Raw genomic sequence first — 114,793 nt, forward strand, 5'->3', positions numbered from 1 at the left:
CAGTCTGCGGGTCAGTTGATAGGCATCGTCCCAGCGCGCCAGGCGCAACAACAGGCGCAGACGCCACTCGGAGACGGTGTTGTCACGCAGCTCCGGATCGTATTTGGTCATCACGTCCAGGGCGCGGCTGTCGAAACGGCGGGCCAGGGTCAGGCCGATTTCCCGGGCGATTGCCACTTTTTCGTCACGGGAGAAGTGCATGCTGCTGGCATAGCCGTCGAGCAGGGCCAAAGCCTTCTCCGGATCCTGTCGGGCCAGGCGCCGCAGGCCGAGGCCGACCACGTCGGACATGGCTTCATTGACCGGGGTGAAGCGTGACGGCTGGTCGAGCAATTGCGGTTTCTGCGCGACTTCGATCAGCAACCGGCCCTGGGGGGCGAGGGTGCGCAGGCCGTTGACCAGGTTGTTGGCCAGCGGGTAGTTGCGGGCGTCGGCGGCCAGCTTGGCGCGTTGCCAGCGTTTTTGCTCGGTCAACTGGCCTTCGGCGGCCCACTGGGCGAATAGCGCGTCGCAGGCTTCGGGCTGGGTTTTGCCGGTCAGCCAGAGTTTTTCTGTATTGGCGTAACCTTGGACCTTGAGGTTGTGGCCCAGTTGATACTGGCCATACAAGCAGTCCAGCTCGGTGAAATTCAGCTTGGGGTCATAGTATTTGACGAACGGTTGCCAGTCGCCACGCTCGGCCAGCCAGCGCAACCAGCGCAGTTTCATCCAGTTGGCTTGCGGCAGGTCACCGTGCTCGGCGAGAAACTTCTCGATCTCGGCGTTGCTGGCGGTTTTCAGCCGGTAGGTCAGTTCGTCGTAGGCCAGGTAGGGTTCCAGCGGGTAATCGCGCAGTGCCTGGCTGTAACGGAAATACGGGCCTGAATCACCCTTGGCCAGGGCGCGCTTGGCTTCATCGTAATACTGGCGTTGTTGGGACAGGTCTGCAGCGTGGACGGATTGAACGGCACTGGCAGAAAGAATTAAACAGGATAAAAAGCTGAAAATGCGGCTGCGCATGATACGTCCGGGCAGAGAAAACGTGACGAGTGCCGACGGTGCCGACACTGATTCGCTGTAGCTTAGCCTTTTGCCAGTAGCTGGCGAAAGCTTTGCCAGCTTGCCGGTACAAGTTCCAGGTAAATGTTGTTCAGGGTGCTTCGAAGTTGAAATTGCCGGCCTTATGAGGCCCCGATTCAGGTAGAATGCGCCCCCGGTTTTTGGAGAAGCTCATGACCCTGCTCAAATTCAGCGATGTGTCCCTTGCTTTCGGCGCTATGCCGTTGTTGGACAAGGTGTCCTGGCAGATCGCCCGTGGTGAGCGGGTGTGCATCATCGGCCGCAACGGCACTGGCAAATCCAGCATGATGAAGCTGGTCAAAGGTGACCAGAAGCCCGATGAGGGCTCCGTCTGGCGCGCGCCAGGGCTCAAGATCGGCGAATTGCCGCAAGAATTGCCACTGGCCGACGAGCGGACTGTGTTCGACGTGGTTGCCGAAGGCCTGGACGGTGTCGGTGAGTTGCTCGCGCAGTATCACCACCTGAGCCAGAACATCGTCACCGACGCTGACCTGGACAAACTGATGCACGTCCAGCACGACCTCGAAGCCCGTGACGGCTGGCGCTTGCAGCAATTGGTCGACAGCACCCTGAGCCGCCTGCAACTGCCGGCCGACAAGACCCTCGCCGAGTTGTCCGGCGGTTGGCGTCGTCGGGTCCTGCTGGCCCAGGCGCTGGTGTCGGAACCTGATCTGCTGCTGCTCGACGAGCCGACCAACCACCTGGACATCGGTGCAATTGCCTGGCTCGAAGAAGCGCTGAAAGATTTCCAGGGCGCCGTGCTGTTCATCACGCACGACCGTTCCTTCCTGCAAAACCTGGCGACCCGGATCCTTGAACTGGACCGTGGCGGCCTGATCGACTGGAACGGCGACTACGCCAGCTTCCTGGTGCACAAGGAAGCCACCCTGGCCGCCGAAGAGACCGCCAACGCCTTGTTCGACAAGCGCCTGGCCCAGGAAGAAGTGTGGATCCGCCAGGGCATCAAGGCCCGCCGCACCCGTAACGAAGGCCGCGTCCGCGCCTTGAAGGCCTTGCGTGTAGAACGCAGCGAGCGCCGTGAGCGCACCGGCAAGGCCAACATCCAGCTGGACACCGCCGACAAGTCCGGCAAGCAGGTCATGGTCCTCGAGAACGTCAGCTTCGCTCACCCGGACGGCCCGTTCCTGATCAAGGACTTCTCGATGGTCCTGCAGCGCGGCGACCGTATCGGCCTGCTCGGCGCCAACGGCACCGGCAAGACTACCTTGCTGAAACTGATGCTCAGCGGCTTGCAGCCAACCAGCGGGACGATTGAAGAGGGCACCCGGATCGACGTGGCCTACTTCGACCAGTTGCGTCATCAGCTGGATCTGGAAAAGACCGTGATCGACAACGTCGCCGAAGGTCGCGACTTCATCGATATCGACGGCCAGAGCCGCCACGTCCTGAGTTACCTCGGAGACTTCCTGTTCAGCCCGCAGCGTGCCCGCACGCCGGTCAAGGCGCTGTCGGGTGGCGAGCGTGCCCGTCTGTTGCTGGCCAAGCTGTTCAGCAAGCCGGCCAACCTGCTGGTACTCGACGAACCGACCAACGACCTCGACGTCGAAACCCTCGAGCTGCTGGAAGAGGTCTTGCTGACCTTCAAAGGCACTGTGCTGATGGTCAGTCACGACCGGGCATTCCTCGACAACGTGGTCACCAGCACCCTGGTCTTCGAAGGTGAAGGCAAGGTCCGTGAATACGTCGGTGGTTATCAGGACTGGCTGCGTCAGGGCGGCTCGCCGCGCCTGCTGGGCGTGACTGAGAACAAGTCCGGCAAGGCCGAGCTGAACTCCGCTGTTGTCACGCCAGCGGCTGCCGCTCCTGCCCAGGAAGCGCCGGTGGCCAAGAAGAAGCTCAGCTACAAGCTGCAGCGCGAGCTGGAAGGCTTGCCAGGCGAGATCGAAGCCAAAGAGCAGAAGATTGCCGCGGTCGAGGTCGAAATGGCTGATTCGGGCTTCTATCAGCGTCCTGCCGCACAAACAGCGGCGGTAATCGCTCAATTGGAGCAATTGCAGGCTGAGCTGGAAACCCTGGTCGAACGTTGGGCCGAGCTGGATGCCTGATTGATCCGCCAGCAATAAAAAAGCCCGGCCTCACTGATGTGAGTGCCGGGCTTTTCGTAGGAGCTGCCGCAGGCTGCGATCTTTTGATTTTCGCGTTTATGCGCAAACCGACAAGATCAAAAGATCGCAGCCTGCGGCAGCTCCTACAGGGGAATTGCATACACTGCCGTGTCGCGGGTGAACGCGGTCGGTGTAGGCGCTGCCGCAGGCTCGGGCCGCGTTCGGACGATCTTTCAGCTCTTGATCAGGCGCACCGCCAGCACATCGCAAGGCGCGCCATGCAGCACGTCGTTGGCCGTGGAGCCGAGCAGCAGCGCCAGGCCATGCCGGCCGTGGCTGCCGACGACGATCAGGTCGCATTCCTGTTCCTTGGCCAGGTGATGGATCTCCTGGCGCGGCTGGCCGTAGGTTAGGTGGCAGTTGGCTTTGCTGGCTTCCGGGTACTTCAGGATCAAGCGATCGAGCCGTTCTTTAGCCTGGTCGAACTGCTGTTGCTGCAGTTGCGAAAGGTCCATCGGCACATCGCCGCCAAACGCCATGGCCATGGGCTCGACAATATGCACCAGTGAGAGTTTGGCGCCACTACTGACGGACAGTTCACGAGCGCGCTTGATGACGGGGTCGCATTCTTCAGTGAGGTCGACTGCGACCAGGATGTGTTCGTAGGGCATGGAAGGCACTCCGGAGGATTGCGATATCGGTAAGTATGGCTGGTTTCAAGCGGATTGGATTTAGTGCGGCGAAATCCGCTCATCAAGAATCGGGAGTACACATATGACGGTCTGGATAGTGGTGTCAATCCTTGCGGTGGTTCTGAGCCCTCTGGCCTGGTTGCGTCCCTCGCGCCAGACGAGCGGGCGGATGGCCCTGCGCATGGAGGCGCGACGCATTGGCCTGGCCATGCAGCTGGCGCCTCAGGAGTGGCCACACTGGCTGGAGCCCGAGCCGCCGAGCCCTTGCGCGCAATATCACCGGCCGCGACGCAGCGTTAAGGCCAGGTGCTGGATCTATTGGCAGACAGCGCCTGGCACCTGGGTCAATCAATGGCGGGAGGTGTGCGAGGACGAGGCGTTGCTGGAGCATTTCAGGAAGTTGCCGGGCAATGTGTTCAAGATTGAAGCGGACCAGCAGATGATTGCTTTGTATTGGGGTGAAAAAGGCGAAGCCCAAGTGTTGCAGGAGATTGCAGCAGTCCTCAAAGCGTTGGCCTGAAACACGGTCCCCTGCGTAGGAGCTGCCGATAGGCTGCGATCTTTTCGGGGGCAATGTGTTTTCCGCGCGTACGTCAGGATCAAAAGATCGCAGCCTGCGGCAGCTCCTACCGGGGGATTTTGTACACCCGCAGAAAAACCGAGCGTCCCGGTCGGTGTAGGAGGGGATTCGTGTGAATTGTGTGATTCACACACACCGCAGGCAATAAAAAGCCCGACATTCATCATCGGGCTGGAGTTGGCCAGGCAGGCCGGAAATTCGGTAGATCGCAACGGTATGTGTTGCGTGGTGATTCTAGCCTTGGCATTCGCCCAAGGTGTCATTTTTGTTGCGATTCCCGCCAGCGTAGCTTGAGAAAGCCACGGTCGGTGGGGGTTAGGGCGACTTTTCTAATTATTGACTTTATGAATGCTCAACCATGCACCCGCATGTTGATGGCCTTCCCGGCGTTGAGGTGACTGCAAAGTCGCGTTTCAACCAGCATTTTGGGCGATTGACAATTGTTCGAAATTCCGTGAAGGTGGCGTACCCAAATCAAACGGGCGTATGAATTGAGCGTTTGTATTACAGATCGCTCCTACAGAATCCCGACTATCGCGTTGGCGGGTGTGCCTGGCGGATTGGCGTAGCATCGACGGTGACGTCATTGCCCTGCCAGAAGTTAGCGTCCGACGTGTACTGTTCAGCTTCCATATCGTGGAGATCAGTTGATGATTTACGAAGGTAAAGCCATCACGGTTAAGGCTCTTGAAAGTGGCATCGTCGAATTGAAATTCGACCTCAAGGGTGAGTCCGTCAACAAGTTCAACCGTCTAACCCTGAACGAGCTGCGTCAGGCCGTAGACGTCATCAAGGCAGATGGTTCGATCAAGGGTGTGATCGTCAGCAGTGGCAAGGACGTGTTCATCGTCGGTGCCGACATCACCGAATTTGTCGAGAGCTTCAAGCTGCCTGATGCAGAGCTTGTTGCCGGCAACCTCGAAGCCAACAAAATTTTCAGCGATTTCGAAGACCTGAATGTTCCGACCGTAGCCGCGATCAACGGCATCGCTCTGGGCGGCGGTCTGGAAATGTGCCTGGCGGCGGACTACCGCGTCATGGCCACTACCGCCAAAATCGGTCTGCCGGAAGTCAAGCTGGGCATCTACCCGGGCTTCGGCGGTACCGTGCGCCTGCCACGGATCATCGGTGCCGATAACGCCATCGAGTGGATTGCCTCCGGCAAGGAAAACCGTGCCGAGGACGCACTGAAAGTCAGTGCAGTCGATGCCGTAGTCGCCCCTGAGAAACTGCAGGAAGCGGCTCTGAACCTGGTCAAAGGCGCCATCTCGGGCGAATTCGACTACAAGGCCAAGCGTCAGCCGAAGCTGGAAAAGCTCAAGCTCAACGCCATCGAACAAATGATGTCGTTCGAAACCGCCAAGGGTTTCGTCGCCGGTCAAGCGGGCCCGAACTACCCGGCGCCGGTCGAAGCGATCAAGACTATCCAGAAAGCCGCGAACTTCGGTCGTGACAAGGCGCTGGAAATCGAAGCCGCCGGTTTCGTCAAACTGGCCAAGACTTCTGCCGCGCAGAGCTTGATCGGTCTGTTCCTGAACGATCAGGAGCTGAAGAAAAAGGCCAAGGCCTACGACGAAATCGCCAGGGACGTGAAGCAGGCCGCGGTACTCGGCGCCGGCATCATGGGTGGCGGTATCGCTTATCAGTCGGCGTCCAAAGGCACGCCGATCCTGATGAAGGATATCAATGAGCACGGCATCGAGCAGGGTCTGGCAGAGGCCGCGAAACTGCTGGTGGGCCGCGTCGATAAAGGTCGCATGACCCCGGCGAAAATGGCTGAAGTGCTGAACGGCATTCGTCCGACCCTGTCCTACGGTGACTTCGGCCACGTCGACCTGGTGGTCGAAGCGGTTGTCGAGAACCCGAAGGTCAAGCAGGCGGTTCTGGCCGAAGTCGAGAACCATGTCAAAGAGGACACCATCCTCGCGTCGAACACCTCGACCATTTCCATCAGCTTGCTGGCCAAGGCCCTCAAGCGTCCGGAAAATTTCGTCGGCATGCACTTCTTCAACCCGGTGCACATGATGCCGCTGGTGGAAGTGATCCGTGGCGAGAAGTCCAGCGAGCTGGCTGTTGCCACCACCGTTGCCTACGCCAAGAAAATGGGCAAGAACCCGATCGTCGTCAATGACTGCCCGGGCTTTTTGGTCAACCGTGTACTGTTCCCGTACTTCGGCGGTTTCGCCAAGCTGGTCAGCGCCGGTGTGGACTTCGTCCGTATCGACAAGGTCATGGAAAAATTCGGCTGGCCAATGGGCCCGGCCTACCTGATGGACGTGGTCGGCATCGACACCGGTCACCACGGTCGTGATGTCATGGCTGAAGGCTTCCCGGACCGCATGAAGGACGACCGTCGTTCGGCCATCGACGTGCTCTACGAAGCCAAGCGCCTGGGCCAGAAGAACGGCAAGGGCTTCTACGCCTACGAGACCGACAAGCGCGGCAAGCAGAAGAAAGTCGCCGACCCGTCGGTACTGGAAGTGCTCAAGCCGATTGTCTTCGAACAGCGTGAAGTGACCGACGAAGACATCATCAACTGGATGATGATCCCGCTGTGCCTGGAAACCGTGCGTTGCCTGGAAGACGGCATCGTCGAGACCGCTGCCGAAGCCGACATGGGTCTGGTCTACGGTATTGGTTTCCCTCCATTCCGTGGCGGTGCGCTGCGCTACATCGATTCGGTCGGTGTTGCAGAGTTCGTTGCCCTGGCTGACCAGTACGCTGATTTGGGCGCCCTGTACCACCCGACCGCGAAGCTGCGTGAAATGGCCCGCAACGGCCAGAGCTTCTTCGGTTAAGCGCCCACACTAGAGCGAGAGTGAACTATATGAGCTTGAATCCTAGAGACGTCGTGATTGTCGACTTCGGTCGTACTCCGATGGGCCGCTCCAAGGGCGGCATGCACCGCAATACCCGCGCTGAAGATATGTCGGCGCACCTGATCAGCAAGCTGCTGGAACGCAACGTCAAGGTCGATCCGGCCGAAGTCGAAGACGTGATCTGGGGCTGCGTCAACCAGACCCTGGAGCAGGGCTGGAACATCGCCCGCATGGCGTCCTTGATGACGCAGATCCCGCACACCGCTGCCGGCCAGACCGTCAGCCGCCTGTGTGGTTCGTCGATGAGCGCACTGCACACTGCCGCGCAAGCGATCATGACCGGCAACGGTGACGTGTTCGTCGTCGGCGGCGTCGAGCATATGGGCCACGTGAGCATGATGCACGGTGTCGATCCGAACCCGCACATGTCGCTGTACGCGGCGAAAGCCTCGGGCATGATGGGCCTGACCGCGGAAATGCTCGGCAAGATGCACGGCATCACCCGTGAAGCGCAGGATGCCTTTGGCGTGCGTTCCCACCAGCTCGCTCACAAAGCGACGGTGGAAGGCAAGTTCAAGGACGAAATCATCCCGATGCAGGGTTACGACGAGAACGGTTTCCTGAAATTGTTCGACTACGACGAAACCATCCGTCCGGAAACTACCCTGGAAAGTCTGGCGGCCTTGAAGCCTGCTTTCAATCCAAAGGGTGGTACCGTAACGGCCGGTACTTCCTCGCAGATCACCGACGGCGCTTCGTGCATGATCGTGATGTCGGCGCAGCGCGCCCAGGACCTGGGCATCCAGCCATTGGCGGTTATCCGCTCAATGGCGGTGGCAGGTGTAGATCCGGCAATCATGGGCTATGGTCCGGTACCGGCGACACAAAAAGCATTGAAGCGCGCGGGGCTGGGTATTGCCGATATCGACTTCTTCGAGCTCAACGAAGCGTTCGCCGCACAGGCCCTGCCAGTGCTGAAAGATTTGAAAGTGCTCGACAAGATGAACGAGAAGGTTAACCTGCACGGCGGCGCGATTGCTCTGGGCCATCCATTCGGTTGCTCCGGTGCGCGTATTTCTGGCACCTTGCTCAATGTGATGAAGCAAAATGGCGGCACCTTCGGTGTGTCCACCATGTGCATTGGCCTCGGCCAGGGCATTGCCACCGTCTTCGAACGCGTTTAAACGTTTCGTCGATGGAAGCCGGGGCCATGTGCCCCGGTTTTTGTTTTTGCGGATTTTTTTACGATTTTATTTTCAAGCGATTTTTAACGGATTTGTAGAGGGCCAGCACATGAAAGTCGAACCCGGGCTCTATCAGCATTACAAGGGGCCGCAATACCGCGTTTTCAGTGTCGCGCGGCATTCCGAAACCGAAGAGGAAGTGGTGTTCTACCAAGCACTGTATGGCGATTACGGCTTTTGGGTGCGTCCCTTGAGCATGTTCCTGGAGTCGGTCGAGGTTGACGGCGAACAGGTGCCGCGCTTTGCTTTGGTGCAGGCCGAACCGAGCATTTTTTCGAAGCCATAAGTTGAGTGCGCGCAGAACCCTGCGCTTGACCTCACCTTGTTGCCACTATATATAGCGGTGCCGCGTCAGGCGCCAACCGCCTTTCACTTCTAGAATTCAGGAATTTTCTGATCCATGGGCAAATCGCTGGTCATTGTGGAATCCCCGGCTAAGGCCAAGACCATCAACAAGTATCTGGGCAACCAATACGTGGTGAAGTCGAGTATCGGCCATATCCGAGACCTGCCCACCAGCGGTTCGGCTAGCGCCAGCAAAGAGCCTGCCGCCAAGCGTGGCAAGGCCGCCGCGGGTGAAGGTCCGGTGCTCACGCCGAAAGAGAAAGCGCGCAAGCAGCTGGTCTCGCGTATGGGCGTCGATCCCGATCATGGCTGGAAAGCCAAGTACGAGATTCTCCCGGGCAAGGAAAAGGTCATCGAAGAGCTGCGCCGGCTCGCCAAGGATGCTGACACCATCTATCTCGCAACCGACTTGGATCGCGAGGGGGAAGCCATTGCCTGGCACCTGCGCGAAGCCATCGGTGGTGACGACAGCCGCTACAAGCGCGTGGTGTTCAACGAAATCACCAAGAAGGCGATTCAGGAAGCCTTCTCCAAGCCAGGCGAGCTGGACATCGATCGGGTCAACGCCCAACAGGCTCGTCGGTTCCTCGACCGTGTGGTCGGTTACATGGTTTCGCCGCTGCTGTGGTCCAAAATCGCCCGTGGCTTGTCCGCCGGCCGCGTGCAATCGGTTGCCGTGAAGCTGGTGGTCGAGCGTGAGCGCGAGATCCGTGCGTTCAACCCGGAAGAGTACTGGGAAGTGCATGCCGACCTCGGTACCGCCAAGGGCGCCAATGTGCGTTTCGAAGTGGCCCGTGAAAACGGCGAAGCCTTCAAGCCGCTCAATGAAACCCACGCCATGGCGGCACTGGAAAAGCTCAAGGCTTCCAGCTACACCATCGCCAAGCGTGAAGACAAACCGACCAGCAGCAAGCCGTCGGCTCCGTTCATCACGTCCACCCTGCAGCAGGCCGGTAGCAACCGCCTGGGCTTCGGTGTGAAGAAAACCATGATGATGGCTCAGCGTCTGTACGAAGCGGGCTACATCACTTATATGCGTACCGACTCGACCAACCTCTCGGCCGATGCCGTGGAAATGGCGCGTACCTATATTGAAGGCGAATTCGGCAGCAAATACCTGCCGGCCGCGCCGAATGTCTACAGCAGCAAGGAAGGCGCGCAAGAGGCTCACGAAGCGATTCGACCTTCGGACGTGAATACCGACCCAAGCAAGCTGGTGGGCATGGAGCGTGACGCTGAGCGGCTCTACGAGCTGATCTGGCGCCAGTTCGTGGCTTGCCAGATGCTGCCGGCGCAATACCTGTCGACCACCGTCAGCGTCGCTGCGGGGACCTTCGAGCTGCGCGCCAAGGGCCGCATCCTCAAGTTCGACGGCTACACCCGGGTCATGCCGCAAATGACCAAGCCTGGCGACGACGATGTGTTGCCGGACATGGCTCAGGGCGACGCGCTGAAGCTGATCAAGCTCGATCCGAGCCAACACTTCACCAAGCCGCCGGCGCGTTACTCCGAAGCCAGCCTGGTCAAGGAAATGGAAAAACGCGGTATCGGTCGTCCTTCGACCTATGCGGCGATCATTTCGACCATTCAGGATCGTGGTTACGTTGCACTGCATAACCGTCGTTTCTATTCGGAAAAGATGGGCGATATCGTTACCGAGCGCTTGTCCGAGAGCTTCTCCAACCTGATGGACTACGGCTTCACCGCCGGCATGGAAGAGAACCTCGATGACGTCGCCCAGGGCGAACGCGACTGGAAAAACGTGCTTGACGAGTTCTACGGCGACTTCAAGAAGAAACTCGAAGTGGCTGAGGGTCCCGAGCACGGCATGCGTGCCAACGAACCGGTCATGACCGATATCCCGTGCGTCCAGTGCGGCCGGCCGATGCAGATTCGTACGGCCTCCACCGGCGTGTTCCTCGGTTGCTCGGGTTACAGCCTGCCGCCGAAAGAACGCTGCAAGGCCACCGTCAACCTGGTGCCGGGCGATGAAATCGCCGCGGACGACGAGGGTGAGTCGGAGTCGCTGGTATTGCGTGGCAAGCACCGCTGCCCGATCTGCAGCACGGCGATGGATGCCTACCTGCTCGATGAGAAACGCAAGCTGCACATCTGCGGTAACAACCCCGATTGCGTCGGTTTCGAAATCGAAGAGGGCAGCTACCGGATCAAGGGCTACGAAGGTCCGAGCCTGGAATGCGACAAGTGCGGCAGCGAGATGCAGCTCAAGACCGGCCGTTTCGGCAAGTTCTTCGGCTGCACCAATGCGGAATGCAAGAACACCCGCAAACTGCTGAAAAGCGGTGACGCGGCGCCGCCGAAGATGGATCCGGTGAAGATGCCGGAACTCAAGTGCGAGAAGGTCAACGACACCTACATCCTGCGTGACGGTGCTTCCGGGTTGTTCCTGGCCGCCAGCCAGTTCCCGAAAAACCGCGAGACCCGTGCTCCGCTGGTGATGGAGATCGTGCCGCACAAGGACGAGATCGATCCGAAGTATCACTTCCTTTGCGAAGCACCGAAGAAAGATCCGGACGGCCGTCCCGCGGTGATCCGCTACAGCCGCAAGACCAAGGAGCAGTACGTCCAGACCGAAGTCGAAGGCAAGCCTACCGGCTGGCGCGCGTTCTACGACGGCGGCAAGTGGACGGTCGAAGACAAGCGCTGATCGAGAAAACTGCGGCGCCTGCAAGATCGCCAAGATCGCAGCCTGCGGCAGCTCCTTGTATCTCGACTATCGCTCCGCCAGGAGCGATAGTTCTCGACTGATCATCGAGGGAGGGATTTGGAAGCCGTGCAGCTCCTTAGGCCTAGAGCCTGCGACGTAGATCGTGCTCCAACCCTCCACACTCACTCATATAGTTCGAACGGTATCTTGGGCCCGTCTCTGGCGAGAGCCCGCATTCGCAAGGTTGGACAGAGTGCAGTGATGATCACAATTGATTCAATTGGGAGACGATCATGTCCGATTATGTTGGCGTCGACGCCGCTAAACACACCTTTGACATCGCCAAATACCTGCCTAACGGCAAACATAAAACCAAAGCAAAATTGCCCAATGCAATCAAGGGGTTCGAGGAGTTCCACGCCTGGCTGCAGAAGCACGTCGAGCCTTCAGCCTTAATCGTGATGGAAGCCACCGGCATCTACCACGAAGCGCTGGCCGAGTTCTTGTACAACAAGGGCTATCGGGTCTGTGTCGTCAATCCTGCGCAGACCAAAGCCCATGCCAGGAGTGATTTGCAACGGGTCAAAACAGACAAGACCGACGCCAAGCTAATCGCCGATTTCGCCAAGGAAAAGCATGAAAAGCTAACGCTGTGGGCGCCGGAGCCACTGAAGTATCGACAGGTGAAGGCCATGGTTCGTCGCCTGAATGACCTTCAGGAAATGCTGCAAATGGAACGTAATCGTCTGGACGTGTCCGACGACAGCGTCAAGGTTTCGATCAATTCCGTCATCAACCACATCCAGAAAGAGATTGCCGAAACCAAAAAGGCGCTGAAGAAACACATTGATGACGACCCGGACATGCGCCAAATGCGCGACTTGGTGGTGACCATTGATGGCATTGCCGACAAATCGGCGCAGATGCTTTTTGCCGAGCTGGGCGACCTGCGAAAGTATTCGAATCCTCGACAAATGGTGGCGGCGGCGGGCTTAAATCCAAAGCTGGAAGAGTCTGGCCAGCTTAAGGGCCGCACCTTTATCTCGAAAATCGGATCAGCGCGACTCCGCACCGGGCTCTACATGCCAGGTCTGGTGGCGATGCAGCATAACGAAGCGATTATCGCGCTCAAAGAGCGATTGAAAGCCAACGGCAAGGCCCCCAAGCAGATCATCTGTGCAGCGATGCGCAAGCTGCTGCACATCATCTTTGGAGTGATCAAATCGGGCCAACCATTTGACCCGAAACTTGCGCTTGCCCGGTGAGGGTTAAGACGGTATCTACGCCCTAAAGGGTGTACGCAACACGTGTGAGCTGCCGCAGGCTGCGATCTTTTGGCGACTCCAGTGCTTGACTGGCTGGCATTAGGGCTTCGTTGCAATTTGTTTGCATGCACAAAAGGCCGCATGAAAACCCACGGGTTTTCATGCGGCCTTTTGTTTTGGGCTTGCAGTAGGCTTGGGTGATCCACGACACTGTCCGGCCAGCATGCAGCTTTTTATTCGTTGTGGAGACTGCCGTCATGGCCCACGAACTCTATACCCGTACCAACCAGAAAATTTATTTCGCCGGTCTGGCGCTCGAGGCGTTGGCCAAGGCTGAAGAGGGGCGGGCGATCAACTCCCAGGCGCTGGTCCAGGCAGGGCGTGAAGCGGTGCTGTTTCACCTGTACGGTGCGGTGCTTGGGCTGTGCCATGAAATCGCCGGCTATTACCGTCTGCCCCAGGCCAATGCGCCACGGGCAGAGACGCTGCTTGCTCGCGAAGTGCTCGAGACCCTGGCAATCCCCGAGCTGGCCGAGCTGGTGGAACTGGCGCAGAACCGTGAAACCTGGCTGGCGAAGCTGCTGGCGGCCCATGCTGCGCTGTTCCAGCCGCCACGAGCACCGCATAAACCCAAGGGCGATGTCACTCAGCCGTTGATCGTTGCGGTCAATCTCGATGAGGAAGTGGAGCCGGAGTTGAGTCGCGAGGAGCTGGAAAGCTGGCGGCAGAACCTGAAAGGACTGGCCATTCGGTTTCGCGATGGGCTTAACGAGAGTTGAGGGGGTATTTCGGTTGTAGCAGCTGCCGAGCCTGCGAGGCTGCGTTCGGTTCGGGCTGCGATCAGACGCAGCAGTCGTAAATCCTGCTTTCACGGTTTGCCTGGAATACCGCAGAGTCTGACTTTACGACTGCTTCGCAGCCGAACGCAGGCTTCGCCAGCTGCTACAACGCAGCCGGACGTAGCCCTCGGCAGCTGCTACACTATCTGCCTTTCGTGGAGATCAGACCTTTATGCCAACGTCCTTTCTAGAAATTGTTGAGTTGCCTGACGGCCGTATCGAGCTGCGCAGGGCTGAGGACGAGGGTTCTCTGGTGACTTTGGACTTTTCCGAAGATGCCAAAGCGTTTCTGCAAGGTCAGCACGTGGAAGTGGCCAAGGCCATGTTGAGCGTTGGCGTGCAGATGGCTGGACGTCTGGTTGAAGGCGAATTGGAGAAAGACGACGGGTCACGGGTGCTTCACTGAGTCCGTTTGTCGGTTTCCCTGTGTAGTTAGTCGCCGCACATCGGCTTCTCCGTTCTCGAGAAGCCCCGCGTTTTCCAGATACCGTTGTAGCCTTTGCGATCAGCCCAAACGAATGTTCAGGCTCTGCGCGTCCCCTGTACGGGCGGCGCTGATCAACTGTTGCCGTGCGCTGGAGCTCAGCGGGTTGAGCCAGCTGACCACGGTATGGCTACGCCCCAGGCGCAGTGCCTCGCAGGTCAGTTGCTGAGCGCTTTGCGCGCCTCGGGGTTGCAGCAGCAGAATCCGTTCGCGGTTCAACCCTGCATCCCGCAGCCAGGCCTGGGTCAGGCTGGAGGGCGGGGCGATCAGCGTCAGCCAGCGCGCGTCCTGATCCTGGCTCAGCTCTCTGAGAATCGGTGCCAGCAGGCTCAGGCAGTTCCCGGCCGCACCGCGTAGCGACAATTCACTGAATGCGTCGGGCGCGCTGCTCCATGGCGACTCGACCACATCCTTGAGGATCGGCGCGAGCGGTTGGACCATGAAGGCCTCGAACAGTGACAGTTGTGCTTGCTGTGGTGTGTGTGGGAACTGCATAAAGCCTCCTTTAGCGGCGAATGACGCCGACACTCAAGCCTTCGATCACTAGATCCTGATCTTTCAGGTTCACTTCGATTGGGGCAAACTCGGGATTTTCGGCCAGCAGCCAGACTTTGCTGCCTTCACGCTTGAAGCGCTTGACGGTGACTTCGTCGCCAATCCGTGCGACCACGATCTGGCCGTTGCGGGCTTCGCGTGTGGTATGCACGGCGAGCAGGTCGCCATCGAAAATACCGATGTCCTTCATGCTCATGCCATGTACGCGCAGCAGGTAGTCGGCGCGCGGATGGAAGAAGGTCGGGTTGATGTTGCAGGACTCTTCGATGTGTTGCTGGGCGAGAATCGGTGCACCGGCAGCCACCCGGCCAATGATCGGCAGGCTGGACTCATCGGCCTTGGCTTCGAAGCCGGGAATGCGAATCCCGCGGGAAGCGCCGGGGGTCATCTCGATCGCGCCCTTGCGGGCCAGCGCCTTGAGGTGCTCTTCAGCGGCGTTGGGGGATTTGAAACCCAGTTCCTGAGCGATTTCCGCACGGGTAGGCGGGTAGCCGTTGTCGTCGAGGCAGCGTTTGATGAAAGCCAGAATCTCAGCTTGGCGTGGCGTCAGTTTTAGCATGTCGATCGCTCTGTCTTTTTATACAGTGACTGGGATTATATACAGTGGGTCGTGCTTGGCAATCCTCCTTTTTATTCAGGCCGCTGGACGGTCGGGCGACAATGGATCGACTATCGCGTCACAGGACTGACTAAAGAGTCAGTTGTTATGATTAAATAGGTGACTGAGCGGCCGGAATACGGACAGTCAGACTTGACAATGCAAAGTCTGAAACGTATGTTTCAAACAAGTGTTTGTCAGGCGGAGTAGCCATGGCCCAGTCGGAAACCGTTGAACGCATTCTTGATGCTGCCGAGCAGTTGTTCGCGGAAAAAGGGTTTGCCGAAACCTCGTTGCGGCTGATCACCAGCAAGGCCGGGGTCAACCTGGCGGCGGTGAACTATCATTTCGGTTCGAAAAAAGCCCTGATCCAGGCGGTGTTCTCGCGCTTCCTCGGGCCGTTCTGCATCAGCCTCGATCGCGAGCTCGAGCGGCGCCAGGCCCGGCCGGACAACAAGCCAAGCCTCGAAGAGCTGCTGGAAATCCTCGTCGAACAGGCGCTGGTGGTTCAGCCGCGCAGTGGCAACGACCTCTCTATCTTCATGCGTCTGCTCGGTCTGGCCTTCAGTCAGAGCCAGGGGCATTTGCGTCGTTATCTGGAAGACATGTATGGCAAGGTGTTTCGCCGCTACATGATGCTGGTCAACGACGCCGCGCCGCGCATTCCTCCGATCGAACTGTTCTGGCGTGTGCATTTCATGCTGGGTGCGGCGGCGTTCAGCATGTCCGGCATCAAGGCTCTGCGGGCGATTGCCGAGACCGATTTCGGGGTCAATACCTCGATCGAACAGGTGATGCGCTTGATGGTGCCGTTTCTGGCGGCCGGCATGCGCGCCGAGACCGGCGTCACCGATGACAGGATGGCCAGCGCCCAGCTACGGCCACGCAGCAAGTCGAGCCCTTCGGTCGCCAAGGTTTAACCGCGCACGGGTGGGCGTGGCGGCTGACATCCGTTAAGCTAGCCGCCCATGCCGACCTCAGTTTTAGCTCCGCTCCCTATCCCCTTCGCCGACCCTGTTTTGCCGGGCATTGCCCGTGCCGATCCGGTCGCGCGTCTGCGCCCGGGCCATCGTTGATGTGCCGCGCGCTTGCCGTTATTAAGGATTTTCTATGACTTGTGGCCTGCAAGGCTCCTTGATGGTGGACGTCGCCGGTACCTGGCTGACGGCTGAAGATCGCCAATTGTTGCGCCAGCCCGAAGTGGGCGGCCTGATTATTTTTGCGCGCAATATCGAGCACCCACGCCAGGTCCGTGAGCTCAGCGCATCAATCCGCGCAGTGCGTCCGGACCTGCTGCTGGCGGTGGACCAGGAGGGCGGTCGGGTGCAACGCCTGCGTCAGGGTTTCGTGCGTTTGCCGGCGATGCGGGCGATTGCCGATAACCCGAATGCCGAGCTGCTGGCCGAGCACTGTGGCTGGATCATGGCGACTGAAGTGCTGGCCGTCGGCCTGGACCTGAGTTTCGCTCCGGTGCTGGATCTGGACTATCAGCGCAGCGCGGTGGTCGGCAGTCGTTCCTTCGAAGGCGATCCAGAGCGTGCCGCGTTGTTGGCGGGGGCGTTCATTCGCGGGATGAACAGCGCCGGCATGGCCGCCACCGGCAAGCACTTTCCCGGCCACGGCTGGGCGGAGGCCGATTCCCATGTGGCGATCCCGACCGACGAGCGCAGCCTCGAAGACATTCGTGCCCATGACCTGGTGCCCTTTGCCCGCTTGAGCAAGCAACTGGCGGCGGTGATGCCGGCCCACGTCATCTACCCGCAGGTCGACTCCCGGCCTGCCGGGTTCTCGCGGCGTTGGTTGCAGGACATCCTGCGCGGCGAACTGCAGTTCGACGGGGTGATTTTCAGCGACGACCTGTCGATGGCCGGCGCTCATGTGGTTGGCGATGCCGCCAGCCGAATCGAGGCGGCGCTGTCGGCCGGTTGCGACATGGGCCTGGTGTGTAACGATCGTGCGGCCGCCGAACTGGCCTTGAGCGCTGCCCAGCGCCTGAAGGTCCAGCCGTCGGCGCGGATTGCGCGGATGCGCGGCCAGGCCTTCGCCAGTACCGAATACCGCCAGGACCCACGCTGGCTGGCGGCCCTTGGCGCGCTCAAAGATGCCCAACTGATTGATTAAGGACTTTTTGCCATGACGGTTTACGCGATTATCGGTGGCACCGGTCTCACTCAGCTCGAAGGCTTGAGCATTCGCCAGTCGTTACCGCTGGATACGCCGTACGGCGCGCCTTCGGCGGACATCCAGATCGGTGAGTACGCCGGGCGCGAGGTGCTGTTTCTCGCGCGCCACGGTCATCCCCATCGGTTTCCACCGCATCAGGTGAACTACCGGGCCAATCTCTGGGCGCTGAAGCAGGCCGGTGCCGAGGCAATTCTGGCGGTGAATGCGGTGGGCGGGATTCATGCGGCGATGGGTACCGGGCATTTCTGCGTGCCTCACCAATTGATCGACTACACCAGCGGTCGCGAGCACACCTACTTTGCCGATGACCTGGAGCAGGTCACCCACATCGACTTCAGCTATCCCTACAGCGAGCCGCTGCGCGAGCAATTGATTGCCGCGCTGGCCGCCGAGGGCTGCGCGTACAGCAGTCATGGCGTGTATGCCTGCACCCAGGGGCCACGTCTGGAAACCGTGGCCGAGATCGCCCGACTGGAGCGCGACGGTTGCGATATCGTCGGCATGACCGGCATGCCGGAAGCCGCCCTGGCCCGCGAGCTGGACCTGGCTTACGCCTGTCTGGCGCTGGTGGTGAACCCGGCGGCGGGCAAGTCCGGCGCAGTCATCACCATGGCCGAGATCGAACAGGCATTGCATGACGGCATCGGCAAGGTGAAGTCGACATTGGCGCGGGTGTTGGCGGGTTGAGCTGTACCTGCCAGGAATCGGCGCGTAGGAGCTGCCGCCAGGCTGCGATCTTTTCGGGGGCGCCGCAAAGGCAGGATCAAAAGATCGCAGCCTGCGGCAGCTCCTACACAGAGAGATTGTGTGCACCCGGCCCATTGCGGGGGTGCGCGGTCGGCGCGTAGGAGCTGCCGCCAGGCTGCGATCTTTTTGGGGGCGCCGCAAAGGCAGGATCAAAAGATCGCAGCCTGCGGCAGCTCCTACGGGGGGGTGTGTACGCCCAGCCCATTGCGGGGGTGCGCGGTCGGCGCGTAGGAGCTGCCGTAGGCTGCGATCTTTTAAGGGGCGCGCCCATAGCGATGGATCAGACGTTGCTGTATCAGCGCTTTTCCAGCTTATTGGGCAGCGGCGCAAACAGCGCTTCGATATCTTCGCTCTGCAGCTTCCAGTCGCCGGTCTTGCGGCCGTCCAGGACGCCTGCGGCCAGGTCGGATTTTTCTTTTTGCAGGTGCTGGATTTTCTCTTCGACGGTGCCGCGGGCGATCATCTTGTAGACGAACACCGGCTTCTCCTGGCCGATGCGATAGGCGCGGTCGGTGGCCTGGTTTTCGGTGGCCGGGTTCCACCACGGATCGTAGTGGATGACCGTGTCGGCCTCGGTCAGGTTCAAGCCCACGCCGCCGGCTTTCAGGCTGATCAGGAAGATTTGCAGCTTGCCGCTCTGGAATTCCTTCACCGGCGTGCGGCGATCGCGGGTTTGCCCGGTCAGCAGTGCATAAGCGACGCCGCGGCGTTTCAGTTCGGCTTCGATCAACGCCAGCATCGAGGTGAATTGTGAGAACAGCAGAATTCGCCGGCCCTCTTCGAACAGCTCTTCGAGCATTTCCATCAGGCTGTCGAGTTTGCCCGACGAGCTGCCACGGGCCGGTGGTGCGTCGTTGACCAGGCGCAGATCACAACAGACCTGACGCAGCTTGAGCAGCGCTTCGAGAATGATGATCTGGCTGCGGGCCACGCCTTTGCGGGTGATCTCGTCGCGGACTTTCTTGTCCATCGCCAGGCGCATGGTTTCATAGACATCACGCTGCGCTTCGTTGAGTTCGACCCAGTGGATGATCTCGGTTTTGGGCGGCAGTTCGGTGGCGACCTGCTCTTTGGTCCGGCGCAGCAGAAAGGGTTTGATCCGCCCATTGAGGTGCTGCAGGCGGACTTCGCTGGCGCGCTTTTCGATCGGTACGCGGTAGTCGCGATTGAAGCTTTTGACGTCACCCAGCCAGCCGGGCAACAGGAAGTGAAACAGCGACCAGAGCTCGCCCAGGTGGTTTTCCAGCGGCGTACCACTCAAGCACAGGCGTTGCCGGGCATTGAGCTCGCGCGCGGCATGGGCCGCCTTGCTGTTGGGGTTCTTGATGTATTGCGCTTCGTCGAGGACTAGCACGTGCAAGGGCAGGGCGGCGAGCTGCTCGACATCCTTGGGCAGCAGCGCATAGGTGGTCAGGATCAGGTCGTAATCAGTCAACTCGGCGAAATATTTTTTGCGTCCGGGGCCGTACAGCGCCAGCACCTTGAGTTGCGGCGTGAAGTGCGCCGCCTCGTCCATCCAGTTGGGGATCAGGCTGGTCGGCATCACCACCATGCACGGCCGGTCCAGACGGCCGGCGTTCTTCTCGCTCAGTACGTGGGCGAGGGTTTGCAAGGTCTTGCCCAGGCCCATGTCGTCGGCGAGGATGCCGCCGACTTCCAGTTGCCGCAGCGACTGCATCCAGCTCAAGCCTTCCAGCTGATAAGGCCGCAGCGTGGCGTTCAGCTCGTCGGGGGCGGTGGTTGTGTAGTCTTTGATATCGCGCAGGCGCTGGGCGAAGGTGCGGATGTGCTCGCCACCTTCCCAGAGCAGCGGCAAACCTTCCAGCGGGTTGAGGCGAGTCGCATCGGCCTTGCTCAAGCGCAGGGTGGCGGTGTCGGGTTCCTGTAGATAGAACTCGCCGAGGGTCGCCAGTACCGGCTTCAAGCGGCCGAACGGCAAGGCAACCTGTAACGGGCCGTGATCGGAGCCGGGGCGGTGGGGGATGTTCACCAGGATCAGCTCATCGTCACGCCGCCTGGCGAGGCGCTCCGGATTCAGCAGTTCGGTGTGCGAGCGCATCAGGTTGAGCAGGATCGGCAACAGGCTCAACCGTTCGCCATTGACGATAATCCCCAGTTCAAGGTCGAACCAGTCCCGCTCGGGCGCCTCTTCGACAGTGGCGTACCAGTCGTCGACGGCCGTCAGGTCGAAGCCGAAGTCTTCATCGATCTGCAGTTCCCAGCCTTGCTCGCGCAGCTTGGGCAGCTCATTGAGGGTGAAGGTCAGCCAGGCGCTGTCGTTGACCATTTCGAACAGTTCGCCGGCGCTTTCCGGGAGTGCCTTGCTTTGACGGGTGGCGATCTTGAAGCCGAGGATTCGCAGTTGTTCGCGGTAGATGTTTTCGACTTCGGGGTGGCGTTTGATCCGCAGGGTCTGCTTTTCCTGGCGAATCAGGATATCGGCGTTCTTTTGTCCGCTGACGTATTCATCCAGGTAGCTGAAAGACAGCGCGGCGCGATGCTGGATGTAGCGCTGCATTTTGCCGTTGCGCGGTTCGAAGGCGCTGAACTCGATGCTCGCCAGCCACAATCGCGGAACCGGTTGCACGTTGTCCACCACCACCTGCGGCAACACCACCGGGCTGCGGTTTTCGAGGACGGCCTGGAGTTTCTCCAGCAGTTCGGCATCTTTCGCGGCGGCCGGGTAGGCCAGGGTTTCCTGCACTTGCAGCAATACCGCTGCGCAATGTTTGCAGTTAGTGCGGACCGGGCAGGAGCAGGTGGCATCGACCATCAGCAAGGTGCCTTTGGCCGACTCGCGCAAGCGAATGGTCTGGCGGTAAACGTTGCCCCCCGAGCCTTCGCAACTGGCGGTGATCGTACTGTCACCGGCCTGGACGATTCTGACGCGATTTTCCAGGGCGTAGCGGCGGCCACGCTCCAGGCTTTGTTCCTTGAATCGACTGACCCAGGAGGGTCCCAGGGGTTTGGTCAGGGTCGGGGGCATGGGGACTTCGATCAGTCCGGTATTTCATCGGGGACTGGCGTAGGCGCAGGGGCTGTCAGCGAGGTGATCTTGATCAGCAGGCCGAGGTGGCCGTTGTCGAGGAAGTTCAGCTGACCGTTCTTGGTGTGGCTGGTCTGGCTCATGCGCTCGCTGGCGGTGACCAGGCCATTGCTGTCGATCTGATTGACCCAGAATTCTGCATCGACGTCGGTAAAGCGCCCCAGTTTCAGGTTGAGGGTGCCCTCGACCGGAAACTGGCCGAACGTTTCCTGGCCGTCGCTGACCGCGACTTTGCTCGGCTCTTCGCCGAGGTTCTGTTGCCAGGCTTTGTGCATCAATACCGTGTAGTTGCTGCTTTCGGCGAGCTTGGCGACTTCGTCATTCAGGCTCGGCGTGCGTTCGTCCTGCGCCGGGATGCGCTGGGCGCCGGCGGCCCAGTCTTCCGGTGCGACGATTTTATCGTTGATGATGGCCGGCACGGCGTTCTGCCGGACCAGGATCATTTCAACCTGATACAGGCTGTCGGCAAACGCCGTGGGTGCGACCAGCGTCAGTAGCAAGGTCAGAGAGCGAAACAGGCGCATGCGGCGTCCTTCAAGCAGTTTTCGGAAGGAGGTGCTCGAACAGCGCCTCCAGTGTATTGAAGCGTTCTTCCGGACGCTCCATCGGTACCATGAATTTGAATATCGTGGCGCCTTCGAACTTGTAGCGATTGGGCTGGCCCTGGATCAGCTTGATCAGCACCAGTGGATCAACCGGGGTTTGCGCCTCGAACTCGATACGACCGCCTTGCGGGCCACCGTCGACTTTCTTGATGCCGAGCAGTTCGGCCTGCAGTTTCAGCAGGGTCATGCGCACCAGGTTCTTGGTCGGCTCCGGCAACAGGCCGAAGCGGTCGATCATCTCCACCTGCAGGTCTTTCAGGCCCTCCTCGTCGGTGGCCGAGGCGATGCGTTTGTAGAGAATCAGCCGAGCGTGGACGTCCGGCAGATAGTCTTCGGGAATCAATGCCGGCAATCGCAGGTTGATCTCCGGACCACCACCCAACGGTTGGTCGAGGTTCGGCTGCTCGCCTTTGCGAATGGCTTTCACTGCGCGCTCGAGCATCTCCATGTACAGAGTAAAGCCAACCGCTTGAATCTGCCCGCTTTGACCGTCACCCAGTAATTCACCGGCACCGCGAATTTCCAGGTCGTTGGTGGCAAGCACGAAGCCCGCGCCGAGGTCCTGGGTGTTGGCGATAGCTTCCAGGCGCTTCTCCGCGTCCGGGGTGATTTGCTGGCGGGGCGCAGTCAGCAGGTAGGCGTAGGCCTGGTGGTGGCTGCGACCGACCCGGCCGCGCAGCTGGTGCAGTTGCGCCAGGCCGAACTTGTCGGCTCGCTCGATGATGATGGTGTTGGCGCTTGGCACGTCGATCCCGGTCTCGATGATGGTCGAGGCGATCAGCACGTTGAAACGCTTGTGATAGAAGTCGCTCATCACTTGTTCGAGTTCACGCTCGCGCATCTGCCCATGGCCGATGCCGATCCGTGCTTCCGGCACCAGTTCGGCGAGGTCGGCGGCGCATTTCTCGATGGTCTTGACGTCGTTGTGCAGGTAATAGACCTGGCCGCCACGCAGCAGTTCGCGGAGCAGGGCCTCTTTGACGGTGCTCTTGTTCTGCTCCATGACGAAGGTCCGTACCGACAGCCGACGCGCCGGCGGCGTGGCAATGATCGACAGGTCGCGCATGCCCGAGACCGCCATGTTCAGCGTGCGCGGAATCGGCGTGGCGGTCAGGGTGAGAATGTCGACTTCGCTGCGTAGGGCCTTGAGCTGTTCTTTCTGACGGACACCGAAGCGGTGTTCTTCGTCGATGATCACCAGCCCGAGGTTTTTGATTTTCACATCGTCTTGCAGCAGCTTGTGGGTGCCGATGACGATGTCGATCTTGCCCTCGGCCAGTTCGGCGACCGCGGCGTTGATTTCCTTGGTCGACTTGAAGCGGCTCATCACTTCCACGGATACCGGCCAGTCGGCGAAGCGGTCGCGGAAGCTGTTGTAGTGCTGCTGGGCGAGCAGGGTGGTCGGCACCAGGATGGCCACCTGACGACCGCCGTGCACGGCAATGAAGGCCGCGCGCATCGCCACTTCGGTCTTGCCGAAGCCGACGTCGCCGCAGACCAGGCGGTCCATCGGCTTGGGCGCGAGCATGTCGGCGCGCACCGCATCGATGGTGGTTTGCTGGTCCGGGGTTTCTTCGAACGGGAAGCCGGCGCTGAAGGTCGCGTAATCGGCTTTCGGGTCTTCGAAGGCATACCCTTCGCGGGCCGCACGCCGGGCATAGATGTCGAGCAGTTCGGCGGCCACGTCGCGCACCTGTTCGGCGGCTTTGCGTTTGGCTTTCTGCCAGGTTTCCGAACCCAGGCGGTGCAGCGGGGCCAGGGCATCGTCGGTGCCGGTGTAGCGCGCGATCAGGTGCAGGTTGGCCACCGGCACATAGAGCTTGGCGCCCTCGGCGTAAGCGAGGGTAAGGAATTCGGCAGCCTGATTGTCGATTTCCAGGGTGGCCAGGCCCAGGTAACGGCCGACCCCGTGATCGATGTGCACCACCGGCGCGCCTTCGCGCAGCTCGGTGAGGTTCTTGATCACCGCATCGTTGTTGGCGTCGGCGCGTTTTTCCCGACGTCGGCGCTGCATCACTCGCTGACCGAACAGCGGGCTTTCGGCGATCAGTGCCAGTGACGGGTCATCCAGTACCAGGCCATCGTCCAGAGGAGCGATGGTGATCGCCAGGCGATGTTTGCTGGCGACGAAGTCCGGCCAGCTGTCGACGGTTTTCGGCCGCAGCTTCAACCGTTCGAGCAGTTCCAGCAGCACTTCGCGGCGTCCGGCGGACTCCGCGGTAAACAGCACGCGGCCGGGAAACTCGTCGAGGAAGCCGGCGAGTGCCGCCAGTGGCTCATTGGCCTTGGCTTCGATCGCCAGGTTGGGCAATGGCTGGGCCGGGAAGCGTTCGCGACCGACGCCGGGTTCGACGTCCTGCTGGCTGGCGATCACACGCGGCCAGGTTTTCAGGCGGGCAAAGCAGTCTTCCACCGGCAGGAACAGTTCGGCCGGCGGCAGCAATGGCCGCGACGGGTCGACGCGGCGTTCTTCATAGCGGTTGCGCACGTCGTTCCAGAAGTTCTCGGCGGCCTGTTCGATGCCCGGCAGGGAAAACACCTGGGTGTCCTGGGGCAGGTAGTCGAACAGGGTCGAGGTTTCGTCGAAGAACAGCGGCAGGTAGTACTCGATACCGGCCGGGGTAATCCCGCTGCTCAGGTCCTGGAAGATCGGGCATCGGCGGAAGTCGACATCGAAACGCTCGCGAAAACGCGCCTTGAAACGGGTGACCGCATCCTTTTGCAGCGGAAATTCCCGCGCCGGCAGCAGTCGCACCGAGGTGACCTTGTCGATGGAGCGCTGGTTTTCCGGGTCGAAGGTGCGCAGGGTTTCGATTTCGTCATCGAACAGGTCGATGCGATAGGGCAGTTTGCTGCCCATCGGGAACAAGTCGATCAACGCTCCGCGCACCGCGAACTCGCCGTGCTCGTACACGGTGTCGACGCAGCGGTAGCCGCTGGCCTCAAGCCGGATGCGCATCTGGTCGACATCGAGCTTCTGGCCGATGTCCAGCACCAGGCTGCTGCCCAGCAGGAATTTTGTCGGTGCCAGGCGATGTAGGGCCGTGGTGATCGGCACTACCAAAACGCCATGACTGAGTTCCGGCAACCGATAAAGGCTGGCGATGCGCTGGGAAATAATGTCCTGGTGCGGCGAAAACAGATCGTAGGGCAGGGTTTCCCAGTCCGGGAAGTGCAATACTGGCAAATCCGGGGCGAAGAAACTCAGCTCCTGTTCCAGCCGTTCGGCACTTTGGCTGTCGGCGGTCAGTAGCAGGGTGAAGCGCTTTGCAGCGCTGGCAGCCTCGGCAATCGCCAGACTGAGGGCGGCACCGGGCAGATTGCCCCAGTGCTGTTTGCCTGCGGCGGCAGGGAGTAGCGGTAGACGCAGAACGGGCACGGAAGGTTGAGCTCCAAGCGTTGCGACAAAGTCGACAATTGTAGCGGGCGAAGGCACCGGCTGTCAGTTGCAGACTACTAAACTAAGGGCGAAAAGCGCTTCGCGACAGCCGCGCATTGATCCGCAGAGCAGTCGGCGGCATAATGTAGCCCCTTTTTTCTGCCCCTACATGTGGAAGGTTCCCGTGACTCAGAAGCCCGACCAGTGTCTTGGTGAATGGATCGATCGTGAAGCGCTCGCTGAGGCGATGATTCCGCTTATCGGTCAGCTCTACCGCAATAACAACGTGGTGAGCTCGATCTATGGCCGCAGCCTGATCAATCGTTCAGTCATCGCGATTCTCAAAGCCCACCGCTTTGCTCGCCACCGCCAGTCCGACGACAGCGAGCTGTCCGTCCACGAAACTTTCCCACTGCTCAAAGCGATGAGCGAGCTCAAGCTCGGTGCTGCTTCGGTAGACCTGGGCAAGCTGGCGGTCAAATTCAAGACCGAAGGCAATGACCGTACTGCCGAACAATTCGTCCGTGACGAGTTGGCCGATGTGGTCGGCAAGCAAAATGGTTCCGGACGTACCGGCACTGACGTCGTGCTGTACGGCTTCGGTCGTATCGGCCGTCTGCTGGCGCGCATCCTGATCGAAAAAACCGGTGGTGGCGACGGTCTGCGTCTGCGTGCCATCGTGGTCCGCAAGGGCGCCGACAACGATCTGGTCAAGCGTGCCAGCCTGTTGCGTCGTGACTCGGTGCATGGCCCGTTCGATGGCACCATCACTATCGATGAAGCCAACAGCACCATCACCGCCAACGGCAACCTGATCCAGGTGATCTACGCGAAGAACCCTACTGAAGTGGATTACACCCAGTACGGTATCAAGAACGCCCTGCTGGTGGACAACACCGGTGTATGGCGTGACGCCGACGGCCTGGGCCAGCATCTGTCCTGCCCGGGTATCGACCGCGTTGTTCTGACCGCGCCTGGCAAAGGCAAGCTGAAGAACATCGTGCACGGTATCAACCACGGCGAAATCACTGCTGACGACAAGATCGTGTCCGCGGCTTCCTGCACCACCAACGCCATCGTGCCGGTGCTCAAGGCAGTCAACGACAAGTTCGGCATCATCAACGGTCACGTCGAAACCGTTCACTCGTACACCAACGACCAGAACCTGATCGACAACTTCCACAAAGGCGATCGCCGTGGTCGTAGCGCCGCGTTGAACATGGTCATCACCGAAACCGGTGCTGCCACCGCCGCTGCCAAGGCATTGCCTGAACTGGCTGGCAAGTTGACCGGTAACGCGATCCGCGTTCCAACGCCAAACGTGTCGATGGCCATTCTCAACCTCAACCTTGAGAAAGCCACTACCCGCGAAGAGATGAACGAGTACCTGCGCTACATGGCGCTGCACTCCGATCTGCATAAGCAAATCGACTACGTCAACTCGCAGGAAGTGGTTTCCACCGACTTCGTTGGCTCGCGCCACGCCGGCGTGGTGGATGCTGAAGCGACCATCTGCAACGATAACCGCGTTGTTCTGTACGTTTGGTACGACAACGAATTCGGTTACAGCTGCCAGGTAGTGCGCGTGATGGAAGACATGGCCGGGGTAAACCCGCCAGCGTTCCCGCGCTAAGCCTTAGCCGCACGTGAAAACGCCCCGACTTGTCGGGGCGTTTTTGTTTGTGCGGCATTCAAAAGATCAAGATCAAAAGATCGCAGCCTGGCGACAGCTCCTGCGCGCCGACCGGGTACCCCTGCAATATTGTGGGTGTACGCGACCCGTAGGAGCTGCCGCAGGCTGCGATCTTTTGATCCGGCATTTGCGGTGCCCCGGAAAAGATCGCAGCCTGGCGGCAGCTCCTACGCGCCGACCGGGTACCCCTGCAATATGGTGGGTGCGCGCGACCCGTAGGAGCTGCCGCAGGCTGCGATCTTTTGATCCGGCAATTGCGGCGCCCCGGAAAAGATCGCAGCCTGGCGGCAGCTCCTGCGCGCCGACCGGGTACCCCTGCAATATGGTGGGTGCGCGCGACCCGTAGGAGCTGCCGCAGGCTGCGATCTTTTGATCCGGCATTTGCGGCGCCCCGGAAAAGATCGCAGCCTGGCGGCAGCTCCTACGCGCCGACCGGGTACCCCTGCAATATTGTGGGTGTGCGCGACCCGTAGGAGCTGCCGCAGGCTGCGATCTTTTGATCCGGCATTTGCGGCGCCTCGGAAAAGATCGCAGCCTGGCGGCAGCTCCTGCGCGCCGACCGGGTACCCCTGCAATATTGTGGGTGCACGCGACCCGAGCTGCCGCAGGCTGCGATCTTTTGATCCTGCATTTGCGGCGCCCCGGAAAAGATCGCAGCCTGGCGGCAGCTCCTGCGCGCCGACCGGGTACCCCTGTCATGGGGTGGGTGTACATAAACCCCTGTAGGTGCTACCGAAAGCTGAGATCTTTTAGGCAAGCATCTGTCGCATAATGGCCACCCCTGCTTACAGGGTGAGTCAATTCTCTGGAGGGACAGGTTTGCGCACGTGGCTAATGCAGGTTCTCGGTCTTTTGCTGGTGCTCAGCGCACTCTCGGGCTGTGGCAAGGGCGATACGCTGGAAAGTTTCGGCGGGCCAACCATGGGCAGTACCTATTCAATCAAGTACGTGCGGTATACCGGGATTCCCGGGCCGGCTGAGGTTCAGCAGCACGTCCGGAACATCCTCGCCGAGGTCGATCAGCAGATGTCGACCTACCGCAGCGATTCGGACATCGAGCGTTTCAACGATTTGCCGGCAAACAGTTGCCAGCCAATGCCGGCGTCGATCCTGCAGTTGGTGCGGGTCGGCGAGCAGCTGTCGATCGACAGTGACGGTTCCTTCGACCTGACCGTGGAGCCGCTGCTGAACCTGTGGGGCTTCGGCCCCCAGGCCCGTGAGGAGAAAGTCCCGAGTGCCGAAGTCCTGGCTGAAGTCCGCCAGCGGGTCGGGCATGCTCATTTGCGGATCGAGGGTGACCGGTTGTGCAAGGATGCGCCGGTCAACGTCGACTTCAACAGCGTCGCCGCCGGTTATGCCGTGGACCAGATCGCCGGGAAGCTGACGGCACTGGGCATTGACAGCTATCTGGTGGAAGTCACCGGGGAACTCAAGGCCCTCGGTAAAAAGCCCGATGGCTCACCCTGGCGGGTTGCCCTGGAAGAACCGCGTGACGATCGGCAAGTGGCCGAGCGGGTGATCGTGGTCGATGGTCACGGCGTATCCACTTCCGGCGACTATCGTAAATATTTCGAGCAGGACGGGCGACGTTATTCCCACACCTTCGATGCCCGTACTGGCAAGCCGGTGGAGCACGCGCTGGCGTCAGTGACGGTGATTCATCCTTCGGCGTTGATGGCCGATGGCTTGTCGACGCTGTTGCTGATCCTGGGGCCGGAGCGCGGCTGGGATTATGCAGAAAAACACCAGATCGGCGCTTTTTTTGTGATACGCACCGATAGCGGTTTCGTCACACGAAGCAGTCAGGCTTTTGTACGGCTGAGCGCGGATAAAACCAAGTGATTGCGCCGCTATCGGCGTCGAGTGCTGGCGATGTAGTGCAGGCAAAAAAAGTAGCCTGCGACGCGACCAAGGGTTAATGTGCGCGGCGTTGACGCTTCTATAGACTGTGTCCGGGTTTTCTTGATGACCCCAAATTGTTCCTTCATGCCGCACAGGCCGGCATGATTTAGCCGCGGGTGCCTGAGTGGTGCCGCGGCCTGTTCTGAGGAGTATGCATGGCTGTCTACAACTACGACGTGGTGGTGCTGGGTTCCGGCCCGGCTGGAGAAGGTGCGGCGATGAACGCCGTCAAGGCAGGGCGCAAGGTGGCGATGGTCGATAGCCGTCGTCAGGTCGGCGGCAACTGCACCCACCTGGGGACTATCCCGTCCAAGGCCTTGCGTCACTCGGTCCGGCAGATCATGCAGTTCAACACCAACCCGATGTTCCGGGCCATTGGCGAGCCGCGCTGGTTTTCTTTTCCTGACGTACTCAAGAGTGCGGAAAAGGTGATTTCCAAGCAGGTCGCCTCGCGCACCGGTTATTACGCGCGCAATCGGGTTGACCTGTTCTTCGGCACCGGCAGCTTCGCCGACGAGCAAACCATCGAAGTGGTTTGCGCCAATGGCGTGGTCGAGAAGCTGGTGGCCAAGCACATCATCATTGCCACCGGTTCGCGCCCGTACCGCCCGGCCGACATCGATTTCCACCATCCGCGGATCTACGATAGCGACACCATTCTGAGCCTGGGCCACACCCCGCGCAAACTCATCGTTTATGGCGCCGGCGTGATCGGTTGCGAATACGCCTCGATCTTCAGTGGTCTTGGGGTATTGGTAGAGTTGGTGGATAACCGCGGCCAATTGCTGAGCTTCCTCGACTCCGAGATCTCCCAGGCCCTGAGCTATCACTTCAGCAACAACAACATCACGGTGCGGCACAATGAGGAATACGACCGGGTCGAAGGCCTCGAAAACGGCGTGATCCTGCACCTCAAGTCCGGCAAGAAGATCAAGGCCGATGCCTTGCTCTGGTGCAACGGGCGTACCGGCAACACCGACAAACTGGGCATGGAAAATATCGGGGTCAAGGTCAACAGCCGTGGCCAGATCGAAGTGGACGAGAACTATCGCACCTGCGTGCCGAACATTTACGGCGCCGGTGACGTGATCGGCTGGCCGAGCCTGGCCAGTGCCGCCCACGACCAGGGGCGTTCGGCAGCCGGCAGCATCGTCGATAACGGCAGCTGGCGTTTCGTCAACGACGTGCCGACCGGCATCTACACCATTCCGGAAATCAGCTCGATCGGCAAGAACGAGCAGGAGCTGACCCAGGCCAAGGTGCCTTACGAAGTCGGCAAGGCGTTCTTCAAGGGCATGGCGCGCGCGCAGATCGCCGGCGAGCCCCAGGGCATGCTGAAGATCCTGTTCCACCGCGAGACCCTGGAGGTCCTCGGGGTGCATTGCTTCGGTTACCAGGCCTCGGAGATCGTGCACATCGGCCAGGCGATCATGAACCAGCCGGGCGAGCTCAATACCCTGAAGTACTTCGTCAACACCACGTTCAACTACCCGACCATGGCTGAAGCCTATCGGGTAGCGGCTTACGACGGCCTCAACCGGCTTTTTTGAGCGGCTCCGGCCGGTGGCCTGAGCCGGCCGGGGAGACCGATTTCAGCAATTCTCGAGAGTGGCGCTGGCCAAACCGGGAAAGTCTGTAATCAGGCTATCTACGCCGAAGTCGGCGAGCCTGCGCATCAGCGCGGGTTCGTTGACTGTCCACACCGACACATGCAAACCCTGACGCTGCGCCTTCTCCAGGCGCTCGGGGGTGCACAGCGTCCAGTTCAGCGCGAGAATCTCGCAGCCATAGCTTTGCGCGACCTTGATCGGGTCGAGCCAGGCGTATTCGGCGACCAGCCCGCGGGACACGTCCGGTGTCAGTTCCAGCGCGGCCTTGAGCACTTCCCTCGAGCTCGAGGTGATGGTGACCTTGTCCAGCAAGCCGAAGCGCTGGGCCATTTCGCGAATCGCCAGTACCGTGGTGACCGCGCGCGTGCGTGAAGCGCTCTTGACCTCGAGCTGCCAGTGCTCGAAATCACACTTCTCAAACAGCTCCTCCAAACGTGGAATCGGACATGGCTTGATCCAGCCCGGCCCACCCTTGCGCGCATCGTAGGTCACCAGGTCGGCGGCCAATTGCTCGACCACCTTGCCGCGGCGGTCGGTGGTGCGCTTGAGCGTCGGGTCGTGGATCACCATCAACTCGCCGTCCATGGACAGGTGCAGGTCCAGCTCGCAGCGACGTACCCCGTGCTTGAGGCATTGCTGAAAACTGGCCAGGGTGTTTTCCGGTGCTTCGCCTTTGGCGCCGCGGTGGCCGTAGATAAGGGTCACGGTTCTTCCTTAAAAAAGTTAATCGCCGGATAAATCGGTTTTTTCGCGGGCCAGGCGTCGCTCCTGCGCCTGTTTCTGCAAGATGTAACGGGCCAGCAACTGGCGTTGCGCGTCGGTCGGCGACTCGAACTCAGTGCCGATTTTGAACGTGCCGAAGCCCTCTGGTTCACAGTTCGTGACCCTGGCCCGCAACAGCAGGCCCAAGGCTTGCGGCATCAGCAATAGCTTGATCGCCAGATGGCTGTCGGCCGGGTAGGCGAGGTGATGCTCGAACTCGATGCCGCCTTCGGACAGCACCACGTGTTGTGGTTCCTCGAACTTGTCGAGCACGGTCTGGGCGACCACCTGGCCGAGCAGGTCGATGCGCTTGTTCAGCACTTTCAGGTAGGCCGCCATGGTGCGATCGCGTTCGCTGATCTGCCGAAGCAAGTGCTGCGACTCGAATTCGCTCAGGTGCAGTTCGCTGAGCAGATTGAATAAAGCCGACTCATCCTGCAACACTTCCTGGCCTGTGGCTTCAAGGGCAGACAGGGGCCGAATTTCCAGTGCGATCGTGTCCTCGATACGGTAGTATTCGCGGCGATCTTCTTCATCTAATGTCGACATGGCGAACCCATGGTAGTAGCGGTGGTCTGAGTGTAAAGCTGGTTGCCGACCCCCGCCACAAGGACGTTCCTCTTTCCTCCGAACAAGCCCCGACATGTTCAGACCTCTCTTCGTATTTATCGGCACGCGTTATACCCGTGCAAAACGCCGCAATCATTTTGTGTCATTCATTTCCCTGACCTCGATGATCGGACTCGCCCTCGGCGTAGTCGTGATGATCGTCGTGTTATCGGTGATGAACGGCTTCGATCATGAGATGCGCACCCGTGTACTGGGCATGGTGCCCCACGCGACCATCGAATCCGGTGAGCCGGTCAGCGACTGGCAAAGCCTGGCCGCCAGGGTCAAGCAGAACCCACAGGTGCTGGCGGTTGCGCCGTTCACCCAGATGCAGGGGTTGCTGACCAACAACGGCAAGGTCTCCAAGGTGCTGCTCAATGCCATCGACCCGGCGCTGGAACGGCAGGTGTCGATCATTGATAAGTTCATGCTGCAGGGTAAGCTCGACGACCTGGCGCCCGGCAGTTTCGGCATTGTCATCGGCGACAAGGCCGCGGCCAAACTGGGTGCGGCCATCGGCGACAAGCTGACGTTTGTGGCGCCGGAAGTCACCGTGACTCCGGCCGGGATGTTCCCGCGCATGAAACGCTTTACCGTGGTCGGCATCTTCCATGTCGGCGCCGGTGAAATCGACGGCTACCTGGGTGTCACTAATCTGCAGGATCTGGCCAGGTTGCATCGCTGGAAGCCGGATCAGGTGCAGGGCCTGCGCCTGAAGTTCGACGACCTGTTCCAGGCACCGCGCACCGCGTGGAACATTGCCCAGCAGCTCGGCGAAGATCGTTTCTACGCCCGTGACTGGACACGCACCCACGGCAACCTGTATCAGGCCATCCGTATGGAAAAAGCCATGATCGGCCTGCTGTTGCTGCTGATCGTTGCCGTCGCCGCCTTCAACATCATTTCCACGCTGGTGATGGTGGTGAACGACAAGAAGGGTGACATCGCGATTCTGCGCACCCTCGGCTCCACGCCGGGGCAGATCATGGCGATCTTCATGGTCCAGGGCACGGTGATCGGAGTGGTCGGTACGCTGATCGGCGCCGTGGTCGGGATGTTCGCCGCGCTGAATGTCAGCGCCGCGATCTCCGGCCTGGAAGGCCTGCTGGGGCACAAATTCCTTAACGCCGACGTGTATTTCATCGACTACCTGCCGTCGCAGCTGATGGCCGAAGACGTGTTGATGGTAAGCGCCGCCGCGTTGGTCCTGAGTTTCCTCGCCACCCTGTATCCAGCCTGGCGTGCCGCGCGCACCCAGCCCGCGGAGGCGTTACGTTATGAGTGAGTTGGGCATGAGTGAAAAAGCAATCTTGAGCTGCCGCGACCTGGGCAAAGCCTACGAGGAAGGCCCGGAGTCGGTGGTGGTGTTGTCCGGCCTGCAACTGGAGTTGCATCCGGGTGAGCGCGTGGCGATAGTCGGCACTTCCGGTTCGGGTAAAAGTACCTTGCTCAACCTGCTGGGCGGCCTCGATACACCGTCTTCGGGCAGTGTCTGGCTGGCGGGTGAGGAGCTTTCGGCTCTCAACGAAAAGGCCCGTGGCTTGCTGCGTAACCGTTCGCTGGGTTTCGTCTACCAGTTCCACCACTTGCTGCCTGAATTCACGGCCCTGGAAAACGTCTGCATGCCGCTGTTGATCGGCCGCACGGCGATTCCCGAAGCGCGCAAGCGTGCCCAGGCATTGCTTGAGCGGGTAGGGCTGGGTCATCGCCTGGAACACAAGCCGGCGGAGCTGTCCGGTGGCGAGCGCCAGCGCGTGGCAATCGCCCGGGCCCTGGTCAACAATCCGGGACTGGTGATGCTCGATGAGCCGACCGGCAACCTCGATTCCCACACCGCTCAAGGCATTCAGGATCTGATGCTGGAACTCAGCACCTCGATGCGCACCGCGTTCCTGGTGGTGACCCACGACATGAACCTGGCCCGCCAGATGGATCGCGTCCTGCACTTGCAGGAAGGTTACCTGACGCCTATCTGATTGGCCGAAACCCGGCGTGGCTGAAAAGCGCGTCGGGTCTTTTATTTTTATACGGTGCCCCAGCGAATGTTCAGACCGTTATCGATCTTTATCGGCACGCGCTATACCCGCGCCAAGCGCCGCAATCGTTTTGTTTCGTTCATCTCGATGACCTCGATGATCGGCCTCGCCCTGGGTGTGCTGGCGATGATCGTGGTGCTCTCGGTGATGAACGGTTTCCAGCGTGAAATGAGCTCGCGCATCCTCGGCATGGTGCCCCACGCGACCATCGTCGGCGTCAACCCGATCGATGATTGGCAGCCGGTGGCCGCCGCCGCGATGAAAAATCCCGAAGTGACCGCCGCAGTGCCGTTCACCGAAATGGAGGGCATGCTGTCTTATAAGGGTTCGATGCAGCCGATCCAGATCAGCGGCGTCGACCCGGCTCAGGAAGGCAAGGTCTCGATCGTCGCCCGGCACATCGTCCAGGGTCGCCTGGATGCGTTGAAACCCGGTGAGTTCGGGGTGGTGTTGGGTGAAATTACCGCGCGGCGCTTCCGCTTGAATGTCGGCGACAAACTGACCCTGATCGTCCCGGAAATCAGCTCGGCCCCCGGCGGCATCACGCCGCGCATGCAGCGGCTGAATGTGGTCGGGGTATTCAAGGTCGGTGCCGAACTGGACGGTTCGATGGCGCTGATTCACCTCGCCGATGCCGCGCAAATGCAGCATTGGCAGCCGAATCAGGTACAAAGCGTGCGGCTGGCGGTGAAGGATCTGTATGCCGCGCCGAAGGTGTCGAGCGACATCGCCAGCGGTCTGGGCGCCGATTACAAGGCCGATGACTGGACCCATACCCAGGGCAGCCTGTTCAGCGCGATGAAGATGGAAAAGACCATGATCGGTCTGCTGTTGCTGATGATCGTTGCCGTGGCGGCTTTCAACATCATCGCCACCTTGATCATGGTGGTGAACGACAAGGGCGCGGACATCGCGATCCTGCGTACCATCGGCGCGACACCCGGGCAGATCATGGCGATCTTCATGGTTCAGGGCACGGTAATCGGGATCGTCGGCACGTTGATCGGCGGGATCCTCGGGGTGATCGCGGCGCTGAATGTCAGCGAGCTGGTGGGTTGGCTGGAACGGGTCAGCGGCCAGCACATCTTCAGTTCCGATGTGTACTTCGTCAGCAACCTGCCGTCCGAGCTGCAAGGCGTGGATGTGGCGCTGATCTGCAGCGCGGGTTTTGTCCTGAGCTTCCTGGCTACCGTCTACCCGGCCTGGCGCGCATCGAAAATCCAGCCGGCGGATGCGTTGAGGTATTCGTAAGTAGATAAACCGGTCAGTTAAGACGTTACGCGAACAGTGCTGGACCTCAAGCTCCTTAACTGACCGGCATCAATCTACCTTCGGCAACTCAATCACAAACCGCGTCCACCCATGCTCCGACTCACAGCGAATCTGCCCACCATGGGCGCGGATGATCGACTGGGTAATCGCCAGCCCCAGCCCCGCATGTTCGCTGCTGCCTTCACGGCGAGCCGGATCGGCTCGATAGAAACGATCGAACAGCCGCGGTAACAACGCTTGGGAAATTCCGTCCCCGCTGTTCTCGATGCTCAGGCTCAGGCCTTGCGCGGCCTCGACAATCCGCACGCTCACTTGACCTTGCGCCGGGGTAAATCGCAGGGCGTTGTCCAGCAGATTGGAAAGGGCGCGCCGCAGCATGCTGCGGTCCCCGGCGAAACTCGCGCTGCCAACACGGCTCAGGTTGACCTGGGCGTCCTCTGCCAGCGGGGCGAAAAATTCCAGCAGCAGATCGACCTCATCCGCCAGCTGCAACGGCTCGCGTTTGGGGCTTAGCAAGCCGTGATCGGCCTTGGCCAGGTAGAGCATGTCGTTGACCAGTTGTGCCATCCATTGAAGCTCTTCGAGATTGCTGTGCAGCGCTTCGCGATAGTCCTCCAGCGTCCGAGGACGGGTGAGGGTGACCTGGGTGTGGGTCAGCAGGTTCGACAGCGGCGTGCGCAGTTCATGGGCGATGTCGGCGGAAAATGCCGAAAGCCGCTGGAACGAATCGTCCAGCCGCCCGAGCATGGCGTTGAAGGCATGGGCCAGTTCGGCCAGTTCGTCCGGCATCTGGTCCTCGGGCAGGCGTTTGGTCAGTGAGCTGGCGGACACACTGGCGGCGACCTCGCTCATGCGCCGCAACGGACGCAAGCCGCTGCGTGCCGCCCAGGCGCCGAGCAGTGCAGTGGCCAGCGCCGACAAGCCGACCGTCAACCAGATCAAGTGCTGCATGCGTTGCAGGAAGTGTTGGTGGTGAGTGATATCGAGTATCAGGGTCAGCCGTGGCGAGCCCGGTTTGTCCGGCTCCAGCGCGACGCTGTAGACCCGATAAGCCGTACCGTCGCTTTGTAGGCTGTGCAGGCCGGGCACGGATGGCAAGTCGACGGGCAGGGCGCTGGAACTGCTGAACCAGACGCTGCCATCCGCAGCGCTGACGCGCAGCGACAGGTCCGGTTGATGATTCAATTCATCCAGCAGCCGGGCTTTGCGCTCGGCGAACCGGGCCGGGTCATCGGTGCCTTGCAAGGCGCTGCGCAGGGCAATCAGTTTGCCGTCGAGCAGTTGCTGGTCGAGCTCGATGAAATGCCCTTCACTGGCGCGACTGAACAGCACTCCGGCCAGCAACGAAACCACCGCGGTGCAGGCGGCAAACAACAGGGCCAGGCGACTGCTCAAAGAAAGCCGGCGCATCAGGCCGGGCGCTCTTCGAGCACGTAGCCCATGCCGCGCACGGTATGAATCAGTTTGTTCGGAAAGTCATCGTCGATCTTCAGGCGCAGGCGGCGAATCGCCACTTCGATGACGTTGGTGTCGCTGTCGAAATTCATGTCCCAGACCTGCGAAGCGATCAGCGACTTGGGCAGCACCTCGCCCTGACGGCGCAGGAGCATCTCCAGCAAGGCGAACTCCTTGGCGGTCAGGTCGATGCGCTGGCCACCGCGTTCGACCCGACGGCGGATCAGGTCCAGGCGCAAATCAGCCAATTGCAGGCTGGTGTCCTGGGTTGTGCCACTGCCGCGGCGCAACAGGCTGCGCACGCGGGCCAGCAGTTCGGAGAAAGCGAAGGGTTTGACCAGATAGTCGTCGGCCCCCAGTTCAAGGCCATGCACCCGGTCCTCTACGGCGTCGCGGGCGGTCAGAAACAGCACCGGCATGTCCAGGCCGGCGCTGCGCACGGCTTGCAGAATCTGCCAGCCGTCGCGACCGGGCAGCATCACGTCGAGGATCAACAGCGCGTAATCGCCGGTCAGCGCCAGGTGCTGGCCGGTGGTGCCATCGGCCACCAGTTCGGCGTTAAACCCGGCTTCACTCAGCCCCTGGCGCAGGTACTGCCCGGTTTTCGGTTGGTCTTCGACGATCAGCAGTTTCATGGGCGACTCATGGCAAACGGACGGGAGCTTTATACCGTGGGTGGCTGCGACTTGGCGCAACCTGACAAAGTTGTAATCTAGCAGTCAGCTGACTGGCAGCGGCGCGACGTTAGAGTTTCCCACAGGCTGAACCTCTTATTGTTGGAGTGTGACTATGTTTTTGCGAAATCGACTGGTGCTTGCCGGTTGCCTGCTGGTTTTGAGCTTCCCGGTGTGGGCGTCGCCAGCGCAGACCTACAGCTTCGGCGCGCCCGCGCCGGCGGCGAAAGCCACGCGTACGGTCGAGGTGGTGATGAGCGAGATGTCGTTCGACCCTCAGTCGCTGGAGATCAAGGCCGGTGAAACGGTGCGTTTTGTGCTGATCAACAAAGGCCAACTGCTGCATGAGTTCAACCTGGGCGATGCGACGATGCATGCCAGGCACCAGCAGGAAATGCTGCAGATGCAGCAGAGCGGCATGTTGACCCCGACAGCGATGAAGAAACCCTCCGGATCCATGGATCACGCGGCGATGGGCCATGGTGCAATGGCCGGCATGCAGCATGGGCCGAGCATGCAGCATGATGACCCCAACAGTGTGCTGGTGGAGCCGGGTAAAACCGCTGAATTGACCTGGACCTTCAGCAAGGCCGGCCACCTGGAGTTCGCCTGCAACATCCCCGGCCACTATCAGGCGGGCATGGTCGGCAAGCTCAGCGTCAGCCAGTAAGCGCCTGGCACTCAAAGGCGGGAGCAAAGGCTGGTAGACTTGTCGGGTTTATTTAGTCAGGTTCCCGCCATGCATCCCGCAGCCGAACATTCGCCGCTGGGCAAGTCCAGTGAATACATTTCTACCTACACCCCGTCTCTGCTGTTTCCGATCCCGCGCGCGGCGAAATGGGCCGAGCTGGGCTTGAGCGCCGAAACCCTGCCGTACAAGGGCGTGGACTTCTGGAACTGCTTCGAGCTGTCCTGGTTGCTGCCGTCCGGCAAGCCGGTGGTGGCCATCGGCGAATTCAGCATTCCCGCGGATTCGCCGAACATCATTGAGTCGAAGTCCTTCAAGCTGTACCTCAACTCATTGAACCAGACCCCGTTCGCCGATCGTCAAAGCCTGGAAGCGACCTTGCAGGAAGACCTGTCAGCTGCGGCCGGCAAGCCGGTGGGCGTGCGGATTCGCAGCCTGAGCGAGGTCCAGGCCGAAGGTGTGGCCGGGTTGCCGGGTGTCTGCATCGACGAGCTGGATGTCAGTGTCAGCGATTATCAGCAGCCGCGTCCGGAACTGCTGCGCTGCGACGAGTCGCGAGTGATCGAGGAGAGTGTGCATAGTCATCTGCTCAAATCCAATTGCCCGGTGACCGGCCAACCGGATTGGGGCAGCGTTGCCGTGGACTATCGCGGCGCCGCGCTGGATCATGCCAGCCTGTTGGCTTATCTGGTGAGCTTCCGTCAGCACGCGGACTTCCATGAGCAGTGCGTGGAGCGGATCTTTCTCGACCTGCAGCGTCTGCTGAAACCGGAGAAACTCACGGTGTATGCGCGTTATGTGCGTCGGGGTGGTCTGGATATCAACCCGTATCGCAGCACCGAGGCGGTGGAATTGCCTAACCTCAGGTTGGTTCGGCAGTAAGGCCTGAAAAGTGTGTTGATGCTAAAAGATCGCAGCCTTCGGCAGCTCCTACGCCGACCGTGTACACACGCAAATCCCGTAGGAGCTGCCGCAGGCTGCGATCTTTTGATCTTGTCTTCAGAAACACTTTGTATCCGGGCTGCTTAGATTCCCATGTTGCCAAGCGCTATCACGATATTGCGCAAGGTGCCGGCAATCGCCGGATGGTCGACTTCGAAGCGTTCTACGGCGAGGTTGACGCCATCGGCCAGGCTGGTGTCCTGGGTTTTTCTCTCGATTTCGATTTCGAGTTCGATCTGTTGCATCAGCAATTGCAGATCGGCGCGTTCAGCTTCCGAAAGCGGTGGGTTCTGCTCCAATTGCTCGCGCAGGGTATCGAGTTGTTTTTGCAGGTCGCGGGCAGGCATGGCGTTCTCCCTTTATTGATAGGCACAGGGATGGACCGCTACGGCAGACCAAAGATTCATCCCCTGACCTTAGAGTAATCCACTCCACCGCCAAGTGCATGATCTCGATCAAATCAAGGCTTTTCGCCCTTGAGCCGCCGCTGACTGATATCTGCCAGGCAGGTGCCAAGTTCGCCCAGGTGATCGATCACTGAATGCACCCCGAGGCCGAACAGCTGCAGCGTTGCCTTGCCGCGTTTGTGCTCGCGCGCTTGCTGGCTCAATGCCTGCCATTCGCTGGGCGCGAGCCCGCACAACGAACCGCAGGAGGCCAGGCCAATAGTCCACAGCCCGGCATTGAGGCCCGCCTGCAGCAGGCGCGGTTCGCCGCTGACCAGTACGCAGCCATCCAGGCGATCGACATTCAGCGCCATCAGCGCCTGCCAGCAGGCATTCGGCGCGGGCCATTGGCGGCTGGTTGCGACGTTGTGGGTGGGTTTGATCCAGTCCGGCAGCGATGCTGCGAGGGTATGGCTGACCCCTTGCGGCAGCTCATCCAGCCAAGCGCAGGGGACGCCTTTGTGTTGCAAGCTGTGTAGGATGTCCAGCGCGCCCGGCGTCACATTGGCGGGCTCGTGGGGCGGTTGGTCGGGGCTGTGCTGGCGCGTTCGGGCGCCGAAATCGACCAGGCAGCCACTGAGGCCGAAAAGCACGGCGGTCAGGGCTGGAGCGGCTACGGGTACGGCTTCGGCGTGCGGCATATCAGCATCCCTGAAATAGCAACGTAGCCTAGCCGTCGCTGATGACGGTTGAGTGACAGCGGTGTGAATGGGGTGGGGCGCAACCGCGACTGTTCCCGGACGTCGCGCGCAAGGCTGCGTAATAGAACGGATTCGTCTTATACTAGCGCGCTTACCGTCAGGGCCTGGCCCTCGCGACAGAACAAACCAAGGAGTTTCTGCTATGCGCTGGAGCAATCGCCTGGCTCATTTATGTGTGTGTGCCGGCGCCATGCTGGTTCCGTTCGTTGCTCAGGCAGCCACGGAAGAAGATCCTTGGGAAAGTATCAATCGGCCGATTTTCCGCTTCAACGACATGCTCGATACCTATGCCCTGAAACCCCTGGCGCAGGGCTATCAGGCAATCACGCCGCAGTTCCTTGAAGACGGCGTCCACAACATGTTCCGTAACGTCGGTGACGTCGGCAACCTGGCCAACGACGTGTTGCAGGTCAAGCCCCACGCCGCCGGCGTCGATACCGCTCGCCTGGTGTTCAACACCACCTTCGGCCTGCTCGGTTTCTTCGACGTCGGGACCAAAATGGGCCTGCAACGCAACGACGAAGACTTCGGCCAGACCCTCGGCTACTGGGGCATGGGCAGCGGTCCCTATGTAATGCTGCCATTTCTTGGCCCAAGTACCCTGCGCGATGCACCTTCCAAGTACGTGGACAGCTTCACCGAACCCTACCGTTACATCAATCACATCCCGACGCGGAATGTGGGGTATGGCCTGGATATCATCGATACCCGCGCCAGCCTGTTGTCGAGCGAGAAGCTGATCAGCGGCGACAAGTACGTGTTCATCCGCAACGCCTACCTGCAAAACCGCGAATTCAAGGTCAAGGACGGTCAGGTCGAAGACGACTTTTAAACCTGACCCGCAATCAAGGAAGGCGGCCAATGGGCCGCCTTCTGCGTTTCCGTCCGGGATCAATTCATGGTCAGGATTGTAAGCCCAAGTTTCTGGCCATCCTTGACCCAGACCACCTCGGTCTCGGCTTCCAGTCCCGCGAGGGCCGCATGCTCGGATTCGATGCGCACGCTGAGCCTGTCGCCTACCCTGAATGAACGCTGCGCCTGCACTTGCATGCCACTGCTGGAAAGGTCCACGCAGACTGCGGGAACCACTTGGCCGGCATGGATCAGGGTGATTTCGGCATCCACTCGCATGCGGATGAAGTCACGCTTTTCACTGTAGTCACGATCGTTTTGACCCATGGGCTCTATCCTTCGATTCCGTTACGGTTTTGTCTGTTCTTATAACTCCCGGTCATTTGCGATGTAAAGACCTCAGGCGACCATCGCCATGAGCTTGAAACGCCCCGCGGATGGGAGTACCGTCTGCGCCTTAGAAGGGCACCTCTGATAACGCGCGAACAGGGCACCAAGCTCCAAAAGGCTGCGACTCAGAGAGGCTAGAAAGCGAATCCAGTAGCGTGAGCCCGGCCCAAGCCTCGCCCACCTACGCCAACCTAATTCTGGCGCCGTTTGCCCACATGCAGAAAACCAGTGCCACACTGCTGATAATCGACGACGACGAAGTAGTGCGCGCAAGCCTTGCGGCCTATTTGGAAGACAGCGGATTCAGTGTCCTTCAGGCCAGCAATGGCCAGCAGGGTCTCAAGGTATTCGAGCAAGCAAAGCCTGATCTGGTGATCTGCGATCTGCGCATGCCACAGATGGGCGGGCTCGAGCTGATACGTCAGGTGACCGACCTGGCTCCGCAAACACCGGTGATCGTTGTTTCCGGCGCGGGCGTCATGAACGACGCTGTCGAGGCCCTGCGTCTTGGCGCTGCGGACTACCTGATCAAGCCCCTCGAAGACCTCGCCGTGCTCGAGCACTCTGTGCGCCGGGCCCTGGATCGCGCGCGTCTGCTGCTGGAGAACCAGCGCTACCGCGAGAAGCTGGAAACCGCCAACCGCGAGCTCGAAGCCAGCCTGAACCTGTTGCAGGAAGACCAGAACGCCGGGCGCCAGGTGCAGATGAACATGCTGCCGGTCAGCCCCTGGACGATCAACGAGTTCCAGTTCGCGCACCAGATCATCCCGTCTTTGTACCTTTCCGGTGATTTCGTCGACTACTTTCGGGTCGATGAACGTCGGGTGGCGTTCTATCTGGCAGACGTTTCCGGCCATGGTGCGTCATCGGCATTCGTCACCGTGCTGTTGAAATTCATGACCACACGGTTGTTGTTCGAGTCCAAGCGCAACGGCACTTTGCCGGAATTCAAGCCTTCGGAAGTCCTCGGCCATATCAACCGGGGCCTGATCAGCTGTAAGCTTGGCAAACATGTCACGATGGTCGGTGGAGTCATCGACGAGGAGACGGGTTTGTTGACCTATAGCATTGGCGGTCACCTGCCATTGCCTGTGTTATACACCCCAACCAGTGTCCGTTATCTGGAAGGGCGTGGTCTGCCGGTGGGCTTGTTCAATGAAGCCACCTACGAGGATCATGTGATGGAATTGCCGCCGGTATTCAGTTTGACGCTGATGTCTGATGGCATTCTGGACCTTTTGCCCGAACAGACACTCAAAGAGAAAGAGGCCGCCTTACCTGAACGGGTAAGATCGGCGGGCGGCAGCCTGGATGGTCTGCGGCAGGTATTTGGATTGGCCACGCTAGGGGAGATGCCGGATGATATCGCCCTGTTGGTGTTGAGCAGGAATCTTTAATGAGTACTGGAAGAATCCAGTTCGCCGAGCAGGATGGCACTTTCGTCCTGAAATTCATCGGTGAAGTGCGCCTGACCCTGTGTTCGGCGTTGGATGCGACTATCGAGAAAATCTTCACCTCGCTGAATTTTACAGCGATCGTGATCGATCTGACCGAAACCCGCAGCATAGACAGCACGACCTTGGGGCTGCTGGCCAAACTGTCGATCCTTTCGCGGCAGAAGATCGGCCTGTTGCCGACGGTTGTCACTACCCACGAAGACATCACCCGGCTCCTGCAGTCGATGGGCTTCGATCAGGTGTTCAACATCGTCGATCGCCCGATCCCGTGCCCGGAATGCCTGACCGACCTGCCATCCCAGGACCAGTCGGAAGAAGTGGTGCGGATCAAGGTGCTCGAAGCGCACAAGATCCTCATGGGTCTGAACGACTCCAACCGCGAAGCCTTCCACGACCTGGTGAACGCCCTGGAGCGACACTGATCGTACCCGGACACAGCGCATAAAAAAGGGCGAACCCGCGAGGGTTCGCCCTTTTTGCATGGGCCTGACGCTGATCAGAGCTTGGCTTGCAGCAGCGCTTCGAGTTTTTCCTGGTCGCGGGCGAACTGACGAATACCTTCAGCCAGCTTCTCGGTGGCCATGGCATCCTCGTTGGACGCCCAGCGGAACTGGCTCTCGGTCAGACTCTGACGGGGTTCACCGGCATTGCCTGGAACCAGCTTGCGCTCAAGCTTGCCAGTGTCCGCGGCAAGTTTCTCCAATAGCTCCGGACTGATCGTCAGGCGATCACAGCCGGCCAACTGCTCGATCTGGTTCAGGTTGCGGAAACTGGCACCCATGACCACAGTCTTGAAGTCATTGGCCTTGTAGTAGTTGTAGATGCGAGTGACCGACTGCACGCCCGGATCATCCGCGCCTGCGTAGTCGTTACCGCTGCTCTTCTTGTACCAGTCGTAGATCCGGCCCACGAACGGCGAAATCAGGAACACCCCGGCATCGGCACAGGCAACCGCCTGGGCGAAAGAGAACAGCAGGGTCAGGTTGGTCTGAATACCCTCGCGCTCGAGTTTCTCGGCAGCGCGGATACCTTCCCAGGTGGACGCGACCTTGATCAGTACGCGTTCACGGCCAATACCGGCCTGGTCATACAACTCGATCAGACGGTGCGCGCGCTTCAATACCGCGTCAGTGTCGAACGACAGGCGCGCATCCACTTCAGTGGAAATACGCCCCGGAATCACCTTCAGAATCTCTTGCCCGACCGCCACGCCAAAGCGATCGCTGGCCAGACCGACATCGCCCTTGCAGTCGCTGATACAGGCGTTCAGCAACTCGGCATAACCTGGAATGGCCGCGGCCTTGAGCAGCAGCGAAGGATTGGTGGTGGCATCCACCGGCTTGACCCGAGCGATAGCTTCAAAATCGCCAGTATCGGCAACAACGGTGGTGAACTGCTTGAGTTGATCCAGCTTGGAAGTCATAAGCGTGCTCTATCCTGTGGGTCTGTTGACATTACCCGAGCGCTGACAGCCACTCAAGGGTACGAATGCGTATCGATGGCTCCAGCGGCAACTACCTGAAAACAGGCGTTTGAAAGGCGGGGCGCGGTATCGGTAAATTCGATGCCGAAATGCGTCACAGGTTCAAACAAAGTGATGGTTAGCGACCTTTGAGGAGATATCAGTCAAGTCAGGCGACGCATGCCCGCTGTCTTGGCCGCCTTGCTGTCGAAGGTGACGATGTACTCGCATCCTGCCGCGTTGGCGCTGCGCTCAATCAGGCAATCTGCGAAATCAGCGTTGGCTTGTGAGTAGCTACGTAGCGCCTGCCAGACTGTTTCGGTGTTTTCCACCGTCAACTCGCGAGTTCGCAAAAGGGTTTCGAGAACCACAATGATCTCGCTTTTAGCACTCTCGTAGCAGGATTGGAGCACCCAGACCAACTCGACTATTGAGACCATTGTGATGAAGCCCGGTGAGGCTATCGTCAATGACTCAATCAACTCGGACGCTTTGGCTGATTGCTTCGGGTCATCCTGGGCGACATACCTGACCAGTACGTTGGTATCCAGACCTATCATTTGGCTTTGGATCCTTGAGCTGCGATGGCCTGGTTCATGTCTTCGATGCTTACGGCCTTAGCGGGCTTGCGAATGAGTCCTTTGAGATCCCGGGCCGAATGAGTCGCTGCCATGATGGCGAATTTGCCATCGCCTATGGCTACAAATTCGATGCGATCCCCAGTGTCGAGGCCAAGAGAGGCCCGAACCTGTGCCGGAATGGTGATTTGTCCTTTCGAGGTCAGTGTGGCGGTTGCCATGGCGGTTACTCCGTTAGCTCGTTTTTCCTTACTTTATGGTAAGGAATATGGGAAATCAACGTTCAACGGGAGCATCACGATGGGCGGCAAAATAACGAAACGAAGCCTGAAACCCCGTTTCGATAAGGACGTTTCAAGTGAGAAGCACCGGCGACGTGCTTAGGGCGCTGGATTGGGAGCAGCTCAGTGGGGCGGATTCAAGCGTGTGTCGAGCGCGAACGCCTCTTGCCGCACGACCTCATACAAGCCTTCGGCCAAATCCGGATTCATCACAATGTTCCAGCTGTGTCGAGAGACCGCCGATGGGGTCAGGATAAAGGAGTGCTGCGCCAATAGCTCATCGCCGAATTGCTGCTGGCCAAGGCTGGGTGTGCCCGGTACCAGCCAGTTCGGGTTGGGGACATCGTCTGGAGTAATACGGTGCACCCGGGACAGATCGAGAATTCGCGCGCCAGTCAGGACATGGCGAACGCTGTCGAGGGCGCGGAAGCCTTTATGGACAGCAACCTCGAGGATAGCCGTAGAGGGGTCGGCAGAACTGTACACCGCTTTGACTCCCTTCGAGTTCCAGCGACCGCCGCCCAATTCTGCGCCGATGCCACTGAACCATGTCGCGGCATGCTCTTTACGGTCAAGACGCCAGAGGCAGAGTTCCGTACTACCAGGCGCCAGCACCATCAGGAATAGACCCCATAGTCCATACGGGTCAGGAAGTCATCCACCAGTTCAAAGCCCACCTGGGTGGTCAGCAAATCTATTGGGGCACGGCCTTCCAGGCCCAGCGCAGGCGTCACCATCCAGTTCGCCGCTTCCTGGAGATCGCCAAATACGCCCTCAGCCTTACTCAACACCTTGGCCAGGCGCCAAGCGCTGCTGCTCTGCTCGGACGTGAGCGGCTCAGGATTCTTGATGCGCCGCTGCACGGTGCGATCAGAAAGCCCGATGATTTTGCCGAAGACCTGTTTGTCTTTGAAGCTTGCGACGGACTGAACGAAGCTGATCACCGCGTCTGAAGGAAAGCCTCTTTCAATCAGCTCATGAACCTCGAAAGCACTTCGGGCGTGCGGTGGCCGGCTGCCAAACAGCAACTGCAAGGGCTTGGTCGGATCTTGGGACTGGTAGTGATGTGTTTCGCCCTGGACTGCCATATCGGGCCACCTCGCTCGCGCCATATGGCGAAATCATAGTGCCAGATGGCGAGACATGCGAGTCTTTGCAGGTGCTAGCGCCCCTCAAGCAACTCCGCCGCCTGATCCAGCAACGCCAAAGGCTCTTTAGCCTTGTGAATATCCACCGACAACAACTGCCGAAACTTGCGTGCCCCCGGAAACCCGGTGCCCAGCCCCAGCACATGCCGGGTGATATGGTGCATCGCCCCGCCAGTCGCCAGATGCTCGGCAATATAAGGCCGCAACCGCGCCAACGCCTCGGCCCGGGTAATCACCGGCGCGGTACTGCCGAACAATTGCTGATCCACCTCAGCCATCACATAAGGATTGTGATACGCCTCACGCCCCAGCATCACCCCGTCAAAACGCTGCAAATGCTCGTGACACTCCGCCAGCGTCTTGATCCCGCCGTTAAGAATAATCTCCAGCTCCGGGAAATCCGCCTTCAACCGCGCCGCAACGTCATATTGCAGCGGCGGAATGTCCCGGTTCTCCTTCGGCGACAACCCCTCCAGAATCGCAATCCGTGCATGCACGGTAAAACTGGTACACCCGGCATCCCGAACCGTCCCGACGAAATCGCACAACTCCTCGTAACTGTCCCGCCCATTAATCCCGATCCGATGCTTCACCGTCACCGGAATCGACACCGCATCGCGCATCGCCTTCACACAATCCGCCACCAGCGCAGGGTGCGCCATCAGGCACGCACCGATCATATTGTTCTGCACCCGGTCGCTTGGGCAGCCGACGTTGAGGTTGACCTCGTCGTAGCCGTGCTCCTGGGCCATGCGAGCGCAAGCGGCCAGATCAGCAGGGACGCTGCCGCCGAGTTGCAGGGCGAGCGGGTGCTCGGCTTCGTTGTGGCGCAGGAAACGGTCGTGGTCGCCATTGAGCAGGGCGCCGGTGGTGACCATCTCGGTGTAGAGCAGGGCGTGTTTGGAGAGCAGACGGAGGAAGAACCGGCAGTGGCGGTCGGTCCAGTCCATCATCGGCGCAACGGAGAAGCGGCGGGAGAGGGCTGGGCTGGTGATTGGAACGAGATCTAGGGGCATTGGGGCGTCTGTTGGATTGCGGTTTTAGCTTGGCCCAGTGGTGAAAAGCGGGCTTGGCTATGGAAATGACAGGTGGTCAAAGTTGTGAGTTTAACAGGATTGGAGAGCAGGGACTGAGCGGGGGATAGGCTGCGACTGGAATTCGCCATCTGTTTCCATTTTAACCGTCGGCCATTTGATCATGGCTGGCCAATGTCAAGTTTGTTATCAATGCGATAGATGTGGCCTGGCAAAAAAGCTAGCCCTTGCCTAACCTTTTGAGGGGCAGAACCTGAAGAAACGATTATGGCACGTGCACATCGTAACTAACGCCCTCACGCCGATGAGCATGAATATAGGAGTGTTTCGGAAAACGGAATTAATTTCATGAGAAAAATTGATTGGCGGCTGAGTGCGTTGCAAATAGGTTCTATGTTATTTGCAATTGTACTAACCATCGTCCTGGTTGCGCTCTATCATCATTTGGCAGAAGATTATTATATGCCACTGTCTGAGTATTTGGGATCGATAAAGCTGGTGGCTCCGCCACTGCTTGTGCTGATTTCTTCCTGTCTATTGACATTTTTGCTGGGTGAAAAGCTGTCAGATGCACCTAGGCTTGCAATTAAATACCTAAAGGATTTTTTTCTTCAAAGTACAAGGGTGATGATTTGTTTTATACTAAGTGCTTTATTGTTGAGTGTAATGTTGCTGTATCGAATGGGCAGTACCGCGCCTCCGCACTATGAAAATCTTGTGGCAATGTTGTTGGGAGGGGAGCAGGGTCGACAACAGTTTATTTCAAAGTAGATTCACTCTATTTCAGAAAGAAATGGTGTTGGATTCCGGCGCGTGTAAGGATTTGTTGGCGATTCCTAAATTCAAGGAAATGCTTCATGGTACCTGGTAGGAGAAAGATGATGGATCTATTTCAGGCTAACCCCCAAACGGTTTGTCTTTAAATAAACCCGTTTATTTTTTGATTTTTATTAAAGATGTTGAGTGGTTTTTCATGGTGTGTCTTCATTTGTGGAAAATTATATCAACCCCGTACTAGGGTAATTAGCTCCTGGCGTTGATCACGTATATTGCTAAGGTTCTTCTCGACCATGACGTATGCCCAAATCAGTTGTTTGCTAACGTCCCAGTTAGCAGGACGAACGATTTGGGCCACCCGTTAGGCTTCTGAGATAGATGCTGGACGGTTCTCTATGACTTTAATCCCCGCGGCAATGAGTCTCTCAAAAGGACTATGTAGGTCGAAAGTCCATCCGGACGGCATTCGATCTCGCATTGTTTTATTTATTGTGTTGGCTTCTTCTTTGGTTATAAGGACGATTCGAAGGTTGGAATGGAGTAAAGAGGCAACGTCATCTATGGTTTTTTTTTGTTTAAACATTTCGAGGCAATGATCTCTAAGGTGGACTCTTGGCACAACGTGCTCTCGATAGGTGCCGCCACTCCCCGAATGGCCATGTATTACATAAACATCATTTATGTAAGGGTGATCAAAGTATCGAGTGTCCATGCCTGAACTTTCTTCCCAATGATCAAATATCATTTCGGCTAAGCGTCTGAACCGCCTTTTTTTGATTTGCTCAGGGGTGAATTTCATGTGATGGCCTCACGGATTTCGGTCAATCTATAAATATACAACACTGGTGCATAACTCCCTTGGCAGGTTGAGGGTGTGCAGTAATCCGCGATCAGTGCGCTTCGACGACGGTTACATGGGCCCAAACCCTAGATCGAGACTTGATGTTGGAGACCTCAACCTGAGTTACATCGTCCACCTTCACTACTGAATTTACGCCAATTACCCCTTTGCTGGTCGTCATCAGCGAGCGAGACTTGTCCGCAGAAGGGAAAAGGGGGACACGCATTTTTCCATGTCCCCATCTTTCCCTCTCTATCAGAGGACGAAGTCCGAAGCCGCCAGGTTGGTAACTCCGACGAGCTGAATGGCGAACTCGGCGGTGCTGTCCGCATCCGTGTTGCCGTAGAGCACGCCGCTCGCAACCTTCAACTGTCCAGCCGCAGAAAAGGCGGTTGTACTGCCGATGATTGCATTGAAGGCGTCATTGGCGGTCGTGGCCGTGTTGGCATCCAGCGTCGACAGGTCAATCTTGTCGCTGCCGCGCATTAAGTCGTTGATGACGTCCCAGGTGGTGCTGGTCAGTCCTGTGTCGTTGAGGGCATTGAAGTCGAAGATATCGTTGCCGGCGCCACCAGTCAGGACATCCTTGCCTGCACCGCCGGACAGTATGTCGTTGCCGATTCCGCCGTCGAGCACGTTGGCAGCAGCGTTGCCGGTCAGCGTGTTAGCCAGGCTGTTGCCGGTGCCGTTGATCGCCGTGGCGCCGGACAGGGTGAGCTTCTCCTGATAGATGCCCAGGGTGCGGCTGACGCTGGCGATGACAGTGTCGATGCCGCCGCTGCTGGAGGTTTCGCTGACCACATCGCTGGCATGGTCGACGTAGTAGGTGTCATTGCCCAGGCCGCCGATCAGCGTGTCGATGCCGGTGCCGCCATTCAATGTGTCGTTTCCGGCGGCGCCATTGAGCGTATTGGCCGCGCTGTTGCCGGTGAGGGTGTTGTTGAGGCTGTTGCCAGTGCCATTGATAGCAGCGGTGCCCATCAAGGCCAGATTCTCGAGGTTGGCGCCCAGGGTGTAGGTCACCGAGGACTGAACAGTATCAATTTCAGTGCTCAGGGTGCTGGTTTCGCTAATGGTGTCGCCACCGTCAGTCACGTAGGTGTCGTTACCCAGGCCGCCGATCAGCGTGTCGATGCCAGTGCCGCCGTTCAACGTATCGTTTCCAGCGCCGCCATTGAGCGTATCGTTTCCAGCCGCGCCATTTAGCGTGTTGTTCGCGCTGTTGCCGGTGAGAGTATTGTTGAGGCTGTTGCCGGTGCCATTGATGGCCCCGGTGCCGGTCAAGGTGAGGTTCTCGAGGTTTGCGCCAAGTGTGTAGGTGGCGAGACTGCTGTAGACACTATCGGTGCCACCAGTGCTGGCAGTGGCATTGGTCTCGCTAATGATGTCGCCGCTATTGTCGACGTAGTACAGGTCGGAACCGTCGCCGCCAGTCATTCTGTCGGCGCCCGCGCCGCCATTGAGCGTGTCGTTGCCGCTGCCGCCGTTCAGGTGGTCATTGCTGCTGGCGCCGGTGAGGGTGTCGTTGCCGGCGCCGGCATCGATGATCACGCTGCCAGTGCCCGACCAGACCAAGGTGTTGGCCAGGCCGTCACCCGTGAGACCGGTGAGTTTGTTGCCTTTCGCATCAAAGCGCTGCGTATGGATCCCGGAAGGCAGGCCATTCTGTGCATAGGACTCCCAGGCAATCAGATAACCACCATCGCCGAGGGCGGTGATGTCTCCAATCTCTTGACGACCTGCGGTGGTGGTGTTTACCCGGGTTTCGCCGCCGACTTTGACGCCGCTGGCGTTGTAGCGTTGGGTAAAGATGCCGCTGTCGTCACCACTGCCATTGCCGTTCCAGGCTATCAGGTAGCCGCCGTCACTCATGGCTAGAGTGCGTGGCTCTTCCTGCATGCCTGTGGTGGTCGTGTTGACGCGGTTTTGGCCGCCGACGGCCACTCCCTTGGCATTGAAGAGTTGGGCATAGATATCACCGGGAGCTTCAGTGTCATCGTCGTTATCATGATCTTGCGGGTATGACTGCCAGCTCACTACATAGCCGCCATTAGTCAGGGCGGTAATGGCGGTGTCACCCTGAAGGTCAGTCGTTGTGGTGTTGATCCGGGTTTCGCCGCCGACCTTGACGCCGCTGGCGTTATAGCGCTGGGCAAAAATGCCGTAGTCATCGCCGCTACCGCTGCCTTCCCATACGGCCATATAGCCGCCATCTGCCAGTCCCGCTAATTGGGGGGCATCTTGCGAGCCAACTGTGGTGGTATTGATACGGGTTTCGCCGCCGACTTTGACGCCGCTGGCATTGTAGCGTTGCAGATAGGCGCCCCAATCGTTGCCATCCTGGTTCAATGAGGCCCAGCCCACCAGATAACCACCATCTTTCAGGGCGGTGAAGGTGGGTGAATCCTGGTCGTAAGATGGGTTGCTGTTGACTTGCTGCTCGCTCCCCACCTTGGCGCCGTTGGCATTAAAAAGTTGGGTGAAGATCTCGTGGTTATCATCATTCTGTGTATCGGATTTCCACGCCACTACATAGCCGCCGTTTGCGAGGGCGGTGACTACGGCATCTTCCTGCACGCCAGCAGTTGAAGTATTGATCTGGGTTTGTCCGCCGACCCTGACGCCGCTGGCGTTATAGCGTTGGGCGAAGATAAAGTCCGTGTCGGAAGATGCCAGGTCGTTCCAGGTCAACACATAGCCGCCATCGGTCATACCGGTAACGGACGGCTGCTCTGGGAAGCTATTAATGCTGGAGTTAATTCGGCTTTCGCCGTAAATGAGGGTGGGCATAGCAAAGTCCATATGCAAGAAGCAGGGGGGCGAGCTTGTATCTCCTAAATGGTGCCTTAACTCATGGAACAAGCGCAATGAATCGGCCCTGCTTTGTCAGGAACAACTGAATTGCCGATTCTCGCCGGCCCAGGCACGACTGTCAGCATCGCCTGCTCGAGTGGATGGTGTTCGGTCTGCAGAACTCCGGAGGATGTGCTCTGAAAATCTGAACCCCGGAGGTGCACTGCGGGGTTTGTGTCTCACACTGCTGCAGTGACGGTGGGGCGTCCTGGTTTGCGCAGGGGGTCAAGTCGCGAACCGTTGTAGCGGGTTTCGCGAAACAAACGCCAGCGGCCGAACAGCCCGTACACATGCGCGACCCGGCCCTGCTCCTGATAACCCATGCGGATATGTAGTTTGAGGGCAGGAATGTTATGTGTTTCACAAACGTCCACCACCTTTGTGCAGCCCTGCGCCTGCATGGCCTTCCACAGGGCGATCTGGCCATCGACTGAAAGACGTGTGCCGAAATAGGGTCGGATCATCTCGCCGCCGAATTCGAAGAACTCCCCGGGCTTCACCGGGAACCAGCAGCGGTAATAGTGGCGATCATGGTAGTCACGGTTGCTACCCCAGATGAAGCCGATAGCACTCCCTTCCTCGTCCAGGGACATAAGCCCCGTATAACCTTCGGCGGCCAGTTCGCGCATTGTTTCAACCCGGTCGCCAAAGTGCTTGGCGAACGCATCGACATTTTGTGTATCGATGGTTACCACCCGTACGGGAGAGTACGGTCTGAGCTTGTGTGGCGGCACCGGACTGTCCAGGTCGCGCTCCATCCACAGTAGCTCCCAGTGGAAGAATACATAACGCTCCCACACCGTCTTGAACGTGCGGCGCAGACCTTTTTGTTTGATTCGTTTTTGTAGCTGCTGCAGTGCACTCATAAAACCTCCCGGTGGATTTGGGCTCTGGGAACTGCTGGTGACGAATGGATGCACAATGGACAAGCGGCGACTTCCCAACAGGGTAGCGTGTCCGAGCAATGAATAGGCTGCAGCCGGTGCGACTTGGGATGTCGAGCCAGCAAGGGTGAGACGCTTCCAGTGGTTATAGATCAGCAAAGGCAGCTCGCATCAAAAGGCCACTAACAGCTTTGTATCAAAATTATTCGGGATTGGCCTTTCAAGAAGCGAAGCAGTACTAAATGCGAAATATTCAGTCGGCAGGACGCCGGAGGCAGGCCTGACTACCGAGTACGCCGACAGCGACTTAATCGAGTCGGTCAAATCCCGTAGCTTGCTCCTTGCCGCAGTAATTCACTCTGGTTCCCAGGCGCTTCAGCTGAGTTTGGGCCAGGACCGATGATGTCCCTTGGTGAATTCAGCCGCGCACCAGGTAGGCCCCGAACGGAACCCGATGTTGCAGCTTCTTGCACTTGCCGGGGGCGGGTTGATGCCCCGGCGGGCGATCAGGAAACCAGATTCGGCATTTGCCCGGAGGCGGCCAATGGCCGCGGGGAATCTCCACCTCGTCGAACGCGGGTTCTGGCTCGGAGGACGTCACTTGAAACTCTCCTTCGGGACGTGGACTGCCACCCCTCGGCGATTCCGATACCCGCTCTGCCTCTGTGCGAGCGAAGGTGCCAGCGTGGCGCTCAGTGTCCGGAGCGGATTGCTCAGCAGCGGCAATTTCTGCTTCGCGGAGCCTATTGGCTTCCTTTTCCAGACCCTCCTGCACTGCAACACGATCCTTTTTGTCGTTGGGTGGGGTACTCGAAGCCTGGGCCTGCTGCGCTGCCTGGATCAATTGGATGTTGCGGTTGCGTAACGCGACGTTGCGACCAACCCGCATGTTGGAGCGGTTTGCCAGCGCTTCAGCCTGCTGGTACTGCCCCTGCTGAAGACGCAACACGCCGAGGTAGTGCAGCGTCGCGGGATTGTTCGGCTGAATATGCAGCGCGCGCTCCAGCGTGGCAGCGGCTTGGTCCAACTGGCCATCTTCATACTGCTGCGAAGCGGTTTCCATCAGGGTGATTGATGCGTTGTTGCTTCTTCGTTCGGCAGCAACCGAGCAAAGCGACGCGGCTGCGCAGAACGCCAGGATGAGACCCGACAGAAAACTCTTGGTTGGCATCAGGGGGCGGACTCGGCTGATCTTTGACGGCACTGTCGTAAAACAGGCCTCCAGCGCTGCTCGGCTGGGGTTGGTTCACTGTCCCGTCATCACCGATGCAGGGCCTTTATTGACCTGGCCAGTACCCTGAAGTTCCCGCTGCAACGACCACTGCAACGATGGTCGGCGCAGCAACCGAGAAACAGGCAGAAACAGCCCCGATCACGCCAGCTGACCGTCTCCCCGACTCGGATCCCCACACCTGCACCGCCCTATTTCGCCACCACCACACCCGGGGGCTGCCACGTCCCGCTACCAGGCGGCAAGATCGACGGTGGCGTGTCTTTAGGCCAGTACAAGCGCATCACCAGATAGATAGTGGCATTCGGCGCAGGCAACCAGTTGGCTTCCTTTGCCTTGCCGGGGGAGTCTTTCTGGATGTAGAGGGTCAGCGATCCGTCCTTGTTTTTCTTCATGCCGGGTAGCATCGGTGAGTTGATGAGGTAGCGATTGATCGGGTTCTTGATCAATAGCTGGTTCGTGCGGTCATACATGGTCACCGACCAGAAGGCATTCACCGGCGGCAGTTGCCCGGCGGGGAAGGTGATGGTGTAGTTGTGCTTGCTGGCGTCGAGTATTTCGCCCGTCGCATCCACGCGGGCAAAGGGGTACACGGCTTCCACGGCATCGTTGCCGAAGAGACCGCCCTTGGCCGCGCCGGCACGCTTGAGCCAGTCGCCATTGAAGAAAGCGCGGTCGCCAAACATTGAGCCGACGCTCCAGCCGTTGATATTTTTCATCCCGCTGGACAGCCACTGCTCCACTTTATCATCGGCTTCCTTCATGCCCAGCAGGACCGCAGCCTTGTGTTCCGCCGAGAGATCCTTGAACTCAAAGGTCTTGCCCGGCCCGATGCCGATCGTCGCGAGTCTGGCCCGGACCTCCTTGTCTTCCGGCGTCTGTGGGACGAACTGCAGGGCGGCGTTCAGGTACTCGTAGAAGTTCGCCTTGATCCCCGGGGTGCTGGCCGCAAGGAAATCGATGGTCGGTGCGGCCGGTGGCGCGGGTTGTTTGAGGTAGGCGGAAAGGGGTTGCGCTTTGTATCCCGCCTGCACCTTCTCCACGTTTGGCATGTCTTTGGGATTAAAGAGCTGGGTCCGGATGACAGTGAGCGAGAAGGGGGTCGTCGAGGTAAACACCTTCTTGATCCCGGTGGGCGTCTGGCCTGTCCAGTCGGGGCCGACCACCAGATAATCGCCTGGCCCGCTTCCCGTGGCGCGGCTGCCGATGTAGCCATAGTTGTAGGTGTTGCCGTCGATCAACTGCACCGAGTAGTAGCGCTGCTTTGGCACTGCCGGCACCGAGATCACCATCGGCTCGGCGCGCAGATCGAGCCAGAGCATCGAGTAAGGCGTATCACTGTTCGGCGTCACGACCGCGGTGTCTTCATAGGTCGCAACGTGGTGCTGGTTGTTGATCTGGTTGAAGGGCGCTTTGTACTGACTGGACTTGGTGTCCACGGCGAATTCATACATCACCGCGTAGTTCATCACGATGGGAAGGCCGTAGATGAAGGCTTCCTCGGCAATGGCCTTGGTCTCGGTGATGCTCGGCGCGGCGATACCCTGGGCCACGTCTTTCTTTTCGGCCTGGGAAACGGGGTCTTCCTTCTTGTCGCAGCCCGCAATCAGGGTCGACGCAACAGCAAGGATAGCGACCCATTTGATGCAGGCTGAATAGTCAGGTTTCATCGTTGCGCCGCTCCTGTGTTCATTGTCATCTGTGCGCCAGGCGTCCTGAATGGTGATTGGACTCACCAAGGGCTCCGGCGGGTTTAACTCATGAGCATAGGTGATGTGGGGGCGAAAGCAGGCTTCTGGCTGAAGCCGAGCGCAGACGACCGCCTGCAGGCCGTTGCATTTCTTTACCAAATTTCAGGCAAAAAAAAGCCCGCGATGGGGGGGAGCGGGCTTTTTCAGGTCTTGCGAGGAGCAGGACCAACGCTACGCGCCGAAACGTGAAAAAAATGTGAACGCCGGGCTTCGCCTGAAATCAATTAATAGCCGTTAGTCGGTTTAGACACATCCGCCACGGTCGACTTACCGCAATTGATAAACGAAGACGTGTTCAGCCACTGCCGGTCAGGATAATAAGAAAACAGTAGCTGGCCATCTTTCATCGAGTCGATCAGTTTATGGGCAATGGCGGGGCGCACCGCCGGGCAACCCAGACTTCTGCCAATACGGCCGTTTGCCCGTGCCAGGTCGCGACTGACATACGGCGCCCCGTGGATGACGATGGCCCGGTCGAATGCGCGGTCATTGAAGCCAGGCTCCAGCCCTTCCATGCGCAAGGAATAACCGTTTTGACCCTGATAGCTTGAAGCCGTCCTGTACAGGCCAAGGCTGGTGGCGTTGCTTTCGTTCTGGTTGGAAAATTGAACGGCCATGTTTTCGCCGCTGTTTCGACCGTGCGCCACCAGCTCGTGAAAGAGTAATTTGCGGCGTTTCAGGTCGAAAACCCACAGCCGCTGTTCGGTCGAGGGCAGGGAATAGTCAATCACCGCGAGCCTTTGCGCGGGTGCTCCGCCTTGCGCCAGGCTGCACTGAGAGGCACGCACGGCCAGCGCGATAACTTTGGCATTAGCGTCTGGAGCCGCTTTGACCAGCGCGGCTGCAAGCGAATCGGCGTAGGCTGCCTCTACTGAAATGGACAGTAGAAGCAGGGCCGATATTAAAAAGCCAGAGCGGTCTAGCGGCATGTGCTTATCTCATCGCGATGTTTACCAGTCTAGCAGTGTGAAGGATGCTAGCCCTTATGTACGGGAAATTAAGGATTATCCATGCGGCAGCTATCAAATGTATCCAGGTTAAGCCGCGTTTTGGTGATGGGACTTCTGATCTGCAGCTCGGCGACAGCGCACGCTTCGCCGATTGCGCCAACAACGCCATCACCCGCTGTTATCGACGTTGCGCCGAACGACCCGGTGGCTCAGGCGATCCAGGCCCTTCTCGCCCTGGGAGGCTCAACGCCTTCCCCTCTACCAGCCGTCTCGCCGCGCCATCAGCGTGTGGATGTCAGTCGCGCGGTCGTCGATTTTTACGCTCGGCGAGGCTTTCGTGCTGCCTGGACAGACGGTAACGATGTCGCCCAGCTGTTGCAGCGCCTGAACGACACTCAGGCCGACGGTCTGGATCCTGCTGATTTCCGTATTGATGATCTGGCCAAGGCCGGGGCGTCGATGCCCACCGGGCGGCCAACCCCCGCACAACGCGCGACCTTCGATATAGCAGCCACCCAGACTTACATCACGGCGTTGCTGCAGTTGCGGCGCGGCAAAGTCGACCCTTATCGCCTGGAAATACACTGGAACTTCGACCCGGTCGACGTCGATCCTCGTGAAGACGTCAAGGCCTTCTTCGACGCAATCGAAGCCCACCACGTAGCCCGCGCGTTCGATCAAGCGCCGCCACAGGAAGCGCTTTACGCCAGGTTGCGCGAGGGGCTGGCGCAACTGCGCGGGGTTCGAGACATCGGTGGCTGGCCGCAGATTGCTGCAGGGCAGGTTCTCAAGCCAGGAATGCTTGACGCCTCAGTCGCGCAGTTGCGTGCCCGTTTGACGGCGGCTGGTTATCTGAGTGAGCAAATGACCACGCGGATTGACTACGACGCTAGCCTAACGACTGCGGTCAAAAGGTTTCAAGCCGAGCAATACCTTCCGGTGGACGGTGTGGTCGGTGCGGCGACACTTGCTGCGCTGAATGTACCTATCGAGGCACGGATCGACCAGGTCCGGGTCAACATGGAGCGGGCGCGTTGGCTGCTCTACAAGCTTCAGGGAACCTTCGTCATCGTTGACATCGCCGGGTACAAGGTCGCGTTCTATCGCGACGGCAAGGCGATATGGCGTTCGCGTGTACAGGTCGGGAAACCTTTTCGCAGCACCCCGGTGTTTCAATCCGAAATTACTTACATCACCTTCAATCCTACCTGGACAGTGCCTCCGACGATTCTGGTCAAAGACATGCTTCCCAGGATTCAAAAAGACCCGCATTACCTGGACGCCAACCAGATTCGAGCCATCGATAGAAACGGGGCTGTCGTCGATCCGTCGACCATCGACTGGCACAACCCGCGGGGCATCACCCTCCGTCAGGATGCGGGCCCTGACAACTCTCTCGGCCAGGTGGTGATTCGCTTTCCCAATGACTATGCGATTTATCTCCACGACACCCCTCATCGAGAGTTGTTCGCTCAATCACGCCGCGCCACCAGTTCAGGCTGCATCAGGGTCGAAAACCCGCTGCAGTTGGTAGAACTGTTGTTCAACGATCCGGTTCACTGGAACAGCGCGGCGATTCAGGCGCAGCTGGCCAATGGCAAGACAGAAAACATCAGGCTCCCCGTGAAAGTGCCGGTGCTATTGGCTTATTGGACAGTGGATTTGAAAGAGGACGGGCGAGTGGCGTTTAAACCTGATGTATACGGCCACGATTTAGCCGTGTTGCGGGCGTTGAATCTGCCTTCGGAGTTGCCTGTTCTGAATATGCAGCGAGCAGGGCTCCCGGCTGTAGTGGCGACGCAAAACAAGCGATAGGGGAAAAGGGAACGGATTTGTTTTTCCAGCCTCTATAGGGGCGGCGTTGAATAGCAAAAAGATAAAGCTGTCATCTTTTTCCTATATCGGTTTCGGCTGCACTCAGAGTAGCCGGATGGCTGAGGCGTTCGTTCGCAGTCGATTAAGCGGCTTGTGCTCACAGGTTTGATTTCGACAGAAAGCGGTTTCAAAAAAAATGCATGTCGGTGACTATGCGCCGTCTTTTTACTGCAGCACTTTTCAGATAAGCGTGACTGAGTTCACCATGGAGTAATGGTTAATGACCATCAAGATCGAAGGAGTGATTGCCAGTAAAATCGGCTTTGCCTCCCACCAAAATGCTGTGCCAGTGATGCGCGAGCTTGCTGTGCTCAACGATGGTGATACCGATTACAACGATCTTGTTCTTGAACTCGTTGCCGATCCGCCATTTCTGGAAACGCGGACCTGGCGTCTTGACCGTCTGGGCAAAGACTCCAGTCTTCACATTACCGAACGAAACCTGAATCTCAATGCCGGATATTTGGCTGACCTTGCTGAAAGTCTTAACGCGAGTGTCATCCTGCGTCTCAGTTGTAATGACGAAGTGCTGTGTAGCCAATCGTTTCCCGTGGAGCTTCTGGCGAAAAATGAATGGGGAGGGCTCCTTTCCATGCCGGAGCTTTTGCCAGCGTTTGCGATGCCAAATGACCCCGCGGTGGATCGAGTATTGAAGTCTGCTGCTGATGTGCTGCGTCGGGCAGGAAAGAAAGACAGCATTGACGGGTATTCCAGCCAATCGAGAACCAGGGCCTGGGAACTTGCCTCAGCTATATGGTCAGCGGTTTGTGGCCTCAGGCTGAGCTATGCCGTGCCTCCCGCGAGTTTTGAAACTCAAGGACAGAAGGTTCGAACCCCTGGTTTGATTCTGGAAGGTGGCGTGGCGACTTGTCTGGACACCGCATTGCTTTTTGCCGCGGCGCTGGAACAAGCGGGGCTCAATGCTCTATTGATTCTGACCAAGGGACACGCGTTTGTTGGCGTGTGGCTGCAGCCGCAGGAGTTTTCTCAACTCATCACTGATGAAGCTTCGGCGGTACGCAAACGTATCGATCTAAAGGAAGTTCTGGTTTTTGAAACCACGCTGGCAACCCGGCTGCCTGTCCCAAGCTTCAGCCAGGCCGTGTCCAATGCCGAGCGCCAGATCAATGATGATGATTTCATCATGGCGGTTGATATACATCGTGCCCGGATGCAACGCATTCGCCCGCTGGCGATGTCATCAACGTCGCTAAAGGTTGACGACAGTAAAGAGCCGGAGGCATTCGAGGCGTTGGAGGATGCACCCGTCCTTCCAGGCTTTGACGTGGAAATAGCGGCTGAAGCCGATAGTCCCGCGGGAAAGCTCACGCTCTGGCAAAGAAAACTATTGGACCTGACGACGCGTAACCGGCTTTTGCACTTACCCGATAGTGCAAAAGGTGTGCGTCTGGTATGCCCGGATCCTGCTGAACTGGAAGATCAACTGGCCAGTGGCAAGCGCATTCGGATCGTCTCAATCCCTGATCTGGAAGCAGGAGGTAGGGATGCGGCGCTCTACGAACAGCAGAATCGAGAGAATTTACGCGATGAGTATGCGCGTACCGCTTTAACACGCGGCGAGGTACTGGCCACTTTAGAGAAGAGCAAACTCGAAGTCGCCTTGATCGACCTGTATCGCAAGGCTCGTAGCGATCTTGACGAAGGTGGCGCTAACACACTGTTCCTGGCTATCGGGTTTCTGAAGTGGAAAAAATCTGCAGACGACCCCCAAACCTATTCGGCGCCACTGATATTGCTGCCGGTCAAACTTGATCGAAAGAGTGCGTTGTCTGGCGTCACGATGACCCTGCTTGAGGATGAACCGCGCTTCAATTTGACCTTGCTTGAGCTGCTTCGCCACGACTTTGAACTGGTGATTCCAGGATTGGAAGGCGAGCTTCCTACCGATGAGCGCGGCATCGATGTTGTAGGTATCTGGAATACGGTGAGGCGGGCAGTCCGGGATGTTCCTGGGTTTGAGGTGACTACCGAACTGGTCCTGGGGACCTTCTCTTTTGCCAAATATCTGATGTGGCAAGACTTGGCTGCTCGTTCCGAACAGCTTCTGCAAAGCCCCCTGGTCAAACATTTATTGGAGCGCACAGCCGGCGGAGCAGGATTCACTTCGTCAGGCGAGTTTCCACGACCTGATGAACTGGATGCCAAAGTCGATCCGGCCCATTTATTTACGCCATTGCCCGCGGACTCTTCCCAGCTAGCGGCCGTAGTCGCGTCAGCCAGTGGTTGTGACTTTGTACTCGACGGACCACCCGGAACAGGAAAGTCGCAAACCATTGCCAATATGATTGCTCATAACCTCGCCTTGGGGCGCAGGGTGCTGTTTGTCGCCGAGAAAATGGCGGCTCTGGATGTTGTCTATCGTCGGCTGGAAGCACAGGGTTTAGGTGAGTTTTGCCTGGAACTCCACTCGAGCAAGACTTCAAAAGTCGAAGTGCTCAAGCAGTTGGAACGCGCCTGGGACGTGCGTGACACGCTGACGGCTGAGGAGTGGGCTGGAGAAACGGCGAAAATACTCAGGTTACGAAATAAGCTGAACGCGGTCGTTGAGCTGTTACATCGGCGTTGGCCCAATGGCTTATCGGTACATCAGGCGATTGGTCGTGTCATTCGTGACGGAACTTCAGCCACACCACGTTTGGCGTGGCCTGCAGGAACAATGCATGACGCAGTCATGTACGCCCAGTTCAAGGACGTAGCGAGGCGCCTTGATCTTAACCGTCAGGCGGCGCGGGACCTTTCCAGTCACTTCGGGTTGTTGTGTCGAACTGAATGGTCGAACGGTTGGCAAGAGGCGATGGTTGCCACCGCGCGAGCGCTTCTGGTGGCGATCGAGGAATTGAAGGCGGCGAGTTCCAGCCTTCTTCAAGCAACCCGTCTCTCTCTACCGGTCGCACAGAGTGACGAGATTGAGCAGTTGGCCACATTCGTATCACTGCTGATCGACACCAACGGTCTGGATCTGACGTTTGCCTTCACGCTCAATGTGAAGGCGAAAGTCGTTGCGGCGAAGCGAGCAGTTCAGCTTTTAGAAGACTATCGAACCATAGAGCAATCACTGTCTTTGCCGTATGCGCAGGAGGCCTGCCGGGGGCTCAATCTTGAGCAAATAAAGCATGATTGGGATCAAGCGCAGCGCAAATTCTGGATTTTCGCGACGCTGGCAAAAAACAAAGTGACGAAGCATTTGGCTGCCGAAGGCCGTGTGTCCGGACTGCCGGATACCGAGTCTGACCTGCCAAAGCTTTTCAATATGCGTACCTTGCTCATGTCTCTGGATGCTCTATCTGCAGACTTGGTATCCATACCCGGGTGCAATGGCGTATCCAGTGACACGTCGCTCATCACCGCCTCGGTGGAGCTGAGTGAGCGCATCCGCGCAATGATCAGTGTGCTCTCAAGTTCCCCCGAAGATCTGATCACCCTGCGCAGCACCACGGCAAAACTGGTCATTGAGGCCAATGAGTTGCTCGGTGGAGGTGGGTTTATCGACTCGGCTTTGCATCAACTGAAGGAGGCTCTTTCTCGTTTCAATCAGATCGCTGGACGGTTTAACGAGCTTGCGGGCAACTGCGCTGATGCCAGGGTCATGCTCGAGCCACTGCTCAATACGGCCAACGCCATCGTAGAGCAAGAGACGAAGCTCAAGGCATGGTGCGATTGGTCCAGGGTTCGGGAGGAGGCGATAGCGCTCGGTTTGCAACCGCTTACAGATGCGCTGACCCTCAATGCGTTGCCCGAAGGTGGAACCAGCGACGCTTTCGAAACGGCTTACGCCCGATGGTTCGCAACGGTGGTGATTGATTCGCAGCCGCTGCTGCGTAATTTCGTGCCAGCCGAGCATGTCAGTGATATTGAGGCTTTTGGCCGACTGGATGACGAGCTTTCCAAACTGACGGTTCGTTATGTGCGAGCAAAACTGTGCGGTCTGATTCCGTCGAAGAACGACATTGGCAAGCAGGGTGGTTTCGGCATCCTCAAGCATGAACTGCAAAAGTCACGACGTCACAAACCGGTACGCCAGCTGGCAGTGGAAATGGGCGATGCAATGACCAGGCTGGCTCCTTGCATGCTGATGAGCCCGCTGTCCATTGCGCAATATCTACCGCCCGATCTGGCGCTTTTTGATTTGGTCATTTTTGATGAGGCGTCCCAGATTGCCCCATGGGATGCCATTGGCTCCATCGCGAGAGGCAAGCAGGTGGTCATCGCCGGTGACCCTCGACAAATGCCGCCGACCAACTTTTTCAACCGTGCAGGCTCTGCAGCCGAAGATGATGATACGGCAGAGGACATGGAAAGCATCCTGGACGAGTGCCTGGGCGCAGGGATTCCAAGCCACAGTCTCAGTTGGCACTACCGAAGCCGCCATGAGAGTTTGATTGCCTTCTCCAATCATCGTTACTACGACAGTAACCTGATTACCTTCCCTGCCGCGCAAACGCGCGCAAGCGCTGTTGAATGGCGTCGAGTGGAGGGCGTCTACGCGAAAGGTAAAGGTCGGCATAACCAGGCGGAAGCAGAAGCCATCGTAGCTGAGACAGTCAAGCGTTTGACTGATCCCGCTTTTGTAGCGGCCGGGCATTCGATCGGGATCATCACGCTCAATACCGATCAGCAAAGACTGATTACTGATCTCCTGGACAAGGCACGCCAGCAACACCCGCACATTGAAGCGTTCTTTCAGGATGATCTCCCGGAGCCGGTGGTGGTCAAAAATCTTGAAACAGTTCAGGGCGACGAGCGTGACCTGATCATGCTGGGTATTGGTTATGGCCCGACTGAGCCGGGGGCCCAGGTGATGTCGATGAACTTTGGCCCGCTCAACAAGGAAGGTGGATGGCGTCGACTGAACGTCGCCATTACCCGCGCACGGCGCGAGATGCTGGTGTTTTCCTCATTTGACTCGTCGATGATTGACCTGAATCGCACCAACGCTCGAGCGGTGCGTGACTTGAAACATTTTATCGAGTTCGCCCAGCGTGGGCCGCGAGCGTTGGCTGAGGCAGTGCAGGGATCGGTGGGTGGATATGATTCGCCATTCGAAGAGGCCGTTGCTCAAGGCCTCAGGCGCAAGGGCTGGCAAGTAGTGCCACAGATTGGCGTTTCTCGTTTCCGTATTGATCTTGGAATCGTTCATCCAGACAGGCCCGGTGATTATCTGGTCGGTGTTGAGTGTGATGGCGCGACTTATCACAGTGCAGCGACCGCCAGGGATCGAGACAAGGTCCGCAGCGCGATTCTCAAGGGCTTGGGCTGGAACCTTGTGCGGCTCTGGTCGACTGAATGGTGGATTGATAAAGCAGGCGCACTGGATCGTTTGCACGCTGCCCTGGAGGCGTTGCTGGAAATCTCTCGTTCAAGCCTCGCTATCGAAGTGGAACCTGTTGCGCCAGCACCCATCGAGATGGCAGCGGATACTCCGCCAATAGAGCCGGCGACGGTGCCCACACCTGAAGCTGATGCCGTTGTGGCAGAGCTGAACATTGCCGGAGCAGGTGAGATTTCACCGATTTCTGCGATCCGCAGTGAATACCGCGTAACGGATTTCAGCGGTCTGAGTGATCGGATAAAGGCCGAGGATTTCTACTCGCCAGCTTACAACCCGGTCCTTGCCGAGCTGATTGAGCATGTGTTGATTCAAGAGGCTCCGATACTTGATTCATTACTGGTGCAGCGCGTTGCACGGGCCCATGGTTTTCAGCGCTCGGGCCGATTGATTCGTGATCGCGTGCTGGACCTTACCGAACAGAACCATCATCTGAAAAACGATCCCGTCGATGGGCAGTTTGTATGGCGAGCGCAAAGTGATATCGCTGTCTGGAACAGCTATCGCATTCCCGCGACTTTTGATGATGCCAGATCTGTAGAGGAAATCGCCGCGGAAGAACTCCTTATGTTGGCTTCCTTGATTCAGGCTTCTGACCGGCCCCTTGAAATAGCCAGGGTGCTGGGTATCAAACGGCTGACAGGCGCTGCGCGTGAGCGTATCGAGCAAGTCATTAAAGTAACTGCTGGATAGTCTATGGCGAGGGAGCAAGCTCCCCCGCCACAATGGACCGCCTGATTAGAGATTGATGCAAGGATTAACTCATGCTTTTAAGCAAACGCGATCAGGCCCACATCGAGCGTCGTCTGGTGGCTACCCTGACCGAGGCGTGTGAGACGGCCAAGGCGGAAATAGTGGGGTTCTGCTGGCTGACCCACGAGGTGGATTACGGGATGTTCCCTTCCAGCCTGATGGTGGTCTGGATCTTCGATACGCAAGCCCATAAGGACCAGGCCCTGGCCAGTGGGCAGGGTGAACGCATGGTCGAACTGACTGCCGTGGCACTGGGTGAGGCGGATGTTCTCGTCAGCCCGGTATCGGCCCATGTGCATTACGATTCTGAAGAACAATGTCAGCGCGCCAATGCCGGAAACTGGCAGCAACGCTTGGCGCGCAAGCGCTCGACTCGGGGTTGAGACGTGGCCAAGGATATCGAAAACCCTTGTATTGCCGTTTGCCAGTTGAGCGGTGAGCTGTGTGTCAGTTGTGGTCGCACCAAGGACGACATCAGGAAATGGAAGCGCATGAAACGACCCGAAAAGATGGCCGCAGCGCAACGAGCGAGCGTGCGGTTGAAAAAGTCTTCAAAAAAGGAAGGCTGAAGGTTAATGCCAGAAAGTTAAGGGTTTTGAGACGAACATCGCACCTGTGGCGAGGGAGCAAGCTCGCGCTGGGGCGCGTAGCGGCCCTAAAACCTGCGAGCCGGTTCTCCCTGGCACACTGCATGTGCAGGCTTTACGACTGCTGCGCCCGAGCGCGGACCGGCCGGCGGGGGCAAGCCCCCTCGCCACAAATTCCCGCCAGACTAAAGATTTGCATTCACTGATCAGGCTCAGGCTTGAAGGCTCTCTTAAAGTAAACCTGTCGGCCAACGATTCGATTCGTCGTTAAAAAATCCCCGGTCAAAGGGTCCTTATCGAGGTCCGTATCGCGCGTGCGCATTCGATCACTGCCGGCGCCAGCTTGCGCTCGGCTTCCTCCATGGTCCAGCGGCTGGTGGGCACCACCACATGCACTGCGGCGACCGGCAGGCCCTGGCTGCCAATGATCGGTGCGGCAATGGACATGTCGCCAAGAAACATTTCCTCCTTGTTGATGGCATAGCCCTTGCGCCGTGTGGTCTCGATCTGCTCGAGGATGTCGTCTATCGCGGTCAGGGTGTACTGGGTGTGTTGTTTGCGCTCGCTGGCCTGCAGTGCCGCGAGGGGCTGGCTGTCCGGCAGGGCACTGAGATAGGCCCGTCCGGAGCCGGTGCAGTACATCGGAATGCGACTGCCGATGGGCATGTGGATCGGGATGAATTTCGGCGCCACGAAGCGTGCAACGTACACCATGTCCAGCCCGTCGGGTTCGGTAAGGTTGGTGGTTTCCCCGGTAAATTGCGCCAACTCGGCAAGGAACGGGTTGGCCACGTCGACCAGTGTGTCGGCTGCCAGGTAGTTGTAGCCGATTTCCATGACCTTCGGGGTCAGCTGGAAGCGCTTGGTCTGTGGATGTTTGCGCACATAACCGAGCTCCTCCAGGGTATGGATCATGCGTTGCGCGGAACTCTTGTTGATGTCTGCCGCTTGCGCGATATCCGCCAGATTCATGGTGCGCCGGGATGCATTGAAGGCCCGCAGCACCGCCAGACCTTTTTCCAGTGACTGATTGAACAGGGGATGAGTGTTATCGCTCATGACAGATCCTTTTGGTTTTGCTTCTTGCATATCGATATTCGATACTTATAAATCTCTTTACGATTTTTGTAAATTGTTTATAGTCGTTTTGAGCCCCCTGCCAATCAACTGGGGCAATCCATACCGGACTTACTACAAAAAAAGCGTCCAATGGGAGATACGCCATGCTTACTCGCTTTCGTGCACTCGCGTTCGTTTGTGCCCTGACTACCGGCATCGCTACAGCCAATACCGGCGCCGAGCCTGTCTACAAGGTCGGTGCAACCGCAACCGGTATTCCCTTCACCTTTCTCGACGTCAAAAGCCAGAGCATCCAGGGCATGATGGTCGACGCCGCACAGGCGGTGGCCAAGGCCGGTGGATTCGAGGTGGAGATCCAGCAGACCACCTTCGCTTCGCTGATTCCGTCACTGACTTCAAGCAAGATTGACCTGATTTCGGCCGCCATGCTCCGAACGCCGGCGCGGGAGAAGGTGGTGCAGTATTCCGATCCGGTCTTCAGCTATGGCGAGGGTCTGATCGTCAGGGCCGACGATCAGACTTCCTACACCCGGATGGAAGACCTGGCCGGCGAGGTGGTAGGCGCCCAGGTCGGCACCGTGTTCATCGATGAGCTGAACAAGCGTGGCGTCTTCAAGGAAGTCCGCGGCTATGACTCGATCCCCGATCTGATGCGCGACCTGGCGCTTGGACGTATCAAGGCAGGTTTCGCCGATCGCCCGATCGTCGCCTACCAACTGGCTCAGGGCACTCAGAACAAGGTGCATCTGGTACAGAGCTATCAGCCGGTGGTGATGGGTGACGTTTGCCTGATCGTGCGCAAGGGTGACAGCGCAACACTGGCGCAGGTCAACAAAGGCATCGCGGCGATCAAGGCCGATGGTTCGCTCGAGCACATCATCGAGAAGTGGAAACTCAACTGATGGTTTCCTCGCCCGCCCGCGGCGGCGGGCGGATCCACTCCTGGTTTCGTGGGTAGCCTTATGATTCTTCAGAACGCTTTGGACTTCCTCCCTATTCTGCTCAAGGGGGCGGTGGTCACGCTTCAAGTCACGGCCGGGTCGTTCGTGCTCAGCTCGCTGATCGGGCTGCTCTTCGCCCTGATGATGGTCTCGAAAATACGCGCGATCGCCTTGTTCGCCATTAGCGTGGTGAACATCATTCGCGGTCTGCCGATCATTGTGCAGCTGTTCTATATCTATTTCGTCCTGCCGGAATTCGGCATCCAGCTGAGCGCGATGCAGGCCGGTGTCATCGGCTTGGGCATCGCCTATTCGGCGTACCAGGCAGAGAACTTTCGTGCCGGTATCCAGGCCATTCAGCAAGGGCAGATCGAAGCGGCGGAATCCTTGGGTATGCGCGGTGCGATGGTGATGCGGCGGGTGGTATTGCCCCAGGCATTTCGCATTGCCTTGCCGCCTTATGGCAATACGCTGGTGATGATGCTCAAGGACTCGTCGCTGGTATCAACCATCACCGTGGCCGAGATGACTCGCGCGGGGCAGCTGATCGCTTCCTCGACCTTCGAAAACATGACGGTCTACACCCTGGTGGCATTGCTCTACCTTGCGTTGAGCCTGCCACTGTCCTTTGCGCTGCGCCGTCTGGAAGCACGCTTCAGCACCCGGAGAAAGTCATGATCGAGATCAAGGGCATTCACAAGAGTTACGGCAGCGTGGCGGTCCTCGAAGGCATCGACTTGCAGGTGCGAAGCGGTGAAGTGGTCTGCCTGATCGGCCCCTCGGGGTCGGGGAAGTCTACGTTGCTGCGCTGCATCAACGGCCTGGAAAGTTATGGTCAGGGCGACATTCTGGTCAGCGGTGAGCGTGTCGACCGCCACCACAAGAGCATTCACGAGATTCGCAGCCGGGTGGCGATGGTCTTTCAGCGCTTTAATCTTTTTCCCCATCGCACCGCCTTGCAAAACGTCATGGAAGGGCCGATCTACGTGAAGAAGGAAAACCCTCAGACCGCCCGCAAAAACGCTGAGGCACTGATGGAAAAGGTCGGTTTGTCCCATCGAATGAATGCCTACCCGGACGAACTGTCCGGTGGCCAGCAGCAACGCGTGGCCATTGCCAGGGCGTTGGCGATGAACCCCCAGGCGATCCTCTTCGACGAACCGACTTCGGCGCTCGACCCGGAGCTGGTCGGCGAAGTGCTCGCGGTGATGCGCAAGCTCGCCGACGAAGGCATGACGATGATCGTGGTGACGCACGAGATGGCTTTCGCTCGAGACGTCGCGGACAAGGTGTGCTTTCTTCACAGCGGCAAGATCGTCGAGACCGGGCCGGCCGCGGAGGTGCTGAGTGCCCCGGCGCATCCACGCACACAGGACTTTCTTCGCCGACTGCTCAACCACAGCGCGGAGGTGCCGGCATGAATGCACCTTTCGCGCCGCAATTGCCAGCCTCTCTCTGGGCAGCGACGGCAACCCCCGCGGTGGAAACCCCGGCCCTGGCGGAAGACAAACACGTGGACGTCGCCATAGTCGGTGCCGGCTACACCGGTCTGGTGACTGCTTTGCGGTTGGCCGAAGCGGGTGTCAGTGTCTGCGTGCTGGATGCTGGTGAGCCCGGCTGGGGGGCCTCGGGGCGTAACGGCGGACAGGTGATTCCGGGGCTGAAATTCGACCCGGAGCAACTGCACGCCAAGTTCGGCCCGGCCCGCGCCGAAGCCATGATCGGCGCTGCCGGTTCAGCCGCTGATGAAGTGTTTTCGTTGATCAGCCAGTACGGCATCGACTGTGATGCGACGCAACAAGGCTGGATTCAACCGGCCTGTTCCGCAACAGCGATGAAGGCCATTGAGCAACGCGCCGCGCAGTGGCAACGAAGGGGGGTCAAGGCAGAGTTGCTGGACCGGGCAGCAGTCAGTCAGCGCATTGGCACCGAGAACTATCTGGGTGGCTGGGTCGACCCGCGGGCTGGCAGTTTGCATCCATTGAGTTATGCGCGCGGCCTGGCGAAAGCCGCAATGGGGCAGGGCGCGATGATCCACGGTCACAGTCGGGTCACAGGGCTGCAACGGCAGCGATCAGGCTGGCGCTTGTCCACTGCGCAAGGCTTCAACGTCAGCGCGCAGCGAGTATTGCTGGCCACCGATGGCTATACCGATGACCTGTGGCCCGGCTTGCGTCAGACCGTGGTCGCGGCCAATAGCTTCGTCATCGCCACCCGTCCACTCCCGCAGGCGATACGCAAAACCATCCTGCCCGGGGGCGAGGTCTGCTCGGATGCCCGACGCTTGCTGCTGTATTTCAAGCAAGACGCACAGGGCCGTTTGCTGCTGGGAGGGCGCGGTCCATTCTCGGAGCCTTCCCGGCAGAGCGACTGGGGACACCTGGAACGTTCGCTGAGTATGCTGTTTCCGCAGCTGGCGGGTATTGCTGTCGAGTATCGCTGGAGTGGTCGGGTCGCACTGACCCAGAGTTTTTTGCCGCACGTGCATGAACCGGCCCCCGGGTTGTCCGTCTTGCTCGGTTACAACGGGCGCGGTATCGCCCTGTCCACGGCACTGGGCCGACATCTGGCAGCCAGGCTGTCGGGAGCGACCGAGGACTTCCCGTTCCCGGTCACGGCACTGCGCAAAATTCCATTTCACGGCCTGCAGCGTCTCTATCTTGCCGCTGGCATTACCTATTACCGGTTATTGGATGCGTTGTTTTGAAAATCGGCTGAAGACATCGGGAAGTGAGAAGAGGGGACGGATCTGTTTTTCTATGCGAGCGCGCAAAAAACTGTCCCCCGATTTTCCTGGCGAATGCGCATCCCGTTTTGTTTTACGGACAGGGGTTGGCGCATCCGCATTGCAAGAAAGAATGGCTGTTTCCTCAAGGTCGATTTCAGATAACCCTTTTTGCCTCGGCTATCGCCTTCTGTTCAATCTGTGAAAACGTCAGCTCGGAATCAAAGGGGATAGTCACAACGGTCTCTCCCATGAAGATGCCTTCATAGCCATCATCCGGCTCCAAGAGAAGGCGGACCGAGAAGATTTCTGGCTCTAGATCAGCGTTGTAACTGACAGACTGGATTCGTATTTTCATTTTATCGTGCTCCTGTGAGGGGCAGGGAACGGGTGTTTTCTATGGCCGCGCCGGAGTTCGTGCACCCGCTTGAGCCACCAGCGTCGTATTGTTTAAAGTGAATGCATCCGACCACCCTGGGTGCTCGCCATGCTTACCCGTGAAGCTGCTGCCCGTAGTGCAAATGTAGCCCACGTTGAGGCGACCAATAACCTGGAAGGTGCGCGTACCAGCGCCTTTGTTGCACGACACCGCCGCGTACCGCATCAGTGCTGTAACCCAGTTGCTGGAGAACCTCGCCATGCGCGAGGAAATCAGCAGCGACGCGGTGGTCCTGCATGATTTCGCTCGGGTGCTGGCGATCCCGTTGCGCGATGGCTGTGATTTGCTGGATGTCATCGGGCGACGCTTGCAGGCGCAGGCTTCGTCGTCGTAATAAAATGGGCGGCCTTTGATGCCAAAGTCAGTCAGTTAAGGAGTTTCAGGTTCAGCACTGTCCCTCGTAGCAGCTGCCGAAGGCTCCGTCCGGCTGCGAAGCAGTCGTAAATCCTGCTTGTACGGTTTCCCTGGAATATCGCAGCGCCTGATTTTACGGCAGCTTCGCAGCCGGGCGCAGCCTTCGGCAGCTGCTACGGTTCGCGTAACGTCTAACTGATCAACAGCCCGAGTCAGGCGGTAGAAACATCAGCGGGACAAGTTGTTTTTGATCTTGCGTGTGAATCAACAAGAATGGGATGACAGGATGATCCGGTCCCGATGAGAGGGTTAATGAGAAGATTGTATGTACTGGGGGCGCTCATTGCGCTGACGATCTGCAGCGTAGGCATGAGCGATGCGCGGGAGCGCAACGGCAATCAGCGGGGGGTTGCAGGGGTCTTTGACTACTATCTTCTGTCGTTGTCCTGGTCACCGACGTTTTGCCTGACGCATCTGGAAAATGAACAATGTTCGGGAAAAGGCTACGGTTTTGTACTCCACGGTCTCTGGCCTCAGTACGCCAAGGGCGGCTGGCCCCAGTCTTGTGCTCCACGGGTTCAGTTATCGCAAGAGGAGCGGGCGCAGGGGCTGACGTTGTTTGCGACGAAGAAGCTGCTTGAGCATGAGTGGAGAAAACATGGCACCTGTAGCGGTCTGGAGGCCGTGGATTATCTGGAGTTGGCAGACAAGGCCGTGGGTGCGGTGCGGATCCCGGAGACTCTGCAACCCTTCAGCACCGAGTTTTACCTGGAAGCTCGAGAAATTGCGCGACTGTTCCATGAGAGCAATGCAGGCATACCGGCTGATGGCATCGCGATAATCTGTAAAGGGCCTGAGTTGTCGGAAGTTCGTATCTGCATGGGGAAAGACCTGGCATTCACGGCCTGCGGCAAGGGCGTGAAAAATCAATGTCGGTCCGGAGAGATTCGGGTGCCGCCAGTTCGGTGAGTGAGCCAATTTCAACCGTTAGCAGGCCTGGCTGGGAGAAACAGGGGGCGCTCATTGCTTCCGGATCAAACCTGAACCGGGAATTATCGAGCTGGCTTGATTGTCCATCGGGCCAAGCCAGCACCGGTGCGAGACTGACTGGCCGCACGATATCTGGAATGGTTGGGGGCAACCGCATGGCGAATCGCCGCCTGTCATCAGGTGATTCAAAATGGTGCAAGTTCGTATAAATTTATAGAGGTTCATCCGACAAAAAAAACCACCCTCTACCCATGAGACAAGCTAGATGATCTCCACCCTGGAACTTCGCCACATCATTGAATCGGCTTTTCTGCCTCTCTCCTGTACCTGCAGGGTCAACCCTGACGGATATCTGAGTGTTCAGATTTTTGATCAACACTCTGGTCGAGTCGATCTCTACGTTACGGGAATTTCCACGTCGGAACTGATCAGCAGCAGTGCAATCTGCAATCTCGTTACGGAGTTGCGTGCGGAACTTCAGGCTGGCCGGGACAGCCTGCATAGTCAGTCGGTCAGAAAGGCCAGCTGATTTCCGGAAAACCTGGCCCAGTGCGCTGACCGACAGGCGTAAATTCTTTTGCGCGTATCCGCACTGGGCGACCTGGATACCTGCCGGGTTCGAAATCCCGGCGGTGTGGGCAGCGCGGGTTACTGCATCTCCATCTGCAACATCAAACTATGTTCGTCGCCTCGTTTGCTATGTCGGACGATGCCACAGTACTTTTTGCCGTCCAGGAGAACGATTACCGTGTGCGCCTTGTGCAGATCGTCCGGCGCTGCCTGGACCTGCAGTTCGAATCCTGGCTGGTCAGCCAGATTCAGGGTGAACAGCCGGACCTGGCATTCGGTACGTTTCGAGATCGGGCCGAACAGCGTGTCCTGGACATAGTCGATGCAGGCGGTGCCTGTGCCAATCAGCGAAGTCGAGTTGTCCATGGGGGCCTCCTCGGATTCATGAAGCTTTATTCTGCGTCTGCGGCAAGGGTGCTGGCAATTCAGCGCAGGGGTCAATTGACCTTTTGATGCTGGATCTGCAGTTTTTTCGCCATGTCCAGATGAAGGGCTGCGACGCAGGTCGAACCATAGAATTATGAAACGTCCCGGCGGCAGGAGTTCAGCGTTTCTTGGAAATAAGCAATAAAGGAAAAAGAAATAAAGGCGCTTTGTTGGGTTGTATAGGCACCCATCATTATTTTTGTTAGTCGCTTTCGTTACATATCGCTTTGGTGATAGTTGTAAGGCGTATAAAAGAGTTAACGCTTTTAATGGGTGGCGGCTGTTATCGCTAAAGAGTCTGAATATTATAAGGCAGTAATGTTATTGGCAGCTAGCATCTTATGGCGCGCGGCAGAAGTCGAAATCAGCTGCGCGGTATGACACTTATGTTCACTCAAGGAAAAGGAAATCCCCACATGGAAAGCATCGCTATATCAGCAGCCCAGATTAACTGGAACGGCGGACAACGTATAACCCTCACCGCGGGAGATACAGCCACTTGTACAGTCCTTAGTCCAGGGCAGCTCTATGGGATCTTTATCTACAACTCCGCTCAAAATGATAATAATGCCAATGTGAATGTGGTCTGGAGCAATAGCCAGGCCCCCTGCACGATCACTGTTCCCGGCACCACGGCCAACGCAGGCCTGGCATCACTGGGTTTTGTCTCCGGCTCTGATACTCAGACCATCTCGGTTTCGCTGCCCGTTGCCGCTGGCAACGCACAAGTCGAGGTCTGGCTCGGGAGTGTCGGCATGCCGACCAATACCGCCGGTTTGAACAATAGTGCGCTGCAGGCCAACGGTGAGAAGTATCCGTTTAACAAGTACGCTCGCTACTATGCTGTACCCCCGTCGAAGTGGATGAGCCTGACGATCGCCAGCACCATTACTCAGTTCATTTCGTGCCAGTTCCGCGAAAGCAAGGCGACCGTGTTCGTGGTTAACGAGACCTCGAATGGCCTGCTGCAGAATCAGGTCACGACAATAGGGCCTACGGCCAGTGAGAGTGGGACCGTGGCAATCGTTACTTCGCAGATCCAGAGTATTACCAATAATCTGCAAGGTGATGGTACGCAGTGGGTCTGGTTGGATGCCGACAGCCCGCAGGACTCTCAGAGTGCGAGCATTTCTTTGCAGTCGCTTTGATTTGCTGAGTTGAGAACAAAAGGAGGCCTCACAGTGTGGGGCCTTTTTCATCTCAAACGTTCACCTGCCGGATTTGTTGTGTTTGTCACTTGCATCTATAGTTCAGCGTGCTTGCCTGGAAACTATAAAGAATGTTCCGGGTGTAGATATTTCAGCCTGTTGCACAATTGCAGCCGAAGGTGGCTCACAGGAGGCGTATGAGAACTGTACTGCTGAAGCTGAACAGTGGTTTTGATTTGAGTGAAAAGAAGAAGCTCAGAGACGGTTTATCGGCCGTGTTGCAGATCGGTCAGTCGCTTTGGCTTGCCAATGATGAACGGTTGACCCTGGAGCGCCTGGTTTACCAAGGCCAGACGGCTGCGGGTGAGTTTCTTTATGAAGATCATCAACAGTTTTCGCTGAATGATTTACTGCGTCTGCCTGCGCCCCCGACTTCCCCGCAAGATTTCGAGGAAGCAGATATAGAGGGGCTTTCCTATGACGCGACCGAACGCTATCTCTGGTTGGTCGGCTCCCATAGCCTCAAGCGCAAGCAGCCAGAAGCGCAAAGAGACGTTCACAAGAATATCGAGCGACTGAGCAAGGTCAGTAGCGATGGAAATCGCTATCTGTTGGCCCGGATCCCTGTGGTGGATCAGGATGGCACCATCAGCCTTGTGCGAGAAACCACGGATTTGCAGCGAACAGCCGCCCAGTTGCGCGGTGAACAGTCCTGGAATGCTCTGACTAAAGCGCTCGAGGACGATGAGCACTTGAAGGACTTTTTCGCGATTCCGGGCAAAGACAACGGTTTCGATATCGAAGGCTTGGCGGTCGCTGGCAAACGGCTGTTCATTGGCCTGCGAGGGCCGGTATTGAGAGGCTGGGCAATCATTCTTGAAATTGAACCGCAGGTGGAAGAAGACGATCCTCATACCCTGAAGTTGGCAGGGATCGGTGAGCGCGGCCGTCCTTATCGCAAGCACTTTATCCAGTTGGGAGGATTGGGGATTCGCGACCTATGCGTGCACGGATCTGATTTGCTGATTCTTGCCGGGCCGACAATGGATCTCGACGGACCGGTTACGGTCAGTCGCTGGCCAAACGCAGTACAGGCGGCCGGGGAAAGCGTGGTGTTCAGCAAGGATCTCACGAAGATTCTGGATGTCCCCTTCGGCCAGGAAGATGATCACGCAGAAGGCATGGCGCTTTTTTCAACAACCGACTGCCCCGGGCCTTTGCTTCTGATTGTATGTGACGCCCCTGCCGATCATAGAAAACGCAGTGATGGTAGCCTGGAAGCGGACCTTTTTGATCTGTAGCGAGGCTTGGCTAAATCAGCTGATAGGGCGGATCAGCCTGGCCCCCTCATTCCTCACATTACCCACCGCAAAATCGACCTTGAACCATTCGAACTCGTCGGTGGGCTCACCCTGGTGCATGAGCATGTGCTCGGCGCGTTCCTTTGGCGTTGCGTGGGTGAGCCATTCCCGGGCCAGTTCCGGCGTCAGTACCACCGGCCGCCGGTCGTGGATGTCGACCATGCCGCCGACACTGTCTGCGGTGATGATCACGAAGCCATCGTCGTCCCTCGGTTCCCGGCCGCCGGCGGGGTATTGGCCAATGGCAGCGCAGAGGATCGGCGCGCGGTCCTTGCGCCGGACAAGGTAGGGCTGTTTCTTCGGACCGCCCTCATAAACCCACTCGAACCAATTGTCGATCGGCGCAATCGCCCGATGCGGCCAGATCGCATGAAAGAACGGGCCATGCATGACCTTCTCGACCCTGGCATTGATCGGCGGCGGACGGTCGGTTGCCCAATGGGGTCGCCATCCCCAGCGGACGAAATCGGCATGCAACAAGTCGCCTTCCAGGTGGAGCAGCGCTACCTGGGTAGTCGGCGCAACGTTGTACCGTTCGAGTGGCTGATCACCCACGGTGTTGACCAGCGCATTGGGCATGCTCAACGCAGCGACAAAGTCGTGAATGCCCCGGTACTGAGAAAGCCTTCCGCACATGGGAAAGTCCTCCGGTTGTGCTTTTAGCTTAGCTCAGCATTTGTCCGGTTCGCGCGGGTGGAAAGAAGTGAGTGTCCGCGTCTATAGGGGGGGTGGTTCGTGGTCCTCTTTACTCGCGTCGCGGAATGAATCCCTGGCACGTTCGGCGCCTACCGCTAGTAAAGTCCCGACTAAACCCAGACAGAAGCTGGTGACTAAACTTGCGCGCAGTACTGCGCCAATCGTTGCTTGAAGCACGGCTACCAAACCAAGGGCAGCCAGTCCCCACCCAACTAGAGTCATCGCAAGTTTGAGTTCGTTCATGCCTCGCAAACGTTTTGGAACCGCGGTTGGGTGTCCTGCGGTAATCAGGACTAGCGCGATCAGACCGGACAGAACTCCAAGGAGAGCTGCAATAGGAGCGGGTTGTCGATACTTCACCGCCTTCATCGCCCACCTGTTGTGAAGTTCAGATGTGAGGTTTCCTATCGCTATCTGATGGGCCGCCCATTGATCTGGGTTCCAGCCACGCCACAGTAGAAGCACGAGGTGTTCCGGAAGGTTTGATGAAGCTTCGGGTGCCGCTAGCAGGTCTTCTACGACTCTGCGGTATGCCTGATAAGTGGCTTCGGGAGAGACGCCACCAGCGCCGGTTGCCAGCGCCGGGATCAAAACTGTCGGTGGGTTTTTGACTTCTGTGCGCCTGATCAGCAGGTCAGAGATCGCATAGCTGATCCAGCCTGATAGACACGAAACGTAGCCAGGATCCGAGGAGTAACCGTCCTCTGGAACATTGAGTGATTCTTGCGCAGTTGACTCTCTGCATCGGGCACGACCTTTGTCGTCTCGCCAAACCATGATGGCAACATTGGCCACTTGCTTGATGCCTATCGCGCTGTAGGGGCCTTGGCATGGCTCGAAGGTTACATCTCCTATTTGATCAGCTTTGTCTGACTGGGGGTTTAAGGACTGAAGGTCACATCCCTTGGCGATCCTTTCGCTGATCCCGCCATTGTTTCGGTGAAACTCATCCACTGAGTTCACCAGAATCACGTCTCCAGAGAGCACTCCATCCCAACGGTCGGCCCCCTCGATCCTGGAGTCAAAAAAGTCCGCTTCCGCGACAAAAAGAGTGACACGATTCCTGTTGGGCGCCAGCAAGGTCAATAGCTTTAAATTGGCTCCTTCCTTTACCGTTCCCTGTGAATTCGTGGCACTCGCAAGTTGGCTCAATACTTGTCGCTTGACGTTTGTGCTCGAATCACCAGGAACTGCAGCCCACGTCTCGACCATGCTTATGTGAAGCAAATACCCGGCAATCATGGCCGCGACCAGCAAACCAAGCAGCAGTCGACGATAGCGCCTGAGCCAGATGAAGTAGGTCGTTACGTGTTTCACTGTGATTTATCTCAGGGTTGAGAGGTTTGCCACGCGATGGTTGTCATCATTTAAGTCATGAGCAAACCCTGGGCACGTCTGCTCGTTTCTCCTACTCATCAAGGAGAAGGATGCCGGGTTCAGGTCCCATTTTCTGTGGTTGCAAAATGACATTAGAAGTCGGTGTATATCACGTCAAGTCGGATCAACCGCAGCTGCGCCGGGATGCTCGCGTTGCTGGCGGTGAGGCTGAGCCTCTATCGGTGCAGCGATGTAGGTTGAGGCTGATCTCCCACCCCCTCAATCTGCCATTCGCCGACTCCCATACCAGCGCACCAGGGCTTTTTCCAGTTCGATCAGGGCACAGGTGAGCAGCGCCGCGAGGCCGCACCAGCCCCAGGCTTTCAAGGGCATGGAAGCGGTGGCAAACAGTTGCTGCAGCAGTGGCAGTTCGGTGAATAGCAGCTGCAGGAACGCGATCAGCAAGGCCATGCTCCAGACCATCGGGTTGTCACGCCAGGCGAAATGCGCCACGCCGTCGAGTCGACGACTGCTGAACAGATAGCCTACTTCGCAGGCCACCAGGGCATTGACCGCCAAAGCCCGACTGGCGTCCAGGCTCCAGCCCAGTTCCTGACTGAAATGGAACAGGCCCAGAGAAACCACGGTCATCAGCGCGGAAATCAGCAGTACCCGCCACAGCAGCACCTGACTGAGCAACGGCTGGCGGGGATCGCGGGGTGGTCGGCGCATGATGCCGGCTTCCGCGGGTTCAAAGGCCAGCGCCAACGCCAGGGTGACGGCGGTGATCATGTTCACCCAGAGGATCTGCAACGGCGTGATCGGCAATGTCCAGCCCAGGGCAATCGCCGCCAGCAGGATCATCGACTGCCCGCCGCTGGTGGGCAGGATGAACAGGATGGATTTCTTCAGGTTGTCGTAGACGGTGCGACCTTCCTCGATGGCATGGACAATGGTTGCGAAGTTGTCGTCGGCCAGCACCATCTGGGCCGCCTCTTTCGCCACTTCGGTACCCTTGATGCCCATGGCCACGCCGATGTCGGCGCGCTTGAGTGCCGGTGCGTCGTTGACGCCGTCGCCGGTCATCGCCACCCGTGCGCCGCTGGCTTGCAGGCCTTCCACCAGGCGCAGCTTCTGCGCCGGGTTGGTGCGGGCGAATACATGGGTGTCGGTCAGGCGTGCGGCCAGCTGGGTGTCATCGAGCCTGTCCAGCTCGACCCCGGTCATCGGTGGACTGTCGCCCAGGCCCAGCCGCTCGGCGATGCTGGCCGCAGTGGCGGCATGATCGCCGGTAATCATCTTGACCTGGATCCCGGCGCTATGACAGTCAGCGATGGCCTGGATGACCTCTTCACGCGGCGGATCGAGCATGCCCACCAGCCCCAGCAGCACATACCCGCCCTCGAGATCGGCGTAACTCAACTCCTGCTGGGGCTGGGGCAAGGTGCGCGAGGCCAGGCCCAGCATCCGCAGGCCCTGGCCAGCGCCTTGTTCCAGCGCGGCATGCCAGTAGCTCCGGTCGAGCGGCTCGTCCTGGCCATCACGCGATTGCCGATTGCAGACCTCCAGCAAGCGCTCGGGCGCGCCAATCAGGTAGATCAGGCCGTGCCCGGCTTGATGCTGGTGCAGGCTGGCGGTGCAGCGGTGTTCGGCGCTGAAGGGAATCGCATCCACCCGCGGCAGGTTGGCCGATTCATGTGGCAGTTCCAGGCCGAGCTTGCCTGCCAGGGTCAGCAGCGCCGCTTCGGTAGGGTCGCCGCTGATGCACCACTGCGCATCGGCCAGGTTGAGGCTCGCATGGTTGGCCAGCAGACCGGCCCGTGCCAGATGCTGGATATCGGCCGAATGATCCAGCTGACAGCCATCACCCGCCGCGCAGGAGACTCGTCCTTGGGGGGCATAGCCGATGCCCTCGACCTGGTAATGATGGGCCGCGGTGAAAACCTGCTGCACGGTCATTTCGTTGCGGGTGAGAGTGCCGGTCTTGTCCGAGCAAATCACCGTCACCGCCCCGAGGCTCTCCACCGCCGGCATCCGCCGGATGATCGCCTGGCGCCGGGCCATGCGCTGCACACCCAGGGCGAGGATGATGGTCATGACCGCCGGCAGACCTTCGGGGATGGCGGCGACGGCCAGACCCACGGCCGCCATCAACATATCCCCTGGCTCATAGCCTCGCAGGCCGATGCCGAAGGCAAAGGTTGCCGCCGCCATCACCAGGATAATCAGCGTGAGCTGCCGGGCGAAGTGCGCCAGGTCGGCGAGCAGCGGCGTTTGCAGCGCGCTGACGTTGCCCAGCATGTGGCTGATGCGACCCAGCTCGGTGTCGCCTGCGGTGCCGGCCACCACACCGACCGCGCTGCCGGCGCTGACCAGGGTGCCGGAGTAGGCCATGCTCAGCCGGTCGCCCAGGCTGGCATCCGCCTCTACCGGCGCCGTCTGCTTGTCCACGGGCAACGACTCCCCGGTGAGGGCCGCCTCCTCGACGCGCAGATCGCGCACTTCAAGCAAGCGCAGATCGGCGGGAACCCGCTCGCCGGCCTCGAGCAGCACAATGTCACCCGGCACCAGTTCTTCGGCCGACAAGGACAGCACCTCGCCGTCGCGGCGGACCCGGCTGTCGACCACCAGCATGCGCTGGATCGCGCGCATCGCCTGTTCGGCCTTGCCTTCCTGGATAAACCCGACGATGGCATTGATCAGCACGACGCCAAAAATCACCGCGCTGTCCAGCCACTCGCCCAAAGCGAAGGTGACCAGGCAGGACGCCAGCAACACATAAATCAGCAGGTTGTGGAACTGCAGCGCAAAGCGCTTCAGCGGACCATTGCCGCGCCCCTGGGGCAGGCGATTGGCGCCATAACGCGCCAGACGTTCGGCCGCCGCCGCGGCACTCAGCCCGTGTTCACTGGCTTGCAGTTGCCCGAGGCAGTACTCCGGCGTCTGGCTGTGCCACGTGGTTTGGGTCACCTTATCCATGTCGACATTCCCGAAATCAGCCTGTCGCAACTATAGAGTTCGCTTGATGAAGCCGTGCTGGTCCAAGTCAAGGTTGTACATCTTTTGGACTCGAAACGCGGCGGTCAGTCGCTTCAGCTTGGTTGGAGAAGTGTTTCTTCCAATTACACAGGCCTGAAAGCTTAGCGCAAGAGGAGGGGGCGACCGTTCAGCAACGCAACCACCGCGCTGCCCGCGGGTCACATGTCAGACACCCCCTGACGGCGAGCGCTGGCCATGAACAATCTGCGGATCGCGACGTTCAACATCAACGGTCTCCGTGCCCGACTGCCCAACCTGCTGGAATGGCTGGAGCGCGAGCAACCGGACATCGCCTGTTTGCAGGAACTCAAGGCCGCGGACAAGGACTTTCCCGTCCTGGACTTCGAGGCGGCGGGTTACGGGGCGATCTGGCATGGCCAGGCTGCCTGGAACGGGGTGGCGATCCTGGCTCGCGATGCGCAGCCGCTGGAAAGTCGTCGTGGCTTGCCGGGCGATGACGCGGACCTTCACAGTCGGTATCTGGAGGCGGCGGTGCATGGGGTGGTGGTGGGGTGCCTTTATCTGCCTAATGGCAATCCACAGCCAGGGCCGAAGTTTGATTACAAGCTGGCGTGGTTCGAGCGCTTGATCGATTACGCCAGGCTGCTGCAGGACAGTGATCATCCAGTGGTGCTGGCCGGGGACTACAACGTGGTGCCCACCGATCTGGATATCTACAACCCGCGCTCCTGGCTCAAGGACGCGCTGTTACAGCCTGCAAGCCGCGAGTGTTATCAGCGTTTGCTGGCTCAGGGCTGGACCGATTCATTGCGCAAACTGTATCCGCAGGATCGCCTCTACACCTTCTGGGATTACTTCCGCCAGCATTGGCAGAAGAACTCCGGGCTGCGTATCGATCACCTGTTGCTCAACCGGGCCCTGAGCCCTTACTTGCGCGAGGCCGGCGTCGATGCCTGGGTCAGGAATCAGCCCCATGCCAGCGATCATGCTCCGTGCTGGATCCGCCTGGCCTCGCGTAAGCGGCGTTGACGTGGTGATTGGTTAAATCAATTGTTACTCCTTGGCGGTAATGGCTTATATCTATCGTCCATCCGCAAAGCGTTCCTTTCCCAAGGGGCTGATCCTGGAGAAACGGGCGTACGCGACACCTCGTGTGCAAGGACTCAATCATGAGCCAGCCTCAGCTGCAAAACATCGAACTCTATCTGCAACGCCTGGGCTACGACGCGCCGCCAGCGCCGACGCTGGACACTTTGCGCGAGCTTCAACTGCGCCATACCAGCGTCTTCCCCTTCGAAACGCTGTCGACGCTGTTGCAGGTTCCGGTGCCCATCGATCTGCCGTCGGTGGAGCGCAAAGTCCTGCACGAAGGGCGGGGTGGTTACTGCTACGAACTCAACAATATGTTCCTGGCGTTGCTGCAACAGCTGGGATACGAGGCGCGGGGCATTACCGGGCGGGTGGTGATAGGCAGTCCCGAGGGCGTTTTGACCGCACGCACCCACCGCTTGAGTGTGCTGACCCTGGACGGCATTCGCTATATCACTGACGTCGGCTTTGGTGGCATGGTGCCGACGACCCCGCTGCGGCTGGACACCGAAGAAGAACAGCCAACGCCCCATGAGCCGTATCGGATAACGCAGGGGGAGGACAGCTACACCCTGCGCGCAAAAGTCGCCGGCGAATGGCGTGCACTGTATGTGTTTTATCTGCAGCCGCAGTCGGCGATCGATTACGAGATCGGTAATTGGTACGTCTCGACCCATAAGGACTCGCCGTTCCTTGGGCAGCTGATGGTGGCGAAGATGGGGCAGGGGCTGCGTCGAACGCTCAATAACAGTAGCTATGCCTTGCATCGGATGGGGCTAGAAAGCGAGCGGCGAGAGCTGACGGACCCTGACGAACTCATCGAACTGCTGCACAGCGAGTTTGGAATTCGGGTTCCGCAACATCCGCAGCTGAGGCAGATCATCCAACGCTTGATCAACCCGCCAGCTATTTGAAACGTTTTAACTGACGGACCTAATATCCGCCGCCACTATTCTCCCTGCGTTCTTTGTCGGCCTGTTGCCTGAGCTCCCACCCGGCGCAGTTGGTAAAACCCTGGTGGTCCACCTTGTCGCGTGCATCGAGGCTGATGTGGTAAGCCTGGCGCTGGCCGGTCTGAGACAACTGGTAGTCGAGACAGGAGCCGGGATTTTCCATGCGATTGCTTACCGCTACCGGTTGCCCGCCGATGTCGAGCACCTGCTGCTTGCTCATGCCGGTGCTGACCTTGGCGACCAGCGGTTCGTCCCGGTAGATCTGCTCCCGCGGGGTGGAACACGCGGTCAGGGTGGCCAGGGCAGCTAGCGTCACGAGCAGAAGGTTAGACATGGTCAGGCTCCCGGGGTTACCTGCTGCGCACGTTGCCGATTCAGCTCAGGGTGGCGCGAGCAGGGTATGCACTATCACTTGCGACCGCTGAAGTTCTGCCTCTGAAACTCAGTGCGGAACCAGTCCGCGAGCATGGCTTTTTCGGCATAGAGGCGGTCACTGTTGGCTGCCCGGCCGGGACGCTGCAGGTAGAACTTGTCACTGAGCCGGGCGTCGGCCTGGCGGATCGTCTGATCGTTTTGCTTGAGTACATAGTGCAGTTTCATCGACGGCCAGGTGATGTCGCGCATGAACCGCACCTGGCTGGCATTGACACGCCAAGGCTCGTAGCGACCGGCCAGATCGATGTCACTGACTTCGATCTGCAACACTTGTCCAGGCTGCAGATACCGTTTGCCGAGCTGCTCGAACGAGCTGCGCAGTTCTTTCATGACGTAATCGTCGGCGCCGGTTTCATAACCGGTAGTGTTCAGGCTGGCATCTCGAAACGATTCGGGATTCTTGAAGTTGACCTCGACCGAGGTCGTTGCGGCGAACGGTTGCGTCATGCTGCCCAGCATCATCAGCAAGACGGCGGTACCCGCGCCTGTCACACGCATGACACACCTCCGGACCCGGCTTGAGAGAAGCCGGCATCTGCTATTAAGTTTACCCCTCGCAAGGGTTTCGGCAACTTCAGCCAGGGCGTTGAGTCGCGGTTTTTTTCGGGTTGCACCTTGCAGGTCCGAGCGCTGGTAATTCAGGTCGTTCAGCTATTCTGGCAGCAAACATGGCATTTCAAGGTGTGTTGATTGTATACATCTAGCTGGACATTTGTTCCGACTGTTGCATACAGTGTGCGCATAACAAAAACCAGAGACCCCCTCACCATGAATACGCCTTCTGTTTCAAAACAACGGCCCGAGGATCAGAAACTCGGGATCGGCGCGAATATGGCTTACGGCCTGCAGCACGTTCTGACCATGTACGGCGGTATCGTCGCGGTGCCGTTGATTGTTGGTCAGGCGGCCGGGCTGGCTCCGGCGGATATCGGTCTGTTGATCGCCGCGTCGCTGTTTGCCGGTGGCCTGGCGACGTTGCTGCAAACCCTTGGTTTACCCTTTTTTGGTTGTCAGTTGCCGCTGGTGCAAGGTGTTTCGTTTGCCGGGGTTGCGACCATGGTGGCGATTGTCGGCAGCGGTGGCAGTGGGGGTATTCCAGCGATATTGGGCGCGGTGATGGCGGCGTCGTTGATCGGGTTGCTGATCACGCCGGTGTTCTCCAGGATCACCAAATTCTTCCCGCCCCTGGTGACCGGTATTGTGATCACCACCATTGGCCTGACGCTGATGCCGGTGGCAGCGCGTTGGGCCATGGGCGGTAACAGCCGCGCCGAGGATTTCGGCAGCATGCAGAACATTGGCCTGGCAGCCATGACCCTGGTACTGGTGCTGTTGCTGAGCAAGATCGGTAGTGCGGCGATTTCGCGCTTGTCGATTCTCTTGGCGATGGTCATCGGTACGCTGATTGCGGTGTTTCTCGGCATGGCCGATTTCTCCCAGGTCACCGAAGGGCCGATGATCGGCTTCCCGACGCCGTTCCATTTCGGTATGCCGACGTTCCAGGTCGCGGCCATCCTGTCGATGTGTATCGTGATCATGGTGACCCTGGTGGAAACGTCCGCAGACATCCTCGCGGTCGGTGAAATCATCAATACCAAGGTCGATTCAAAGCGTCTGGGCAACGGCCTGCGCGCCGATATGCTGTCGAGCATGTTCGCGCCGATCTTCGGCTCCTTCACCCAGAGCGCCTTTGCGCAGAACGTCGGGCTGGTCGCGGTTACCGGGGTGAAGAGCCGTTATGTGGTGGCCACTGGCGGGCTGTTCCTGGTGATCCTCGGTCTGTTGCCGGTGATGGGGCGGGTGATTGCTGCCGTACCGACTTCGGTATTGGGTGGCGCCGGTATCGTCCTGTTCGGCACCGTGGCTGCCAGCGGGATTCGTACGCTGTCCAAGGTCGATTACCGCAACAATATGAACCTGATCATCGTCGCCACCTCCATAGGTTTCGGCATGATCCCGATCGCCGCACCGACCTTCTACGATCACTTCCCGAGCTGGTTCGCGACCATTTTCCATTCCGGGATCAGTTCGTCGGCAATCATGGCGATTGCCCTGAACCTGGCATTCAACCATTTCACCGCTGGCAACTCGGATCAACAGTCGGTGTTCGTCGCCGGTACCGAGCGCAGCCTGTGCTTCCATGATGTCGCGGCATTGCGTGAAGGTGACTATTTCAGCGGTGGCAAGCTGCACGATGCTGAAGGTAACGAGATCCCGCTGCTGGCTGAGCCCTTGCATGCCTCGCAGGATCATCATTCGCACGATCCAAAGGCCGCGAGCGCGTCGGGTAGTACCGTAGGGGCTGCCGCAGGCTGCGATCCTTTGTAGGGGCCCGAGAAAAAACTTTCAGGATATGTCGTGTTTAGCGCAAAAGATCGCAGCCTGCGGCAGCTCCTACGGGGGGGTGTGTGCTCCCACCCTATTGCGGGTGTACCCGGTTGGCGTAGGAGCTGGCGCAGCCTGCGATCTCTTGGCGGTTCTGGATATTGCCCGAAGCAAGATCAAAAGATCGCAGCCTGCGGCAGCTCCTACGGGGGGTTGTGTGCACCCACCCTATTGCGGGTGTACCCGGTCGGCGTAGGAGCTGGCGCAGCCTGCGATCTTTTGGCGGTTCTGGATATTGCCCGAAGCAAGATCAAAAGATCGCAGCCTGCGGCAGCTCCTACGGGGGGTTGTGTACACCCACCCTATTGCGGGTGTACCCGGTTGGCGTAGGAGCTGGCGCAGCCTTCGATCTTTTGGCGGTTCTGGATATTGCCCGAAGCAAGATCAAAAGATCGCAGCCTGCGGCAGCTCCTACGGGGGGGTGTGTGCACCCACCCTATTGCGGGTGTGCTCGGTTGGCGTAGGAGCTGGCGTAGCCTGCGATCTTTTGGCGGTTCTGGATATTGCCCGAAGCAAGATCAAAAGATCGCAGCCTGCGGCAGCTCCTACGGGGGGGTGTGTGCACCCACCCTATTGCGGGTGTGCTCGGTTGGCGTAGGAGCTGGCGTAGCCTGCGATCTTTTGGCGGTTCTGGATATTGCCCGAAGCAAGATCAAAAGATCGCAGCCTGCGGCAGCTCCTACGGGGGGTTGTGTGCACCCACCCTATTGCGGGTGTACCCGGTCGGCGTAGGAGCTGGCGCAGCCTGCGATCTTTTGGCGGTTCTGGATATTGCCCGAAGCAAGATCAAAAGATCGCAGCCTGCGGCAGCTCCTTGTATCTCGACTATCGCTCCGCCAGGAGCGATAGTTCTCGACTGATCATCGAGGGAGGGATTTGGAAGCCGTGCAGCTCCTTAGGCCTAGAGCCTGCGACGTAGATCGTGCTCCAACCCTCCACACTCACTCATATAGTTCGAACGGTATCTTGGGCCCGTCTCTGGCGAGAGCCCGCATTCGCAAGGTTGGACAGAGTGCAGTGATGATCACAATTGATTCAATTGGGAGACGATCATGTCCGATTATGTTGGCGTCGACGCCGCTAAACACACCTTTGACATCGCCAAATACCTGCCTAACGGCAAACATAAAACCAAAGCAAAATTGCCCAATGCAATCAAGGGGTTCGAGGAGTTCCACGCCTGGCTGCAGAAGCACGTCGAGCCTTCAGCCTTAATCGTGATGGAAGCCACCGGCATCTACCACGAAGCGCTGGCCGAGTTCTTGTACAACAAGGGCTATCGGGTCTGTGTCGTCAATCCTGCGCAGACCAAAGCCCATGCCAGGAGTGATTTGCAACGGGTCAAAACAGACAAGACCGACGCCAAGCTAATCGCCGATTTCGCCAAGGAAAAGCATGAAAAGCTAACGCTGTGGGCGCCGGAGCCACTGAAGTATCGACAGGTGAAGGCCATGGTTCGTCGCCTGAATGACCTTCAGGAAATGCTGCAAATGGAACGTAATCGTCTGGACGTGTCCGACGACAGCGTCAAGGTTTCGATCAATTCCGTCATCAACCACATCCAGAAAGAGATTGCCGAAACCAAAAAGGCGCTGAAGAAACACATTGATGACGACCCGGACATGCGCCAAATGCGCGACTTGGTGGTGACCATTGATGGCATTGCCGACAAATCGGCGCAGATGCTTTTTGCCGAGCTGGGCGACCTGCGAAAGTATTCGAATCCTCGACAAATGGTGGCGGCGGCGGGCTTAAATCCAAAGCTGGAAGAGTCTGGCCAGCTTAAGGGCCGCACCTTTATCTCGAAAATCGGATCAGCGCGACTCCGCACCGGGCTCTACATGCCAGGTCTGGTGGCGATGCAGCATAACGAAGCGATTATCGCGCTCAAAGAGCGATTGAAAGCCAACGGCAAGGCCCCCAAGCAGATCATCTGTGCAGCGATGCGCAAGCTGCTGCACATCATCTTTGGAGTGATCAAATCGGGCCAACCATTTGACCCGAAACTTGCGCTTGCCCGGTGAGGGTTAAGACGGTATCTACAGGGGGTTGTGTGCACCCACCCTATTGCGGGTGTACCCGGTTGGCGTAGGAGCTGGCGTAGCCTGCGATCTTTTGGCGGTTCCGAAGAGTGCCCGAAGCAAGATCAAAAGATCGCAGCCTGCGATTTTTTGATTTTCCGCACGATGCCCGACGCCTGTGGTCGTAGATTGTGTCCGCATCTTTCGCGCATTCCGCGCCTGTGTGCTGCGAGCACTCTCTGGAGCGCCGATGAGTCAGGATGTCCTAGCGACCGAAACCAATCGCCGTCAGTTGCAGCAGATCATCTCCGGGCTGTCGGACGGGGTCATCCTGATCGAAGTGGATCAAACCATTCTCTGGGCCAACGAAGCCGCGCTCACCATGCACGGTGTCAGCCAGGTCAGCGAACTGGGCGCCAATGCGCAGGAATATGCCGAACGCTTTGCCTTGCGCTACCGCAACAACCATCCGGTGCTTGCCGACAGTTACCCGATCAGCCGCGTCGCCAAAGGCGAGATTTTCAGCGATGTGATGGTCGAAGTCACCGCCAACGCCGACCAGCAACGCACCTGGGTCCATCGCATCCGCAGCATGATTCTCGAGGATCGCAGTGGCGAACCGGAGTCGTTGGTGCTGATTTTTGCCGATGTCACCGACTGGGCCAGCGCCGAGCAGCGCTTCGAAAAGACCTTCAATGCCAACCCTGCGCCGGCGGTGATTTGTCGGTTGAGTGACCTGCGTTACATCAAGGTCAATCAGGGCTTTCTAGAGATGACCGGCTATGCCCGCGATCAGGTCATCGGTCGTTCGGTGTATGAGCTGGATGTGCTTGAAGATGCCGATCGCAAGGACCTGGCCATCGAGCGCTTGAACGCGGGCGCTACCATTCCGCAGATGGAGGCCGAGCTGCGCTTGCCCGAGGGCGGCAGCAAGCTGGTGGTAGTCGCCGGACAGCCGCTGGATATCAATGATGAAGCCTGCATGTTGTTTTCCTTCATGGACCTGGAGCCGCGGCGCAAGGCCGAGATCGCTCTACGTCAGAGTGAAGAGCGTTTTGCCAAGTCCTTTCGCCTGACGCCAGTGCCGATTCTGGTGTGCTATGCCGAAAGCCGGCAAGTGGTCGACATCAATGAAGCCTTCCTGACAACTACCGGTTACACCGCTGAAGAATTGCTCGGCAAGACGGTCGAAGAAATTTCCTTTGTCGAAAGCCCCGAGGCCTGTGCACGCTTGTTCACAGCGCTGGAGAAATCCGGAAGCCTCGACGGTGTGGATCTGAAGTTGCGCAAGAAAGGTGCTGAACTGATTGACTGCGTGGTCTCGGCGGACACTGTCAGCATTCAGGATTCGCCCTGCTATTTACTGGTGCTGATGAATATCACCGAGCGCAAGCGTACCGAGCTGGAGCTGGTGGCGGCCATTGAAGAGGTGATGCAGGACGCCTCCTGGTTCAGCCGGACTCTGATCGAAAAACTCGCCAATGTAAAAAGCGTGAATTCACCGCAACTGCCAAGCATTTCATTCGCTGACTTGACGGCTCGCGAGCGGGATGTGCTGAGGTTGATCTGCGAGGGGCTGGCGGATAAGGAGATCGCCGCGCGTCTGACGCTGGCGCCCAATACGGTGCGCAATCATGTGGCGATGGTGTATTCCAAACTCGATGTTCACAGCCGCAGTGAAGCGATTGTCTGGGCCCGTGAGCGCGGTCTGTTCGCCGGTGAACGGCGGGCCAAGGGCAAGCAGTAAAGGTGCAAATGCACTAGGTCAGCCAGTGCAAATTCAGCTTCTGCCGGCTATGGGCGTTTCTTACTCTTTGAATAGCGACATCCCTCTTTTTGGATGGGTGTCGCGATCCCTTTAAAGCAGGCTAAGGAACGTTACATGTACAGCGAACAGATCAATGCTGCAGTCGATGCAGTCGCCGTTAAAACCCTGGGTATCCTCGGGTGATTTCCCTATCGTTATTGCGCGGTTATCTGCAGCAGAGTTTCCTGCCGCTGGCGTGCGACTGCGATCTGTGTCCCGGGCCGACATTGACGGTGCGTGTCTATGACCCTGTCAGTGGCCGGGTCGATTTGGTGGTCGGTGGCCTGCGTCCGGAAAAGCTGAAAACCCTGGAAGATGTTCAGGCCCTGATTGAAGAACTGCGCTACGAATTGCAGAGCAACAGCCTCGACCGCTCCGGGACGGCGTAGCCGACCGTATTCACGCCGAAACCTGCGTCACCGGCTCGGTCAGTACTTTCCTGAAGGTTTCCACCAGCGGGCGCAGATTGATCCGGTGCCAGGCCGCCCACAACGGCGTGGTGAAGGAAATCCATGGCACTTCCCGCAACACCACGCCGGGTGGCGCGTTACGGCTCAGGCCTTTTTGGATCATCGCGATGCCCAATCCGGAGGCCACCAGCCCCAGCGCGGTAAAGGGTTCGGTCGCCTCCATGCGGATGTCCGGGGTGAAGCCGGCGCGGATGCAGGCAGAGACAAAGTCATCACGACTGGCCGCATCCTGGCGCGGTTGCACGCCAATCCACTCCTGTGCGGCCAGATCCGCGGGTGTCAGTTGCGCCTGGCTGGCCAGCGGATGCTGTTCGGGCAGCGCCAACAGCATTGGGTCATCCAGCACCTGAAGGCTCTGCAGATCCGGATCGTCATTGGCGGGCGGTTCGCTGACCAGGGCGATGTCCAGGCTTCTTTGGCGTAACCCCTCAAGCTGTTCGATGGAGCTCAGGTTGTACAGCGCGACGTGCACGCTTGGCCGGGATCCGCGCAGGACCCGCAAGGCATTCGGCAGCACCCCGGCGTGCATGGCGTTTTCGATGTAGCCGATGCACAGCCCGCCTTCTTCGCCACGGCCGAGCCTCCGCCCCAGGGATTCCAGGCGGTTGGCATGGGTCAGCAGGGCGCGGGTTTCCGCCAGGAAAGTCTGGCCGTCGCGGGTCAGGCGGATACGTTGCTGGCTGCGCTCGAACAAGGTCAGGCCCAGGCGTTCTTCCAGCTGGGCGATCTGCCGACTCAGCGGGGATTGGGAAATGTGCAGCCGTTCAGCGGCGCGACCGACATGTTCTTCCTCGGCGACGGCAACGAAGTAACGGAGTTGGCGGAAGTCGATCATGTGAGACCTGGAGGGACTTAACTGCTGCATATTATGTCTTGGACGGTCCGATCCTCGCAATCCAGAATCTGCTCAACGGTCACTCAAGTGGCCATGACCTGATGAGGATTGATCCATGAGTCTGAAAGACAAACTGCCCGGCGTTCTGGGCTTCGGTACCGCGCCGTTGGGCAACATGTTTCGCGCCATCCCCGAGGAAGAAGCACTGGCTACGGTCGAAGCGGCCTGGGACGCAGGCGTACGTTACTTCGACACCGCACCCTTTTATGGTTCGGGCCTGTCGGAGTTGCGTCTGGGCTCGGCCCTGGGCCGGTACAACCGTGACGACTATGTGCTCAGCAGCAAGGTCGGCCGGGTCATCCTCGATGCAGTCGAGGACGCCACCCACCGTGATCTAGGCGAGAAGAGCGGGGTATTCGAACACGGTCGGCCGAACAAGATGCTCAACGATTACAGCGCCGATGCGACCTTGCGCTCGATCGAGGACAGCCTTGAACGCCTGCAGACCGACCGTCTGGATATCGTCTGGATTCACGACATCGCTCAGGACTTCTATGGCGATCAGTGGCTGGAATACTTCAATCAGGCGCGCACCGGCGCCTTCAAAGTGCTGACCCGCCTGCGCGAAGAGGGCGTGATCAAGGCCTGGGGCCTGGGGGTGAATCGCGTCGAACCTTGCGAGCTGACCCTTGATCTGGCTGAGGCGCAACCAGACGGCTTTCTGCTGGCCGGTCGCTACACTCTGTTAGACCACGACCGTGCCCTGCAACGCTTGATGGATGCGGCGCTGGCGCAGAAGGTCGAGATCGTTGTCGGTGGTCCTTACAGTTCGGGGATTCTGGCTGGTGGCGAGCATTTCGAATACCAGAAAGCCAGCCCGGCGATCATCAACAAAGTCGAACATATCAAGCGTATCGCCCAGGCCCATGGGGTCGACATCAAGGCAGCGGCATTGCAGTTCTCCCTGGCCCACCCGGCGGTTGCCGCGGTCATTCCGGGGTCGAGTCGTCCAGGTCGAATCGCTGAAGACGTTGCCGCTTTATCGGCAAAAATCCCGCGCGCGTTCTGGCAGGCGCTGCGCGAGGCTCATTTGATTTCTGCCAGTGCCCCTTTACCCACTGCTTAAGCATCTGGAGCCGAATATGAACATTGATTTGACTGGAAAACTCGCGATTGTCAGCGGCAGCACCGCCGGAATCGGGCTGGGCATCAGCAAGGCACTGGCCGAGTCCGGGGCCACGGTGGTGGTGATCGGTCGCGAGTCGTCCAAGGTCGAGCACGCATTGAGAGATATCCTTCAGAGTGTGCCCGAGGCCAAACTGCGCGGGCTGGAGGCGGATCTGGGCACCGTCGAAGGCGCCGAGCAGCTGTTCGCCAGCGAGCCACGAGCGGACATTCTGGTCAACAATCTGGGAATCTTCAACGATGTCGACTTCTTCGACACCCACGACAGTGAGTGGGCGCGCTTCTATGAAATCAACGTGATTTCCGGGGTGCGCCTGGCGCGACATTACGTACCGGACATGATCGGCCAAGGGTGGGGGCGGGTGATTTTCCTGTCCTCCGAATCGGGTATCGCCACGCCAGGAGACATGATCAACTACGGCGTCACCAAAAGTGCCAATCTGGCGGTGTCCCATGGTTTGGCCAAGCGTCTGGCGGGAACCGGAGTCACGGTCAACTCAATCTTGCCGGGGCCGACCTTCACCGATGGCCTGGAACACATGCTCAAGGACGCTATTGCGAAATCCGGGCGCAGCGCCCGTGAAGAAGCCGATGAGTTTGTGCGCAAGGCGCGGCCGACCTCGATTATTCAGCGTGCGGCCGAGGTCGAGGAAGTCGCCAACCTGGTGGCCTATATCGCTTCGCCGCTGTCTTCGGCGACCACCGGCGCGGCCTTGCGGGTCGACGGTGGTGTAGTTGACAGCATGGCGATCTGAAGCTTTTTTAACCTTGATTTTTTGGAGAAACTTGCATGGCTAATGCCTCAGAATTCATCGATGTCCCGGTTTCGGCCGATCAAGTCTGGAAATTGATTGGCGGCTTCAACTCGCTGCCGGACTGGTTGCCGTTCATTGTCAAAAGCGAACTCAGCGAAGGCGGGCGGGTGCGCAGCCTGCAAACCGTGGACGGCCTGGTGATCGTCGAGCGCCTCGAGGCATTTGACAATGCCATGCGTTCCTACAGCTATTCGATCAGCCAGGCACCGTTTCCGGTGACCGATTACCTGGCCACCTTGCGCGTTGAAATGCTCGAAAGCGGTCACACCTCGCGAGTCACCTGGGCGGGGCGCTTTACCCCGGTCGGCGTCAGTGAAGAGGAGGCGGTGGAGTTGTTTACCGGCATCTACCGTGGAGGACTGGAGGCGTTGCTGGCCAATTTCCAGGATTGAGTCGAGGGCGTAGACATTAAAGCACCAGCCGCGCACCGCCGCGCTGGCTGGTGCCCACCTCAAGCGTGAACCCGCAAAAGCTATAAGCGCAAATTGCCTTCTCTTCTCAAGCCCGCCCCCAGTGCATAAAACCCGCCGATATTGCCCGGCTAGTGCAAATTGCATGGTCGAGCGCCAAGGGGAAAAACCAACTCATTGAAATAAAGCGATTTATCAAAAGTTCGCGATTGGCACGCTGACTGCAATTTCTCCCGTGAGAGTTGTAACTCCATTTCATGGCGGGAGCAGAACAACAATGAATAGAACCACTGATACTTATCTCACTGCGCTGGACGAGTCGAGCAGCCACTCAGGGGTTTCCTGGGCGGCGATATTTGCCGGGGCCGTGGCTGCGGCTGCGCTGTCGCTGGTGCTGGTGGTGCTTGGCTTCGGGCTGGGTTTCTCGGCAGTCTCGCCGTGGGCCAACAGCGGCATCAGCGCCAAGAGTCTGGGCATCTCGACCATTGTCTGGCTGGCCTTCACCCAAATCGTTGCATCCGGCATGGGCGGTTACCTTGCCGGTCGCTTGCGGGTGAAGTGGGCAAACATGCATGGCGATGAGGTGTACTTCCGCGACACTGCCCATGGCTTTCTGGCCTGGGCGGTCGCGACCCTGGTGACCGCGACCCTGGTCCTCGGCTCGCTGAGCAGTCTCGTCAGCGGCGGGGTGCAGGCCGGTGCCAGCGTGGCCTCCGGTGCAACCAGCGCGATGACCCAAGTCGCTGGCAATGCCGCAAGCAACAGCAGCGGTGGCGATTTTGGCTACTTCGTCGACAGCCTGTTCCGTGACGATCGCCCGGCGGCGGTCAGCGATGACGCGGTGCATGGCACGGTGACGCGAATCTTCGCGCGCAGCCTGGGTAACGATGGCCAGTTGGCGGTCGAGGATCGTAGCTATCTGGCACAACTGGTCGCCCAGCGCACCAACCTCAGCCAGCCCGATGCCGAACGCCGGGTCGACGAAGTGTTCGCCAAGACCCGGCAGGCCGTAGCGGACGCAAAACAAGCCGCCGCGACCGCCAGCAAAGCCGCTGCCTGGAGTTCGCTGTGGATGTTTGTCGCGCTGCTCTGCGGTGCGTTTTTCGCCAGCTTCGCCGCGACCTTTGGCGGTCGCAGTCGGGATGCCGTGGAGTATCTCGAAACCGAAGACTATGTTCGCACCACTTCACTGCCGCCCGTTCGCTAAGCCAGGAGAATGACCATGCGCTCATTACTGCTGTTGTTCCTCGGAGTACCGATCCCGATCATTATCCTGATTGCGCTGCTTACGTGATCTGACGTTGCAATTCAAAGCCGCCGAAGGCCGGAGAAGATCGCCGCCTATCGGCAGCTCCTACGCCGACCACGTCCATCCGCCATTGCCCGGGTGTACGCAAATCCCTGTAGGAGCTACCGCAGGCTGCGATCTTTTGATCTTGATCTTCGACGGTCGTCAAATCGCTAAAAGATCGCAGCCTATCGGCAGCTCCTACGCCGACCACGTCCATCCGCCATTGCCCGGGTGTACGCAAATCCCTGTAGGAGCTGCCGCAGGCTGCGATCTTTTGATCTTAATCTTCGACGGTCGTCAAATCGCTAAAAGATCGCAGCCTATCGGCAGCTCCTACGCCGACCACGTCCATCCGCCATTGCCCGGGTGTACGCAAATCCCGCGTAGGAGCTGCCGCAGGCTGCGATCTTTTGATCTTGATTTTCGACGGTCGTCAAATCGCTAAAAGATCGCAGCCTATCGGCAGCTCCTACGCCGACCACGTCCATCCGCCATTGCCCGGGTGTACGCAAATCCCGTGTAGGAGCTGCCGCAGGCTGCGATCTTTTGATCTTGATCTTCGACGGTCGTCAAATCGCTGAAAGATCGCAGCCTATCGGCAGCTCCTACGCCGACCACGTCCATCCGCCATTGCCCGGGTGTACGCAAATCCCTGTAGGAGCTGCCGCAGGCTGCGATCTTTTGATCTTGATCTTCGACGGTCGTCAAATCGCTAAAAGATCGCAGCCTATTGGCAGCTCCTACGCCGACCACGTCCATCCGCCATTGCCCGGGTGTACGCAAATCCCGCGTAGGAGCTGCCGATAGGCTGCGATCTTTTGATCTTGATCTTCGACGGTCGTCAAATCGCTGAAAGATCGCAGCCTATCGGCAGCTCCTACGCCGACCACGTCCATCCACCATTGCCCGGGTGTACGCAAATCCCGCGTAGGAGCTGCCGATAGGCTGCGATCTTTTGATCTTGATCTTCGACGGTCGTCAAATCGCTGAAAGATCGCAGCCTATCGGCAGCTCCTACGCCGACCACGTCCATCCGCCATTGCCCGGGTGTACGCAAATCCCGCGTAGGAGCTGCCGCAGGCTGCGATCTTTTGATCTTGATCTTCGACGGTCTTCAAATCGCTGAAAGATCGCAGCCTATCGGCAGCTCCTACGCCGACCACGTCCATCCGCCATTGCCCGGGTGTACGCAAATCCCTGTAGGAGCTGCCGCAGGCTGCGATCTTTTGATCTTGATCTTCGACGGTCGTCAAATCGCTGAAAGATCGCAGCCTATCGGCAGCTCCTACGCCGACCACGTCCATCCACCATTGCCCGGGTGTACGCAAATCCCTGTAGGAGCTGCCGCAGGCTGCGATCTTTTGATCTTGATCTTCGACGGTCGTCAAATCGCTGAAAGATCGCAGCCTATCGGCAGCTCCGCCGACCACGTCCATCCGCCATTGCCCGGGTGTACGCAAATCCCTGTAGGAGCTGCCGCAGGCTGCGATCTTTTGATCTTGATCTTCGACGGTCGTCAAATCGCTGAAAGATCGCAGCCTATCGGCAGCTCCGCCGACCACGTCCATCCGCCATTGCCCGGGTGTACGCAAATCCCGCGTAGGAGCTGCCGCAGGCTGCGATCTTTTGATCTTGATCTTCGACGGTCGTCAAATCGCTGAAAGATCGCAGCCTATCGGCAGCTCCTACGCCGACCACGTCCATCCGCCATTGCCCGGGTGTACGCAAATCCCGTGTAGGAGCTGCCGCAGGCTGCGATCTTTTGATCTTGATCTTCGACGGTCGTCAAATCGCTGAAAGATCGCAGCCTATCGGCAGCTCCTACGCCGACCACGTCCATCCACCATTGCCCGGGTGTACGCAAATCCCGCGTAGGAGCTGCCGCAGGCTGCGATCTTTTGATCTTGATCTTCGACGGTCGTCAAATCGCTGAAAGATCGCAGCCTATCGGCAGCTCCTACGCCGACCACGTCCATCCACCATTGCCCGGGTGTACGCAAATCCCTGTAGGAGCTGCCGCAGGCTGCGATCTTTTGATCTTGATCTTCGACGGTCGTCAAATCGCTGAAAGATCGCAGCCTATCGGCAGCTCCTACGCAGATTCGCATACACCCGCGAAATGGTGGATGTAAGCGGTCAGCGTGCATTTCAGGTTAATGGCGACGCGGCGAACGTAAGGTGAATCAAGCATTCCGATCAGCTTCATGGACAACTCCTTTGTGATGAGCAACGGTGCAATGACGGCTGCCAATTTAGCGGCAAACCTTTGCCTGAGCACTTGGTAACGGCGTCCATCCGCCAGCTATGCTTGTTGATTCAGGTGTCGGGTTGACGCGGGAGGCCTGCCATGGACACGGTTAAAACTGCACTGGTGCTGGCCGGCGGTGGCAGTCTCGGCGCGGTTCAGGTCGGCATGTTGCGGGCGCTGCTCGAAGCCGGAGTGGCTTTCGATCTGGTGATCGGTGCTTCGGTCGGGGCGATCAATGGCGCGTATTTCGCAGCCAGGCCCACTGCCCAGGGTGTCGCCGAGCTGGCGGACTTCTGGCGCGGGTTGCGCAAGGCAGATGTGTTTCCGTTTTCGCTGACCGATACCCTGGCCGCGATCCTGCGTCGGCGCGGTTATCTGCTGCAGTCTTCGGCACTCCAGCAACTGGTGCGTCGGGCGCTGCCGGTGACCTTGATCGAACAGACCGAATTGCCCCTGTACATCGTCACCACCAACCTGCTCACCGGCACCGACGAACTGCTGTCGAGCGGCAGCGTTGAACAGGCCTTGCTCGCCAGCGCGGCCATTCCGCTGGTGTTCCCCACTGTACGGATCGGCGACAAATGGCTGGTGGATGGCGGTGTGACCAGTAACACGCCGATTGCCAGTGCGGTATTTTTGGGAGCAACCCGTGTCGTGGTGGTGCCGACCGGATTCGGTTGTGCCTGTCCACAGCCGCCGACCGGGCTGGTGGCGCTGGCGTTGCACACCCTGAACCTGATGAGCATGCGCCAACTGGTTCGCGACATTGAGCTGTATTCGTCGCGGGCCGCTATCCATGTGGTGGCGCCGCTGTGCCCGCTGGGGATTTCGGTGTTCGACTTCAGCCAGACCGATCTGCTGCTACGACGGGCCTATGAGCAGACCCAGGACTGGATCGCGAAAGGCGGGCTGGTGCGCACCGGGGTGCCGGGTTCATTGCAGGCCCACACTCACCACCCGAAGTAAGCCGGATTGCATCCAGGCCTAGTCCTCGAACCCCACCTGCTCGTGAATCTCGTCGACCTTCAATTCCAGGCGATAGGCCACGGCGATAAACAGCGCCTGGCACAGACACAAGGTGGCACTCAACGAGCGGAAAGCGAACGAGCTGCCCTCATTGACCAGCAGCACGGTATTGGCGCGCTTGGCCAGGGGCGACAGGTTGCTGTCGGTGATGATCAGGGTTTTTGCCTGGTGGTGTTGGGCAATACGCAGGCAATGCTGGGTTTCCTTGCCGTACGGCGTGAAGCTGATGGCGATCACCAGATCGTTGGCGCGCACGCTGCGCATCTGTTCGCGGTAACTGCCGCCCAGGCCCGAGACCAGGTGGATGCGCTTGTTGGTGTGCTGCAGGTTGTAGACCAGGTAATCGGCCACCGCGAAGGAACGGCGCACGCCGACCACGTAGATGTTATCGGCATTCACCACCAGGTCCACGGCCTTGTCGAAGGCCTGATCGTCCAGTTCCAGGCCCAGGCGTTCGATACCCGACAGCGTGGCGTTGATGCATTCTCGCGCCAGGTCACCGCCGCTGGCCTTCTGCGACTTGTTGGCGATCATGCTGCGAATGCGCTGCTGGTAGTTCTGCATCGGCGTGGTCTTGTGGGTGTAGGCCTCGCGGAACAACGCCTGCATCTCACTGAAACCACTGAAACCGAAGCGCTGGGAGAAACGCACGATGGCCGAGGGGTGCACTTCGCACTCGCGAGCGATATCGCTGATGCGGTCGACCATGATTCGGTCGCTTTGCTGGCTCATGTAGCTGGCGATGCGTTTGAGCTGGCGCGGCAGGCTTTCGTATTCGTCGGTGATCAGCTGCAGCAGGCGCTCGGCATTGATCGGGGGGCTGACGAGGTCGCTCTCGGGCGTGCTCCCGGGCGTAGCCGGCTGATCGGTGCGGGACATAAAGAATCCTTCTGGCTGGTTCTTTCAGGGACGGCGGGTAAGTGCCGGCCCTCGACACTAGGTTGGCTTGCGCAGTCTACAGGGTAGGCGCAAATAAAATCTTGAGCGTGAAGTCAGGGGTCGAGTGCTGAATCGATGCACTTGAATTTCGTCAAGCTTAATGGAAAAAATATTCCACGTAAAAAATTTATAGAATAAATATTGATCGGGGTCGCGAGACGTTTTAGTCTGGTCCCACACCAAAAGTGTTCGCGCTTGCACCGCGGCGAACGCAGGCTGATAAAAATAACAGGAGCCAGCATGGGCCAGACTCGTTTTGCCAGTGGGCGTCAATTGGATCTGATTTGCCTCGGGCGCCTTGGCGTCGACCTCTACGCACAGCAAGTCGGTGCGCGGCTGGAGGATGTCAGCAGTTTCGCCAAGTACCTGGGCGGTTCATCGGCGAACATCGCCTTTGGCACCGCACGCCTTGGTCTCAAGTCGGCGATGTTGAGCCGGGTGGGCGACGATCATATGGGGCGTTTCCTGCTCGAATCCCTGGCCCGCGAAGGCTGTGACATCAGCGGGGTCAAGCTTGATCCGGAGCGCCTGACCGCCATGGTGCTGCTCGGGCTCAAGGACCGCGAAACCTTTCCCCTGGTCTTCTACCGCGAGAACTGCGCCGACATGGCGTTGCGTGCCGAGGACATCAGCGAATCCTTCATCGCTTCCAGCAAAGCCTTGCTGATCACCGGCACGCATTTCTCCACGGACGGCGTGTACAAGGCGAGCATCCAGGCGCTGGATTACGCCCGCAAGCACAACGTCAAACGGGTGCTGGATATCGACTACCGCCCGGTACTCTGGGGCCTGGCCGGCAAGGCGGACGGCGAAACCCGTTTTGTTGCCGACCAGAAGGTCAGCCAGCATGTGCAGAAAATCCTCCCGCGCTTCGACCTGATTGTCGGCACCGAAGAAGAGTTCCTGATTGCCGGTGGCAGCGAAGACCTGCTCGGCGCACTGCGCACCGTGCGTTCGCTGACGGCCGCGACCCTGGTGGTCAAGCTCGGCCCGCAAGGCTGCACGGTGATTCATGGGGCGATCCCGGCGCGGCTCGAAGACGGCGCGATCTATCCCGGAGTGCGGGTCGAAGTGCTCAATGTGCTGGGGGCCGGCGATGCCTTTATGTCGGGCTTCCTCAGCGGTTGGCTGGAGGACGCGAGCGACCAGCGTTGCTGCCAGTTGGCCAACGCCTGCGGCGGTCTGGTGGTGTCGCGCCACGCCTGCGCCCCGGCGATGCCGACCCGTGCCGAACTGGATTACCTGTTCAACAGCCCGGTACCGATTACCCGGCCCGATCAGGACCCGGTGCTTCAGCGCCTGCACCAGGTCAGCGTGCCGCGCAAGGCCTGGAAACAACTGTTTATCTTTGCCTTCGACCACCGTTGGCAGCTGGTCGAGCTGGCGCAAAAGGGCGGACGTGAGCTCAGCAGCATTGGTGAACTCAAGCAGCTGTTCATCAAGGCGGTGGAGCGGGTCGAGGCCGACTTGCGCAAACAAGGCATCGAAGCGGATGTCGGTCTGTTGGCCGACCAGCGCTTTGGCCAGGACTCGCTGAACGCCGCCACCGGTCGCGGTTGGTGGGTTGCGCGTCCGGTGGAAGTCCAGGGTTCGCGGCCATTGGCCTTCGAACAGGGTCGCTCGATTGGCAGCAACCTGATCGCCTGGCCCCAGGAACAGATCATCAAATGCCTGGTGCAATTCCACCCGGATGACGAGCCATTGCTGCGCCTGGAGCAGGAAGCGCAGATCAAGAGCCTGTACCAGGCGGCGCAAGTCAGCGGCCATGAATTGCTGCTGGAAATCATCCCGCCCAAGGATCACCCGTCAACCCATCCGGATGTGCTCTACCGCGCCATCAAGCGCCTGTACAACCTTGGCATTTACCCCGCCTGGTGGAAGATCGAGGCGCAGAGTGCTGCCGAATGGGAGCAACTCGACACCCTGATTCAAGAGCGTGACCCCTATTGCCGGGGTGTGGTGCTGCTGGGCTTGAACGCGCCGGCCGCGGCCCTTGCCGAAGGTTTTCAGCAAGCCAGTCAGAGCAAGACCTGCCGCGGCTTTGCCGTCGGCCGGACGATTTTCCAGGAGCCCAGCCGAGCCTGGCTGGCCGGGGAAATCGATGACGAAGCGCTGATCCAGCGAGTGCAGGGCACCTTCGTTGAATTGATCGAGGCCTGGCGCACGGCCCGGGGTTGAATGGCGGCCTTTGTGGCTGGGGGCTTTCTGTGGCGAGGGGGCTTGCCCCCGTTGGACTGCGAAGCAGGCCTGAAAATTGCCACCGTGTTTCGTCAGGCACTCCGCGTTTACTGGGTTTACGACTGCTACGCAGCCGAACGGGGCGATGCGGCGTTCCGACAAGCCCCCTCGCCACACGTGTTCGACCTATGAGGTCAGATTCACAGTCAGCAATTTTTTCAGAAAACAACAAAAGGTGCAGCCATGCCCGCTATCCGAATTGGCATCAACCCGATTTCCTGGAGCAACGACGACCTGCCGGCCCTCGGCGGGGAGACGCCGCTGAGCACCGCCTTGAGCGAGGGCAAGGAGATCGGCTACGAGGGCTTTGAACTCAACGGCAAGTTCCCCAAGGACGCCAAGGGCGTCGGCGATGTGCTGCGGCCTTATGACCTGGCACTCGTTTCCGGCTGGTACTCCAGCCGCCTGGCCCGGCGTTCGGCGGCCGAGGAAATCGACGCCATCGGCAGCCACGTCGAGCTGCTGGCGAAGAACGGCGCCAAGGTGCTGGTCTACGGCGAAGTCGCCGACTCGATCCAGGGCCAGCCGATTCCACTGGTTGAACGTCCGCGTTTCCACACCGAACAGGCCTGGCAGGAATACGCCGACAAGCTCACCGAACTGGCGCGTTTCACCTTGTCCCAAGGTGTGCGCCTGGCCTATCACCACCACATGGGCGCCTACGTCGAATCCCCGATCGACATCGACACATTGATGAGCCTGACTGGCAGTGAAGTCGGGCTGTTGTTCGATTCGGGGCACTGCTACATGGGGGGTGGCGAACCACTGGAAGTGCTGCGTAAACACATCGACCGCGTGTGCCACGTGCACTTCAAGGATGTGCGCAAACCGGTGGTGCAACTGGCGCGCAACAACCTCTGGAGCTTCCCGGACTGCATCATCAACGGCACTTTCACCGTGCCCGGCGACGGCGATATCGACTTTGCCGCGCTGCTGGATGTGCTGCTGGCGGCCGACTATCAGGGCTGGCTGGTGGTCGAGGCCGAGCAGGACCCGGCGGTGGCGCCGAGTTATGTCTACGCGAAAAAGGGTTTTCACACGCTGCGCGCACTTCTCGATGCCGCCCTGGCTAACCGGAGTACTGGACAATGAGCCTGCTGGTCAAAAGCAACGCCCAGGGCCAGACCATGGTCGAACTCGGCGCCGGTCAACTGGAGTACGTCGGTTTTGCCGCCTACCGCCTGAGCCTAGGCGAATCCCTGCCGGTCAGTGCCGGTGATAAAGAGCTATGCCTGGTGCTGCTCAGTGGCCGGGTGACGATCCAGGGCGAAGTCCCGGGGCAGGGCACCTTCAACTGGGACAACATCGGCGACCGGCAGTCGGTGTTTGAAGACAAGTCGCCGTTTGCCGCCTACTTGCCGCCAGGCAGTCAGGCGCAAGTGCTGGCCTTGAGCGATGTGCAGATCGCCGTCTGCGCCGCGCCCGGTTCGACCGGCAACGGCCTTGGCCCCCGGCTGATCAAACCACAAGACATGAAACGCAGCGTACGCGGCAAAGGCGCCAATACCCGTTACGTCTGCGACATCCTGCCGGACACCGAACCGGCGCATTCGCTGCTGGTGGTGGAGGTGCGTACGCCGTCCGGGCATTCGTCGAGCTATCCGCCGCACAAGCACGACACCGACGACCTGCCGCACCAGAGCTTCCTCGAAGAGACCTATTACCACCAGATCAACCCGCCCCAGGGCTTTGTCTTTCAGCGGGTTTACACCGACGACCGCAGCATCGACCAGTCCATGGCTGTGGAAAACAGCGACCTGGTAGTGGTGCCCAAGGGCTATCACCCGGTCAGCGTGCCCTACGGTTACGAGTCGTATTACCTGAACGTGATGGCCGGGCCCAAACGCGTCTGGCAGTTCCATAACGACCCGCGGCACAGCTGGCTGCTGGATCTGTAGGCCTCGCAGCGTTTCTAACTTTCAGATGGGAGAACAATAACAATGAGTGACGCCCCGGTAATCGGCCATTACATCAACGGCCAAACGCAGGACAGTGGCAGCGAGCGCTTCAGCAACGTGTTCAATCCGGCCACCGGCAGCGTCCAGGCGCGGGTCGGGCTGGCCAGCCAGAAGACCGTCGATGAAGCCGTCGCCTCAGCCTTGCAGGCCTTCCCGGCCTGGTCCGAGCAATCGTCCCTGCGTCGCTCGCGAGTGATGTTCAAGTTCAAGGAACTGCTGGATCGTCATCACGAAGAGCTGGCAGAAATCATCAGCCGCGAACACGGCAAGGTCCTCTCCGACGCCAAGGGCGAAGTCACCCGCGGCATCGAGATCGTCGAATACGCCTGCGGCGCGCCGAACCTGCTCAAGACCGAGTTCAGCGACAACATCGGCGGCGGCATCGACAACTGGAACCTGCGCCAGCCGCTGGGCGTCTGCGCCGGGGTCACCCCGTTCAACTTCCCGGTAATGGTGCCGTTGTGGATGATCCCGATCGCACTGGTCACCGGTAACTGCTTCATCCTCAAGCCCTCCGAGCGCGACCCGTCGGCCAGTTTGCTGATGGCTCGCCTGCTCACCGAAGCCGGGTTGCCGGACGGTGTGTTCAACGTCGTGCAGGGCGACAAGAGCGCGGTCGATGCGTTGCTGCAACACCCGGACATCGAGGCGATTTCCTTTGTCGGCTCGACGCCAATCGCCGAATACATTCACCAGCAAGCCACGGCCCGCGGCAAGCGCGTGCAAGCGCTGGGCGGGGCGAAGAACCACATGATCGTCATGCCCGACGCCGATCTGGACCAGGCCGCCGACGCCTTGATCGGCGCCGCTTACGGCTCGGCCGGTGAACGCTGCATGGCGATTTCGATTGCCGTGGCGGTGGGCGATGTCGCCGACCGGCTGATAGCCAAGCTGCTGCCGCGCATCGACCAGTTGAAGGTCGGCAACGGCATGCAGGGCGACAGCGACATGGGGCCGCTGGTCACCGCCGAGCACAAGGCCAAAGTCGAAGGTTTTATCGACGAAGGCGTGGCCCAGGGCGCGCAGCTGATTGTCGACGGCCGCCACTTCAAGGTACCGGGGGCGGAGAACGGTTTCTTTGTCGGCGCAACGCTGTTCGACAAGGTCACGACCGAGATGAGCATCTACCGTCAGGAAATCTTCGGTCCGGTGCTGGGCATTGTCCGGGTCGCCGATTTTGCCAGCGCGGTGGCATTGATCAACGCCCACGAGTTCGGCAACGGCGTGTCTTGCTTCACCAGCGACGGCGGCATCGCCCGGGCGTTCGCGCGGACCATCAAGGTCGGCATGGTCGGCATCAACGTGCCGATCCCGGTACCGATGGCCTGGCATTCCTTCGGCGGCTGGAAGCGCTCGCTGTTCGGCGATCACCACGCCTACGGTGAAGAAGGCATTCGCTTCTACAGTCGCTACAAAAGCGTGATGCAACGCTGGCCGGACAGCATCGCCAAGGGTCCGGAATTCAGCATGCCGACCGCTAAATAAACCTATCGATCCACCTTGAGAGCGGAGAACAAGAATAATGAGCCAGCCCCTGCGTTTCGCCCTGAACCGTATGGTCGCCCCAGGATTGTCACTGCCGGATTTCATTGAACTGGCGGTGACCTTGAAAGCCGATGCCATCGAGATCCGCAACGACCTCAAGGGCGTCGAGATCGAAGACGGTACGCCGCCGCTGCGGGTCCGCGAGTTGTGCGCGGCGAAAGGGATCAAGGTGTTGTCGATCAACGCGCTGTATCCGTTCGATGTGTGGAATGACGAGCGCCGGGCACAAGCCCTCGAACTGGCCGCCTATGCCCGCGATTGCGGCGCAGAGGGGCTGGTGATGTGCCCGCTGAATGATCGCGCCGATCCGCGCACCAGGGTTGAACGCAGCACCGGCTTGCGCACGGCACTCAGCGAACTGGCGCCGATCCTGCGCGAGCACGGGATTCTCGGGTTCATCGAACCACTGGGCTTCGAAGAGTGTTCGCTGCGGCGCAAACGCACCGCGGTGGAGGCGATCAAGGCGGTGGGCGGGCTGGATGTATTGCGCCTGGTGCATGACACCTTCCACCATCACCTGGCCTGCGAGCATGAATTCTTCCCCGAACTGACCGGGCTGGTGCACATCTCCGGCGTCGAGGATTCAGACGCACCGCTGGCGAACATTCGTGACGGGCATCGGGTGCTGGTGGGCGAGGCGGACATCCTCGGCAATGCCGCGCAGATCGATACCTTGCTCGGCGGCGGTTACACGGGCTACCTGTCGTTCGAGCCGTTTGCCGAGAGTGTGCATAGGTTGGTGGATATCGAGCGGGCGATAGGGGTGAGCATGGATCACTTGAAGAACTCCCTGGCATAAACCGTCCACCGCGTAGGAGCTGCCGCAGGCTGCGATCTTTTGATCTTGTTGTTCCGGGAAACATCTCGGTCGGATGCAAGATTGTCAGGATCAAAAGATCGCAGCCTTCGGCAGCTCCTACAGGGGATCTGAGGTGCATTTGAAAGGATCGGACATGACTACTACACGACTGACCATGGCCCAGGCCCTGGTGAAATTTCTCGATAACCAGTACGTCGAGGTGGATGGGGTGCAGAGCAAGTTCGTTGCCGGGATCTTTACCATTTTCGGTCACGGCAATGTGTTGGGTCTCGGCCAGGCACTGGAGCAGGACAGCGGCGAACTGCTGGTGCATCAGGGCCGCAACGAACAGGGCATGGCCCACGCGGCCATCGGTTTTGCCAAGCAACACCTGCGGCGCAAGATCTACGCCTGCACCTCGTCAGTCGGCCCTGGGGCGGCGAATATGCTGACCGCCGCGGCCACTGCGAGCGCCAACCGGATTCCGTTGCTGCTGTTGCCCGGCGATGTCTACGCCAGTCGCCAGCCGGACCCGGTGCTGCAACAGATCGAACAATTCCACGACCTGAGCATCAGCACCAATGATGCCTTCAAGGCCGTGAGCAAATACTGGGACCGCATCAACCGTCCCGAGCAGCTGATGAGCGCGGCCATCCACGCCATGCGGGTACTCACCGACCCGGCGGAAACCGGCGCGGTGACCCTGGCCTTGCCCCAGGACGTGCAGGGCGAAGCTTACGATTACCCCGATTACTTCCTGCAAAAGCGCGTACACCGCATCGACCGCCGGCTGGCCACCGAAGCAATGCTCGGCGATGCCCTGGCCTTGCTCAAAGGCAAGCGTAAACCCTTGATCATCTGCGGTGGCGGGGTCAAATACTCAGGCGCCAACGCGGCGTTGCAGGCGTTTGCCGAGCGTTTCGATATCCCGTTCGCGGAAACCCAGGCCGGCAAAAGCGCGGTGGTTTCAGCTCACCCGCTGAACGTCGGCGGCATTGGCGAAACCGGTTGCCTGGCGGCGAATCTACTGGCCCGGGACGCTGACCTGATCATCGGCATCGGCACCCGTTACACCGACTTCACCACTTCGTCGAAATCGCTGTTCCAGCATCCCGAGGTGGAATTTCTCAACCTCAACATCAGTTCCTGCGATGCGCTGAAACTCGATGGCGTGCAACTGCTGGCTGATGCCCGGTCCGGTCTGGAAGCCTTGTCCGCTGCCTTGGCGCGCACCGGCTATCGCTCCGCCTGGGGCGATCAACCGAGCCAGGCCAAGGCGCAACTGGACGCCGAGGTCGACCGGGTTTATCAGGTCGAATACCAGGCCGAGCATTTCGTCCCGGAAATCAACGACCACATGGACCCGGCGGTGCTGCGTGAATTCATCGAGTTGACCGGCTCCTGCCTGACCCAGAGCCGGGTGCTCGGTGTGCTCAACGAAACCCTGCCCGGCGACGCGGTGATCGTTGCCGCTGCCGGCAGCCTGCCGGGCGATTTGCAGCGCAGCTGGCGCAGCAAGGGGGTGAACGGCTATCACGTCGAGTACGGTTATTCCTGCATGGGCTATGAGGTGAATGCCGCGCTGGGGGTGAAACTCGCCGAGCCTGAGCGTGAGGTCTATGCGCTGGTCGGCGATGGCTCGTACCTGATGCTGCACTCGGAGCTGGTCACCTCGATTCAGGAGCGGCGCAAGATCAATGTGGTCCTGCTCGACAACATGACCTTCGGCTGCATCAACAACCTGCAGATGGAACACGGCATGGACAGCTTCGGCACCGAGTTCCGTTTCCGCAATCCCCAAACCGGCAAGCTCGATGGCGGGTTCGTGCCGGTGGACTTCGCCATGAGCGCCGCGGCCTACGGCTGCAAGACCTACAAGGTGAACACGGTCGAGGAACTGCAGGCGGCGCTGGCCGATGCCCGTTTGCAGACGGTGTCAACGCTGATCGATATCAAGGTTCTACCAAAAACCATGATCCACAAATACCTGTCCTGGTGGCGCGTCGGCGTGGCGCAAGTCTCCACCAGCGCGCGCACCGATGCGGTGGCGAAAACCCTCAATGAACGACTGGCCAAGGCCCGTCAGTACTGATTGCTCTGCAAACAAAAATCCAACGGGAGAACAGAGATGTCTTTGTCTTTTAATTCGCTGCGGATCGGCGTCATCGGCACCGGTGCCATCGGTCAGGACCATATCCGTCGTTGCAGCCAGACCCTGCTCAACAGCCAGGTGGTGGCGGTGACCGACATCAATCTCGAGCAGGCGGCCAAGGTGGTCGCCGATTTGAAACTGACCGCCGAGGTTTACCCCGATGGCCATGTGCTGATCAACGCGCCAGAGGTCGAGGCGATTTTGGTCACGTCCTGGGGCCCGAGCCACGAAGAATTCGTGCTCGCGGCGATTACCGCCGGCAAACCGGTGTTCTGCGAGAAGCCGCTGGCGGTGACCGCCGAAGGCTGCCGCAAGATCGTCGAGGCCGAACTGGCCCATGGCAAGCGGCTGGTGCAGGTCGGGTTCATGCGTCCGTACGATCAGGGTTACCAGGCACTCAAGGCGGTGATCGACAGCGGCCAGATCGGCGAGCCGTTGATGCTGCATTGCGCCCATCGCAACCCGACCGTGGGCGAGAACTACAAGACCGACATGGCAATCACCGACACGCTGATCCATGAACTCGACGTGTTGCGCTGGTTGCTGGCCGATGACTATGTATCGGTGCAGGTGGTGTTCCCGCGCAAGACCAGCAAGGCCCACGCCCACTTGAAAGACCCGCAGATCGTTCTGCTGGAAACCTCCAGGGGCACCCGCATCGACGTCGAGATTTTCGTCAACTGCCAGTACGGGTATGACATCCAGTGTGAAGTGGTCGGGGAGACTGGCATTGCCAGGTTGCCCGAGCCGTCCCAGGTGCAACTGCGCAGCGGCGCCAAACTGTCCAACGCGATCTTGATGGACTGGAAGGACCGTTTTATCGCGGCCTATGACGTCGAGCTGCAGGCGTTTATCGACGGCGTGCGCGCCGGGCAAGTCGGCGGGCCGTCGGCCTGGGACGGCTTTGCCGCGGCGGTGGCGGCGGATGCGTGTATCGACGCCCAGAACAGCGGACAGATTGTGAAGGTCGCTCTGCCTGACCGCCCACATTTCTACGGCTAGCCCCCCTGTAGGAGCTGCCGCAGGCTGCGATCTTTTGATTTTGGCGCCCACCCAGACAACACGTTGCTCGCCGAAAAGATCAAAAGATCGCAGCCTGCGGCAGCTCCTACACAAAAGCAGCGCCAGTCGCTGGCGACGGAGAACAACAATGCGCATCGCACTAGACCCTTACATGTACCGCAACCTGCCCCTGGGCAAAATGGTCGACAAGGTCGCCGAGCTCGGTTACCAACACATCGAACTGTCGCCGCGGGAAGATTTCCTGCCGTTCTACAAGTCGCCGCGGGTCGACCGGGCGCGGATCAAGGAATTTCGCAAAGCCTTGAGCGACACCGGGGTGCAACTCTCCTCGCTGTTGCCGATGTACCACTGGGCCGCTGCCGATGAAGGTTTGCGCCAGGCCGCCTTGCGCAACTGGAAGCGCGCGATCCAGATCGCCGTGGAAATGGACTGCGAACTGGTCAACAGCGAGCTCACTGGCCAGTCGGACAATCCGCTGGTCTGCGAGAACCAGTTCATGCGTTCGATGGACGAGCTGATGCCGGTGTTCGAACGCGAAGGCATCAAGCTGGACATCCAGGCCCATCCCTATGATTTCTGCGAGCGCAACAACGAGTCGGTGGACATCATTCGCGGCCTGGATCGCGACTGGATCAACTACCTCTATGCCGCGCCCCACACCTTTTTCTACGACGACGGCAAAGGCGACATCGCCTCGATGCTCAAGTACGCCGGCGAAAAACTCACCCACCTGATCATCGCCGACACCTATAACCACAAGGCCTCGTCGGGCCTGCGCTACATCGTCAATCCGCCTGGCGTGACCGCCACCGTGCACCAGCACCTGGACATCGGTCAGGGCGAAGTGGACTGGGAGGCGTTTTTCAGCACCTTGCGCGAGCTCAAGTTCGACGGCATCGCCACGGTCTCGGTGTTTGCCTGGGAAGACCGACCGGATGAGTCCAACCGAATGATGCTGGAGCGGGTGACGCGCGAGCTTTGCCAATAAATTATCTGGCCTGCATCGAACCTGTAGGAGCTACCGAAGGCTGCGATCTTTTGATCCTGACAATCTTGCATTCGACCGAGATGCTTCCAGGAACAACAAGATCAAAAGATCGCAGCCTGTGGCAGCTCCTACGGATCACCCACCAGAAATGCCACATAGTTGAGGAAGCTCTTTATGCGTATCGGACTTGTCGGTTACGGCCATGGCGGCCGTTTTTTTCATGCTCCGCTGATCAGCAGTCTGCCCGCCGCGACCTTTGCCGGCGTGGTGACGCGTTCGGCCGAGCGGCGCCAATGCCTGGCAAAGGATTACCCGGGTGTTGCGGCTTTCGACACGATCGGCCAGTTGGTCGACGCCGGGGTCGATGTGCTGGTGGTTTCAACGCCTCTACCGGGTCGCCAGGCGTTAATGCTTGAAGCCATCGGCCATGGGGTGGCGGTGGTCAGTGACAAGCCCTTTGCTGCGGATGCTCGGCAGGCGGCCGCCCTGATCGCCGCTGCCGAACGGCAAAAAATCCCGCTGAGCGTCTACCAGAACCGGCGTTGGGATTCGGATTTCCTCACCGTGCGCAAACTGATCGAGGCTGGTGCCCTGGGGCAAGTGACCCGCTTCGAATCACGGGTCGAGCGCTATGCCCCGCAGTCGGTGGGGAATGGTAGCGGTGGCGGTTTCCTGCGCGATCTTGGCAGCCATCTGGTGGATCAGGCCTTGCAACTGTTCGGGCCGGTGGCACGGGTCTACGCCGAGCTGCACTACGCCCATCAAGGGCAGGCGTTCGATGACGGCTTCTTCATTTCCCTGACCCACAGCAACGGGGTGATTTCGCATCTGGCGGGCAGCTGCCTGCAAAACAGCCCCGCCCCGCGCTTTCGGGTCAATGGCACGGCGGGTTGCTACACCGTCGAGGGCCTGGACGGTCAGGAGGCTGCAGCATTGGCCGGTCTGTCGCCCAAGTCCGAGGGTGAGCGCTGGGGCGTTGAGGAGCACCGACGCTGGGGCTGGTTCGAACAAGGCGAGGAGCGCGAACGGATTCCTTCCGAGCGTGGCTGCTGGCAGCAGTTCTATTTGCAGCTACAAACCGCGTTACAGAGCGCTGGCCCACTGCCGGTCGACCCCCGTGATGCACTGCAAACCACTCGCGTTCTGGACGCGGCGCGACTCAGTGCGCAACGCCAGCGGGTGGTCGAACTGAGCGCGGTTTCCAGTGACGGAACAGAATTAGAATAAAATTCTAAAATGAGTTGATATAGAAATTAATTTCCAATAAAGTCATTTCCAGGTTGCCGACATCAGCGTCCAATCTGCCTCGAGTCTCTTGAAGCAGTGAAGGACGAACCAACAAAAACAAACAGGTACCGTCGATGAAAACCCTCAGCACTGCTCTGCGAGTTTTACCTGCCGCGCTCCACCTGTTCCGCGATCTGTTGCGCGGTTCGCACCTGTCCATGCTCCTTTCCCTTTCCAGACTCCTGTGCGTCGAACGCAAGGGCGCTGTGGTGTGCTGCATTGCTGGCGCACCCATCGTTCGTTTGTCAGCGCAGGCCAACTGATCCCGGTCCAACGCCTTATCCATAAAACCAACAAGAATGTGGAGACAGACTTTCATGCAGACCAAGACCCGTATCGCCTCACTTGCCCTCTCGCTGATGCTCGCCAGCGGCGCGGCGTTCGCTGACCTGAAGATCGGCGTGAGCATGTCGCAGTTCGATGACACCTGGCTGACTTACCTGCGCGAATCCATGGACCAGAAAGCCAGGTCCATGCCCGATGGCGTGACGCTGCAATTCGAAGACGCTCGCAGCGACGTGGTCAAGCAACTGAGCCAGGTGGAAAGTTTCATCAGCCAGAAAGTCGATGCCATCGTGGTCAATCCGGTGGATACCGCAGCGACCAGAAAGATCACCGAAGCCGCGGTCAGCGCCGGGATTCCGCTGGTCTACGTCAATCGTCGTCCGGATGACCTGAAGTTGCCCAAGGGCGTGATCACCGTGGCCTCCAATGACCTGGAGGCCGGTGAGATGCAGATGCAATACATCGCCGAAAAGATGAAGGGCAAGGGCGATATCGTGATTCTGCTCGGTGACCTGGCGAACAACTCCACGACCAATCGCACCAAGGGCGTCAAAGAGGTACTGGCCAAGCATCCGGACATCAGGATCGAGCAGGAACAGACCGGCATCTGGCTGCGCGACAAAGGCATGACCCTGGTGAACGACTGGTTGACCCAGGGCCGTAAATTCGACGCCATCGTCGCCAACAATGACGAGATGGCCATCGGCGCCGCCATGGCCCTGAAGCAGGCTGGAGTCGAGAAGGGCAGTGTGCTGATCGCCGGTGTCGACGGTACGCCCGACGGCTTGCGTGCGGTGAAAAAAGGCGATCTGGCGGTGTCGGTGTTCCAGGACGCCAAGGGCCAGGCCGTGGGTTCCATCGACGCGGCGGTGAAGATGGCCAGGAACGAGCCGGTGGACCAGGCGGTGTGGGTGCCTTACCGCTTGATCACCCCGGAAAACGTCGATCAGTTCAAATAACCGGTCCGCTCAATAACAACAATAAGCACGCAAGGTGGCCAAGGCGGCCTTGCTGATGGAGTACCTGATCATGTTCGCTTCAGCGACTGCTTCGAGCACCCCGTTGGTGGGTATGCAGCCAACTGCCACTCCTGTCGATGAGCCGTACCTGTTGGAAATCATCAACGTCAGCAAGGGTTTTCCCGGTGTGGTGGCCCTGTCCGATGTGCAACTGCGGGTGCGTCCCGGTTCCGTGCTGGCCCTGATGGGCGAGAACGGCGCCGGCAAATCGACCCTGATGAAAATCATTGCCGGCATCTACCAGCCGGACGCCGGCGAATTGCGCCTGCGCGGCAAGCCGGTGACCTTCGATACACCGCTGGCGGCGCTGCAGGCCGGGATCGCGATGATCCACCAGGAACTCAACCTGATGCCGCACATGAGCATCGCCGAGAACATCTGGATCGGCCGCGAGCAGCTCAACGGTTTCCACATGATCGACCACCGCGAAATGCATCGCTGCACGGCGAAACTGCTGGAGCGGCTGCGGATCAACCTCGATCCCGAGGAGCAGGTCGGCAACCTGAGCATCGCCGAGCGGCAGATGGTCGAGATTGCCAAGGCGGTGTCCTACGACTCCGACATCCTGATCATGGACGAACCGACTTCGGCAATTACCGACAAGGAAGTCGCTCACCTGTTCTCGATCATTGCCGACCTCAAGGCCCAGGGTAAGGGCATCATCTACATCACCCACAAAATGAATGAAGTGTTCAGTATCGCCGATGAAGTGGCGGTGTTCCGCGACGGTGCCTACATCGGCCTGCAGCGGGCCGACAGCATGGACGGCGACAGCCTGATCTCGATGATGGTCGGCCGCGAGCTGAGCCAGTTGTTCCCGGTGCGCGAGAAGCCGATCGGCGAGCTGTTGCTGGCAGTGCGCGACCTGCGCCTGGACGGGATCTTCAAGGGCGTGTCGTTCGACCTGCATGCCGGCGAGATTCTCGGCATCGCCGGCTTGATGGGCTCGGGGCGGACCAACGTTGCCGAAGCGATTTTCGGCATCACCCCCAGCGACGGCGGCGAAATCAGGCTCGACGGTCAGCCGGTGCGTATCAGCGACCCGCACATGGCCATCGAGAAGGGTTTTGCGCTGTTGACCGAGGATCGCAAGCTCAGTGGTCTGTTCCCTTGCCTGTCGGTGCTGGAGAACATGGAAATGGCCGTGCTGCCGCATTACGTCGGCAATGGTTTTATCCAGCAGAAAGCCCTGCGCGCCCTGTGCGAAGACATGTGCAAGAAACTGCGGGTGAAAACCCCGTCGCTGGAGCAGTGCATCGACACCTTGTCCGGTGGCAATCAGCAGAAGGCCTTGTTGGCCCGCTGGCTGATGACCAACCCACGGATACTGATTCTCGACGAGCCGACCCGCGGCATCGACATCGGCGCCAAGGCCGAGATTTACCGGTTGATTTCCTGCCTCGCCAGCGAAGGCATGGCGGTGATCATGATTTCCTCGGAATTGCCCGAAGTGCTGGGCATGAGCGACCGGGTGATGGTCATGCACGAGGGCGACCTGATGGGCACCCTGGTCCGCGGCGAGGCGACCCAGGAACGGGTCATGCAACTGGCCTCCGGAATGTCCGCGGTTCATTGACGGTTCAATGCATTTAAACGGTTTCTGTTGGCACCCAGGGTACTGGTCGCCGGTAACGCAATAGAAGGGTGAGTGGCTATGAACAACGCGATACTGGAAAACAAACCCGCGGCAGCACCGGCCAAGACGCGCCGGCGGTTCCCCACCGAATTGAGCATTTTCCTGGTGCTGATCGGCATCGGGCTGGTCTTCGAAGTGTTTGGCTGGATCGTTCGCGACCAAAGCTTCTTGATGAACTCGCAGCGTCTGGTGCTGATGATCCTGCAAGTGTCGATCATCGGGCTGCTGGCGATCGGCGTGACCCAGGTGATCATCACCACTGGCATCGACCTGTCGTCCGGCTCGGTGCTGGCGCTGTCGGCGATGATTGCCGCGAGCCTGGCGCAGACCTCGGACTTTACCCGGGCGGTGTTTCCCTCGCTGACTGACTTGCCGGTGTGGATTCCGGTGATCGTCGGACTGGGGGTCGGACTGCTGGCGGGGGCGATCAACGGCAGCATCATCGCCATCACCGGGATCCCGCCTTTTATTGCCACCCTCGGCATGATGGTTTCGGCCCGTGGCCTGGCGCGCTACTACACCGAAGGCCAGCCGGTGAGCATGCTCTCCGATTCGTACACCGCTATCGGTCATGGCGCGATGCCGGTGATCATTTTCCTGGTGGTGGCGGTGATCTTCCACATCGCCCTGCGTTACACCAAGTACGGTAAATACACCTACGCCATCGGCGGCAACATGCAGGCGGCGCGCACCTCGGGGATCAACGTCAAGCGCCACCTGGTGATCGTCTACAGCATCGCCGGGCTGTTGGCCGGGTTGGCCGGGGTGGTGGCTTCGGCCCGCGCCGCGACCGGGCAGGCCGGGATGGGCATGTCCTACGAGCTGGACGCGATTGCCGCCGCAGTGATCGGCGGTACCAGCCTGGCCGGTGGAGTAGGGCGCATCACCGGCACGGTGATCGGAGCACTGATCCTCGGGGTCATGGCCAGCGGCTTCACCTTCGTCGGGGTCGATGCCTATATCCAGGACATCATCAAGGGCATGATCATCGTGGTGGCGGTGGTCATCGACCAATACCGCAACAAACGCAAACTAAAACGCTGATGAGTACACCCGGGATCGCGTTCCGTCAATCGCTGTTCGTAAACCGGATAACCACGTAGCCGTTGGTCTTCTATATAGCGCCGCTCGATTGAATTTCTTGCTATAAACGCACTCCGATCACCATCTGCAAAGCCTGCCATAGCGCACTTTCATGCTTTGTTGGACAAACTCGCTGTCATTTCAGTTGCCGAGCCCTCAAGTCGGCCTTAGACTGCCGCCCCTCGTAAATTGAGTGCCGGGTGGCGCTTGGAATGTATGGCGCCTTTCCGACGATCTGCACCGGTCGGCCGGAACGCTCCCTTATTCGCCTTAATGCACGTATTTTTTATAGAGAAATCAATGACAAAGGAAAAGTTGCTGGCCATGCCGGCGGATGACTACATGAACGCCGAGCAACAGGCTTTCTTCACCGAGCTGCTGCAGGCCATGAAGGTCGAAACCCACGCGCGTATCGAGCAGAGCCGCATTGCCATTGAAAGCCTGGACACCCCGGCCGACCCTGCCGATGCCGCTTCCGTCGAAGAAGAGCGCCACTGGCTGGTCAACGTCATCGATCGTGACCAGCGCATGCTGCCGCAGCTGGAAATGGCCCTGGGCCGTATCGCGGAAGACACCTTCGGCTGGTGCGACGACAGCGGCGAGGCCATCGGCCTGAAACGCCTGCTGATCAGCCCGACCACCAAGTACTGCATCGAAGCTCAAGAACGCCACGAGCAAATCGACAAGCACCAGCGTCAGGCCTGATTCGTAGCGCCCTGATGCCAGTCAGTCAAGTATTGGCGGCCCCCCAAAGATCGCAGCCTGCGGCAGCTCCTACAGAATTTGTGTACACCTGAAAACTCACAGG

General features: G+C 59.1%; 99 protein-coding genes (1 of these 99 cut by a window edge). 62 read left to right on the forward strand and 37 right to left on the reverse strand.

Translation table 11 applies throughout. The annotated features are described in order from the left end of the window. Positions 1-999, reverse strand: partial view of a transglycosylase SLT domain-containing protein gene (locus AC3IUA_RS10160; protein ID WP_489360525.1) — the 5' portion only. It extends 930 nt beyond the left edge of the window; the window shows 999 of its 1,929 coding nt (coding positions 1-999); its start codon is at positions 997-999; its stop codon lies off the left edge, out of view. 212 nt (positions 1,000-1,211) lie between these two features. Here AC3IUA_RS10160 and AC3IUA_RS10165 point away from each other — a divergent pair, with 212 nt between their 5' ends. Continuing rightward, positions 1,212-3,125 carry an ATP-binding cassette domain-containing protein gene (locus AC3IUA_RS10165; protein WP_489360527.1) on the forward strand — a complete coding sequence of 638 codons (1,914 nt, stop codon included), beginning with the start codon at positions 1,212-1,214 and terminating at the stop codon, positions 3,123-3,125. Positions 3,126-3,358: 233 nt separating this feature from the next. Here AC3IUA_RS10165 and AC3IUA_RS10170 read toward each other — a convergent pair whose 3' ends face one another. Beyond that, a complete protein-coding gene (locus AC3IUA_RS10170; protein ID WP_489360528.1) occupies positions 3,359-3,796 on the reverse strand; it encodes a universal stress protein in 438 nt (145 codons plus the stop codon). A 103-nt stretch (positions 3,797-3,899) separates the two neighbouring features. On the opposite strand from AC3IUA_RS10170, the gene AC3IUA_RS10175 reads away from it, so the two are divergent. The 8 genes from AC3IUA_RS10175 to AC3IUA_RS10210 all read left to right on the forward strand — a co-directional run bounded on the left by AC3IUA_RS10175 (position 3,900) and on the right by AC3IUA_RS10210 (position 13,983). After that, on the forward strand, positions 3,900-4,337 hold the full coding sequence (locus tag AC3IUA_RS10175) for a hypothetical protein (RefSeq protein ID WP_489360530.1): 438 nt from the start codon (positions 3,900-3,902) through the stop codon (positions 4,335-4,337). A gap of 710 nt (positions 4,338-5,047) precedes the next feature. Continuing rightward, entirely contained in the window at positions 5,048-7,195 is a 2,148-nt protein-coding gene (gene fadB, locus AC3IUA_RS10180; protein WP_489360532.1) for a fatty acid oxidation complex subunit alpha FadB, read from the forward strand. Positions 7,196-7,224: 29 nt separating this feature from the next. After that, positions 7,225-8,400 (forward strand): acetyl-CoA C-acyltransferase FadA, encoded by a 1,176-nt coding sequence (gene fadA, locus AC3IUA_RS10185; protein ID WP_489360534.1) that lies wholly within the window; start codon positions 7,225-7,227, stop codon positions 8,398-8,400. Positions 8,401-8,509: 109 nt separating this feature from the next. Further along, entirely contained in the window at positions 8,510-8,746 is a 237-nt protein-coding gene (locus tag AC3IUA_RS10190) for a DUF1653 domain-containing protein (RefSeq protein ID WP_489360536.1), read from the forward strand. A gap of 114 nt (positions 8,747-8,860) precedes the next feature. Continuing rightward, positions 8,861-11,473 (forward strand): type I DNA topoisomerase, encoded by a 2,613-nt coding sequence (topA, locus tag AC3IUA_RS10195; RefSeq protein WP_489360538.1) that lies wholly within the window; start codon positions 8,861-8,863, stop codon positions 11,471-11,473. Positions 11,474-11,766: 293 nt separating this feature from the next. Continuing rightward, entirely contained in the window at positions 11,767-12,738 is a 972-nt protein-coding gene (locus AC3IUA_RS10200; protein WP_489355766.1) for an IS110 family RNA-guided transposase, read from the forward strand. Positions 12,739-12,995: 257 nt separating this feature from the next. Then, positions 12,996-13,517, forward strand: coding sequence for a DUF6586 family protein (locus AC3IUA_RS10205; protein ID WP_489360540.1), 522 nt, complete (start codon positions 12,996-12,998; stop codon positions 13,515-13,517). Between the two features lie 232 nt (positions 13,518-13,749). Next, on the forward strand, positions 13,750-13,983 hold the full coding sequence (locus tag AC3IUA_RS10210) for a hypothetical protein (RefSeq protein WP_489360542.1): 234 nt from the start codon (positions 13,750-13,752) through the stop codon (positions 13,981-13,983). A gap of 99 nt (positions 13,984-14,082) precedes the next feature. Here the strand turns inward: AC3IUA_RS10210 and sulA are convergent, their stop codons facing one another. Both sulA and lexA read right to left on the reverse strand, forming a co-directional pair. Beyond that, positions 14,083-14,556, reverse strand: a complete 474-nt coding sequence (gene sulA, locus AC3IUA_RS10215) for an SOS-induced cell division inhibitor SulA (protein WP_489360544.1) — start codon at positions 14,554-14,556, stop codon at positions 14,083-14,085. A 10-nt stretch (positions 14,557-14,566) separates the two neighbouring features. Continuing rightward, on the reverse strand, positions 14,567-15,175 hold the full coding sequence (gene lexA / locus AC3IUA_RS10220) for a transcriptional repressor LexA (protein ID WP_489360546.1): 609 nt from the start codon (positions 15,173-15,175) through the stop codon (positions 14,567-14,569). Between the two features lie 251 nt (positions 15,176-15,426). On the opposite strand from lexA, the gene AC3IUA_RS10225 reads away from it, so the two are divergent. The 3 genes from AC3IUA_RS10225 (at position 15,427) to AC3IUA_RS10235 (ending at position 18,085) form a co-directional block, all read left to right on the forward strand. Further along, a complete protein-coding gene (locus AC3IUA_RS10225; protein WP_489360548.1) occupies positions 15,427-16,134 on the forward strand; it encodes a TetR/AcrR family transcriptional regulator in 708 nt (235 codons plus the stop codon). Between the two features lie 202 nt (positions 16,135-16,336). Beyond that, on the forward strand, positions 16,337-17,335 hold the full coding sequence (gene nagZ, locus AC3IUA_RS10230; RefSeq protein ID WP_489362300.1) for a beta-N-acetylhexosaminidase: 999 nt from the start codon (positions 16,337-16,339) through the stop codon (positions 17,333-17,335). 12 nt (positions 17,336-17,347) lie between these two features. Then, complete coding sequence (locus AC3IUA_RS10235) at positions 17,348-18,085, forward strand: S-methyl-5'-thioinosine phosphorylase (protein WP_489360549.1); 738 nt, start codon at positions 17,348-17,350, stop codon at positions 18,083-18,085. 355 nt (positions 18,086-18,440) lie between these two features. Here the strand turns inward: AC3IUA_RS10235 and AC3IUA_RS10240 are convergent, their stop codons facing one another. Genes AC3IUA_RS10240 through mfd form a run of 3 tightly spaced genes read right to left on the reverse strand, consistent with a single transcriptional unit; the run spans position 18,441 to position 25,175 of the window. Then, positions 18,441-21,131, reverse strand: coding sequence for an SNF2-related protein (locus AC3IUA_RS10240; protein ID WP_489360551.1), 2,691 nt, complete (start codon positions 21,129-21,131; stop codon positions 18,441-18,443). A gap of 11 nt (positions 21,132-21,142) precedes the next feature. Then, complete coding sequence (locus AC3IUA_RS10245; protein ID WP_489360553.1) at positions 21,143-21,715, reverse strand: CsiV family protein; 573 nt, start codon at positions 21,713-21,715, stop codon at positions 21,143-21,145. Positions 21,716-21,725: 10 nt separating this feature from the next. Continuing rightward, positions 21,726-25,175: a transcription-repair coupling factor gene (gene mfd, locus AC3IUA_RS10250; protein WP_489360555.1), complete on the reverse strand. Its 3,450-nt coding sequence runs from the start codon at positions 25,173-25,175 to the stop codon at positions 21,726-21,728. 169 nt (positions 25,176-25,344) lie between these two features. Between mfd and AC3IUA_RS10255 the strand changes: the two genes are divergently transcribed. The 3 genes from AC3IUA_RS10255 (at position 25,345) to sthA (ending at position 30,320) form a co-directional block, all read left to right on the forward strand. Beyond that, on the forward strand, positions 25,345-26,808 hold the full coding sequence (locus AC3IUA_RS10255) for a glyceraldehyde-3-phosphate dehydrogenase (protein WP_489360557.1): 1,464 nt from the start codon (positions 25,345-25,347) through the stop codon (positions 26,806-26,808). Between the two features lie 894 nt (positions 26,809-27,702). After that, positions 27,703-28,710: an FAD:protein FMN transferase gene (locus AC3IUA_RS10260; RefSeq protein WP_489362302.1), complete on the forward strand. Its 1,008-nt coding sequence runs from the start codon at positions 27,703-27,705 to the stop codon at positions 28,708-28,710. A gap of 215 nt (positions 28,711-28,925) precedes the next feature. Further along, on the forward strand, positions 28,926-30,320 hold the full coding sequence (gene sthA, locus AC3IUA_RS10265; protein ID WP_489360559.1) for a Si-specific NAD(P)(+) transhydrogenase: 1,395 nt from the start codon (positions 28,926-28,928) through the stop codon (positions 30,318-30,320). A gap of 42 nt (positions 30,321-30,362) precedes the next feature. Here the strand turns inward: sthA and AC3IUA_RS10270 are convergent, their stop codons facing one another. Continuing rightward, on the reverse strand, positions 30,363-31,085 hold the full coding sequence (locus AC3IUA_RS10270) for a glycerophosphodiester phosphodiesterase (RefSeq protein ID WP_489360561.1): 723 nt from the start codon (positions 31,083-31,085) through the stop codon (positions 30,363-30,365). 18 nt (positions 31,086-31,103) lie between these two features. Next, a complete protein-coding gene (locus AC3IUA_RS10275; RefSeq protein WP_489360563.1) occupies positions 31,104-31,691 on the reverse strand; it encodes a PilZ domain-containing protein in 588 nt (195 codons plus the stop codon). Between the two features lie 94 nt (positions 31,692-31,785). Here AC3IUA_RS10275 and AC3IUA_RS10280 point away from each other — a divergent pair, with 94 nt between their 5' ends. The 3 genes from AC3IUA_RS10280 to AC3IUA_RS10290 all read left to right on the forward strand — a co-directional run bounded on the left by AC3IUA_RS10280 (position 31,786) and on the right by AC3IUA_RS10290 (position 35,038). Continuing rightward, complete coding sequence (locus AC3IUA_RS10280; RefSeq protein WP_489360565.1) at positions 31,786-33,036, forward strand: lipoprotein-releasing ABC transporter permease subunit; 1,251 nt, start codon at positions 31,786-31,788, stop codon at positions 33,034-33,036. A 7-nt stretch (positions 33,037-33,043) separates the two neighbouring features. After that, a complete protein-coding gene (gene lolD / locus AC3IUA_RS10285; protein ID WP_489360567.1) occupies positions 33,044-33,727 on the forward strand; it encodes a lipoprotein-releasing ABC transporter ATP-binding protein LolD in 684 nt (227 codons plus the stop codon). 66 nt (positions 33,728-33,793) lie between these two features. Then, a complete protein-coding gene (locus AC3IUA_RS10290) occupies positions 33,794-35,038 on the forward strand; it encodes a lipoprotein-releasing ABC transporter permease subunit (protein WP_489360569.1) in 1,245 nt (414 codons plus the stop codon). Between the two features lie 69 nt (positions 35,039-35,107). Here AC3IUA_RS10290 and AC3IUA_RS10295 read toward each other — a convergent pair whose 3' ends face one another. Together AC3IUA_RS10295 and AC3IUA_RS10300 are read right to left on the reverse strand one after the other, a co-directional pair. Next, the gene (locus tag AC3IUA_RS10295) at positions 35,108-36,469 is read right to left on the reverse strand and encodes a heavy metal sensor histidine kinase (RefSeq protein WP_489360571.1); all 1,362 of its coding nucleotides are present in this window, start codon (positions 36,467-36,469) and stop codon (positions 35,108-35,110) included. Beyond that, positions 36,469-37,149, reverse strand: coding sequence for a heavy metal response regulator transcription factor (locus AC3IUA_RS10300; RefSeq protein WP_489360573.1), 681 nt, complete (start codon positions 37,147-37,149; stop codon positions 36,469-36,471). The genes AC3IUA_RS10295 and AC3IUA_RS10300 overlap by 1 nt, the downstream gene beginning before the upstream one ends. A gap of 154 nt (positions 37,150-37,303) precedes the next feature. Here AC3IUA_RS10300 and copI point away from each other — a divergent pair, with 154 nt between their 5' ends. Together copI and queF are read left to right on the forward strand one after the other, a co-directional pair. Further along, entirely contained in the window at positions 37,304-37,858 is a 555-nt protein-coding gene (gene copI / locus AC3IUA_RS10305; protein ID WP_489360575.1) for a copper-resistant cuproprotein CopI, read from the forward strand. 69 nt (positions 37,859-37,927) lie between these two features. Beyond that, the gene (gene queF, locus AC3IUA_RS10310) at positions 37,928-38,758 is read left to right on the forward strand and encodes an NADPH-dependent 7-cyano-7-deazaguanine reductase QueF (protein WP_489360577.1); all 831 of its coding nucleotides are present in this window, start codon (positions 37,928-37,930) and stop codon (positions 38,756-38,758) included. 143 nt (positions 38,759-38,901) lie between these two features. Here queF and AC3IUA_RS10315 read toward each other — a convergent pair whose 3' ends face one another. Both AC3IUA_RS10315 and pcrP read right to left on the reverse strand, forming a co-directional pair. Next, positions 38,902-39,165 carry a DUF4404 family protein gene (locus tag AC3IUA_RS10315; RefSeq protein WP_150644238.1) on the reverse strand — a complete coding sequence of 88 codons (264 nt, stop codon included), beginning with the start codon at positions 39,163-39,165 and terminating at the stop codon, positions 38,902-38,904. 113 nt (positions 39,166-39,278) lie between these two features. Beyond that, entirely contained in the window at positions 39,279-39,905 is a 627-nt protein-coding gene (gene pcrP / locus AC3IUA_RS10320; RefSeq protein ID WP_489360579.1) for an HAD superfamily inactivated hydrolase PcrP, read from the reverse strand. 202 nt (positions 39,906-40,107) lie between these two features. Between pcrP and AC3IUA_RS10325 the strand changes: the two genes are divergently transcribed. After that, positions 40,108-40,797, forward strand: a complete 690-nt coding sequence (locus AC3IUA_RS10325) for an MlaA family lipoprotein (protein ID WP_489360581.1) — start codon at positions 40,108-40,110, stop codon at positions 40,795-40,797. Positions 40,798-40,856: 59 nt separating this feature from the next. On the opposite strand, the gene AC3IUA_RS10330 is transcribed toward AC3IUA_RS10325, so the two are convergent. Further along, the gene (locus tag AC3IUA_RS10330) at positions 40,857-41,144 is read right to left on the reverse strand and encodes a PilZ domain-containing protein (protein WP_489360583.1); all 288 of its coding nucleotides are present in this window, start codon (positions 41,142-41,144) and stop codon (positions 40,857-40,859) included. A 278-nt stretch (positions 41,145-41,422) separates the two neighbouring features. Between AC3IUA_RS10330 and rssB the strand changes: the two genes are divergently transcribed. Both rssB and rssC read left to right on the forward strand, forming a co-directional pair. Next, on the forward strand, positions 41,423-42,604 hold the full coding sequence (rssB, locus tag AC3IUA_RS10335; protein WP_489362304.1) for a two-component system response regulator RssB: 1,182 nt from the start codon (positions 41,423-41,425) through the stop codon (positions 42,602-42,604). Further along, positions 42,604-43,086: an anti-sigma factor antagonist RssC gene (rssC, locus tag AC3IUA_RS10340; RefSeq protein ID WP_489360584.1), complete on the forward strand. Its 483-nt coding sequence runs from the start codon at positions 42,604-42,606 to the stop codon at positions 43,084-43,086. The genes rssB and rssC overlap by 1 nt, the downstream gene beginning before the upstream one ends. A gap of 74 nt (positions 43,087-43,160) precedes the next feature. Here the strand turns inward: rssC and tal are convergent, their stop codons facing one another. The 6 genes from tal to dusA all read right to left on the reverse strand — a co-directional run bounded on the left by tal (position 43,161) and on the right by dusA (position 47,149). Continuing rightward, complete coding sequence (gene tal / locus AC3IUA_RS10345) at positions 43,161-44,087, reverse strand: transaldolase (RefSeq protein WP_489360586.1); 927 nt, start codon at positions 44,085-44,087, stop codon at positions 43,161-43,163. 203 nt (positions 44,088-44,290) lie between these two features. Further along, positions 44,291-44,686, reverse strand: a complete 396-nt coding sequence (locus tag AC3IUA_RS10350; RefSeq protein WP_489360588.1) for a type II toxin-antitoxin system VapC family toxin — start codon at positions 44,684-44,686, stop codon at positions 44,291-44,293. Continuing rightward, complete coding sequence (locus AC3IUA_RS10355; protein WP_489360590.1) at positions 44,683-44,925, reverse strand: AbrB/MazE/SpoVT family DNA-binding domain-containing protein; 243 nt, start codon at positions 44,923-44,925, stop codon at positions 44,683-44,685. Before AC3IUA_RS10355 ends, AC3IUA_RS10350 begins: the two co-directional genes overlap by 4 nt. A gap of 183 nt (positions 44,926-45,108) precedes the next feature. Next, positions 45,109-45,603 (reverse strand): RES family NAD+ phosphorylase, encoded by a 495-nt coding sequence (locus AC3IUA_RS10360; RefSeq protein WP_489360592.1) that lies wholly within the window; start codon positions 45,601-45,603, stop codon positions 45,109-45,111. Then, positions 45,603-46,073, reverse strand: coding sequence for an Xre family toxin-antitoxin system antitoxin (locus AC3IUA_RS10365; protein ID WP_489360594.1), 471 nt, complete (start codon positions 46,071-46,073; stop codon positions 45,603-45,605). The genes AC3IUA_RS10360 and AC3IUA_RS10365 overlap by 1 nt, the downstream gene beginning before the upstream one ends. Positions 46,074-46,147: 74 nt before the next feature. Further along, the gene (dusA, locus tag AC3IUA_RS10370; protein WP_489360596.1) at positions 46,148-47,149 is read right to left on the reverse strand and encodes a tRNA dihydrouridine(20/20a) synthase DusA; all 1,002 of its coding nucleotides are present in this window, start codon (positions 47,147-47,149) and stop codon (positions 46,148-46,150) included. A gap of 366 nt (positions 47,150-47,515) precedes the next feature. Here dusA and AC3IUA_RS10375 point away from each other — a divergent pair, with 366 nt between their 5' ends. Next, the gene (locus tag AC3IUA_RS10375) at positions 47,516-47,938 is read left to right on the forward strand and encodes a hypothetical protein (protein ID WP_489360598.1); all 423 of its coding nucleotides are present in this window, start codon (positions 47,516-47,518) and stop codon (positions 47,936-47,938) included. Positions 47,939-48,305: 367 nt separating this feature from the next. On the opposite strand, the gene AC3IUA_RS10380 is transcribed toward AC3IUA_RS10375, so the two are convergent. The 6 genes from AC3IUA_RS10380 to AC3IUA_RS10405 all read right to left on the reverse strand — a co-directional run bounded on the left by AC3IUA_RS10380 (position 48,306) and on the right by AC3IUA_RS10405 (position 56,433). Further along, positions 48,306-48,743 carry a hypothetical protein gene (locus tag AC3IUA_RS10380; protein ID WP_489360600.1) on the reverse strand — a complete coding sequence of 146 codons (438 nt, stop codon included), beginning with the start codon at positions 48,741-48,743 and terminating at the stop codon, positions 48,306-48,308. A 297-nt stretch (positions 48,744-49,040) separates the two neighbouring features. Beyond that, positions 49,041-51,575 carry a hypothetical protein gene (locus AC3IUA_RS10385; protein ID WP_489360602.1) on the reverse strand — a complete coding sequence of 845 codons (2,535 nt, stop codon included), beginning with the start codon at positions 51,573-51,575 and terminating at the stop codon, positions 49,041-49,043. A gap of 242 nt (positions 51,576-51,817) precedes the next feature. Beyond that, positions 51,818-52,504, reverse strand: a complete 687-nt coding sequence (locus AC3IUA_RS10390; protein ID WP_489360604.1) for a GNAT family N-acetyltransferase — start codon at positions 52,502-52,504, stop codon at positions 51,818-51,820. A gap of 436 nt (positions 52,505-52,940) precedes the next feature. Then, complete coding sequence (locus AC3IUA_RS10395; RefSeq protein ID WP_489360606.1) at positions 52,941-53,693, reverse strand: tetratricopeptide repeat protein; 753 nt, start codon at positions 53,691-53,693, stop codon at positions 52,941-52,943. Positions 53,694-53,944: 251 nt separating this feature from the next. After that, positions 53,945-55,423, reverse strand: coding sequence for a DUF1254 domain-containing protein (locus AC3IUA_RS10400; RefSeq protein ID WP_489360608.1), 1,479 nt, complete (start codon positions 55,421-55,423; stop codon positions 53,945-53,947). A gap of 305 nt (positions 55,424-55,728) precedes the next feature. Next, on the reverse strand, positions 55,729-56,433 hold the full coding sequence (locus AC3IUA_RS10405; protein WP_489360610.1) for a murein L,D-transpeptidase catalytic domain family protein: 705 nt from the start codon (positions 56,431-56,433) through the stop codon (positions 55,729-55,731). Positions 56,434-56,514: 81 nt separating this feature from the next. Here AC3IUA_RS10405 and AC3IUA_RS10410 point away from each other — a divergent pair, with 81 nt between their 5' ends. The 4 genes from AC3IUA_RS10410 (at position 56,515) to AC3IUA_RS10425 (ending at position 64,998) form a co-directional block, all read left to right on the forward strand. Further along, a complete protein-coding gene (locus AC3IUA_RS10410; protein WP_489360612.1) occupies positions 56,515-58,269 on the forward strand; it encodes a L,D-transpeptidase family protein in 1,755 nt (584 codons plus the stop codon). Between the two features lie 280 nt (positions 58,270-58,549). Next, positions 58,550-64,369, forward strand: coding sequence for an anti-phage protein ProA (gene proA, locus AC3IUA_RS10415; RefSeq protein WP_489360614.1), 5,820 nt, complete (start codon positions 58,550-58,552; stop codon positions 64,367-64,369). 71 nt (positions 64,370-64,440) lie between these two features. Beyond that, positions 64,441-64,812, forward strand: a complete 372-nt coding sequence (locus tag AC3IUA_RS10420; RefSeq protein ID WP_489360615.1) for a hypothetical protein — start codon at positions 64,441-64,443, stop codon at positions 64,810-64,812. A gap of 3 nt (positions 64,813-64,815) precedes the next feature. Further along, positions 64,816-64,998 carry a DUF1289 domain-containing protein gene (locus AC3IUA_RS10425; protein ID WP_489360617.1) on the forward strand — a complete coding sequence of 61 codons (183 nt, stop codon included), beginning with the start codon at positions 64,816-64,818 and terminating at the stop codon, positions 64,996-64,998. Positions 64,999-65,298: 300 nt separating this feature from the next. Here AC3IUA_RS10425 and AC3IUA_RS10430 read toward each other — a convergent pair whose 3' ends face one another. Beyond that, complete coding sequence (locus AC3IUA_RS10430; protein ID WP_489360619.1) at positions 65,299-66,075, reverse strand: IclR family transcriptional regulator; 777 nt, start codon at positions 66,073-66,075, stop codon at positions 65,299-65,301. Between the two features lie 164 nt (positions 66,076-66,239). Between AC3IUA_RS10430 and AC3IUA_RS10435 the strand changes: the two genes are divergently transcribed. From AC3IUA_RS10435 to AC3IUA_RS10450, 4 genes are read left to right on the forward strand one after another with little or no spacing between them, the layout of a single operon-like run. Continuing rightward, positions 66,240-66,998 (forward strand): ABC transporter substrate-binding protein, encoded by a 759-nt coding sequence (locus AC3IUA_RS10435; protein ID WP_489360621.1) that lies wholly within the window; start codon positions 66,240-66,242, stop codon positions 66,996-66,998. 60 nt (positions 66,999-67,058) lie between these two features. Continuing rightward, positions 67,059-67,715 carry an amino acid ABC transporter permease gene (locus AC3IUA_RS10440; protein WP_489360623.1) on the forward strand — a complete coding sequence of 219 codons (657 nt, stop codon included), beginning with the start codon at positions 67,059-67,061 and terminating at the stop codon, positions 67,713-67,715. Continuing rightward, a complete protein-coding gene (locus AC3IUA_RS10445) occupies positions 67,712-68,458 on the forward strand; it encodes an amino acid ABC transporter ATP-binding protein (RefSeq protein WP_489360625.1) in 747 nt (248 codons plus the stop codon). Before AC3IUA_RS10440 ends, AC3IUA_RS10445 begins: the two co-directional genes overlap by 4 nt. Next, positions 68,455-69,744, forward strand: coding sequence for an NAD(P)/FAD-dependent oxidoreductase (locus AC3IUA_RS10450; RefSeq protein ID WP_489360627.1), 1,290 nt, complete (start codon positions 68,455-68,457; stop codon positions 69,742-69,744). Before AC3IUA_RS10445 ends, AC3IUA_RS10450 begins: the two co-directional genes overlap by 4 nt. A gap of 175 nt (positions 69,745-69,919) precedes the next feature. Here AC3IUA_RS10450 and AC3IUA_RS10455 read toward each other — a convergent pair whose 3' ends face one another. Further along, positions 69,920-70,120 (reverse strand): hypothetical protein, encoded by a 201-nt coding sequence (locus tag AC3IUA_RS10455; protein ID WP_489360629.1) that lies wholly within the window; start codon positions 70,118-70,120, stop codon positions 69,920-69,922. Between the two features lie 175 nt (positions 70,121-70,295). On the opposite strand from AC3IUA_RS10455, the gene AC3IUA_RS10460 reads away from it, so the two are divergent. The 3 genes from AC3IUA_RS10460 (at position 70,296) to AC3IUA_RS10470 (ending at position 72,074) form a co-directional block, all read left to right on the forward strand. Continuing rightward, entirely contained in the window at positions 70,296-70,535 is a 240-nt protein-coding gene (locus AC3IUA_RS10460) for a hypothetical protein (protein WP_489360631.1), read from the forward strand. A gap of 332 nt (positions 70,536-70,867) precedes the next feature. Continuing rightward, the gene (locus tag AC3IUA_RS10465) at positions 70,868-71,524 is read left to right on the forward strand and encodes a ribonuclease T2 family protein (RefSeq protein ID WP_489360633.1); all 657 of its coding nucleotides are present in this window, start codon (positions 70,868-70,870) and stop codon (positions 71,522-71,524) included. Positions 71,525-71,810: 286 nt separating this feature from the next. Next, on the forward strand, positions 71,811-72,074 hold the full coding sequence (locus tag AC3IUA_RS10470; protein ID WP_489360635.1) for a DUF1652 domain-containing protein: 264 nt from the start codon (positions 71,811-71,813) through the stop codon (positions 72,072-72,074). A gap of 119 nt (positions 72,075-72,193) precedes the next feature. On the opposite strand, the gene AC3IUA_RS10475 is transcribed toward AC3IUA_RS10470, so the two are convergent. Beyond that, complete coding sequence (locus AC3IUA_RS10475; RefSeq protein ID WP_489360637.1) at positions 72,194-72,481, reverse strand: hypothetical protein; 288 nt, start codon at positions 72,479-72,481, stop codon at positions 72,194-72,196. A 476-nt stretch (positions 72,482-72,957) separates the two neighbouring features. Between AC3IUA_RS10475 and AC3IUA_RS10480 the strand changes: the two genes are divergently transcribed. Both AC3IUA_RS10480 and AC3IUA_RS10485 read left to right on the forward strand, forming a co-directional pair. After that, complete coding sequence (locus AC3IUA_RS10480; protein WP_489360639.1) at positions 72,958-73,689, forward strand: hypothetical protein; 732 nt, start codon at positions 72,958-72,960, stop codon at positions 73,687-73,689. Between the two features lie 197 nt (positions 73,690-73,886). Next, entirely contained in the window at positions 73,887-74,990 is a 1,104-nt protein-coding gene (locus AC3IUA_RS10485) for a DUF3616 domain-containing protein (protein WP_489360641.1), read from the forward strand. Between the two features lie 15 nt (positions 74,991-75,005). On the opposite strand, the gene AC3IUA_RS10490 is transcribed toward AC3IUA_RS10485, so the two are convergent. The 3 genes from AC3IUA_RS10490 to AC3IUA_RS10500 form a co-directional block, all read right to left on the reverse strand. Beyond that, a complete protein-coding gene (locus tag AC3IUA_RS10490; protein WP_489360643.1) occupies positions 75,006-75,686 on the reverse strand; it encodes an SOS response-associated peptidase family protein in 681 nt (226 codons plus the stop codon). Between the two features lie 81 nt (positions 75,687-75,767). After that, the gene (locus AC3IUA_RS10495; RefSeq protein WP_489360645.1) at positions 75,768-77,063 is read right to left on the reverse strand and encodes a hypothetical protein; all 1,296 of its coding nucleotides are present in this window, start codon (positions 77,061-77,063) and stop codon (positions 75,768-75,770) included. A 279-nt stretch (positions 77,064-77,342) separates the two neighbouring features. After that, entirely contained in the window at positions 77,343-80,042 is a 2,700-nt protein-coding gene (locus AC3IUA_RS10500; protein WP_489360647.1) for a cation-transporting P-type ATPase, read from the reverse strand. 255 nt (positions 80,043-80,297) lie between these two features. Between AC3IUA_RS10500 and AC3IUA_RS10505 the strand changes: the two genes are divergently transcribed. Next, positions 80,298-81,092, forward strand: coding sequence for an exodeoxyribonuclease III (locus tag AC3IUA_RS10505; protein ID WP_489360649.1), 795 nt, complete (start codon positions 80,298-80,300; stop codon positions 81,090-81,092). A gap of 140 nt (positions 81,093-81,232) precedes the next feature. After that, positions 81,233-82,066, forward strand: a complete 834-nt coding sequence (locus AC3IUA_RS10510) for an arylamine N-acetyltransferase family protein (protein WP_489360651.1) — start codon at positions 81,233-81,235, stop codon at positions 82,064-82,066. A 19-nt stretch (positions 82,067-82,085) separates the two neighbouring features. Here AC3IUA_RS10510 and osmE read toward each other — a convergent pair whose 3' ends face one another. Next, entirely contained in the window at positions 82,086-82,439 is a 354-nt protein-coding gene (gene osmE, locus AC3IUA_RS10515; protein ID WP_489360653.1) for an osmotically-inducible lipoprotein OsmE, read from the reverse strand. A 74-nt stretch (positions 82,440-82,513) separates the two neighbouring features. Continuing rightward, positions 82,514-83,038 (reverse strand): DUF3016 domain-containing protein, encoded by a 525-nt coding sequence (locus AC3IUA_RS10520; protein WP_489360655.1) that lies wholly within the window; start codon positions 83,036-83,038, stop codon positions 82,514-82,516. Positions 83,039-83,308: 270 nt separating this feature from the next. Here AC3IUA_RS10520 and AC3IUA_RS10525 point away from each other — a divergent pair, with 270 nt between their 5' ends. The 4 genes from AC3IUA_RS10525 to AC3IUA_RS10540 all read left to right on the forward strand — a co-directional run bounded on the left by AC3IUA_RS10525 (position 83,309) and on the right by AC3IUA_RS10540 (position 89,142). Continuing rightward, complete coding sequence (locus AC3IUA_RS10525; RefSeq protein ID WP_489360657.1) at positions 83,309-84,868, forward strand: nucleobase:cation symporter-2 family protein; 1,560 nt, start codon at positions 83,309-83,311, stop codon at positions 84,866-84,868. Positions 84,869-85,977: 1,109 nt separating this feature from the next. Further along, the gene (locus AC3IUA_RS10530) at positions 85,978-86,949 is read left to right on the forward strand and encodes an IS110 family RNA-guided transposase (RefSeq protein WP_489355766.1); all 972 of its coding nucleotides are present in this window, start codon (positions 85,978-85,980) and stop codon (positions 86,947-86,949) included. A 247-nt stretch (positions 86,950-87,196) separates the two neighbouring features. Further along, positions 87,197-88,693, forward strand: a complete 1,497-nt coding sequence (locus AC3IUA_RS10535; RefSeq protein ID WP_489360659.1) for a helix-turn-helix transcriptional regulator — start codon at positions 87,197-87,199, stop codon at positions 88,691-88,693. A gap of 200 nt (positions 88,694-88,893) precedes the next feature. Next, a complete protein-coding gene (locus AC3IUA_RS10540; protein WP_489360661.1) occupies positions 88,894-89,142 on the forward strand; it encodes a DUF1652 domain-containing protein in 249 nt (82 codons plus the stop codon). Positions 89,143-89,152: 10 nt separating this feature from the next. On the opposite strand, the gene AC3IUA_RS10545 is transcribed toward AC3IUA_RS10540, so the two are convergent. Then, on the reverse strand, positions 89,153-90,058 hold the full coding sequence (locus tag AC3IUA_RS10545) for a LysR substrate-binding domain-containing protein (protein WP_489360663.1): 906 nt from the start codon (positions 90,056-90,058) through the stop codon (positions 89,153-89,155). Positions 90,059-90,173: 115 nt separating this feature from the next. Between AC3IUA_RS10545 and AC3IUA_RS10550 the strand changes: the two genes are divergently transcribed. From AC3IUA_RS10550 to AC3IUA_RS10565, 4 genes are all read left to right on the forward strand, one after another. Beyond that, complete coding sequence (locus AC3IUA_RS10550) at positions 90,174-91,184, forward strand: aldo/keto reductase (protein ID WP_489360665.1); 1,011 nt, start codon at positions 90,174-90,176, stop codon at positions 91,182-91,184. Positions 91,185-91,200: 16 nt separating this feature from the next. Continuing rightward, on the forward strand, positions 91,201-91,998 hold the full coding sequence (locus AC3IUA_RS10555) for an SDR family NAD(P)-dependent oxidoreductase (RefSeq protein ID WP_489360667.1): 798 nt from the start codon (positions 91,201-91,203) through the stop codon (positions 91,996-91,998). 35 nt (positions 91,999-92,033) lie between these two features. Continuing rightward, a complete protein-coding gene (locus tag AC3IUA_RS10560; RefSeq protein ID WP_489360669.1) occupies positions 92,034-92,450 on the forward strand; it encodes an SRPBCC family protein in 417 nt (138 codons plus the stop codon). 295 nt (positions 92,451-92,745) lie between these two features. Then, complete coding sequence (locus AC3IUA_RS10565; RefSeq protein WP_489360671.1) at positions 92,746-93,675, forward strand: hypothetical protein; 930 nt, start codon at positions 92,746-92,748, stop codon at positions 93,673-93,675. 1,085 nt (positions 93,676-94,760) lie between these two features. Here AC3IUA_RS10565 and AC3IUA_RS10570 read toward each other — a convergent pair. After that, on the reverse strand, positions 94,761-95,327 hold the full coding sequence (locus AC3IUA_RS10570) for a hypothetical protein (RefSeq protein ID WP_489360673.1): 567 nt from the start codon (positions 95,325-95,327) through the stop codon (positions 94,761-94,763). A 779-nt stretch (positions 95,328-96,106) separates the two neighbouring features. Here AC3IUA_RS10570 and AC3IUA_RS10575 point away from each other — a divergent pair. Continuing rightward, positions 96,107-96,973 carry a patatin-like phospholipase family protein gene (locus AC3IUA_RS10575; protein WP_489360675.1) on the forward strand — a complete coding sequence of 289 codons (867 nt, stop codon included), beginning with the start codon at positions 96,107-96,109 and terminating at the stop codon, positions 96,971-96,973. Between the two features lie 18 nt (positions 96,974-96,991). Here AC3IUA_RS10575 and AC3IUA_RS10580 read toward each other — a convergent pair whose 3' ends face one another. Beyond that, positions 96,992-97,912, reverse strand: coding sequence for a MurR/RpiR family transcriptional regulator (locus tag AC3IUA_RS10580; RefSeq protein ID WP_489360677.1), 921 nt, complete (start codon positions 97,910-97,912; stop codon positions 96,992-96,994). Between the two features lie 300 nt (positions 97,913-98,212). Here AC3IUA_RS10580 and AC3IUA_RS10585 point away from each other — a divergent pair, with 300 nt between their 5' ends. From AC3IUA_RS10585 to AC3IUA_RS10650, 14 genes are all read left to right on the forward strand, one after another. Beyond that, positions 98,213-100,150: a bifunctional 5-dehydro-2-deoxygluconokinase/5-dehydro-2-deoxyphosphogluconate aldolase gene (locus tag AC3IUA_RS10585; RefSeq protein WP_489360679.1), complete on the forward strand. Its 1,938-nt coding sequence runs from the start codon at positions 98,213-98,215 to the stop codon at positions 100,148-100,150. A 243-nt stretch (positions 100,151-100,393) separates the two neighbouring features. Continuing rightward, the gene (iolE, locus tag AC3IUA_RS10590; RefSeq protein ID WP_489360681.1) at positions 100,394-101,302 is read left to right on the forward strand and encodes a myo-inosose-2 dehydratase; all 909 of its coding nucleotides are present in this window, start codon (positions 100,394-100,396) and stop codon (positions 101,300-101,302) included. Further along, a complete protein-coding gene (gene iolB / locus AC3IUA_RS10595; protein ID WP_489360683.1) occupies positions 101,299-102,108 on the forward strand; it encodes a 5-deoxy-glucuronate isomerase in 810 nt (269 codons plus the stop codon). Before iolE ends, iolB begins: the two co-directional genes overlap by 4 nt. A gap of 42 nt (positions 102,109-102,150) precedes the next feature. Continuing rightward, positions 102,151-103,653, forward strand: coding sequence for a CoA-acylating methylmalonate-semialdehyde dehydrogenase (locus AC3IUA_RS10600; RefSeq protein WP_489360685.1), 1,503 nt, complete (start codon positions 102,151-102,153; stop codon positions 103,651-103,653). Positions 103,654-103,690: 37 nt separating this feature from the next. Next, positions 103,691-104,512: a TIM barrel protein gene (locus AC3IUA_RS10605; protein ID WP_489360687.1), complete on the forward strand. Its 822-nt coding sequence runs from the start codon at positions 103,691-103,693 to the stop codon at positions 104,510-104,512. A gap of 154 nt (positions 104,513-104,666) precedes the next feature. Beyond that, a complete protein-coding gene (iolD, locus tag AC3IUA_RS10610) occupies positions 104,667-106,604 on the forward strand; it encodes a 3D-(3,5/4)-trihydroxycyclohexane-1,2-dione acylhydrolase (decyclizing) (RefSeq protein WP_489360689.1) in 1,938 nt (645 codons plus the stop codon). A 36-nt stretch (positions 106,605-106,640) separates the two neighbouring features. Beyond that, positions 106,641-107,666: a bifunctional inositol 2-dehydrogenase/D-chiro-inositol 1-dehydrogenase gene (gene iolG, locus AC3IUA_RS10615; protein WP_489360691.1), complete on the forward strand. Its 1,026-nt coding sequence runs from the start codon at positions 106,641-106,643 to the stop codon at positions 107,664-107,666. Positions 107,667-107,814: 148 nt separating this feature from the next. Then, a complete protein-coding gene (locus AC3IUA_RS10620; protein WP_489360693.1) occupies positions 107,815-108,675 on the forward strand; it encodes a sugar phosphate isomerase/epimerase family protein in 861 nt (286 codons plus the stop codon). Between the two features lie 174 nt (positions 108,676-108,849). After that, positions 108,850-109,902, forward strand: a complete 1,053-nt coding sequence (locus tag AC3IUA_RS10625; RefSeq protein ID WP_489360694.1) for a Gfo/Idh/MocA family protein — start codon at positions 108,850-108,852, stop codon at positions 109,900-109,902. A gap of 134 nt (positions 109,903-110,036) precedes the next feature. Then, complete coding sequence (locus tag AC3IUA_RS10630; protein ID WP_489360696.1) at positions 110,037-110,225, forward strand: hypothetical protein; 189 nt, start codon at positions 110,037-110,039, stop codon at positions 110,223-110,225. A 54-nt stretch (positions 110,226-110,279) separates the two neighbouring features. Further along, positions 110,280-111,206, forward strand: a complete 927-nt coding sequence (locus AC3IUA_RS10635; protein WP_489360698.1) for a sugar ABC transporter substrate-binding protein — start codon at positions 110,280-110,282, stop codon at positions 111,204-111,206. 70 nt (positions 111,207-111,276) lie between these two features. Then, positions 111,277-112,842: a sugar ABC transporter ATP-binding protein gene (locus tag AC3IUA_RS10640; RefSeq protein WP_489360700.1), complete on the forward strand. Its 1,566-nt coding sequence runs from the start codon at positions 111,277-111,279 to the stop codon at positions 112,840-112,842. Between the two features lie 78 nt (positions 112,843-112,920). Further along, entirely contained in the window at positions 112,921-113,946 is a 1,026-nt protein-coding gene (locus AC3IUA_RS10645) for an ABC transporter permease (protein WP_489360702.1), read from the forward strand. A gap of 339 nt (positions 113,947-114,285) precedes the next feature. After that, positions 114,286-114,690: a TraR/DksA family transcriptional regulator gene (locus tag AC3IUA_RS10650; RefSeq protein ID WP_489360704.1), complete on the forward strand. Its 405-nt coding sequence runs from the start codon at positions 114,286-114,288 to the stop codon at positions 114,688-114,690. The last annotated feature ends 103 nt before the right edge of the window (positions 114,691-114,793 follow it).

It is taken from the genome of Pseudomonas sp. KH_050 (genome assembly GCF_057838875.1).

What these genes read in the sequence shown, in the direction of transcription:
- AC3IUA_RS10165 (WP_489360527.1), top strand. Translation starts at nt 1,212, where the DNA reads ATGACCCTGCTCAAATTCAGCGATGTGTCCCTTGCTTTCGGCGCTATG.
- AC3IUA_RS10170 (WP_489360528.1), bottom strand. Translation starts at nt 3,796, where the DNA reads ATGCCCTACGAACACATCCTGGTCGCAGTCGACCTCACTGAAGAATGC.
- AC3IUA_RS10175 (WP_489360530.1), top strand. Translation starts at nt 3,900, where the DNA reads ATGACGGTCTGGATAGTGGTGTCAATCCTTGCGGTGGTTCTGAGCCCT.
- fadB (WP_489360532.1), top strand. Translation starts at nt 5,048, where the DNA reads ATGATTTACGAAGGTAAAGCCATCACGGTTAAGGCTCTTGAAAGTGGC.
- fadA (WP_489360534.1), top strand. Translation starts at nt 7,225, where the DNA reads ATGAGCTTGAATCCTAGAGACGTCGTGATTGTCGACTTCGGTCGTACT.
- AC3IUA_RS10190 (WP_489360536.1), top strand. Translation starts at nt 8,510, where the DNA reads ATGAAAGTCGAACCCGGGCTCTATCAGCATTACAAGGGGCCGCAATAC.
- topA (WP_489360538.1), top strand. Translation starts at nt 8,861, where the DNA reads ATGGGCAAATCGCTGGTCATTGTGGAATCCCCGGCTAAGGCCAAGACC.
- AC3IUA_RS10200 (WP_489355766.1), top strand. Translation starts at nt 11,767, where the DNA reads ATGTCCGATTATGTTGGCGTCGACGCCGCTAAACACACCTTTGACATC.
- AC3IUA_RS10205 (WP_489360540.1), top strand. Translation starts at nt 12,996, where the DNA reads ATGGCCCACGAACTCTATACCCGTACCAACCAGAAAATTTATTTCGCC.
- AC3IUA_RS10210 (WP_489360542.1), top strand. Translation starts at nt 13,750, where the DNA reads ATGCCAACGTCCTTTCTAGAAATTGTTGAGTTGCCTGACGGCCGTATC.
- sulA (WP_489360544.1), bottom strand. Translation starts at nt 14,556, where the DNA reads ATGCAGTTCCCACACACACCACAGCAAGCACAACTGTCACTGTTCGAG.
- lexA (WP_489360546.1), bottom strand. Translation starts at nt 15,175, where the DNA reads ATGCTAAAACTGACGCCACGCCAAGCTGAGATTCTGGCTTTCATCAAA.
- AC3IUA_RS10225 (WP_489360548.1), top strand. Translation starts at nt 15,427, where the DNA reads ATGGCCCAGTCGGAAACCGTTGAACGCATTCTTGATGCTGCCGAGCAG.
- AC3IUA_RS10235 (WP_489360549.1), top strand. Translation starts at nt 17,348, where the DNA reads ATGACGGTTTACGCGATTATCGGTGGCACCGGTCTCACTCAGCTCGAA.
- AC3IUA_RS10240 (WP_489360551.1), bottom strand. Translation starts at nt 21,131, where the DNA reads ATGCCCCCGACCCTGACCAAACCCCTGGGACCCTCCTGGGTCAGTCGA.
- AC3IUA_RS10245 (WP_489360553.1), bottom strand. Translation starts at nt 21,715, where the DNA reads ATGCGCCTGTTTCGCTCTCTGACCTTGCTACTGACGCTGGTCGCACCC.
- AC3IUA_RS10255 (WP_489360557.1), top strand. Translation starts at nt 25,345, where the DNA reads ATGTGGAAGGTTCCCGTGACTCAGAAGCCCGACCAGTGTCTTGGTGAA.
- AC3IUA_RS10260 (WP_489362302.1), top strand. Translation starts at nt 27,703, where the DNA reads ATGCAGGTTCTCGGTCTTTTGCTGGTGCTCAGCGCACTCTCGGGCTGT.
- sthA (WP_489360559.1), top strand. Translation starts at nt 28,926, where the DNA reads ATGGCTGTCTACAACTACGACGTGGTGGTGCTGGGTTCCGGCCCGGCT.
- AC3IUA_RS10275 (WP_489360563.1), bottom strand. Translation starts at nt 31,691, where the DNA reads ATGTCGACATTAGATGAAGAAGATCGCCGCGAATACTACCGTATCGAG.
- AC3IUA_RS10280 (WP_489360565.1), top strand. Translation starts at nt 31,786, where the DNA reads ATGTTCAGACCTCTCTTCGTATTTATCGGCACGCGTTATACCCGTGCA.
- lolD (WP_489360567.1), top strand. Translation starts at nt 33,044, where the DNA reads ATGAGTGAAAAAGCAATCTTGAGCTGCCGCGACCTGGGCAAAGCCTAC.
- AC3IUA_RS10290 (WP_489360569.1), top strand. Translation starts at nt 33,794, where the DNA reads ATGTTCAGACCGTTATCGATCTTTATCGGCACGCGCTATACCCGCGCC.
- AC3IUA_RS10295 (WP_489360571.1), bottom strand. Translation starts at nt 36,469, where the DNA reads ATGCGCCGGCTTTCTTTGAGCAGTCGCCTGGCCCTGTTGTTTGCCGCC.
- AC3IUA_RS10300 (WP_489360573.1), bottom strand. Translation starts at nt 37,149, where the DNA reads ATGAAACTGCTGATCGTCGAAGACCAACCGAAAACCGGGCAGTACCTG.
- copI (WP_489360575.1), top strand. Translation starts at nt 37,304, where the DNA reads ATGTTTTTGCGAAATCGACTGGTGCTTGCCGGTTGCCTGCTGGTTTTG.
- queF (WP_489360577.1), top strand. Translation starts at nt 37,928, where the DNA reads ATGCATCCCGCAGCCGAACATTCGCCGCTGGGCAAGTCCAGTGAATAC.
- AC3IUA_RS10315 (WP_150644238.1), bottom strand. Translation starts at nt 39,165, where the DNA reads ATGCCTGCCCGCGACCTGCAAAAACAACTCGATACCCTGCGCGAGCAA.
- pcrP (WP_489360579.1), bottom strand. Translation starts at nt 39,905, where the DNA reads ATGCCGCACGCCGAAGCCGTACCCGTAGCCGCTCCAGCCCTGACCGCC.
- AC3IUA_RS10325 (WP_489360581.1), top strand. Translation starts at nt 40,108, where the DNA reads ATGCGCTGGAGCAATCGCCTGGCTCATTTATGTGTGTGTGCCGGCGCC.
- AC3IUA_RS10330 (WP_489360583.1), bottom strand. Translation starts at nt 41,144, where the DNA reads ATGGGTCAAAACGATCGTGACTACAGTGAAAAGCGTGACTTCATCCGC.
- rssB (WP_489362304.1), top strand. Translation starts at nt 41,423, where the DNA reads ATGCAGAAAACCAGTGCCACACTGCTGATAATCGACGACGACGAAGTA.
- rssC (WP_489360584.1), top strand. Translation starts at nt 42,604, where the DNA reads ATGAGTACTGGAAGAATCCAGTTCGCCGAGCAGGATGGCACTTTCGTC.
- tal (WP_489360586.1), bottom strand. Translation starts at nt 44,087, where the DNA reads ATGACTTCCAAGCTGGATCAACTCAAGCAGTTCACCACCGTTGTTGCC.
- AC3IUA_RS10350 (WP_489360588.1), bottom strand. Translation starts at nt 44,686, where the DNA reads ATGATAGGTCTGGATACCAACGTACTGGTCAGGTATGTCGCCCAGGAT.
- AC3IUA_RS10355 (WP_489360590.1), bottom strand. Translation starts at nt 44,925, where the DNA reads ATGGCAACCGCCACACTGACCTCGAAAGGACAAATCACCATTCCGGCA.
- AC3IUA_RS10360 (WP_489360592.1), bottom strand. Translation starts at nt 45,603, where the DNA reads ATGGTGCTGGCGCCTGGTAGTACGGAACTCTGCCTCTGGCGTCTTGAC.
- AC3IUA_RS10365 (WP_489360594.1), bottom strand. Translation starts at nt 46,073, where the DNA reads ATGGCAGTCCAGGGCGAAACACATCACTACCAGTCCCAAGATCCGACC.
- dusA (WP_489360596.1), bottom strand. Translation starts at nt 47,149, where the DNA reads ATGCCCCTAGATCTCGTTCCAATCACCAGCCCAGCCCTCTCCCGCCGC.
- AC3IUA_RS10375 (WP_489360598.1), top strand. Translation starts at nt 47,516, where the DNA reads ATGAGAAAAATTGATTGGCGGCTGAGTGCGTTGCAAATAGGTTCTATG.
- AC3IUA_RS10380 (WP_489360600.1), bottom strand. Translation starts at nt 48,743, where the DNA reads ATGAAATTCACCCCTGAGCAAATCAAAAAAAGGCGGTTCAGACGCTTA.
- AC3IUA_RS10385 (WP_489360602.1), bottom strand. Translation starts at nt 51,575, where the DNA reads ATGCCCACCCTCATTTACGGCGAAAGCCGAATTAACTCCAGCATTAAT.
- AC3IUA_RS10390 (WP_489360604.1), bottom strand. Translation starts at nt 52,504, where the DNA reads ATGAGTGCACTGCAGCAGCTACAAAAACGAATCAAACAAAAAGGTCTG.
- AC3IUA_RS10395 (WP_489360606.1), bottom strand. Translation starts at nt 53,693, where the DNA reads ATGCCAACCAAGAGTTTTCTGTCGGGTCTCATCCTGGCGTTCTGCGCA.
- AC3IUA_RS10400 (WP_489360608.1), bottom strand. Translation starts at nt 55,423, where the DNA reads ATGAAACCTGACTATTCAGCCTGCATCAAATGGGTCGCTATCCTTGCT.
- AC3IUA_RS10405 (WP_489360610.1), bottom strand. Translation starts at nt 56,433, where the DNA reads ATGCCGCTAGACCGCTCTGGCTTTTTAATATCGGCCCTGCTTCTACTG.
- AC3IUA_RS10410 (WP_489360612.1), top strand. Translation starts at nt 56,515, where the DNA reads ATGCGGCAGCTATCAAATGTATCCAGGTTAAGCCGCGTTTTGGTGATG.
- proA (WP_489360614.1), top strand. Translation starts at nt 58,550, where the DNA reads ATGACCATCAAGATCGAAGGAGTGATTGCCAGTAAAATCGGCTTTGCC.
- AC3IUA_RS10420 (WP_489360615.1), top strand. Translation starts at nt 64,441, where the DNA reads ATGCTTTTAAGCAAACGCGATCAGGCCCACATCGAGCGTCGTCTGGTG.
- AC3IUA_RS10430 (WP_489360619.1), bottom strand. Translation starts at nt 66,075, where the DNA reads ATGAGCGATAACACTCATCCCCTGTTCAATCAGTCACTGGAAAAAGGT.
- AC3IUA_RS10435 (WP_489360621.1), top strand. Translation starts at nt 66,240, where the DNA reads ATGCTTACTCGCTTTCGTGCACTCGCGTTCGTTTGTGCCCTGACTACC.
- AC3IUA_RS10440 (WP_489360623.1), top strand. Translation starts at nt 67,059, where the DNA reads ATGATTCTTCAGAACGCTTTGGACTTCCTCCCTATTCTGCTCAAGGGG.
- AC3IUA_RS10445 (WP_489360625.1), top strand. Translation starts at nt 67,712, where the DNA reads ATGATCGAGATCAAGGGCATTCACAAGAGTTACGGCAGCGTGGCGGTC.
- AC3IUA_RS10450 (WP_489360627.1), top strand. Translation starts at nt 68,455, where the DNA reads ATGAATGCACCTTTCGCGCCGCAATTGCCAGCCTCTCTCTGGGCAGCG.
- AC3IUA_RS10455 (WP_489360629.1), bottom strand. Translation starts at nt 70,120, where the DNA reads ATGAAAATACGAATCCAGTCTGTCAGTTACAACGCTGATCTAGAGCCA.
- AC3IUA_RS10465 (WP_489360633.1), top strand. Translation starts at nt 70,868, where the DNA reads ATGAGAAGATTGTATGTACTGGGGGCGCTCATTGCGCTGACGATCTGC.
- AC3IUA_RS10470 (WP_489360635.1), top strand. Translation starts at nt 71,811, where the DNA reads ATGATCTCCACCCTGGAACTTCGCCACATCATTGAATCGGCTTTTCTG.
- AC3IUA_RS10475 (WP_489360637.1), bottom strand. Translation starts at nt 72,481, where the DNA reads ATGGACAACTCGACTTCGCTGATTGGCACAGGCACCGCCTGCATCGAC.
- AC3IUA_RS10480 (WP_489360639.1), top strand. Translation starts at nt 72,958, where the DNA reads ATGGAAAGCATCGCTATATCAGCAGCCCAGATTAACTGGAACGGCGGA.
- AC3IUA_RS10485 (WP_489360641.1), top strand. Translation starts at nt 73,887, where the DNA reads ATGAGAACTGTACTGCTGAAGCTGAACAGTGGTTTTGATTTGAGTGAA.
- AC3IUA_RS10490 (WP_489360643.1), bottom strand. Translation starts at nt 75,686, where the DNA reads ATGTGCGGAAGGCTTTCTCAGTACCGGGGCATTCACGACTTTGTCGCT.
- AC3IUA_RS10500 (WP_489360647.1), bottom strand. Translation starts at nt 80,042, where the DNA reads ATGGATAAGGTGACCCAAACCACGTGGCACAGCCAGACGCCGGAGTAC.
- AC3IUA_RS10505 (WP_489360649.1), top strand. Translation starts at nt 80,298, where the DNA reads ATGAACAATCTGCGGATCGCGACGTTCAACATCAACGGTCTCCGTGCC.
- AC3IUA_RS10510 (WP_489360651.1), top strand. Translation starts at nt 81,233, where the DNA reads ATGAGCCAGCCTCAGCTGCAAAACATCGAACTCTATCTGCAACGCCTG.
- osmE (WP_489360653.1), bottom strand. Translation starts at nt 82,439, where the DNA reads ATGTCTAACCTTCTGCTCGTGACGCTAGCTGCCCTGGCCACCCTGACC.
- AC3IUA_RS10520 (WP_489360655.1), bottom strand. Translation starts at nt 83,038, where the DNA reads ATGCGTGTGACAGGCGCGGGTACCGCCGTCTTGCTGATGATGCTGGGC.
- AC3IUA_RS10525 (WP_489360657.1), top strand. Translation starts at nt 83,309, where the DNA reads ATGAATACGCCTTCTGTTTCAAAACAACGGCCCGAGGATCAGAAACTC.
- AC3IUA_RS10530 (WP_489355766.1), top strand. Translation starts at nt 85,978, where the DNA reads ATGTCCGATTATGTTGGCGTCGACGCCGCTAAACACACCTTTGACATC.
- AC3IUA_RS10535 (WP_489360659.1), top strand. Translation starts at nt 87,197, where the DNA reads ATGAGTCAGGATGTCCTAGCGACCGAAACCAATCGCCGTCAGTTGCAG.
- AC3IUA_RS10545 (WP_489360663.1), bottom strand. Translation starts at nt 90,058, where the DNA reads ATGATCGACTTCCGCCAACTCCGTTACTTCGTTGCCGTCGCCGAGGAA.
- AC3IUA_RS10550 (WP_489360665.1), top strand. Translation starts at nt 90,174, where the DNA reads ATGAGTCTGAAAGACAAACTGCCCGGCGTTCTGGGCTTCGGTACCGCG.
- AC3IUA_RS10555 (WP_489360667.1), top strand. Translation starts at nt 91,201, where the DNA reads ATGAACATTGATTTGACTGGAAAACTCGCGATTGTCAGCGGCAGCACC.
- AC3IUA_RS10560 (WP_489360669.1), top strand. Translation starts at nt 92,034, where the DNA reads ATGGCTAATGCCTCAGAATTCATCGATGTCCCGGTTTCGGCCGATCAA.
- AC3IUA_RS10565 (WP_489360671.1), top strand. Translation starts at nt 92,746, where the DNA reads ATGAATAGAACCACTGATACTTATCTCACTGCGCTGGACGAGTCGAGC.
- AC3IUA_RS10570 (WP_489360673.1), bottom strand. Translation starts at nt 95,327, where the DNA reads ATGGACGTGGTCGGCGGAGCTGCCGATAGGCTGCGATCTTTCAGCGAT.
- AC3IUA_RS10575 (WP_489360675.1), top strand. Translation starts at nt 96,107, where the DNA reads ATGGACACGGTTAAAACTGCACTGGTGCTGGCCGGCGGTGGCAGTCTC.
- AC3IUA_RS10580 (WP_489360677.1), bottom strand. Translation starts at nt 97,912, where the DNA reads ATGTCCCGCACCGATCAGCCGGCTACGCCCGGGAGCACGCCCGAGAGC.
- AC3IUA_RS10585 (WP_489360679.1), top strand. Translation starts at nt 98,213, where the DNA reads ATGGGCCAGACTCGTTTTGCCAGTGGGCGTCAATTGGATCTGATTTGC.
- iolE (WP_489360681.1), top strand. Translation starts at nt 100,394, where the DNA reads ATGCCCGCTATCCGAATTGGCATCAACCCGATTTCCTGGAGCAACGAC.
- iolB (WP_489360683.1), top strand. Translation starts at nt 101,299, where the DNA reads ATGAGCCTGCTGGTCAAAAGCAACGCCCAGGGCCAGACCATGGTCGAA.
- AC3IUA_RS10600 (WP_489360685.1), top strand. Translation starts at nt 102,151, where the DNA reads ATGAGTGACGCCCCGGTAATCGGCCATTACATCAACGGCCAAACGCAG.
- AC3IUA_RS10605 (WP_489360687.1), top strand. Translation starts at nt 103,691, where the DNA reads ATGAGCCAGCCCCTGCGTTTCGCCCTGAACCGTATGGTCGCCCCAGGA.
- iolD (WP_489360689.1), top strand. Translation starts at nt 104,667, where the DNA reads ATGACTACTACACGACTGACCATGGCCCAGGCCCTGGTGAAATTTCTC.
- iolG (WP_489360691.1), top strand. Translation starts at nt 106,641, where the DNA reads ATGTCTTTGTCTTTTAATTCGCTGCGGATCGGCGTCATCGGCACCGGT.
- AC3IUA_RS10620 (WP_489360693.1), top strand. Translation starts at nt 107,815, where the DNA reads ATGCGCATCGCACTAGACCCTTACATGTACCGCAACCTGCCCCTGGGC.
- AC3IUA_RS10625 (WP_489360694.1), top strand. Translation starts at nt 108,850, where the DNA reads ATGCGTATCGGACTTGTCGGTTACGGCCATGGCGGCCGTTTTTTTCAT.
- AC3IUA_RS10630 (WP_489360696.1), top strand. Translation starts at nt 110,037, where the DNA reads ATGAAAACCCTCAGCACTGCTCTGCGAGTTTTACCTGCCGCGCTCCAC.
- AC3IUA_RS10635 (WP_489360698.1), top strand. Translation starts at nt 110,280, where the DNA reads ATGCAGACCAAGACCCGTATCGCCTCACTTGCCCTCTCGCTGATGCTC.
- AC3IUA_RS10640 (WP_489360700.1), top strand. Translation starts at nt 111,277, where the DNA reads ATGTTCGCTTCAGCGACTGCTTCGAGCACCCCGTTGGTGGGTATGCAG.
- AC3IUA_RS10645 (WP_489360702.1), top strand. Translation starts at nt 112,921, where the DNA reads ATGAACAACGCGATACTGGAAAACAAACCCGCGGCAGCACCGGCCAAG.
- AC3IUA_RS10650 (WP_489360704.1), top strand. Translation starts at nt 114,286, where the DNA reads ATGACAAAGGAAAAGTTGCTGGCCATGCCGGCGGATGACTACATGAAC.